Consider the following 115,343-nt stretch of genomic DNA (forward strand, 5'->3'; position numbering starts at 1 on the left):
GGTGGACTGGTAGAGAATACCAAGGCGCTTGAGAGAACCACATTTAAGGAACTCGGCAAAATACCTCCGTAAGTTCGCGAGAAGGAGGCCCGGTGAGAACGCAAGTTTTTGCCGGGGGCACAAACCAGGGGGTGGCGACTGTTTACTAAAAACACAGGGCTCTGCGAAGTCGCAAGACGACGTATAGGGTCTGACGCCTGCCCGGTGCCTGAAGGTTAAAAGGAGGAGTGCAAGCTCCGAATTGAAGCCCAGGTAAACGGCGGCCGTAACTATAACGGTCCTAAGGTAGCGAAATTCCTTGTCGGGTAAGTTCCGACCTGCACGAATGGCGTAACGACTTCCCCGCTGTCTCAAATGTGGACTCAGCGAAATTGAATTGCCTGTCAAGATGCAGGCTCCCCGCGGTTAGACGGAAAGACCCCATGCACCTTTACTATAGCTTCGCATTGGCATCAGACACAGTATGTGCAGGATAGGTGGTAGGCTTTGAAACCGGGACGCTAGTCTCGGTGGAGCCTCCCTTGAGATACCACCCTTATTCTGTTTGATGTCTAACCGCGGTCCGTTATCCGGATCCGGGACCCTGCGTGGTGGGTAGTTTGACTGGGGCGGTCGCCTCCCAAATTGTAACGGAGGCGCGCGAAGGTTGGCTCAGAGCGGTCGGAAATCGCTCGTTGAGTGCAATGGCAGAAGCCAGCCTGACTGCGAGACTGACAAGTCGAGCAGAGTCGAAAGACGGCCATAGTGATCCGGTGGTCCCGAGTGGAAGGGCCATCGCTCAACGGATAAAAGGTACGCTGGGGATAACAGGCTGATGGTGCCCAAGAGTCCATATCGACGGCACCGTTTGGCACCTCGATGTCGGCTCATCTCATCCTGGGGCTGGAGCAGGTCCCAAGGGTACGGCTGTTCGCCGTTTAAAGAGGTACGTGAGCTGGGTTTAGAACGTCGTGAGACAGTTCGGTCCCTATCTTCCGTGGGTGTAGGATACTTGAGAGGAGTTGCCCCTAGTACGAGAGGACCGGGGTGAACGATCCACTGGTGGACCTGTTGTCGTGCCAACGGCAGTGCAGGGTAGCTATGATCGGACAGGATAACCGCTGAAGGCATCTAAGCGGGAAGCCCCCCTCAAAACAAGGTATCCCTGAGGACCGAGGTAGACCACCTCGTCGATAGGCCAGAGATGTAAGCGCAGCAATGCGTTCAGTTGACTGGTACTAATGGTCCGATAGGCTTGATTTGATCCAGTAATAGTCTGACTTTACTGAATTAAAATCATGATACATACACACACAACCATGCAGTCGTACGCGACTTGGAACTCTCTGACGTTGTTCATTTGATTTGGTGGTCATAGCGCGAGCAAAACACCCGATCCCATCCCGAACTCGGCAGTTAAGTGCCGCTGCGCTGATGGTACTGCGTCTTAAGGCGTGGGAGAGTAAGTCACTGCCAAATCTAATGAGCAACGTCAAAAAAGTATCTCTCAACGATAAAAATACCAATCCAACAATCAAACTCGAAAACACGACAGTGGTCATAACGTCTGAGTAGCTGTCACTTTGCAAGCAAAGTAACCTTCCTACGCCTTCAAAAAACACAGTGGTTTTTTGAAAGGGACAAAACACCCGATCACATCCCGAACTCGGCAGTTAAGTGCCGCTGCGCCCCCTTACGGCGTTTGGCAAGCAAACGCCTGTCGGTCGGCGGATAGTACTGCGTCTTAAGGCGTGGGAGAGTAAGTCACTGCCAAATCCAATAAGAAGCCACCCGCATCTCTCGACGATTAATCCAAAAATCTCACGAATAAATAATAGGTAAAACAAGCGGCGCGACTAACGGCCAGCGAGATGTATGTGGATGTCGACTGACGCAAAAAATCGACTTGGCAAACCCTCAAAGATAGATCGCTCGTTCGAGATCGTGGTTGGCGACAGTACGTTAGGAAATTTGACTCGTGAAGGCATAATCGGAGCGTCAGCTCTGATGCTGCCGCTGCGAATACGACGGACTACATATATGGATCCGTCGATTATCTCCGTTGAAGCACTACCGAGATTTCAGCGTTCGTCACGGCTTAATCCATCCGATACAAGTGAAACCGCAGAATAGAGGAGTGTCGCCAAGAGGCAAAGACACAGCAAGCTCGCGAACATTAAATCGGTCTTCGCTCGCCCATTCGCCAGCAGCATCAGGTACCCGAGCCCCTGCGATGCGCCGACCCATTCCCCGATTACGGCGCCGATGGGAGAATAAACGGCCGCAAGTTTCAGTCCAGTTCCCAGAGAAGGGATTGCATGCGGTATTCTGATGTGCCGCATGATCTGCCATTTCGTCCCGCCCATTGTCTGCGCCAAATCTGCAAAGCCGCTTGGGATGCGACTTAAGCCGTCAAAAAATGCGCTGGTGACAGGAAAGAAAATGATCAGCAGCGCCATCATAACCTTCGATGCGATCCCGTATCCCAGCCAGAGCGTCAGGATCGGGGCGAGTGCGAAAACCGGGATCGCTTGCGTAAGGATAAGCAATGGCATGACCAAACGGTGAAGCCTTTGAAAACTCGCTAATAGAATCGCAGTGAATGCGCCAAGGATTGTGCCAAGGACAAGTCCCAAGACAACTTCGGTCCCAGTGACCAAGGCATTTTCCAGGATCAAACCGCGATATTCCCATGCTGTTTGCGCGACGCGCCATGGCGATGGAAGAATGAACTGGGGAACGTCGGTTAGCCAAACTACGCCTTGCCAAAGGGACATTCCGAACAGAACAGGGGTCATAATATACGCTAATTTGATCATTTGCCGCGCCTCAGGTGATCAAGAAGCGCTGCTTGGCACGCCGTTGTTTCCGCAGCGTATTGGTCGCGGATCGGTTCTGTTGTGGGTGGTTGCCATTGAATTGCCGCCTCAGGTGTCAGAACGATAATCTGATGTCCCAACCGCACGGCCTCGGCGGGATCGTGCGTCACCAACAACACTGTTTTTCCTTTTAAAACGTCAGCTGCCAGATCCTGCATGTCAGCACGCGTGCCTGCATCTAGTGCTGAAAACGGTTCGTCCAGAAGCGCAACGGGCCGATCTTCCATCAAGGTGCGTGCCAATGCCGCGCGTTGGCGCATTCCACCTGATAATGCGGCGGGTTTTTCGTTGCGATATGCCGTTAGCCCGACTTTGGCGATAAGTTCTTCGGCGCGTGCGAAATCCGGCTCAGTGCCGCGTAGGCGGTTGCCGATGACTATATTTTCCAAGACGCTGAGCCAAGGTAGTAACAGATCCGATTGCGCCATCAGGCTGATCCGACCGTCATGTGTTGCGCCGTCAGTGGTCGTGATGGTCCCGGAAAATGCACCAACGCAATCCAGCCCTGCAATCAGCCTCAGCAACGTGGATTTACCCACTCCGGATTGCCCCAAAAGACAGGTCCATTGTCCCGCGTGCAGCGTCAGATCAATGGGGCCAAAAATGCGTTGGCCAGCGATGTCGTACTGGCCAGTGACGTGAATGGCAGGGGCTGCCATCACGCGCCTTTTAGCCCCATGTCCCAAAAAGCGGCTTCTAGTCGCGTGGCCGTTGTGAACCGGTCTTGAAGGTGTGGCCAACGCGCGGCAGTAAACGGCCGATCCCCCAACCTACGCACAACAGCTTGGTCGATCATGCGCCCGACGTCGGACATCACGGTCTGGTAATCATTGTCCGCATAGGTCGTGATCCAGTCGCGGTAGGGCGTGTCTTTGGCCGCTGACGTTTCCAATCGTAACCCGATTTCGCCATAGCCAAAGCAACAAGGCGCGAGTGCTGCCATCAAGTCGAGAAAATCACCCTGCAGCCCAGCGTCCATGACGTACCGCGTGTAAGCGAGGTTTTCGAATTCTTCGGTTGCGGTGAACAAGGTTTGCTCGTCGATGCCTTCGGCAGCACATGTTGCGACGTGCAGGGCCATCTCGTGATTGACCAATGCATCGACGGTTGTGGCGCATGTCTTCATTTCCGTAAGCGTTTCAGCTTTCACCACCGCCAAGGACCACGCCCGCGCGAAATGGACCAAGAAAACATAGTCCTGGATGAGGTAATGGATGAAGGCCGCACGCGGCAAAGTTCCATCACTAAGTCCTTCAACGAAGGCATGGTGGGTGTAGGCCTGCCATGCAGTGGGGCAACCGGCGCGCCATTGCGCGAAGGTTTGACCGTAAGACTGATCGTTCATTGCGACGTCACATCAATGGCGATTTTCGATACGGGATGGACCTCTGGTATCAGGCCCGCGTCGTGTAAAAACGCTTCGAACGTTTCATAACGGCCTGCATCCATCGCCGTCGGGCGCAATGCAAATCGGGGCAGGGTGTCTACCCACGCACGTGCGTTAAGCTCATCCTGCAGTTCTGGCGCTGTGTTTGCAAAAATCTGCCACGCCTCTTCTGGGTGATTGACGATGTACTGTGTTGCCTTTTCCGTCGCCGCGAGAAAACGCATGATCATATCGGTGTCCATGGTTTCGGAATTGGCGACGTAGATCAGTTCATCGTAGGCTGGCAGCCCTTCTTCCTCGACGTAGAAACAATGCCCCGGCACGCCTGCGATATCCATTTGGTTCAGTTCGAAATTTCGGAATGCACCGATAACGGCGTCGACCTGACCGGACATCAACGAAGGCGACAACGACCAATTTACGTTGATCAATTCAACATCATCCAACGTCAGCCCGTGCGTGTTCAACACGTGCCCCAAAACGGCTTCCTCAACGCCGCCCACTGAAAACCCGACTTTACGGCCCTTCAGGTCGGCGGGAGACGCGATGGGGCCATCAGCGCGGGTTAACAAGCAGTTCAGCGGCGTCGCGATCAATGTGCCGACCCGTTGCAAAGGCAGGCCTTCGTGGATTTGAAGATGTAGTTGGGGTTGATAGGAAATCGCCAAATCAGCGCGCCCCGCTGCGACCATTTTGGGCGGGTCCGAAGGGTCCGCAGGGGCGATCACGTCAACGTCGAGATCAACGTCTGCGAAATAGCCCTTCTCTTGCGCGATGATGACTGGCCCGTGGTCGGGATTAACGAACCAATCCAGTAAAAGCGTCATTTGATCTTGCGCCCAAAGTGGCGCTGCAAACACGGAAAAGGCCGAGGCCAGCAATGTGGTTTTCATGAAAGCGGTTCCTTTGATGCGCGATACAGTTCTGCGAAATGGTGGGTTGGCCCGTGCCCTGATCCAACGGAAAGCTGATCGGCGAGGGCGATTGCGTGGGACACATAAGATTTGGCTGCGGCAACAGCGGCACGAACGTCGCCGGTCTTGGCCAGTTGTGCAGCCAGCGCTGATGACAGGGTGCATCCGGTCCCATGTGTATTGCGGGTAGCGGTGCGCGCGCCCTCGAACCAAGTGATGTTGTTCGCGGTGACCAGACAATCAGGACTATCGGCATCCGGCAGATGTCCGCCTTTCATCAACACCGCGTCTGCTCCAAGCGCACAAAGCATGCGACCCTGATCTGCCATCTCATCACGTGCTTGCGCTACCGGCATGTCCAACAGTTGGGCTGCTTCCGGCAGGTTTGGGGTTAGTATGTTTGCGATGGGCAACAGCGCATCGCGCACCACGGCAATCGCATCGGGGTCCAAAAGGGACGCGCCGCCTTTTGCGATCATAACCGGATCAAGGATGATAGGGGCGTCGCGGTCAGCCAGTGTATCGGCAACCGCTTGTGCAATATCGGCATTTGCGATCATCCCGACCTTTACGGCATCGACACGGATATCATCAAAAACTGCGTTGATCTGGTCGCGCACGAACGCTGGCGGCACCAAATGAACACCGCTAACGCCCTGCGTGTTTTGCGCGGTGAGCGCGGTGATCGCCGCCATCGCAAATGCGCCATTGGCGGATATGGCTTTCAGATCGGCTTGAATGCCCGCGCCGCCAGACGGGTCAGACCCCGCAATGCTTAGAACGTTCGGGATCATTGGACGGGCTCCTGAAAGAATAACTCGGCGGCTGACTTCGGGTCGACTTGCCCGCAAATGGCGGACACGACAGCGAGGCCATCAACGCCGGATGCCAATACGTCCGCTTGATGCTTGGCTTTCAGGCCCCCGATCGCGACGGTCGGCAGCGACGTCAAAGCGGCCAATTCTGCCAAACCAGCAAAACCGATCGGCGCCTCGTGATCTTGCTTTGTTGCCGTGCCGAATACCGGCCCGATCCCAAGGTAATCTACGATATCAGGGTCGGCTGCTTGGACAGTTGCAGCTGTTTCGCATGACAATCCCAAGATTTTGTCGGGGCCCAATATCCCGCGTGCGTCTGCCGGAGCCAGATCACTTTGACCGATATGCGCACCGCAAGCATCGGCCTTGATCGCGGCGTCCAGATCATCATTGACGATGACCGGAACACCGGTGCCGACAAGTGCGGCCTTGATCGCGCGGGCCATGTCGACCCGTTCGCGGGTGCTGGCGTCCTTGGCACGCAGTTGCACCATTGTGACGCCGCCCGCGACCGCCTCTTGGACTGTTTCGACCAGCCCATGACCGCGGCACAGTGCTGTGTCTGTCACCAGATACAGTCGCAATTGTTGGCGCAGGCGGGTCATGACTGGATCACGTTGGGCAGATCGTCCGGCTGCACGGCGCTTAGCGCATCAAGGAAATGCATCTGAAAACTGCCGGGGCCCTTTGCCTGCTGCGCGGCCATTGTTCCTGCGACTTTGTAGTGCGCCAGCGTCGCAAGGGCAGCGTCAAAAGCGGGGCCAGTGGCGGCATAGGCGCCCATCAACGCTGTTTGCGCGCACCCCAACGCGGTTACCATCGGCATGATGTCAGACCCGCCAGTGACCTTTGCTGATTGGGTTCCATCTGTCACAAAATCGACCGGTCCGGTGACCGCAATCACACTGCCGTGTGCCTTGGCGATTGCGCGTGCAGCATCTTCTGCAGCATCCACGCTGTCGCCGCTATCGGCACCTTTACCGGCACCCGCCGCACCTGCCATCGCTAAAATCTCGGACGCATTGCCGCGTAGGATCGTGGGACGCAACGCCAATAAATCCTGAGCGACGCCCTTGCGATAAGTCGATATGAAATGTGCAACAGGGTCCAACACCCACGGGATGTTTTTGTCATTCGCCGCGTTTGCGGCTGCCAACATGCTCGCGGCCCATGGGGCGGACAACGTGCCGATATTGATCGTCAGCGCGCCACAAATCGGGGTGAATTCTGCAATTTCTTCAGATGCATGAACCATTGCGGGCGAAGCACCGGCCGCGAGAACAACGTTCGCGGCCACGTTCATCGCGACGTAGTTCGTGATGCATTGCACCAACGGGTTCTGTTCACGAAGCGTTGCCAAAAGGTGTTGCGGGGCCATGATGTCTCCTTTTTCAGCGGAAAAAAGAGACGACGCTCGCGCAAAGCCCGGAACGCACTACCTCCCTCCGCCAGCATTATCTGGTTCAGGTTCAAAGGGTACGTCTCAGCCTTTCGGCGCCCCTGGTACGGTTTGCGTAAATGCACGGGACAGGCGGGTCAAACGAAAAAATTGCCCCATGGGTTGTCTGATGCAGAGGCCCACAGAATTCTTATTGCCCAATAAGTAGGCGTTTTCGAAGAAATGCGAAGCGAGTGCGATGCTTGCATGTCGAACCTGACCTGAATATCCGCCGACTGCGTGCAACGGCTTGATCTTAGCGATAACTCTGTTTTTCTGACCCTATGGACACTTCAAAGAAAAAGACGCTTCGCACGCAATTATTGCCACTTATCGCGCAGGTCTATCCGGACATCGACGCGGATATCCTTCTTAGTCAAATCGTAGACGCTTTTTGGCCAGATGGGACCAAACCACGCAAACATGGCCGAACGCCGAGCAATGATCTGTGGACCGAACATGATGCGGTGTTGATTACCTACGGGAATTCAATACTGGACGGGGCACACAAGCCGCTGGATTTGCTTCATGATTTCTTGCTGCGTCGTCTGAAAGGCGCGGTGAACGGTGTCCATATCCTACCGTTTTTTCCCTACACGTCTGATGATGGTTTTGCGGTATCCGACTTCCGGTCCGTTGATACGCAGCTCGGTGACTGGGCCGATATCAACCGGATCGGGGACGACTTTCATCTGATGTCGGATCTGGTGCTGAACCATGTTTCTAGCCAAGGCACGTGGTTCAACAGTTACTTGCAAGGACAAGAACCCTACGATCAGTTCTTTTTTGAAGCCTCGCCAGACGATGATTTGAACGAAGTCGTGCGTCCGCGGACCACGCCGCTTTTGCAAAAGGTCGAAACCGCGAACGGTCCGCGCCACGTCTGGTGCACGTTCAGCCATGATCAGATCGACCTCGACTTTCGCAATCCAGAGGTGCTGCTGGAATTCCTGCGCATCATTCGCCTGCATGTGGATAACGGGGTGCGCATTGTGCGGCTCGATGCGGTTGCCTTTCTTTGGAAAGAAATCGGGACGCCATCCATCCACCTGCCGCAAACCCACGCTATTGTGCAATTGATGCGGGTGTTATGCGATTTTGCTGCTGAAACAATCATATTGCTGACGGAAACCAACGTCCCAAAAGCCGAAAACCTAAGCTATTTCGGCAACCGGAACGAAGCCCACGCGATCTACAACTTTCCCCTGCCGCCATTGATCCTGCATGCGATGATGTCGGGGTCTGCGCATTATTTGCGTCGCTGGCAAAGCGGGATGCCGCCTGCGCAATTTGGCTGCGCCTATCTCAATTTTACGGCCAGCCACGACGGCATCGGCATGCGCCCCGTAGAGGGTATTTTGCCCGCTGTCGAGCAGGCCAAAATGATCGACACAATCAAAGACATTGGCGGTCTTGTGTCGATGCGTGCCCTGCCTGACGGGGGGCAGGCGCCCTACGAAATCAACACGACGTTCTACGATGCCACGTCGCAAACCTTCACGGGGCAAGACGATCATCACTTCGACCGGTATGTCTGTTCGCAGACCATCGTCATGTCACTTGAAGGGATCCCTGCATTCTATATCCATTCAATGCTTGCGACACCAAACGATCACGCACAGGTGGAAAGGCGCGGCATGAACCGTGCGATCAACCGCCATCGGTGGGATTATCCGACATTAAATGACCTGTTAGATGATCCTGAAACGCCGCAGGCGCGTGTTTTAGGCGCATTGACCGAACGCTTACGGATCAGGGCCGCGCAACCGGCATTTCATCCAAATGCGACGCAATTCACGATGCCGCTGGATAACCGCGTGTTCGGGGTTTGGCGGCAAAGTTTGGACCGGCACCAATCCATTTTTGCACTCCATAACGTCAGCGCTGAAACCGTGCGCGTGGATCATATGTCCATGAACCTGATCGACGATGAGCCTTGGATAGATCTGCTTAGCGGCGATCCGGTCGACATGGATGCAGGGGGCCTGACGCTTGCCCCCTACCAATGTCGTTGGATCAGCAACCGCGGTTAAGTCACTGAAACTCTGCAACATCCGCAAGTGCTGCGGCGTTCATGTCTGCCAAGAACAACGGATCGGCCGCGTGAACCCGGTTCCATGTCGGGATAAATGGTGTCTCGTGCGGGTTTTCCAAGAAGACGTGCCCTGCGCGCATAATGTTTTCAGCAAACAATTCGATTGATCTTTCTTCCGCATGGCGATCAATCGACAGCCCGTTCATCTTGGCATCGTTGTAATAAGATTCCAGCAAATCAAGCGCGCAGCGATAATAGGTCGCTTTCAGCGTCCGGAACACATTGGCGGTAAACACAGTACCATCAGCGGCGAGCTTGCGAAAGACAGCTTTGCAAATGTCCGTGGACATCCGGTTCAGACCGGCGCTGGCTTCATCAATGCTAAGCTCTTGATGTTTATGATCATAAGCATCCGAGATTTCGACCTGACACACCGCTTTTGGCGCAAGGTTACGCCATGCCTCTGACAGAACCCCAATCTCGAGGCCCCAGTCAGACGGGATACGCAGGTCAGGCAAAATCGAGGTCCGCATCGCAAATTCGCCGGACAATGGGTACCGGAAACTGCGCAGGTAATCGATGTAATCGCGGTCCCCAATGACCCGCTTCAGCGCGATCAACAACGGGCTAACCAGCAGGCGCGTCACACGTCCGTTTAGCTGATCGCCACCGATACGGGGGTAATATCCTTTGGCGACCTGATACGGGAAGTTCGGGTTCACGACCGGGTAAACCAAGCGGGCGAGCATATCTTTTTCGTAGGTCAGAATATCGCAATCATGGATCGCCATGACGTCGCTATCGGCACAGCCCAGCAGATAACCCAAACTGGCCCAAACGTTTTTGCCCTTACCTTTCTCGGACGGAGCAAGACCCATCGCCTCCAGTCGCGCACCAAGCGCCAACATCCGTGGGCTGTCGTTCCAAATGACGATGTGATCTTGGTTTAGGCCCTCAAAGAACGACTTGGCGTGACGGAATTGCGCTTCGTCCGCCGCGTCCAGACCGACGATGATCCGATGCAGGTATTTGACTTGTGACAGCTCGGACAGAATGTTCGGCATCGCTTCACGTTCAAGTTCCGAATACAGGCACGGCAGGATCAGCGAAATCTTACGGGTCTGCGAAAAGACATCCAGTTCGTGCTCCATCTCGTCGGTCGATCGTGTGCGCAGGTTGTGTAGCGTCGTGATGTTTCCGTTTTGATGAAAGTCAGCCATGATGGATGGTCCTTTTACAGTTTTAGTCGGTCGAGCAATTCAATAATGGCCGCGTTCCAGCCGATGGGCCCCGCAGCGCTTGTTCGTATGATCCGGCCTTCGGTCTCCCCCGCCAAGGCGGGCAGTGGCGCACGGTGCGGGTTTGCGACCACGACACCGTAGTCTGCGGTCGTCAGCATTTGTACGTCATTCGGGGCATCACCCAACGCGATGGTGTGTTGGGGCGCGTATGTTTGCATGATGTCGCGCATCTTAATGGCTTTGTTGCCACCAAAAGACAGGGTCAAGAAACGACCGCCTTGTTGGGCAATGATCCCGTGGTCTTTCAGATGGTCAATGAAACGGGTCTTCTGCGCGTCGTTGCCACGCCATTGGCCCGGTTCAGAAAACGCCCGCTGCTGCGCCAGTTTTGCGTCGTCATCCGGCAGACCTGTGATGTCTGAAACCTGTATTGCGGACATATCGCCAAAACCAACAAACTGCGCGCGCAACTCTGCGGGGACGTCGTCAATCGCGCTCCTCAGCTGGGGGTAAGTCCCGGTTTTGCCGACCTCGGTCGCCTCGGCGGGCAGCAGTCCCGCGCCGTTTTCGACAATCGCGGGCCATTGATCTAACCCAAGATCAGTGCGGAGCACGCTAACCTCGGCAGCTGTTTTGCTGCTGGCTAAAATGACCGCTGCGCCGATGTTTGCAAGGACTGACAAGGCAGGTTGCGCTGGCGTCCAGGCATATGTGTCGTGATCAATCAACGTCCCGTCCAGGTCGGTAAAAACCATCAAGGGCAAGCGGTTAGCCATATCAGAATCCCCCAAATTCAGGGGCAGATGTTCGCGATGTAGAGGCGAATTTGATCAGCTCGCCTCCCGTTCTGCCCAGCCTGCAAAATAACGTTCAAGGACGATGACGGCATAGTACAAAACGATCCCGAGAAAGGCCAAAGCGATCAGAACCGCAAACATCAAGGGGTAGTCGCCGTTGGTTTCGCCGGACTTGAACAAAGCGCCCAAACCTTTGCCATGCGGGCTGACTATTTCGACCAGATTAGTGCCGATAAAGGCCAATGTAGCCGAGACTTTCAGCGCACCAAAGAATTCAGGCAGCGTTTTGGGCAATGCGATCTTCTGGAAGATCGTGAAGCGGGACGCACCGAGGGCACGCAAAATATCGCGGTATTCCGGTTCAAGCGTCGATAGGCCGATCCCCACAGACACCGCGATCGGGAAGAACGAAATCATGAAGGCCATCAGCACCGTATTGAAATCGTGCTGTCCGATGAAAATCAAGGAAATCACGGGCACCAATGTGGCTTTCGGGATTGCGTTGAAGCCGACCAAAAGCGGGTACAGCGCATCGCGCGCGATCTTCGAAAAGCCAATGATCATGCCTAGGGCCGTGCCGAAAATGACCGCCAGCAACAGCCCCGCGACCGTCCGCCAAAGCGTTTGCCAGCCCATCGTGAAGAATAGCTCTTTGTATTTCCAGAATGCTGGCGGCAAATCGGACGGAGACGCCATTTTGTAGTTCGGCCAGTCATTGACCCAAACCAAGGCTTCCCAAAGTCCGAGGAAAACCAACACGGCCAGGACTGGAACGGCAATCTTACGCAGCATCAATGCACCTCTGCGTCGCGGCCTTGCGCGATTTTGATTTGATCGCGCAGCACATGCAGCATGTCCGCGACCTTTGGTGTGTACAGCATATCGAGTCCGCGATCTTCGGGCAGGTCGATGTCCATCACAAACTGGGTTTTCGCGGGGCGACCCGATAGAACGATGACCTGATCGCCTAGGTAGACGCTTTCACGCAGATCATGGGTAATCAGAACGGCCGTAAACGGCTCAGCGCGGCGCAGATCACGCATTGTTTGCCACAGATCTTCGCGGGTAAACGCGTCCAGCGCCCCGAATGGTTCGTCCATAATCAGCACATCCGGCTTGTGTACGATGGATCGACACAGCGACGCACGTTGGCGCATCCCGCCGGATAATTCAGACGGACGTTTGTCGCCAAATCCCGTCAGTCCAACCATATCGAGCAGGTCCATCGCGCGCGCGACGCGGTCTTTACGGGACATGCGGGGGGCGACGATTTCAAGCGGCAGAATGATGTTATCAAGGATCGTCCGCCATTCCAGCAGCACTGGATTTTGAAACGCCATGCCAACGGTATTGCGCGGGCCTTTGACGCGTTCGCCGTGCAGCCACACTTCGCCTTCGTCAGGCTTCAACAGCCCTGCAACCAATCGGGTCAGCGTAGATTTGCCACAACCAGATGGGCCGACAACAGCGGCAAAAGTGCCCGTCGGGACAGCGACATCTAAACCGTTTAGCACGGGAAGAGGGCCGCTGTCCGTGGCGTATGCGTGGGTTACGCCTTTGATTTCGATAAGGTTTTCGATTGTAACAGCCTTTGGTAGATGGGCCGCCGACAGTCGCGACGGCCCAATTCCTTATTTCAGCATCAAGCTGCCATCTGTCGGCAAATAGCTTCCATCGAAGTAAAGCGCCGCATCAGGTTCAGTCGTGAACTCGTACACAGACTTCGTCTGTTCAATCGCGCTGGCCATACGGTCCGCGTCAATCGTGCCCATGCCGTTTTCAGCTACGAAATCCGTCAGGACGTTGGCATCAATCGCCATTTGCAGACGCTCTGTTTCCAGTGCAGCATCCGCAGCCGGATTACGTTCCATCAGCGCTGCAATTGCGGCGTCAGGCGTCGCAATCGCGTCTTTCCAGCCCATGCCGACAGCGGACAAAAAGCCAGTGATGATTTCAGGGTTCGCGGCTGCAAAATCCGTGTTCACGATGATCGCGTTGCCGTACAAATCGACGCCGTAGTCAGCCATCAACAAAACCGAGATATCGTCATCAGGCACGCCCAAACGTTTCAGGTTCAAAGTAGACGAGAACGAAAAGCCAGTGATGGCGGCGACATTACCTTCAGCCAGCATCGGTTCGCGCGTCGGGAAGCCAACGGGTTCGACTGTAATCGCATCTGCGTCGATGCCTGTCTCCGCTGCAAAAATCGGGAATTGCGCCCAAGCGCCATCAGGTGGCGGTGCGCCCAATACCTTGCCCTCCAAATCCGCTGGGGCTTCGACGCCCAACGACTGGCGGCCTACTACGGCGAACGGCGGCTTGTCGTAAACCATCATCACGGCAGTGACGGGCGCGCCCGGGTTTTGGTCGAGAAAGCGCATCAGGGAATTGATATCGGCGAATCCAACAGGGAAGGCGCCTGTTGCGACCTTGGGAATGGCATCTAGCGAACCAGATCCTTCGCTAATCGTGACGTTCAGATCGGCGGCTGCGAAATAGCCTGCATCGAGTGCATGAAAATAAGGCGCTGATGGCCCTTCGAATTTCCAGTCTAGCGCGAAGGGCAGGTCTGTCTCGGCCCAAGCCGAAGACGCCAACGTCATCGCGACAACTGCCGAGATTGATTTGTAAAACATGAAAGATTCCCCGTGTGGTGTGACAGAGTGACCGTTCCGTAAATGTGGAATGAGGCCCAGAGAACATCACGTGAATGCACGAGTGACCAATCGGAAAAGTCTATAAATTAGGCGTAAATTGACTTAACGCCTACATTTTGTGCAAGTGGGTGGCCCATCGCAGTGCGAAGGACGACCGTCACTTCAACGACCATTCAGAAAACACGTCAATCCAAGCGATGCCAACCGTGGCATGTAACTGCTTAATTTTGGTGGGTGTTCAGATCCAATGGCAGTCCCTAGGGGAATCGAACCCCTCTTTCCAGGTTGAAAACCTGGCGTCCTAACCGATAGACGAAGGGACCGCGCTTGGTCTGCGATTATGGGCATAACCGCAAATGTTGTACCAATGGCAGTCCCTAGGGGAATCGAACCCCTCTTTCCAGGTTGAAAACCTGGCGTCCTAACCGATAGACGAAGGGACCACGCTTGGTACGCGGCTTCTAGTAAATGGCAACTCCAAGAGCAAGTCCCTTTTTCGGACTTTTCGCACTTTTCTAAGCAGGGGCCGCATCTTCCAAACGTAGCTGCGGCGACCGGCGGCCTTGCCACGTATTCACTTCCAAACGTCCGGCTAAATGAAACCGTGCGCCGTTGTGCTTCATCAGCATTGGACCCATCGGTCCGTCCATCGCGCCAAAGCTAATTGCGTCGATCCGCGCACCCAGACCATCGCCGAACGTGACCTTGAGGTGATTTGCACCGACTTGTTTTGCAAACAGAATTTGGCAGTCCGGAAAGCCAAAACGTGGGGCAGGGGCGCCCGCACCAAAGGGACCCGCTTTTTCGATTTGTTCGATCAGCTCAACAGTCGCGGCACCGGGCATCAATATGCCGTCCAGACGCAGATCGGCAGGGCCGATGTCGCCTGCGCCTTGTTTGGCCAGCAGTTCTGAAATCCGCGCCATCGCCGAATCAAGCTTGTCACGCGCAACGGTCAGGCCTGCCGCCATTTTGTGACCGCCGCCCTTGATCAATAATCCTTCCGCCGCGACCCGTTGGATCACCGCGCCAAGGTCGATGCCGGACACGGACCGCCCTGATCCTTTGCCTTCATCGCCATCAAGGCCAATAACAATCGCGGGGCGGTTGGTCGCTTCTTTCAGACGCGATGCTACGATGCCCACGACACCCGGATGCCATCCTTCGCCCGCAGCCCAAACCAAAGGCGCGTCAAAGCCGCGATCTTCGGCTTGTACCATCGCCAAATCACGGACCTGCGTTTCCACCTCACGACGTTCCGTGTTCAGTTCATCCAGACGAGCGGCCATGTCGCTGGCTTCTTGCGGGTTATCGGTCGCCAATAGACGCGCACCCAAATCCGCTTTACCAATACGCCCCCCCGCATTCACGCGCGGCCCCAGCAAGAACCCAAGATGATACGAAGTCGGGGCCTGATCCATGCCCGCAACATCGGCAAGGGCCGTCAGGCCAATCCGTTGGCGGCGCGCCATCACGGTCAAGCCTTGGCGCACCAGCGCACGGTTCACACCGACCAACGGCGCGACATCCGCCACAGTCGCGAGTGCCACGAGATCAAGCAAAGCCATCAGATCTGGGCCTTTTTGACCGGCGACCTTCATCTGACGGTTCACTTCGACAAGCATCAAGAAAACAACGGCGGCGGCACATAAATGAGCCAGATCACCGGTTTCATCTTGCCGGTTCGGGTTCACGACAGCCAAGGCATCGGGCAAAGTTTCACCGCCCAAGTGGTGGTCCAACACGACAACATCGGCCCCAACCGCAGCCGCAATTGGCCCGTGGGATAGGGTGCCGCAATCCACGCAAACGATCAGATCGTGATCAGCAGCCAGTGCAGCCATAGCTTCGTCATTCGGTCCGTACCCTTCATCAATGCGGTCCGGCACGTAAAGTGTGGCGCGATGCCCCATGTCACGCAGCCAAGACAACAGTAAAGCCGCAGAAGTGCCGCCATCCACATCATAGTCGGCAAAAACGGCAATCCGTTCCCGTTTGTTCAGGGCAGCAAGGAAACGGGCCGCTGCAGTTTCCATATCCTTCAAGGATCGAGGGTCCGGCAGTAAGTCGCGCAAGGTCGGCGCCAAGAACGTCTCAGCCTCCTCAGGGGCCAAGCCGCGGCGCACCAAGGTGCGGCACAATGGGGCAGGCAGCCCAGTGGATTGTGCCATCGCCTCTGACGCGCGATCTTCGACCAATCCCGGGCCGATCCAACGGCGTCCCGTGACCGAAGAATCAACGCCCAAAAACGCTTTATCTTGTGGTGTATTCATAAGACGGCACAATACAGATAGGGCGCAGCCTTGGCCACGCCCCTTATCTTCATTTCATCAAAACAACGCGTATCGCTAGCAGCGCGTCGTTCTTATCAAGCGATAGGATTACGATACTGCATGCGCCGCACTGAACCAGTTTTTGACCGCATCAGGATCGTTTCGGCTGTGACAAAACCGACTTCCCGCTTAATTCCCGGAACAAGGTTGCCATCTGTCACACCGGTTGCAGCAAAAATCACGTCTTGGGTCACCATGTCATCACGCGTGTAAACGCGGTCAAGGTTCGTGATACCAGCCTTTGCCGCACGGCCGCGTTCGTCGTCATTGCGGAACGTCAGGCGGCCATAGATCTGTCCACCCATACATTTCAGCGCAGCGGCGGCCAGCACACCTTCGGGCGCACCACCAGATCCCATGTACATGTCGATGCCCGTCTTTGCGGCTTCTGCGCAATGCATTACACCAGCGACGTCGCCGTCGGTGATCAAGCGGATTGCAGCACCTGTGCCGCGAATTTCTTCGATGATCTGCTCATGCCGGGGGCGTTCCAAGACACAGACTGTGATGTCATTCGTGGAACAGCCTTTTGCAGCAGCCAATGCGGACACACGTTCCGCAGGCGACATGTCTAGCGTCACAACGCCATCGCGGTAGCCCGGCCCAATCGCCAGTTTGTCCATGTAAACGTCAGGTGCGTGCAGCATCGACCCGCGCGGGCCCATCGCAATCACGGCCAGCGCGTTTGGCATGTCCTTGGCAGTCAGCGTTGTGCCTTCCAGCGGGTCGAGCGCGATATCAACGCCGGGGCCTTTGCCGGTGCCGACTTCTTCACCAATGAACAACATCGGCGCTTCGTCGCGTTCACCTTCGCCGATCACAACGACACCAGAGATATCCAATTTGTTTAACTGGGTCCGCATCGCGTCTACGGCAGCTTGGTCCGCTGCTTTTTCATCGCCACGCCCGATCAACGGGGTGCAAGCGATGGCTGCGGCCTCAGAAACGCGAGCAAGGCCAAGCGAAAGGGAACGGTCGTTAAAGTCAGTTTGATCAGGCATCTGGCAGTCCTTCGGGAGAATTCAGTCCCGACCTAGCGTGAAGACACAGCGCAAGACAACGCTGTGAACGCTAACATTCAACGAAAAACTTAACCCGGCAAGGGGTATGGATCAGACTGCTTCGATCCGAATAGCAACAGGTGTACCGCTGACGACGTCGGTGGATTCGAACGCTTCAAGCGCTTCGTTCAGCGCGGTCCGTGTCGTTTTATGTGTCACGATCAGGACGGGGGCCGCTGTATCATCGTGGCCATATTGGCGCATCCGGTCGATGGAAATGCCAGCCTCGCCCAACAGCTTAGCGACTTTTCCAAGCGCACCCGGTTTGTCCAGCAACTGCATCCGCAGGTAGTACGGCGCAGGAATTGCGGAATGGGCAGAGCGGGCTTCGCGCAGACCGATGGCCGGTTGCCCGAATGTTGAAATGCGCAAACCACGTGCGATATCCATGACGTCGCCCATCACGGCGCTTGCTGTTGGACCTTCGCCTGCACCAGCGCCGCGCAGCACAATTTGGCCGACGCTATCGCCTTCGAGCACAACCATGTTGGTCCCGCCTTGCAGCTGACCAAGCGGCGATGTGTCGGGCACGAGGCAAGGTGACATGCGCTGTTCCAGCCCGCGGCCTGTCATTTGCGCCACGCCCAAAAGCTTGATTTTGTAACCCATATCAGCAGCTTGATGGATGTCTTCGATAGTGACTGACCCGATACCTTCAAGATCAACGCCTGCAAAGTTCACCTTTGTGCCGTATGCAATCGACGCCAACAGCGCCAGCTTATGGCCCGCGTCGATCCCGCCCACGTCCAGTTCAGGATCAGCTTCGAGGTATCCAAGTTGGTTCGCCTCATCGAAGACGGCCTCGTAAGACAGGCCCGCGTCCTCCATCCGTGTCAGGATATAGTTACAGCTACCGTTCATGACGCCCATGATCCGGTTGATTTCGTTGCCAGCCAACCCTTCGGTCAGGGATTTGACGACTGGAATACCGCCAGCGACCGCAGCTTCAAACCGGATCACCTGATCTTTGGCTTCGGCGGCTTCGGCGAGCGCCTGACCGTGGATCGCAAGCAGCGCTTTGTTAGCCGTCACGATGTCTTTGCCAGCGGCGATGCCTGCTTCAGTCGATGCCTTTGCAGGGCCTTCGGACCCGCCCATCAATTCGATGTAGACATCCACGTCATCACGGGCGGCCAGTTTAACTGGATCGTCTTCCCATGCGTAGTCGGACAAATCGACGTCGCGGTTTTTGCTGCGGGAACGGGCCGATACGGCGCTGATGACGATCTTGCGCCCGCAACGTGCCTCAAGCAATTCTGCGTGTTTTTGAACGATGCGGACGACGCCCACACCGACCGTACCAAGACCGGCAATTCCAAGGCGAAGGGGCTGTGTCATGGGGGCATCCGTCGTTTTCGTGAAAATCTAGGGCCTGTTACCCAATCTGGGCGGTCACCGCAACGCGGCTCGTGCAATTGCCGCACGCATGCGGGCACGTGTTGCTTGATCAACGACTGGGCGACGCAGGGCACCGGCACGGTTACGCAATTGAGCGATTCTGTCGTTAGTTGTCGCGATAGAGGCTGGCGTGATTTGCGGCGCGATTGTCTCAGATCGTTCAATCAAAGAATCAATGGCTACCAATTCGGGAAAATCCGCGGCCCGCGCAGCGTCCGCAGATGTGCCGCCAACATCGGGGATTGTCCCGCAATGCGCCAACCCTGCAAACGCAGTTAGCATAATGAATTGGCGAAGCGGCATTAACACGTCCTGTGGTTTGCGCGCATTTACCCATGCGGGCGCAACAGGTGCAAGGCAGGTCGGCAAAGGAATGCCATTTGGGGGTTCCCATATGAACAAGCGTTCATTTACAGTAGCGTATGGCACGTAAACAAGGCTCTCATTCCGAAACCACCGGACCCAAGGTTCGGGAATCCGCTTTGCGGTTGATCGCACGGTATGGATGTGCCGCTGTTTCAATGCGCAAAATTGCAGAAGATGTCGGCGTTCAGGTTGGCGCTTTATACAACTATACTCCTGATAAACAGACGCTTTTGTTCGATCTGATGCGCCATCATATGGAAAATCTGCTGGCCGCTTACGCCGAAACGCCGATTGAAGGCACACCTGTCGAACAGCTTGAAGCCTTCACACGTTTCCACATCCGCTTTCACCTGCCACGGCGTGACGAAGTCTTTGTGTCCTATATGGAACTGCGGAATCTGTCCGAGGAAAACTTCGCGGCAATTCAGGACCTGCGGAACAATTACGAAAAAGCGCTGGAAGATATTTTGATCGCTGGTGAGGCGGACGGGTCATTTTCCTTCGTAGACCGCAAGATCGCCGTTTTGTCTGTCATTGCCCAGCTGACAGGTATGACAAATTGGTACCGTGCTGACGGGCGGTTGTCACAGGCAGAGCTGGAAGAAGCGTTCTGCGATCTGGTCCTGCGCGCGGTGTCCGCAAACAGATGAATCCGTACTGATGGAAACGCAGGCCGCCGATACGGCGACCTGCACGGCTTGGTTAATGTGCCGGTTTGATGAATGTCCCGTTGTTCAAATCCCGCATAGCTTGCCGAATTTCATCCTTGGTGTTCATCACGATCGGACCGTGCCACGCGACGGGTTCTTCGATGGGGGCACCTGAGATCAGCAGGAACCGAATACCTTCTTCGCCCGCTTGAACGGTCACTTCATCACCTGTGCCGAAGCGGATCAGAGTACGGTTTCCGGACAGATCGCGGATGTTGTATTCCTCGCCCATGACCTCTTTTTCCAGCAGAACACCGGACGGGGCTGACGCGTCGCTAAAACGTCCCGCACCTGCAAAAACATAAGCAAACGCGCGACGGTACGTATCAACTTTAAACGTCTTTCGCACACCCGCAGGCACCGAAATATCAAGATACTGCGGGTCTGCGGCAATCCCGTCAACGGGGCCCTTCTTGCCCCAAAAGTCGCCAACGATGATCCGCACAGACGTGCCGTCGTCATCAACAACGGTTGGAATATCGTTTGCCGTGACATCCTGATAGCGCGGCGCGGTCATCTTCATCGATCCGGGCAAATTCGCCCAAAGCTGGAACCCGTGCATCTGGCCCTTGGCATTCCCAGTCGGCATTTCTTGGTGCAAAATGCCGGACCCTGCGGTCATCCATTGTACGTCGCCAGCATTCAAATCACCGGAATTACCAAGACTGTCTGAATGGGTCACGGTGCCGTCTAGAATATATGTGATCGTTTCGATCCCACGATGCGGATGCCATGGGAAACCTTTCTCAAAATCCGACGGCGTGTCGCCTCGGAAATCATCAAATAGCAGGAACGGATCCAGCTCGGACGGATCATGAAATCCGAATGCGCGATGCAACTTGACGCCTGCGCCTTCCAGCGTGGGAACGGCGGCGCGTGTCTCTAACGTTGGTCGAATGGACATGGTGTATCTCCTTTGACGCAAAGATAGGGCGCGCAGGGCTGCCCAACAATAATCACTACTGTGCAGCAGCGCACAGCATGTGTCGGAATTGGACTAGACGGGGCAGGCGTTTCGCCACAGCGTATGGGAAACTTCAGGGGGAATATCATGCAGGTCGGATTTATTGGTTTGGGGAACGTTGGCGGCAAGTTGGCCGGAAGTTTGTTGCGCAACGGTAAGGACTTACACGTCTATGATCTGAATGCGGATTTCGTCGCTAGCTTTGTCGAAAAAGGTGCGAAAGCAGGCGAAAGTGCCGCGCAACTAATGCGCGATTGCGACGTCGTTGTGACGTGCCTTCCATCGCCTGCCGCCTGCGACGCCGTCGTGTCCGAAATGCTGCCCGAGGTGCGTGAAGGAAAAATTTGGATGGAAATGTCCACGACCGACGCGGTAGAAGTCGCGCGGCTTGCGAAGGCCGTGATCGCAAAAGGTGGCATGGCAGTGGAATGTCCTGTCTCGGGAGGGTGCCACCGCGCCGACACGGGGAACATCAGCATTTTCGCGGGCTGTGACAGGGCGACGTTCGAACGGGTCTTGCCGATTCTGACGGTCTTGGGGCGCCGCGTCTTGCACACTGGCGAGATTGGCACGGCAAGCACGCTCAAGGTCATGACGAATTATCTCGCGACCGCGAATTTGCTCACCGTCTGCGAAGCGATGGTCACGATGAAAGCGGCAGGTTTAGATTTGGCAACAACATATGAGGCGATGAAAATCAGCTCTGGCACGTCTTTTGTCCACGAAACAGAAAGTCAGTTGATCTTGAACGGCTGCCGCGATGTAAATTTTACAATGGACTTGGTTAAGAAGGATATCGGTCTGTTTCAGACCATCGCAGAACGTCACAACGTGCCGCTTGAAATCAGCCCGCTCATGGTGTCGATCTTTGAAGATGGCATCGCAAAATATGGCGAACGGGCGCAATCTGACGACATTATCCGCAGGCTCGAAGACATCACTGGACTTGATATCACAGCACCCGGATTTCCTGACGAATTGATCGATGATGAACCCGAGGAACCGGGATACGAGGTCGTTCCGAACCGGTAATCCCTTTCGCAAGCAGCACAGAGCAGGTAAGGGGCCTTCAAACAAAGAGGGGGCTCTTCATGTTTCAACCGGACGAAGACGGTATTTTGGCGGTCGTTGGCGCATCAGCTGGGCGGCGGATCATGGCGTGTGGCGTGATCTACGTTTTGGGAATGTTGCTGATCTACGTGGCACTGGGTGATCCGCCCGCATTGCCATTGCTGATCATCGTGCTGGCGCTGGGCATCGGATCGCTGGTCTTGGCGGAAGCATTGCGTAGGTCCACGCGGGCAGAGATCTTCATGTCGGCCGATGCATTGACCAGCAGCGATGGGACGCTCATCGCGAAGCTGGACGACATCATCAACGTTGATCGCGGTGCGTTTGCATTTAAGCCATCAAACGGTTTCACGCTGAAGCTTAAAACAAAACAACCCCGTGGCTGGGCCCCGGGGTTGTGGTGGCGCTTTGGGCGCTATGTTGGTGTGGGCGGTGCCGTGTCAGCTGGTCAATCCAAATTCATGGCCGAACAGATTGCATTGCGGATCGCCGCACGTGGTGCTGAATAATCAGCACCACGCATTCTCTTTAGCACTGCGCTGTGGTCGTATCAGCGCTTGCGCTTTCCATGTAGCACAGCTGTGGCACAAAGCGTGGGGCAGCGACGTTGAAGTTTTCAAACGTCCGTGTTCCCAAACCGATGTCCAGCATTGGTGTGTATTCTACGCTTGTCTCTACCAAAAGCGCACGCTGGCCGTCTTTCAGTGTTGGCAAACGGTGCGACACTTCGTTGATGGCCGCATGGTCCATCTCGCCGTACATGCCTGAATCTTTCGACCAAGCCACCATGTAGGTTTCGTCTTCTTCATCGTATGTGAAGGCTGTCAGACGGAACTCTGGGGTGTCGTCTGTGTGCACCAGCGTCTTCATCAGACCCTCAACACCTGCGATGTACTCAGGTGTCACAGCGGCAACTTCACGGCTGACCATGTCGGTCATAACGGTCGCTGCACGTGTGGCGTGGGTCTGTGCGCGGAACGCTGCAAAGTAGGTCACCATCGAGAAGGTGATCAAAGACAGCAGCGGTACCATGAACAGAAGTTCGATTGAGGCAGATCCGTTCTCGCTTTTGCGGAACCCGGCGACTGCGGCGCGGATACGAGGCATATGTATCATTGGTATGGCTCCACAACAAAGGATGAGGTTGCAACAAGGGCATAAACGCCACCTGCGTCTTGGGCTGCGGCCCCAACAGCACTGGTCGGTAGCATCGGATCAAAGATCGCACAGGCACGCAGAACCATCAGGTCGTTGTTCCCGCCAGTGGTCCAGTTGATCACTGGTTCGCCGGTTGCTGCACGGTCCACACAATCACGGTCTGTGTTCATGTCTGTCCAGTTGCGCGGGTCTTTGCGTTCCATCTCCAGCTTTACGCTGTTCAGGCAGTCCGGGATGATTGCAGCCGATTCACAGATCATCTCTTTGAGCTGACTGTGGGTCGGGTTCTCAACCGCACCGATCCGAACTTGGCGAACGGTCACGTCGACCGCACGTTCAAGCATCACGTTACGCAGACCGATTGTTCCGCTTTCGTATGTTGCAGCGAAGAAGAACATAGCAGCAGGCAGGACCATCATAAATTCGATCGTGCTGGTACCGTCTTCTTTGCGGCAGAAGGATTTGGCGGCGCTCGCCAGTTTGGAAAGAGGCGCCATTTTCTGAAGAGTGGTCATCATTGTGTCAACCTCAGGTCTGTTACCTGTTCGGCAATGGCACGGAACACAGCGTTCAGGTCATCACCGTTGGTGTTGAAGTAGTGGTTCACAGTAGTCGCACAGTTGGCCATAACCTGTTCGCCGTTGCTGCCTGCTTCAAAAGCGATCGCAAAGACTTGCACGTTGGCTTCACGGGCTGCGTCACAAGAAGCTGCCAAAAGCGCGTTGCCTTCAGAGTTCGTGTAATGCTGCTCTGTGTACTCGGACCAGCTGTGTTTGCTTGTGAAGAGGTTGTTGTCTCTCCAGTTGCGAACCGGACGCTGACCCCAATGCGCAAAATGGCTTGGTTCAGTGTACATTTCTGGTTTGACCCGTGTGGATTCAGTGTTCTGACCATCAGTCATGATCACAAGAACCTTACGTGTGTCGTTGGTTTCGGTATCCGTCGTAAAGGCCACCGGGCGACCAGCGAAAGCACCGTCAACATCAGGTGATACCAGCGCTTTTGTTGACGGATCAAGCAGTGCCAGGCCCCACTTCATGCCGAGGAAGATCGACGTCTGAGTGGTTGGTTGGAACTGAGCGATCTGCGCAACCAATGCCGCACGATCCTGAGAAACAGCAGTCACCTGCTCGTAGGATTCGCTAGGGCAGTTCGGGCTATGCATCGTGCTGCCTGTTGACCAGTGATCAATGTGCTGACCTTGGCTGTAGGTACGGCCGGCATCGATCCCGGACACTCCGAAGTCAGCATCGTCAAAGTCGATACAATGCGAGAAGTTATGCTTCTGGTCTGTGTTCAGGCGGTCGAACAATGTCCGTCCGATATTCACATGCTCAGAGTAAGGCACAAGCGACAGCGAAACGCGGTCCTGGTTACTGTCCTGAAGGGCAGTGTTTACGAACGTTGTTGCGGCAGCTTTCATCGCTTCCATCTTGGTCAAGCCGGTAGCGTTACCGTCTGCGTCTTTCGTCGCATTACGCATTGAGCCAGAGATATCGAGCACCAGGGAGATTTCGACATTACCAACACCTTGGGTGGCGACAGAGTGCGCGGATGCGTCAATCTGATCAATACCAACCATGTTCAGGAAGAATGTGTTCATTGGCTGGGCCACGTTCACTTCTACCGTCCGGTTGTTAATGCTCTCGGTGACGATGGCAGGGCCGTCCAAGTACTCGTCGAGACCAGCTTTGGCGAAGTAGTCTTCGACAACTGCAGCACCTTCGCCCACGTTCGTGAACTCTAAGTTTGCCGCGAGCAGAGCAGCGCGGTCGGCAGTGTCTTGGATGACAGCACGTTTACCTTCGTAACGCATGAAGTCGACGGCCATACCGCCCAAGATCAGCATCATTGGAATGAGGAACAATGCGAATACGACTAAAGAGCCGTCCTCACGGTATATAAAGTTCCGGATGATATCTTGCCTTCTGGCGGCAAGCTTTCTGCGGTCATCGCAGTTGGGTAGTTGGCGCATGAACGTATTCCCTGGTTAAGCTGCACAAAACGATCGGTCCCCACGCCTTTTGCCTGTGCGACAGCAATATGGATGATGTTTTAGGCCAGCATCTTTGGCTGAAATGTGGCGAACGGACCTGAAATGTGGCGAAACCGTGTCACGATTTGTGTGAATTTATCCAATGGCCTGTAAATAAGGGGGATGCACGTCTACGGCACCGCGAAGTTTTTTCACGGATCATTTGGGGCAAATTTTCGATTGGTTACAGTTTTGGAAACGGTTTTTTAAGATAGGTTTGATTGTCCATAAACGCGCAATGCGTCGGCTCCTTGCAGCTAACTCGTTAGAGAATCATTTACGATAAAATTGATACGCTTGTCCTCGACTCTTCCGAGGGATTTGGTGATAAAAAGGATATGAGCTTACCCCCCGGATTCATCGACGAATTACGTACCAGACTGTCCATTAGTGACGTAGTCGGGCGTAAAGTCATGTGGGACAGCCGTAAGTCGAACCAAGGTAAAGGTGACTTTTGGGCCCCGTGTCCGTTCCATCAGGAAAAATCAGCGAGCTTCCATGTCGATGATCGCAAAGGGTTTTATTATTGCTTCGGGTGCCACGCCAAAGGTGATGCGATTTCGTTTGTCCGTGAAACAGAAAACGTGTCGTTCATGGAGGCTGTTCAAATTCTGGCAGGCGAAGCTGGCATGACAATGCCCGCACGCGATCCACGCGCCCAAGAAAAGGCCGACAAGCGAACACAGTTGGTCGATGTGATGGAGCAGGCCGTGCAGTGGCACAAACTCCAGCTGAAGACCGCCGCGGCCGCTGCGGCGCGCGAATACCTCGAACGGCGCGGGCTGTCTGTTGATGCGCAGGCGCGATGGGAAATTGGTTTCGCGCCGGAACGCGGCGGTGTGATGGGGCACCTGACGGGAAAATATGTCCCGTTGGAATTGGTCATGTCAGCGGGTCTTGCGGCTGAAAGTGATCGGGGCGGGTCGCCTTATGACCGGTTCCGCAACCGGATCATGTTCCCTATTCGCGACGCACGCGGGCGCGCCATTGGTTTCGGTGGGCGGGCAATGGATCCGAACCATCCGGCCAAATACTATAATTCTCCTGAAACGCCTCTGTTCGATAAGGGGCGGTCACTGTTCAATCACGGTCCCGCGCGTGAAGCGGCTGGCAAAGGCAATCCGCTGATTGTGGCTGAAGGCTACATGGATGTGATTGCATTGTCAGAGGCGGGGTTCCCGTCTTGCGTCGCCCCACTTGGCACCGCCATTACAGAAGACCAACTGCGCCTCATGTGGCGCATGGCACCGGAACCCATCATCGCTTTGGACGGCGACACGGCGGGTCTGCGGGCCGCGATGCGCGTGATTGATATTGCACTGCCTTTGCTGGAAGCGGGGCAGTCGCTGCGCTTTGCCTTGATGCCCGAAGGCATGGACCCCGACGATCTGATTAAACAGAAAGGGGCCAGCGCGATGCAGGCCCTGTTGGATCAGGCGATCCCGATGGTGCAATTGCTGTGGCGGCGCGAAACAGAAGGCAAGGTTTTCGACAGTCCGGAACGCAAAGCAGGGCTCGATAAGGCGCTGCGCGAAAAGATTAAGCTGATTCAGGACCCGTCCATCCGGTCCCACTATGGGGAAGCGATCAAAGAACTGCGCTGGGCGTTGTTCAAACCGAAAAAGGCGCAATATGTGCCGGGCAAGCGGCAGGCGTTCACCAAGGGTGTGCCTTGGCAGAACCAGATGAGCCCCGTTGCGTCGAACAAATCTTCGGCGCTTGGGGCAGGGGCCGCGCGCACCGAACACCTGCGCGAAGCGGTGATTTTGGCGACGCTGATTGCGACGCCATCTGTGATTATTACGTTCGAAGACCAGATCGAACGCATGGATTGCGCGGACCCTGATCACGCGATGCTGCGCGACGTCATTCTGCGGCATGCAGAGGCCGAGGATATCAAAGAAGCAATCTTTCAAGAAGTTGGGGCAGGGCCACTTGAAAAGCTATTTTCCCAGACCCACGTGAAGATCAGCCCAGCGGTCCGCCGCGCGGGTGAAGTTGAAATTGCTGCGATGTGTTTGGGTGAAGAACTCGGGAAATTGGCCGCGAAACGGGGCCATGACCGCGAATTGCGTGACGGTATGGAAGAAATGCAGGGCCAAGTGGATGAAGGCCTGACATGGCGGCTGTCGCAGGCCGCAAAGTCGATCGACACCTCCGTACGCCCCGACACCGACGACACAGCGGACTTTGTGAAAGTAGAAAACGGATCAATGCTGAACAAAGACGAACGCAGCGCTTTCGATAAATTGTTGGAAAACATGGAAAATGCGCGCCCTGGAAAAGGGACGCGATCCTGATCTCGCACTGAATTCAGCGCAACAACGATAATAAATCGCGCCCGATGTGGTTGCGAATCACCCAAATTCCTCGTTGATTCGATTTTAACCGAATCATGCGAATCACTTTTCGGGCTGACCTGCCCGCGACACGACTCTGAAGGAGCCGCCCATGGCCGCTAAGGATAACGACGACCGCAAAGATCGCGACCAGGATGATGGCTCTTTAGATATGAGCCAAGCCGCGGTCAAAAAGATGATCGCGGACGCCCGTGAACGTGGCTACATCACATACGACCAACTGAACGCGGTGCTGCCGCCGGATCAGGTGTCTTCGGACCAGATCGAAGACGTGATGTCGATGCTGTCTGAGATGGGCATTCAGGTTACCGAAGAAGAAGAAAGCGAAGAAACCGATCAGGGATCACGCGAAGTCGCCACCGTTGCTGGCGCACGCGAACTGGTGCTTGGTGGGGCTGAAGCCGAAAAACTGGACCGCACGGACGATCCCGTTCGGATGTACCTGCGCGAGATGGGCAGCGTAGAACTGCTGTCACGTGAAGGCGAAATCGCGATTGCGAAACGCATTGAAGCGGGCCGCAATACGATGATCCTCGGGCTGTGCGAAAGCCCACTGACATTCCAAGCGATCACGATCTGGCGCGACGAATTGCTGAGCGAAGACATCCTGTTGCGCGATGTGATCGACCTTGAAACGACCTTCGGTAACACGATGGGCGAAGATGGCGACGACGACGTTGCGGTTGTGACGCCGGGCACAGACACTGCGGCCAAACCGGCTGAAGGCGAAAAAGCGCAAGAGCTGGACGCTGATGGTAACCCGATCGCCAAAGAAGACGACGACGATGAAGAAGATCAGGCCAACATGTCATTGGCCGCGATGGAAGCTGCGCTAAAGCCACGTGTGCTCGAAACGCTTGAAATCATCGCTCGTGACTTCGCAATGTTGTCTGACATGCAAGACGCGCGGATGTCTGCGACATTGAACGAAGATTCATCGTTCTCTGCGAAAGAAGAAGATAAATATCAGGCACTTCGTTCTGAGATCGTTGAAATGGTGAATTCGCTTCACCTGCACAACAACCGGATCGAAGCCCTGATTGACCAGTTGTACGGCATCAACCGCCGTATCATGCAAATCGACAGCTCTATGGTTAAACTCGCTGACCAAGCGCGTATCAACCGTCGTGAATTCGTTGACGCGTATCGTGGTCGTGAACTTGACCCGAACTGGCTCGAAGAAATGGGTCAGAAGGCTGGTCGCGGTTGGCAGATGCTGATCGAACGCTCGACTGACAAAATCGAAGGTCTGCGTGGCGATATGGCTCAAGTCGGCCAATATGTTGGTGTCGACATCACTGAATTCCGCCGCATCGTGCAGCAGGTTCAAAAGGGCGAAAAAGAAGCGCGTCAGGCCAAAAAAGAAATGGTCGAAGCGAACCTGCGTCTCGTGATTTCGATTGCGAAAAAGTACACGAACCGTGGCCTGCAATTCCTTGATCTTATTCAGGAAGGTAACATTGGCCTGATGAAGGCGGTTGATAAGTTTGAATACCGCCGCGGTTATAAATTCTCGACCTATGCCACATGGTGGATCCGTCAGGCCATTACGCGGTCTATCGCGGATCAGGCCCGTACAATCCGTATTCCGGTTCACATGATCGAAACGATCAACAAACTGGTCCGGACCGGCCGCCAGATGTTGCACGAAATTGGTCGCGAACCGACACCAGAGGAATTGGCAGAAAAGCTGCAGATGCCTTTGGAAAAAGTCCGCAAGGTTATGAAGATCGCAAAAGAACCTATCTCTCTGGAAACGCCAATCGGCGACGAAGAAGATTCACAGCTTGGCGATTTCATCGAAGACAAAAACGCGATTTTGCCGTTGGACTCTGCGATTCAAGAGAACCTCAAAGAGACAACAACACGTGTGCTGGCGTCGCTTACGCCGCGTGAAGAACGCGTTCTGCGGATGCGTTTCGGCATCGGGATGAACACAGACCACACCCTCGAAGAGGTCGGTCAACAGTTCAGCGTGACACGCGAACGTATTCGCCAGATCGAAGCGAAAGCACTGCGCAAGCTGAAGCACCCAAGCCGGTCGCGCAAACTGCGGTCCTTCTTGGATCAATAAGATGTCTTTGTTTTCAAAGCTATTTGGTGGCGGTGCTCCGAAAGGGCCCGTCGCCGAAGAATACAACGGTTTCCGTATTTTTGCGGAACCGATGAAAGACGGAAAACGATACCGCATCGCCGCACGTATTGAGAAAGACGTGGATGGCGAACTGAAGTCACACCAATTGATCCGCGCTGATACGTTAGAAGGCTTCGAAGCGGCTGTCGCGGCATCGCAAGCGAAGTCCAAACAGGTTATTGACGAACAAGGCGACCGTCTATTCGATTGACGTGAGGGTGCTTTGCAGACCGACTTCACAATCACTACACGTGGCCCTGGTTTGTATGAATTTACAGATGACGTCGCACGATGGATTAGCGGCACAGGCCTGCTCACGTTGATGGTCCAACATACATCTGCCAGCCTGCTGATACAGGAGAATGCGGATCCAGAAGTACAATTGGATTTGCAGAACTTCTTTTCGCGCTTGGTGCCACCAACGACCGATCCGTCGATGTCCTACCTGACCCACACCTACGAGGGGCCGGACGATATGCCAGCGCATATCAAAGCAGCGATGCTGCCGACCTAATTATCAATTCCTGTCACAAACGGCAAAATGCGCTTGGGAATGTGGCAAGGTATTTACCTTTTCGAACATCGCGACCGTGCGCATCAAAGGACGGTCGTCGCGCATCTTTCGCGTTAAACTTCGGCGCTGCACGTTTTTGAACGCTTTAGTCCGACGATTTTAATTAGGCTCTGCATTCTTAAACCGCAATTATCTTGCGATGCTTCACCGTTTGTTAGGTCTCTCACTGCTATCCGTTTGACCGTGGTTTATGCCACTTGATTCAACGAAGTGATGGGAATGAAGCCTGAATGCCGACTCTCTATGATCTCCTTGTTCTCCCTGCCGACATGCGCGCCGCGGCCTGTGGTCCCATTTTTGATGCCCTCAAGGCAAATAGAGGGAATTCCGTTACCTTTGATGGATCAGCCGTAACCAAGATGGACACAATCGCAGCGCAACTATTTGTGATGGCTGCCAAAACTTGGTCGCATGACGGCCACGATTTCGAAATTGCATCCCCATCGGATCCCTTTGTGACCACGATGGAAAACCTGGGCCTTACTCAAATGGTCAATATGGAAGGGATTTCTCATGACAATTAAGGTACTGGCCATCGATGACTCCCGTACAATTCGACATTTGCTGACAGAGACACTTGTCGGTGCCGGGTTTGATGTGACGACTGCAGATGATGGCGTGGACGGTGTGAAGGCTTTTCAAGATGTAAATGCCGACGTTGTCATTACAGATATCAATATGCCAAACATGGACGGTTTCGGCGTCATTTCCTCAATTCGAAAAGGTGATGTAAATAACCGTGTACCCATTCTCGTTCTAACGACGGAAAGCGGTGATGACCTCAAGTCACGTGCCCGCAATTCAGGCGCGACGGGTTGGATTGTAAAACCATTTGACGATGTGTCTCTTATTTCCGCCCTGAAACGTGTCACGGGAGCATGACATGAGCGGCAACAGTATTCGTGACATATTCTTTCAAGAATGCGAGGATCTATCCGACGCATTAACGGATGGCTTAAACGACATTGCAGATGGTACGGGTGACAACGAAACCGTAAATGCTGTGTTCCGTGCGGTTCATTCTATCAAGGGGTCAGGCGGGGCATTCGGATTAGAGGACCTCGTTGGGTTTGCGCATAAATTCGAAACGGTTCTCGACGCGGTTCGATCCGGGACCTTAACAATCAATGAACAGCTGACTGACGTTCTACTGCGATCCGGCGATGTCCTGATCGAGCTGATCGACGCGGCCAGAATGGAGACAGAGATCAATCAGGCCGCTGTTGACGCTGCGACAACGGCATTGAACGAATTCTTGATTGAAGAAGACGAACCTGAAGAAGAGTTCACGTTTGAGCCCATGGTCCTTGATATCCCAGGACCTGCGGAGATTGATGGAGAGCGAACGGATGGTTTCGATATCGAATTCGCGCCTACCAGAAATTTCTATGAAGTCGGTAATGAACCTCAGCACCTATTCAGTGCGCTGAAGGGGCTTGGGGACCTTAGTCTAGTTGCTGACGCGTCCAATGTGCCGGATGATCTGGAAGAAGGTGATTGGGAATCGAGCTATCTCAAATGGCGACTGAGCCTCAAAACTGAAGAAAAAGAAGACGTAATTGCCGCAGTTTTCAGCTTCGTCGATGACCTTTGTGAAATTACGATTGCGCGTCGGCTCAGTGCACCGGATCAAACGCCGGTCGAAAGTGCTGCTGAGCCAATTGTGATATCTCCCTCCAGAATTGTAGAGGAAGACCATAAGAATGATGTAGGTACAGGGAACTCACATGAACAGATTGCAATAGCTAAAAGCGCACCTGCGAGCAACAATCGCGAAGCAAAGGCAACATTGCGCGTTGACCTGGAACGGGTTGATCGCCTCATAAATTCCGTTGGTGAACTCATCATCAATCAATCGGTTATCGCGCAGCGAATTCAAGACGCCGGCCTTGGAAAGTCGGATGATATTCAAGTGGATCTTGAAGATTACAAGCATTTGGCACGCGAAATTCAGGAAGGTGTTATGGCAATTCGCGCCCAGCCCGTTAAGCCGCTTTTCCAACGCATGGCACGTATTGTCAGAGAGGTGACTTCGTCGACTGGCAAGAAAGTGCAATTGGTTACGCAAGGCGAGGCAACTGAAGTAGATAAGACGCTGGTAGAACGGTTGAGTGATCCACTAACCCATATGATCCGAAATGCAATTGATCACGGTATCGAGGATGAAGAACGTAGGTTAGCCGCCGGTAAGCCCACTTCAGGAACCGTCACGCTGTCCGCGCAACATCGGTCCGGCAGCGTCCTTATCGAAATCACAGATGACGGTGCAGGTCTTGATCGCGAAAGAATCAAAAACATTGCGGTTGAAAAAGGTATTGTGAATAAGGAAGCTGAACTCACCGATGGTGAGATTGACCAACTGTTGTTTGCACCGGGTTTTTCCACTGCGAAAGAGGTGACAAACCTGTCGGGGCGGGGCGTCGGGATGGATGTCGTCAAGACTGCCATCTCCGCATTAGGCGGTCGAATTGGGATTTCTAGTGTTCCAGGCAATGGCTCGACTTTCTCGATTAATCTTCCACTGACGTTGGCTGTTATGGACGGCATGGTTGTGGACGTCGGCCAGCAAACTATGGTTGTTCCGGTTTCAAGTATAATTGAAACGATTCAACCGAAAGCGTCAGAGATCTTCCAAATCGGTGACGGCAATCCTATACTCCGTGTTCGGGGCGAATATGTCCCGATCGTTGACGTGGCGATTGCGCTTGGTCAGCTAGAGCGTGCTCAACCGCTAGCAAACAAAGTATTACTGCTGGTAAGAACCGAAAAATTATCTCAGTGCGCATTTGTTGTCGATTCAATCTCAGATCAGCGGCAGGTTGTTATCAAGAGCTTGCAGGGTAGCTACGGGAAGATTCCTGGGATATCGGCAGCCACCATTTTGGGAGACGGGAAGATCGCTTTGATCATAGACCCCGATGGAATTGCTGATTCTGTTCCTAGTAAAGGTGTAGATTTCAAAGGCCAAGAAGCGGTGGGTATGATGGAGGTGACGCATGCTTGACGGGCAGGTGAACGCAATGGAACGTTTCTCTTTAGAATTCATTTCACTTATTGTTGGAAAACAAAGCTTCTGCATTGAAATTGACAGAATAAGAGAAATTAGAAGGTGGGAGCCGATCACGATGTTACCGCACTCTCCGAACTATGTTTTGGGGGTTGTTAACTTAAGAGGGGCCGTAATTCCAATTTTGGATCTCGCTATTAAGTTGGGTTTCGATCCTATATCACCTACGAAGAGAAATGTAATAATAATTACCAGCTTTGAAACGAAGATGGTGGGTTTTCTTGTCGATGCGGTTTCGGAGATTCTGACAGTAACGAATGAGGACATTAAAGAAGCTCCAAAGATGAACTCTGGGACGATTAACCACTTGGTACGGGGCGTTATTACAAATGGAGATGACATGACGCGCATTGTGGATATTGACGTTCTCCTCGCACACCAAGAAGTTCTTGAAAATGCGATCTGATAGATCTGTTACAGTTTCCAACGATATAGAATTCAGCCAATCAGATTTCGAAAAGGTATCAGGTTTCGCAAAGAATGAAATCGGCTTGACCATAAGTGAAGCCAAAACCGAATTGTTATATTCTCGAATAGCTAGGCGTATGCGGTTGGTCGGTGAGACGGACTTCGAAGCATATTTTAGATCCCTCGAAGTGGGTGGTTGTGAAGAAAAGCACTTTATTTCGTTGCTCACGACAAACGTCACTTCGTTCTTTCGCGAAGGCCACCACTTTGAGTTGTTGCGTAAGATCATAGCTCGGAAGTGCGAGCTAACTGCGGAAAAAACGCACTTTAGGATCTGGTCCGCAGGTTGCTCCTCGGGGCAGGAAGCGTACTCGATCGCACTTGTCTTGGATAAACTATGTTCAGTTTTTCCCCATGTGGATTTCGACATACTTGCTTCCGATGTCGACGAATCTATGCTCCGTAAGGCAAAGTCAGGTCAATATTTGAAAGAGGAAACTCTAAATTTGGACGGATCAAGAATAGGCGAGCTCTTTTGTCAAAGCCGACTGCGCTTGGGCGAATTTGAGGTTAAGCCCAAATTGAGGAGCCGGGTTAGTTTTCGCAATATTAATCTGATGAACATCGGAGCAGAAGTCGGGGGATTTGATTTCATATTCTGCCGTAATGTCGTGATTTACTTTGACCGTGCGACACAAGACCTGCTTTGGAAGCAGTTCCATTGCAGGATCAAAGATGGCGGCGTGCTATTTCTTGGGCAGGCAGAACGACTATCCGGTGTTGCGGAGAAACATTTTAAAAAAATTGGCATAACAGCGTTTGAAAAAACAAAAGGCAATCTTTGAAGGGGTCCGAAATGTCGCTACGCGATGCATTAAAAGTTATGGTTGTTGATGATATGCCAACTAGTCGAGGCTTGATCGTGCAATCCCTAGAGGAGATGAAGATATGGAACAATACGACCGAGAACAACGGTCAATCGGCTCTTGAGCGGATCGGAAAGCAGCCGGTGCACTTAGTTCTGTCCGATATGAATATGCCTGTCATGGATGGACTGGAACTGTTAGCGAAGCTACGTTCTAACCGTCTCACAAAGGGCGTAGGCTTTATCCTTATCACCGGAAAGCCGACTGCGGAGATAGTCGCAAAAGGGAAAGCGTTGGGTATGAATAACATGATAAAAAAGCCATTTACTACCCAGCAACTCAAGGCATGTATCGAGCAAGTTGTTGGGCGGCTTTGAATTTAAGCGCGTAATGTCTTGGGCCTCATTCAGATTCCGAAGTCGCGTATGTTATTTCAATGGTTTTTACCTGAAAGATAAGTCGGTTATCCATCGGGAAATCTAAGGGATGTTTGGTTGCGGAAGTTTATCAAACCAACTTTGGCGGCGACTATTCGAGATTGTGAAAAAAGTGCTGGAATAGCTTGGCAAAGATGGTTGGCGAAGCGCCTTGCTGAAGGTTGAAAATAGCTTCATCTAATTTTGCGTCTTAGTGGGGAGTTTCTGGATTGGAGACAGTATGAGTATCAAAAGTGTCGTTCAAGGCGAATACTCGGTTTCATCTTTGGCTGAAGATCAACTGACTACCGTTTTGGGGTCCTGTATCGCGGCCTGTATTTATGACGTTAAGGCTGAAATTGGTGGCATGAACCATTTCCTTTTGCCCGGGGGAAACGGCGATTCCGCAAGTAACGTAAAGTATGGTGCGTTTTTGATGGAGTTGTTGGTGAACGAACTATTGAAAGCTGGAGCGAGTAAAGAATCAATGAAGGCTCGCTTATACGGAGGCGGCAAGATGAATGCCGCATTAGGCGATGTCGGCGCGCGCAATATTGCGTTTGCCCGCGAGTATTTGGGAAATGAGGGTATCCCACTAGAGTTTGAAGATGTTGGCGGAACCCTTGCGCGGCGGATCACAATGCTACCCACTATCGGTAAGGTCGACGTGAGGCTCATCCAAAGTGAGGCTGAAACCGTAACTGAAGAAATCACGTCGCATCGTAAATCGCCATCTGAAGTCATGTTTTTTTAGCGTTGGTAGGTTGCTCGGGCCCGATCGAATTGTCGTTGCTAGGTCCCGTAGAAATCTTCGCTTGTTTACAAGTTCAAGTGTTATTCTGATGAAAGATCGCTGCTAACAACCAGGAAGGCCCGCCATCGTGAAGCCCATTTAGATCAACATGAAGCGTTTGAAAAAGGAGACTACCCAAAGTTTAGCGGGTGACCTATAGTACCTGTGGATAAGTGGGCGATACACTCACGATGTGCAGAGAACGAGGATCAAGATGCGGTGTCCATTTTGCGGAAACGTCGATACCCAGGTGAAGGATTCACGTCCGGCCGAAGACCATGTTGCAATTCGCCGTCGCCGTTTTTGCCCTGCTTGCGGCGGGCGCTTTACGACGTATGAACGTGTGCAATTGCGCGATCTTGTGGTGATTAAGTCCAACGGACGTCGGGAAGACTTTGACCGTGATAAGCTCGAACGCTCGATCCGCATTTCGCTTCAAAAACGCCCTGTTGAACCGGAACGTATGGACCAAATGATAAGCGGTATAGTGCGTCGATTGGAAAGCATGGGTGAAACTGATATTCCATCAACGACCATTGGTGAAATCGTCATGGAAAGTCTTGCGCGTATTGATACCGTCGCTTACGTGCGTTTTGCGAGTGTTTATAAGAATTTCCAGGCTGCGGACGATTTCGACAAGTTTGTGAGCGAACTGCGGCCCGATAACCTGCCCGACACGTGACCTACTCTAAAGTCGACGAAAGATATATGTCGCTCGCCCTTCAATTGGGGCGGCGTGGCCAAGGTCAGGTTTGGCCTAATCCTGCAGTTGGCTGCGTCATTGTACGTGACGGTCGCATCGTCGGCAGGGGCCGGACAATGGTCGGCGGGCGCCCACATGCTGAAGTTGCGGCCTTAGCCGAAGCCGGTAACGCGGCCAAGGGTGCGGTCGTCTATGTCACGTTGGAACCTTGCGCGCACCACGGCAAAACGCCGCCATGTGCCGACGCATTGATTGACGCCAAGGTGGCTAAAGTCGTTATCGCGACCGGAGACCCTGACCCGCGCGTCAGCGGACGCGGCATTGCAATGCTCAAAGCCGCAGGAATTCAAATCGAAACCGGCATCCTAAAGTCCGAGGCAGATCGCGACCATCAAGGCTTTTTTCAACGTGTTTTGAAGCAACGCCCATTCTTAACCTTGAAACTTGCGGTCACGTTGGACGGACGGATCGCTACCCGAACCGGCGAAAGCCAGTGGATCACGGGCCCCGCTGCACGGACTACGGTTCATGGCATGCGCGCGCGCCACGATGCTGTCATGGTCGGTGCTGGAACAATGCGGTCTGATGATCCGCAGTTAACCGTTCGGGGCATGGGGTCGCGTCGCCAACCGGCGCGTGTGATCGTTTCATCTGACCTGAATTTCCCATTAGAGTCACGCCTGTTCCAAGACACGGAAACCAGTCCAGTCATTTTGTGTCACGGTCCGGTCGATCCGACGGATTTTACGACGATGGGGGCGGAAAGCCTGCCTTGTGGGCTCCACAACGATAGGCTCGACCTGAACGACGCGATGAAAGCACTGTCGGCCCGTGGCATCACCCGCGTGTTTTGTGAAGGCGGCGGTGGACTGGCGGCTTCTTTGTTGCGCACGGATTTAGTGGATCGCCTTGAAGTATTTCAGGCCGGCAAGGTCATCGGTGGCGATGGCACTCCGGCGGTCGCGCCCATGGATGTCTCGCACCTTATTGATGCGTCTCAGTTTTCTTTGATCGAAACGCGGCGCATCGGTGATGACGTGTTGTCATCTTGGAACCGAAGCTAACGCCAAAGGTAGGCATAACTTGCGACCGCCCCCTGTAGCTTTGCGATGGTTCTGTTCCAACGCGACGGTGGTGGAATGTCGTTGTTGGCCAGACGTTCGACGACAACTTCGACCGGACATGCCCCCCCGGTTACGGGATCGAAGTAGCGGGGGTAATTGATCAGGACGGCATGGACCAACGCCGTTAGATCGGGGCAGGCCGTCCGCCGCGGGCAAGGGACGCCGCGATCAGCGGTCAGGCCCCAGCCGGCGTAAAATGGCATGCCCGTACAAATGACATTCTTTGATCGCAGCAGTGCTTCGAACCCAAGCAGGCTTGTCATTGTCCAAACGTCATCGACCATCGACAAAGCGGCAATTGGGTTCGTGTCCGTCAAGATCGCGTCGGCATAGTCGCCCGCATCATGAATGGAACCGGTGCGTAGACCCGCCTCTACATCCGGATGCGGTTTGTACAGAATAACAGCCGCTGGGTTCGCGTTGCGCGCCGCAATTAGCAGATCGCGGTTCGTCTTGATGTTTCCGGCGCCCAATTTGATCGACGCGTCGTCTTCGACCTGTCCGGGCACCAGAATGCGACGGCCAGCTGGCAGGCCGGTGGGCAACGCCATCGTGCCCGTATTGTATTTCGAAAGCGCAGCAAAGTTGAGCGATTTGATCAGCCGAACCGCACGATCCCGTTCCGCATCGGACAAAGCAATCTGCGTGTTAATGATGCGTTCCAGACGGCTTTCGCGCGTCGGATCGTAATAGATGCCCAAATCGTCGCAAACTAACGACAGCGGCGCGATCAGATCAGCGCCCAACCCGCGCGACCGCAAAAAACCATCTTCGACACGCACGACGTCGCCCATATCTTCTGACACCTTACTGGCCCACGACATGCAGCGTTTACTGTCAGTTTCTGCTTTCGAAACAGCATCTTGCCCCTCTGTGAACACCACTGGCTTCACGTGTCCGAACACTGCCTGTAGGGGCTTACGCTTCCACATCCGCATCCCTGCCGCCACCCACCCAGCGTGGTCTTCACGCCAAGCGCGGGCTTTCGCCTCTAATGTATCAATCGCATTTTCAAGCGTGCAAAGCCGGTCACGGAACGGATCGTACCATTTGGGATATAGGATCATGGCCGCCGCGAAAAGCTGCGCCTTGGTCAGCGATCGTTGCCGGCGATCCAGCGGCTGCCGGTCGTCGGTCAACCCCCAACCCATGTAAAATGGCTGGCCAAACACAACGGGTTTGTGGCCCATCAGAATGGCTTCGAAACCCATCTGGGACGATACTGTATAAACGGCGATCGCGCCTTCAAACAACGCGTAGGGCGACATTGGCGTGTCGTCCAACGCGATCCGGTCCGTACAGTCGGTGTCTTTGAAATACCCTTCACGGTGGCCTGCTGCTGTTTCCGGATGGGTTTTGATGATGATACGGGCTTTGGGATGTTCTTCTTGCGCGTAGTACAACATCTCGCGGAAGGTATTCAGATCGGCGTTGCTCGCTTTGACCGACGCGTCGCCCTTCGTCTGGTCGATAACCACGACATATCCCGCATCCGGGGCAGGGGTGGCCGGATCGAATGCATTGTACTTCGAAAGATGCAGTTTTTGCAGACGCTCAATCGCAGATTTGGCACGGTTGAGCAGAGCAGTATCATCAAGCGGGTGTTCCGCGAGCAGCAGTTCAAGATCGGACTTGGTGGCCGGATCAAAGTGAACGCCGTTTGTATCAATATGCAACCCGATGGGATCGTCGCCGTCGCGACCCGTGCGCACTGACCGCAAGAACGCATCTTCGACACGCACCATCTGGGCATCAGTCCAAGCCGCGACTGTTTCACCGCGACGGGACGTCGGGCTATTGCCCCAAACGCCTACCAGATCGCCATCGTTTGGTTTGCCCAAGGTGATGTCATAGCCGGACAGCGTCATGATCCGCCGGATGCGCTTTTGCGTTAAAAACCCGCCGTTATAAACGTAAAGCCGCCGCAAAGGGGTGTCCTCTGCGGCGGCATGTCCAGCATTGGACGTCATGTTTAGTTGCCGGTCAGCGTGGTGCTGGCAGAATCGAGCGCAGTGACCGCTGAAAGTGAACCAGTCAGTGCCGCAATCGTTTTGTTAAACTGGCTGAACGGCGCTTCTGTAACGTAGACGGTGTCTTCGTCGCGGATCGCAAAGTCACGGGCCATGAACACGCCGTTTGGCTGTGTCAAATCAAGGACATAGACGACGCGTTGTGTGCCGATCAGGTCGTTGCGGCCGGTCAACTGGTTGGCGATTTCCTGTGGTTCGTTACGGAAAATAAACACACCGGTTGGATCAGCAAGCGTCGTAGACAGGCCGCCGACTTGGGCAATCGCTTCAATCGCGGAAATCGCTTGGGATTCGAACTGCACTTCGGTCTGCGTACCTGTGGCACCCAGCGCGGTGAATGTACGGCTGTCTTCTTCAACATAAATCCGGTCACCGGACCGCAACGCAATGTCGTGACCAGGGTGATCGTACAGATCTTCGAACCAGATCGAACCGGAATGGCTGCCGCGCACAACAGTCACCTGTGCAATCTCAGGACGGATGCTGACACCGCCCGCTGACGCCAACATAGCAGCCAATGTGCGGGTTGGACGTTCAATTGAATAGACGCCTTGCGCGTTTACGGACCCGGCAATCGCAACGGTCGCGCCATCACCTGCGAGGCGACGCACCTGAACTTGTGGGTCCGGTGTTTGGTCAGACAGTTTTTCGCTGATAATCCGGCGCACCGCTTCTGGTGTGTTGCCAGCTGCGCGAATGCGGCCTGCATATGGGACGAAAATAAAGCCTGAACCATCGACTTGGACTTCTTCAAGCACTGTCGCGTTTTGACCGGTTGGTACCAGCAAACCGTCATCAACGTTTTCCCAGATCGTCAAACCAAGGACATCACCGGGGCTGATTGTATCGGACCCAAGGGTCGACGCGTTGCGGAAACTTGCGGCAAACCCAAGGGCAGGGGTCACGGATGCAATCGCATTCACACGGTCATCAACGGTCAAGATAAAGGCGTCGCCTTGTTCAAGAACGGAGCCGGAAAAGATTTCAGCTTTGTTTGGACCAGAGCTTGGCAGGCCACAAGACGCCACAAAGCCAAGAGTCACGACGATGGCAACGCCCTTCGCAAGGCGCAATGTCAGGGTTTTCACTGCTTGGTCTCCTCGACCTATTATTATTCTGCCTCGTGGCCCACCTTTTGGCGGCAGGCCTTTGTAATTGCTGTCAGGCTAGGCGAAAGCAGCTTCGAAAACCAGATACAGGTCCGAAAAGGTCCATGTTGTATGGCAAAACTGTGGCTTTTCAGCCGCGACGGACCTTTCGACCACAAGGTCTTGTGGGGCTTAGTTGACGATCCGCAAGGGCTGGCGGGGTGGGTTTTTGCCAGCTTTCAGCGCGTCATAGGGGTCTTCGGCTGCCAGCATCATATCGACCACTTGCCGCATCAATTGGCGACGCCCGCGTGCAGAATAAAAACCGCCCGGTATTTGGGACGTTTCCAAAAGGTAACGACGATAGTCTTTGTAGGCTTTGCTATCGGGGCGGCTAGGGCTCGCGAAGAATTCCGAAAGGGGTTGTTCAGACACAAACTGCGGCTTCGAATAAACGGCCTGCCCGAATACTTTTAACGGGATCCCGCGCCAAAGAACCTGCTGGCCCGCCGTCGAATTCACGGTAACAGCAGTGCGGGCTTGATCCAAAAGGCGTGCGAGTTTTCCGCCGCGCACGTAATGCACACGATCTTGGACACCATGTTTCTTGGCGGCCTGACGGATCAGTTTACGCACCGGCGAACGATCGTTTTCCAAAGGGTGTGCTTTGAACACAAGGTGATGATGACGCGGCGCACCTGTCGCAAAACCATCCATAACGACATCAATAAACTCACCCATGCGATTGAACGGGGAATGTTTTTGAAAACTGGCGTCATGTTCCAGCTGCATTAAAACAAGGTGGTAAGGAAAGCCGCCATGCCTGATCCGCGCTGATGCGATCCGACGATCCAGTGCAATAATCGGCATCAGCAACAGGCGCTTAGTGTAAAGATATGCCTCCATCGCGACGGGCAATTCGCGGTGGCGAGCAAAATTGCGGTATTCTCCGTTCCGGAACATCACAAACCAATGGTACAGCGCACCGTAGAAAACATGCTGACGCATGTCGCCCCAATGGGCAGGCGGTGTCGGGACTTCAAGATCGGACCGCGCAAGCGCCTTTTGCATATCCGGTACGTCCATATCCATCAGACGCGAATGACCATTTGTGCCACCACGTTCGTAGGTCACCCAATACGGGCGCATGTAGCCTTCTTCAAAGACGTGGACGGTGATATTCTTGGACCGCGCAAGCGCCACCGCTTGCGCGTGAATAGGGCGTGTATCCCCGTATAAAACGATATCCGTGATCTGCCGATCCTGCAGAATACCCGTTAGCGTTTGGTCCCAATCCTCGGGCTTTCCACGAAATGGAATATAGCCTGGTTTGCCGAACCAAAAGGCACGGTCACCTGCATTAAACCCAACACGCGACACATCACAGCCAGCGGCGCGCAGCATCACTCCCAACCGATGAAAGAAGGGGCCGTGCGGTCCTTGTAAGAACAGGAAATGGCGGTTTGTAGGGTCGGTCACGGGAAACATGCTAACTAAAAATGGTTACGTTTACGTATCCAGCATCTGTCTGGCGAAAATATGGCGGCACTGTCAATGCGGCTTGCGCTTGTTTGTCGGCCTGTGTGGCGCTAACTCTCGTATAACACGTAAAAAGAAGGACGCCCCATGTTTACTGGCATCATCACGGATATTGGTCAGGTCTTAGAGGTTGAACAACGCGGCGACCTGCGGGCGCGGATTGGCACCGCTTACGATATCGACGGGATCGACATCGGTGCGTCGATTGCCTGCGACGGGGTATGCCTGACAGTCATCGCGCTGGGCCGCGATCCGCAAAACTGGTTCGACGTCGAAATTTCAGCCGAAAGCGTGGCCGCCACGAATATCGGCCGCAAAACATGGTCCAAAGGGCATCGCCTGAATCTGGAACGGGCGTTAAAGGTCGGGGACGAACTGGGCGGACATATTGTGTCGGGGCACGTGGATGGCGTGGCCGAAGTTGTCGCAATGCATGACGAAGGCGACAGCACACGGGTCCAGTTCCGCGCACCTGAAGACCTCGCGCGGTTCATTGCGCCAAAAGGTTCGGTCACACTGAATGGCGCGTCTTTGACTGTGAACGAAGTCGACGGGGCGGTGTTCGGCGTCAATTTCATTCCGCACACAAAGGTCGCGACGACATGGGGCGACGTGGCATTGGGCGATGCGATTAACCTCGAAGTCGACACAATGGCCCGCTACGTCGCACGGCTGCAAGATTACGCATGATCGCGGGTCTGGGGCATAACAACGGACCATCGATGGAAACCGGTTTTACGTGGCGCAAACACGCGTGGGGCAAGGCACGGCGGCAGCTTTTGCCGACACTCCCGATTGAAGTGGTACGTCTGCGCGTAAAACGTGCGAAAGAGCTGGGCTTGCCCTATAAAACCTACGCAGGCATCCGCGCCAGCACAGGGCACGATCTGGTCGGATTTCTGTTTTCGAGCAATGGTTTGGGAAAGCCGACCGCGCGGGCAATTGTCCCCGACGCGGTGACGCAAAAGCTGGCGTTGCTCGAACATACGACGCGTGTTGCCTTAGCGCACAAAGGTATCGATGTGACACAGATTGACGGTTTGGACCGCGTCGATGACGCACCTGCGCCGCATCTGACGTGGTCTGCGATGCGTGACCGGATGAAAGCGATTGCCGTGTCTGCAGGCCACCCTGCGGACCGCTGGGTTCTCGTGGGTGAAACAATGTTCGAACAAGATTGGGCCGCTGCCGCACAGGCTGCTGGTTATCTGCGCGGAACGGATTACTTTGCGCCTGCGGCCAGCGGGTGAGGGGGCGCTGCCCCCGCCTGCGGCCCCCCGAGATATTTAAGACCAAAAGAAGTTAAGCGGTTTCGATCCCGACTAGCGCATTTGCAAAGTCGTCAGGGTCGAATGGGGCCAGATCGTCGATCTGTTCTCCAACGCCGATGGCATGAATTGGCAGACCAAATTGGTCGGCAAGTGCGACTAGAACACCGCCTTTGGCTGTCCCGTCGAGTTTCGTCATGACAAGTCCGGACACATCGGCGAGGTCTTGGAAAACCTTGACCTGTTGGACAGCGTTCTGACCTGTCGTCGCATCAAGGACGAGCAGCGTGTTGTGCGGCGCATCGGGGTCTTTTTTGCGAATGACGCGGACGATTTTTGACAGTTCTTCCATCAGGTCGCTGCGGTTTTGCAGACGTCCTGCCGTGTCGATCATCAGCAGGTCAGCGCCATCGGCTTCCGCCTTTGTCATTGCATCAAACGCGAGGCTTGCCGGATCGGATCCTTCAGGTGCAGTCAGCACAGGTACGCCCGCGCGGTCGCCCCAGACCTGCAATTGTTCGACTGCGGCCGCACGGAACGTGTCGCCCGCTGCGATCACCACCGATTTGCCCGCTGCCTTGAATTGGCTGGCCAGTTTGCCGATTGTCGTCGTCTTGCCTGACCCGTTCACGCCAACGACCAGAACCACCTGTGGTTTGTGGGTGTAAAGCGGCATCGGGCGGGCGACAGGTTCCATGATCCGGCTGACTTCCGACGCCATAAGCGCCTTGATTTCATCGACGGAAAGCTTCTTACCGATCCGCCCTTCGGCCATATTTGCGGTTACTCGCAGGGCCGTATCAACCCCCATGTCCGCACTGATCAGCAGTTCCTCGAGCTGTTCGAGCATGTCATCGTCGAGCGTGCGCCGGACAACGGTTTTCTTTTCAGCCCCACCAAAAAGCCGCCCCCAAAGGCCGGATTTCTTTTCAGGGACATCCGCGACAGTTTCTTCCAGCAAGGGTGCTACCGGCGAGATTTCCGTCGACAGTGTAATTGATGGCGCAGGGGCTTGTGGAGCCGGAGAAGGCGTGATGCTCTCAGGCTCAGGCTCAGGCTCAGGCTCAGGCTCAGGCTCAGGCTCAGGCTCAGGCTCAGGCTCAGGCTCAGGCTCAGGCTCAGGCTCAGGCTCAGGCTCAGGCTCAGGCTCAGGCTCAGGCTCAGGCTCAGGCTCAGGCTCAGGCTCAGGCTCAGGCTCAGGCTTTACAACTGCTTCGACCGTAGGTTCTGGCGTTTCAACTGTCGCCTGTACTAAATCTTCGGGTGTGACTACTTCTTCTTCGCCACCATCACTGACAATGGCATCCAGACCTTGGTCAATCTTTGCGGATGACTTGAACATCCGGTCTTTGAGCTTTTTGAAGAACGCCATGCGACAGCCTTTGGAAACGTTGATGTTCCTCACCTAATACGCCCATGCCCGAAGGGAAAGGGGCAGGGCGATTTCCGTATCCGTGCGAAGCTGCGCTTACACCTCGTCTGGGAAGTGTTTCATCACCATTTTGATCGGATTTGGCGCGGCTTGACCGAGGCCACAAATACTTGCGTCCGTCATCGCGGTACACAGATCGTCCAGCAATGGCTGATCCCACGTGTCCGCCTGCATCAGCTTTACGGCCTTTTCACAACCGACGCGGCACGGCGTGCATTGGCCACAGCTTTCGTCTTCAAAGAACCGCAACATGTTCAGCGCCGCATCGCGCGCTTTGTCCTTGTCCGACAAAACAACTACCGCGGCTGACCCGATGAAGGTGCCATGAGGTTGCAGCGTGTCGAAATCCAACGGCACGTCATGCATGGATGCAGGCAACAGGCCGGAAGACGGGCCGCCCGGCTGATAGGCTTTGAAGGTATGACCGTCCATCATGCCACCTGCCGCCGCGATAATGTCGGTGATTGTCGATCCTGCGGGCAACACATGCACGCCTGGATTTTTCACGCGACCCGAAACGGAATAGGACCGCAACCCTTTCCGTCCGTTCAATTCTGTCGCGTTCAGACATTCCGGCCCCTCACGGACTACTCGCGCGACCCAAAGCAGGGTTTCGACGTTATGAACCAACGTCGGTTTATTGAAGATACCGACCTGTGCCACGAAAGGTGGGCGATGGCGCGGAATACCGCGTTTGCCTTCGATACTTTCAATCATCGCGGATTCTTCGCCGCAGATGTATGCACCGGCACCGCGACGCAGATCAATGTAGCCTTTTGCGACAACGCCAGCATCTTCCAACGCTTTGATCTCGCGGCGCAGGATTTCCAGCACAGCCGGATATTCGTCGCGCATGTAGATAAAGCAGGTTTCCGCCTCGACCGCCCAAGCAGCAATCAACATACCTTCAAGGAAAAGATGCGGGGTGCGCTCAAGGTAGTAGCGATCTTTGAACGTGCCCGGCTCGCCTTCGTCGCCATTCACGGCAAGGTAGCGGGTGTCTTCATTCGCACGCACAAAGCCCCATTTTTTACCTGACGGAAAGCCTGCGCCGCCAAGCCCGCGCAGACCGCTTTCAAGGATCTGATCTTGGACGACTTCCCAATTACCGGCGTCGCGCAGCTTCTTCAGTTCAGCGTAACCGCCTGATGCAGCGTATGACGCGTAGGTTTCATAATCCGGAATATGCGCGTGCGTATCGTCATTTGTGATCGCGGCTTCGACCTTTTCCAAAGTCGCATGGTCGATGTGATTATGACCAATTTCAAGCACAGGCGCGGTGTCGCAACGTCCCATGCAGGGCGCGCGCAGAACGCGGACGTCATTTGCGTCCAAACCATCTTCAAGCGCTTTCTGCAAAGCAGCGGCACCGGCCAGTTCACAAGACAAGGAATCGCAGACGCGGATCGTCAGTGCGGGGGGGACGGCTTCGCCTTCCTTCACGACATCGAAATGAGCATAGAAAGTTGCAACTTCGTAAACTTCCGCCTGCGACATCCGCAGTTCTTCAGCCAATGCGCGCAGGTGCGCAGCCGAAAGGCACCGGTAGGCATCTTGGATCAAGTGTAAAAATTCAATCAACAAATCGGATCGACGCGGACGATCACCGAGCAATGCGCGAACCTCTTCCCACGCTTTATCTTCGAGCTGCCGGCCTTTGGGCGTGTGCCGCCCTTTGCCTTTGCCTGATTTCCAAACGCCCTTTTTGTCGTCCAGCGCCATGGTCCGTCCCCTTGCAAGTGTTGATCATGCATAGCTGGTCCGCGGCGGGCGTCGCTACGCGAAAACGACATGTAAATCGCCTAAGGCGCAGTGTTTGGTGCCGATGCGTGGAAAAATGTTCGGATAGAGTGCGGCGGGGCGGTGCGTTCACCCAGATTTAGGACCTTTGTGTTTTGAACGTCCGCATGGCCTTTTTTGTACTGACGACATGCGTTCCCGCGTTCTTGATCGCCATCTCGGCGGTGTTTGCTGGCCCTTGGCCGGTCATGGCGGTGCTGTCTTTGACCTTGATGGTGGCGGGACTGGATCATCTTGTCGGGCGGGTGGCAGCACCATTGCCCGAGGATGAAAATCAGACAGCAGACCGGTTGTCGGCCTACCTTGCCGTTATCCACCTAGGGCTCGTGCCGCTTGTCGTCTGGGCGCTTGCTGGGGATTTGCTGACGACTATCGACAAATTCTGCCTGTTTGTCGCTAGCGGCATTTTCTTTGGTCAGGTCAGCAATGCCAATGCGCATGAACTGATCCATCGACGCGAACAACACCTGTTCAGGCTTGGGGTGTGGACCTACATATCGCTGCTCTACGGGCATCACGTTTCCGCACATCTCTTGATCCACCACCAATATGTCGGGACACGGGATGACCCCAGTACATCGCATCTAGGGGAAGGCTACTATCGGTATTTGGGTCGTGCCTACACTGGCGCAATCACTGCGGGCTATATGGCCGAGGCGCGCAGGCTGAAGCGTGTCCAAAGGCATTTCATCGAAACGCCGTTTGTAAGCTATACCCTTGGGGGGCTTATATTTTTGGTGGGGGCATATGCGGTCGGTGGCATCACAGGGCTTGTCTGGTACGTGGGGTTAACGGTGTTCGCACAACAACAATTGTTACTGTGCGATTACGTCCAGCATTACGGTTTGCTGCGGCACCGCGACAGCGCGGGTCGGCTGGAACCGATTGGGGATCGGCACAGTTGGAATGCGCCACATTGGTTTTCGTCAGGGATGATGCAGTACGCGCCGCGCTATGCGGACCATCACGCGCATCCCTATCGGCCCTATCCCATGCTGGCGATGACTGCGGATGGCCCAATTCTGCCTAGATCGTTGCCCGTGATGGCCGTACTGGCGCTGTTCCCGCCATTTTGGCGTCAGGTGATGGATCCCCGCGTACAGCACTGGAAAGATACGCCGACCCCGTGATAGACATAACGAAACGCATCATCGGACAGTGACTATGCGATCTATCGCTTTTTTGTTTGCCACTCTGGCGACCCCCTTAATCGCTGAAAGCCCAATGACAGCCGCAGAATTTGATGCCCATGTCACGGGCCGGATCGTGAGTTTCGGCACCGAAGGCAATCCGGGTTTTGGTGTGGAACAATACCTTGATGACCGTCGGGTGCTCTGGTCGCCGGGGGATGGCACATGCACGCGCGGGGTCTGGTACGAAAGCAAGGGCGACATCTGCTTCCGTTATGATGGCGATCCGGAACCAAAATGTTGGGCGATCTATCGCGAAGGTGACGGAATGCGGGCTGTTTTCACCACACGACCGGACACAACGATCATTTTCGAAGCCGAAGACTACACCGTGCCACTGATTTGCGACGGATTATCGTCTTGATCAAAATGAACGCGGTAGCAGCATAACATGAGCGAATGGCTTGTTTCTATCGCCGGCACACCCGAAGGTGCGCGGCTTGCGACGTTCCTCGCATTGTTTTCCGCGCTCGCGCATGCCGTTTTTGGGGCGTTGCAAAAGGGGCGGCATGATCCTTGGCTGACGCGCGGCGCGGTTGATTTTTGGCTGGCAGTCTTATCAGCGCCTATCGCATTGTTTCTGGTGCCGTGGCCCAATCAGACCACTGCCATCCTGTTGGTGGGCGTCATCATCGTTCATTTTGCCTATAAAGTGACGATGGCGCTGGCCTATGAACGGGCAGCCTATACGGTGGTCTATCCGGTCGTACGGGGCACCGGACCATTGGTCACCGTGATTGCGGCGACATTGTTCTTTAACGAACATTTTTCGACTGTGCAGTGGCTTGGCGTCGCTTGTTTGTCCGGCGGTATTCTACTGCTGGCGCTCAGAAATCTGTCGGAAGAAACGCTCGACCCGCACACCTTGAAGGTCGGTCTGGGATGGGCAATCGCAGGGGGTATCCTTGTGGCAGTCTATACCACATATGACGCCTATGGCATTCGCCAAACCCCTGATCCTTTTACCTTTTTGGCGTGGTTCTTTTTCGTAACTGCGTTCGACATGCCGCTTATCGCCGTGTGGCGCTACCGCCGGATGTCGCAGCAGCCTGACCTTGGGCCACTGCTGCAGCGCGGTCTGATCGGTGCGGTGATTGCCTGGCTGAGTTTTGGCGGCGTCATGCTTGCAACACGTCTCGATAAAGTTGGTGAGGCGGCTGTCCTGCGCGAAACGTCTACAGTTTTTGCAGCCCTCATCGGCTGGTTCATCTTGGGCGAAAAGGTGGGGCCACGCCGACTGTTTTTGATGTGCCTGATCGGTTTGGGTGCTGTGATCGTTGAACTTGGCGGGTAACATGTGCGTTTTCGGGCTGGCGTCGCACGATGCTTGCGCTAAAACCCACTTATGGAAACCAAACCAATCAACCCGATCCTGAAGCAAGTCCTCGAACTGGGGCCGACGCTTGTCTTTTTCCTGATTTATCTGCGGATCAAGGACGATACCTTCACAATCGCGGGCACCGATTATTCCGGCTTTATTGTCGCGACGTTGATTTTCGTGCCTGTTCTGTTGATCGCGATGGGGCTGCTTTGGGCGCTGACAAAATCGCTCAGCCGGATGCAATTGTTTACCGCATTCATGGTGATCTTCTTTGGCGGGCTGACCGCCTATTTCAACGATGAACGGTTTTTCAAAATGAAAACCTCTATCGTTTACGGGTGTTTTGCCGCCATTCTCGGCATCGGCCTGTTGCGCGGGCGAAGCTATCTTGAATGGGTCATGGGAGATTTTCTGCCCATGAAAGAAGAAGGCTGGATGATCCTGACAAAACGGATCACCGTGATGTTCATCGCATTGGCAATCGCGAACGAACTGATCTGGCGGACACAAACGACTGAACTGTGGGTTAAGCTCGAAACCTTTGCATTCCCCGCTGTCCTATTCGTTTTCCTGTGGCTCCAAATCATCGGTCTCCAGCGTTTCTTGATCGATCCGGACGCGAAATCCTGATTAGTTAGGATGGCTGTCAGTTGTGGCAGCCGCCAACATAGTCGGGTCGCGATACCGCATCATATTCAGGTATTTAGGTGGAATAGGCCGATCAAAGGCAACGCCTGCACGGTTGTTTGCAGCCCAACGCACCGTGGCGACATTGGCATCGTCGCTGCCCCGCAAAACAACGGCTTCACCAACAGCGACACCGGTTAAACCCGCAACACATGCGCCAGCTTCGTTAATATCAACGATATAAGCAACTTGCGGCCCGCCGGGGCGGATCACATGAACCGGAATGTGTGTCTGGTAGCGATAGGGTCGGTTTGGATATTGCATGAATGGCCTCTTTGTCGTCTGTCGACAGTTTTAGGCGCATTCACTTAAACCAGCGTTAATCGCGTTTGCCAAAAAGCGCATTTTGCGTGCCAGAATCCTTTTTCGGCTCCTTGCGCAAATCTGCTGCCAATGCTCGACCTGCGACGACACCTTCGCGGGCACCAACCGTATCCAACCAGCGCTTAAGATTTGGCTTGTCGTCAAGCGTTTGCTGTTGCCCTTCCCAAAGCGATGCCCAGCCCCAAGCCGACATATCTGCAATGGAATAGAAATCACCCGCAAGGTATTCGGACTTAGCCAACTGCCGATCCATCACACCATAAAGACGGCCAGTTTCATTGCGATAGCGGTCCTTTGCATATGGCAGGTCCTGCGGTGGATCCATGACAGGCGCGTATTTCAGGAAATGATGCGCTTGACCCGCCATCGGTCCCAACCCGCCCATTTGCCACATCAACCATTGATCCACGGCGATCCGGTCACGTTCGGTCTCACCGTAAAATGACCCTGTTTTGCGGGCGAGATACTGCAAGATCGCGCCACTTTCAAAGATACTGATAGGCGCGCCGTCGGGGCCGTCAGGATCAACGATTGCTGGCATTCGGTTGTTGGGGGCGATTGCAAGAAATTCAGGTTTAAACTGATCGCCAGCGCCGATGTTGATCAGGTGGGTATTATAGGCCAGCTTCATCTCTTCAAGAGCAATGGAAACCTTCCAACCATTTGGTGTCGGCCAGAAATATAGATCAATGGGGGCGGTCATGCGTTTCTCCTGTTGGCGTTCGCGCAGCCTACGCAATTCCGAACAAGACGCAACGCGTTGGACAGGTTTGCAGGCGAACATGGATACGCCGTCTAAAATCTTAAGTTGAGGGTGGACGGTTTCGTTAACTTTTGGCACCTTCGAGAACAATTGAAACCAACAAATAGTGAGTTACCTATGATACGGACATTTTTTATTTCAACTTCCATTCTTGCTCTGGCTGCATGCGGCGGCAGCAGTGGCGGAGGCAGCGCTGGCGGAGGCTCAACTTTCGATGACGTGTTGAACGATTTCGAAACCAATCCGGTTCTGACGGCGGGTTTGAATGATTCTGTCGAATATGCGCAGTTTTCAACGCTGTCTGCCGCCGGTGGCGCCAGCTATGAAGGTGACGCAATTGTGTATTCCGAAATCGGTACGCTCAATATTGACGAGGTTGACGACATCAGTGACCTGCCGACCCCAACATTGGCCGGCAGCGTCGCTCTGCAAACATCATTTTCAGGTGACGAAGGCACTCTGACCGGTAGCTTCGGTGACTTTGTCGATTCGAACGGGAACAGCAAAACGGGGACAATCACGCTTTCCGAAGGTGAAGTGACTGAAGACTTCGAAGGGGATGCTTTCATGGCAGCCAGCATCGACGGCACCCTGAGCGGCAGCGGCGCGGGTAACGGGCGCTATCAAGGGCTCGTCTTCGGCAGCTTCACGACTGAAGGCGTCGTTGGCGTGGGGGTTGGGCTGCCAATCACATCGACAACCGATATTGATGACCTGACAGAAGACGACATCGAAGAACTCGAAGATTTCGCGGAAAGCGACGCATTCGCGATTATCTTCGCAGCGGATTAATTGATCCCAAATAAAGACATAGAAGGGCTGCCAACTGGCGGCCCTTTTTACGTGATTGTGAACGCACCACGGTGAACGCCTGTTGACGTCTCGCGTCCTGCTGACTATCCGAACAGGCGTGGTGATTTGTGACCGGATTGCGGGCCACGTTAAATAATTCGCTAAAAAGGCTGCGGGTATTTACGCCCCGATGCCTTGCCCGGTGTCGGGGTTTTGCTTTGAAAAGCGCCCCCTGAACCGAAAGAACGAATAGATGTCCAACTCATCAAACTGGTCCCGTCGCACGCAGGCTGTCCATGCCGGTACGCGGCGCAGCCAATACGGCGAAGTGTCGGAAGCAATTTTTCTGACCCAAGGCTTTGTCTACGACACGGCAGAAGACGCCGAACAGCGCTTCATCCAGATCGAAGGCGACGAATTTATCTACGCCCGCTACGGCAACCCGACCTTGGCGATGTTCGAAGACCGGATGGCCGCCCTTGAAGGCGCAGAAGCCGGTTTTGCCTGCGCGTCAGGCATGGCGGCAGTCAATGGCGCACTGATGTCTTTGGTCAAAGCGGGCGATCACATCGTGTCGTCGCGGGCTTTGTTCGGGTCCTGTTTGTATATCCTCGAAGACATCCTTGCGCGCTTCGGCGTCGAAATCACGCTGGTCGACGGGCGCGATCTGGACGCGTGGAAAGCGGCCATTCGCCCCGACACGCGCATGGTTTTCCTCGAAAGCGTGTCCAACCCTGTGCTTGAGGTCATCGACCTGAAAGCGGTCGCTGACATGGCGCATGCAGTTGGTGCGATGGTTGTGGTCGATAACGTCTTTGCGACGCCAACCTATTCCTATGCCATCGAAGCTGGTGCTGACCTTGTCGTTTATTCCACCACGAAACACGTGGACGGGCAGGGGCGTTGTCTGGGCGGGATCATCCTTGGCAAACGTGACATCGTGCGTGGCCCGGTAGAGGCCTACCTGAAACACACAGGCGGGGCGATGTCGCCGTTTAACGCGTGGGTCATGCTGAAGTCATTGGACACGATGGACCTGCGGATCGATGCCCAATGCGATACAGCAGAAGTGTTGGCCAACGGTCTTGCCGATCACCCCAAGCTAAACAAGGTGGTGTATCCAGGGCATCCATCGCATCCGCAATATGCGCTGGCAAAACGGCAATGCAAACGCGGTGGGACGGTTTTGGCGATTGAGGTCAAAGGCGGAAAAGAAGAGGCGTTCAAATTCCTTAACGCTCTCGAGATTTTCACCATCTCCAACAACTTTGCCGATAGTAAATCGATCGTCACCCATCCGGCGACCACGACGCACCAGCGGCTGAAACCCGAACATCGTGCTGAGCTGGGGATCAGCGATGGCATCGTGCGGATTTCCTGCGGGCTTGAAGATGCAGGCGATCTTCTCGCTGATCTACAATCGGCACTTGATACCATCGCCTAAGTCGACGCCGAACAATCCGGAACGCGCCAATGCGGCGTGTTCCGGTTAAAACCTGTCGAAAAAGACAGTCGCGTTCAGGTCAGACATAGCTATGCTATCCAGACCTAAACACGCGAAAGAATACCCTCATGTCTGATCCAAACGACGCTATCACGCGTATTTTAGATGGTATCAGTGGAAAGCTGTCACAATCGCCCCATATGGATGGTGCGGGCAGCCAGCAGGGAGACCTTGCCATGAATATTCATTCGCCAGACCTAGACCGTGAACCATCGCGCGAAGAAGCCGAGGCCGCATTGGCGTTGCTACGGCGCTGGGCAGGAGACGTCACAGCAGAAGAAGTCGCAACGTTGGACCCGCTGGTGTCACGCCTGATCCCGGGTCAGGAAGTCTCAAACTATCCCGCCCTAGCGCGCGCTTACCCCGACGCGTTTGAAGTCGATGATGCCTACAAGGCGAGCATGCCTGACCTGCAAAACGGCCCGTCGTCGCTGATCCGTGGCACGAAACAGCAAATCCAACACGTCGGCATTTCCAATTTTCGCCTCCCGATCCGGTTCCGCACCCGTGACAATGGCGATCTGACGCTGGAAACATCTGTGACGGGCACAGTGTCGCTTGATGCCGAAAAGAAGGGTATCAACATGTCCCGCATCATGCGGACGTTTTACAAACACGCTGAAGAAACCTTTAGCTTCGACGTGATCGAACGGGCGCTGGATGCCTATAAGACCGATCTTGAAAGTTTTGATGCACGCATTCAAATGCGGCTGTCTTTCCCGATGAAAGTTGAAAGCCTGCGGTCCGGTCTGTCTGGGTACCAGTACTACGACATCGCGTTGGAACTTGTGGAACAAGACGGCGTACGGCGCAAAATCGTACATTTCGACTATGTCTATTCGTCTACCTGCCCATGTTCACTTGAACTTTCCGAACATGCCCGCCAATTCCGCGGGCAATTGGCGACACCGCATTCGCAGCGGTCCGTCGCGCGGATTTCAGTGAAGCTGGAAGAAGGGCAAAGCATCCTTTGGTTCGAAGACCTGATCGACATGGCCCGCGCAGCTGTACCTACGGAAACGCAAGTGATGGTCAAACGCGAAGACGAACAGGCCTTTGCAGAACTGAACGCAGCGAACCCGATCTTCGTTGAAGATGCGGCGCGGCTTTTCTGTGAACAACTGCTGAAAGACCCGCGTATTGGCGATTTCCGCGTCGTGGCAAGCCATCAGGAAAGCCTGCACAGCCATGATGCGGTGTCGGTATTGACGGAAGGCGAAACCTTCGCGGCGGATAGCATCGACCCCAAAATGTTCGCGACGTTGTTCCACGTCGGCTAAAATAGCCCCGCCGAACCTGTGAACGAATGGCCACGGCAGTGGCCGTTCTCACGCCGCAGTCTCTTGACACTATACCCCCCGCAGGCCAACCCTGCAGGATGATCGACTTACGCCCAGTTGGATATGTTATTGGCCTGCTCGTGGCTTCGCTTGGCGTGACCATGCTCGGGCCTTTGGCCATTGATATCGTGGATCAAAACGGCGAATGGCCCGTGTTCTTCGAGGCCGCTATTGTGACCATCCTTGCGGGTGTTTTAACATCAATGGCATGTTCGAACGGGACGGCAGCACGGTTGTCCCTGCGCCAGACCTTCCTATTGACGTCACTCGTCTGGATTACGCTGCCTATTTTCGGCGCAATTCCATTTGTACTGGGCGCGACAGAGGCGAATTTCACCGACGCATTTTTCGAAGCAATGTCTGGCCTGACGACAACTGGTGCGACGGTGTTTACCGGCCTCGACGGGTTGCCGCGCGGATTGCAGCTTTGGCGCGGCATCCTGCAATGGCTTGGCGGCGTCGGAATTATTGTTGTGGCGATGGTGTTTCTGCCCGAACTGCGGGTTGGTGGTATGCAAATCTTCCGGTCCGAAGGCTTTGATACCATGGGAAAAATCCTGCCACGGGCGGGGGAAATCGCGAGCTCCATCTCGACAATCTACATTGGCCTGACGATTGCTTGTGCCTTCGCTTATGCCGCTTCCGGCATGGGACGTTTTGACAGTGTCGTGCATGCGATGACGACGGTTTCGACTGGCGGCATGGCCAATACCGACGCATCCTTCTCGCGGTTCGGCGCGTCGACCCATTACATCGCGATTGTTTTTATGTTGCTCGCAGCGGTGCCCTTCGTCCGCTTTGTGCAACTGATGGCTGGGTCGGCAAAACCATTGTGGTCCGACCCCCAAATCCGCGGCTTTCTTGGCGTTATCACGATCTGCGTGCTCCTGATCACATCATGGGTCTGGGGGCGGCAAGGCGTCCTATCGGAACTCGCGTTTCGCGAGGCGCTCTTTAACGTGACATCCATCATTTCGGGCACAGGATACGCTAGCGCCGACTATATGACATGGGGCACATTCCCCGTCGTGATGTTCTTTTTTATCGGGCTTGTCGGGGGCTGTGCGGGATCAACATCATGTTCCGTCAAAGTCTTCCGCTACCAACTGCTTTTCGCCTCGATCAAAAGCCAAATCCGGCAAATCCACTCGCCCCACGGCGTCTTCACACCCCGTTATGACGGCAAAACCGTGTCAGAGGACGTCCTCAACTCCGTCATGGCGTTTTTCGTGGCGTTCTTGCTGTTGCTTGGCTTCATCGCCGTCCTTTTGGGCATGACGGGGCTGGATTTTATCACCTCTGTTTCCGGCGCGGCTGCGGCTGTGGCCAACATTGGACCGGGGCTGGGGACAGAAATCGGACCGGCAGGCAATTACGCAGGTATCAACGACGCGGCTAAGTGGATTTTGGCCATCGCGATGTTCGTTGGCCGCCTCGAAATCATGGTGGTTCTGGCCATCCTTACCCCCAAGTTCTGGAGATCTTAACATGACCCAACGCCCGCTCGGTGCGCAAATCTCGCACATGCTGAAATCACGCGGCGTCGAGGTTATTTTTGGGATTCCCGGCGTGCATAACCAAGAAATGTACCGTGGTATCGAAGAAGCGGGGCTGACACACGTGCTGGCCCGTCATGAACAGGGTGCGGGTTTTATGGCAGACGGCTACGCACGTGCGACCGGAAAACCGGGGGTCGCCTACGTGATCACGGGGCCGGGGCTCTGCAATATCATGACGCCGATGGGGCAGGCCTATTCGGATTCAGTGCCGATGTTGGTGATCTCTAGCTGCCTTAATCGCGCTGACCTCGGCATGGGGCGCGGACGGTTGCACGAAATGAAGGATCAGGAAATCGCGGCGGGCACCGTATGTGACTGGTCGCTGACCGCGATGGACGCAGATTCCGCTTACCAGCTGATCGACCGCGCGTTGACCGAATTCGCGACAGGCCGCAAACGCCCGAAACATATCCAAGTACCGATCGAAGTGCTTGAGGCATTGGCACCTGCAGCACCCGTGCCAACGACGCAAGTCACCGCAGGCTATATCCCTGACGACGTGACAAAAATCGTGTTCGATGCAATTGCGACGGCTAAACGCCCGCTGTTCATTTTCGGCGGCGGGGCGCGCGATGGTGCCGACGTTTGGCGCGACGTGGTAACTTCTGCAGGGGCGGCCAGTTTTGTGACCTACGCTGCAATGGGCATGTTCGCCGAGGGCGGTCTGCACTTCGGTAGCAGCCTTGCGCGGCCTGGGTCTGCGGATGTGATCGCAAGCGCGGATGTCGTGATCGCAGTCGGGACGGAACTGTCCGAAACTGACCTGTGGCGCGACGATCTCGGGCAATCTGGCACATTTATTCGCATCGACATTGACGCTGATGAATTGAACGACCGACCGGCAACTGCGCGGATTCATGCGGATGCGGGGCAAATAGCAAAAGAACTTTGGCGCATGCGCGGCGATTGGTCCGGACAGACAGAATGGACTGAAATCGCCGTCGCGGAGCAACGTCAAAAGTGGCGCGCAGAGGTGAACAGCGAACGGCCCGGTATTCTGCCCGTCGCCGATGCGTTGCGCGCGGCCCTGCCTGCGGACACCGTCGTTTACTCTGACATGACCCAATTTGCCTATGCCGCGTTGGAAATCTGGCCGATGTCCGCGCCGAACCTATGGCACCACCCCACCGGTTTTGGCACGCTCGGCTACGCACTACCTGCGGGGATCGGCGGGGCGATTGCGCGCAAAGGACAACCCACAGTCGCCATCGCGGGTGACTATGGCTTCCAATATACCCTGCAAGAACTGATGGTTGCGGTGGAATTACAGCTCAACCTGCCCATCGTTCTTTGGGACAATGGAAAGCTGGGCGAAATCGAAGATTCGATGGTGGCCGCCCAAATCGCACCAAACGCAGTGATCCAGCAGAACCCTGATTTTGTGAAATTCGCAGAAGCGTTCGGGGCCGCGTCAGCTGCGCCAGAGTCTTTGGACGAACTGCAAGAAGCTGTGCGAAAGGCCTTGGAAACCCAAGGCCCAACACTGATCTATGTGAACGCGAAAATCGCGATCTAACCTACCAGCAAGAAACCAGAACGGTCACATCAACGGCCTTCTGGTTCAACGCTTCTGGCGGCAGGAAGGCGACAGTGTCCGTTGTCTCAAGCCGTACATCAGCCAGCAACAGCGACGCCACGATGCGTGTCGCGTCGACTGAAAAACTGACTTCGGGCGGCAATTGCTGCCCGTTCCGGCTGGCGCGAGGCAACAACATACCCAAAACCGCACCACCATTGTCGAACACAGGCCCGCCCGCATCACCGGGCTGGGCCGTCAATGACAAACGCTTCAATTCGTCTTCGCCGTTCAGACCGCGAATATCAGCCAGTCGGCCAAACGTCAGCGACGGCGTGGTCAATACTCCGCCGTATGGATAGCCCGCGACCGCAATTTCGGACTGCAAACGCGGTACACCGGTTTGGAACTGCGCCACGTCTGCGGGGGCCAACGGTGTGTTGGGCCGGATCACGGCCAAACCCAATAACTCGTCCGTGTGAACGACCTGTGCGTCATGGACTTCGTCGATTGTGATACGGCTGCATTCGCCAACCGCTTCCGCCGTTGTTAGAACGTCACCTTGACCATCTACGAAGAAACCCGACCGCGACAGTTTTGGTTTGCGCACGGCCAAACCGGACACAAGATCAATCGCTTGGCTGTCGTCTGGGGCTGCAATTGCGGGATCAAGGACACCGTCAACCGTCGCAAAACTCGCCTTCATCGCATCCAAAACCCGAACGCGGCGTGCTTCGTCACCAGTCGGCCAAATCAATGAAAAGCCTTTGATCTGACCGTTACGCAATGTGGCTGTGGTGTAGGAATGAATGCCTTCGCCAATGCCTTCGATTTCAAACGATTGGTCACGGCGGCGGCGGGGGCCTTCTGTCGGGACAATCGCCAATGTCTGCAGGATTTCATAAAGGCCGAACAAGCGATCCTGATCGCCTTCCTGCGAAATCAACAATACGCGTGCGGCCAGATCGCCTTTTGGTTCGAACTGCGCAAAGGGTGGCTCATATTTGTCGAAGGCCACAACGCCAGTCGGAATCACCATTTCAATGCCCGTGGCGTCATCACGGATCAACTGCAGGTCCATGCCATCCAGAATGGCATTGTATGCGCCAATCAACTCGGCGCGCTGTTTTGTCGTCAAAATGCCGGTCGGTTCGTAGTTATTGGCAACCTGCCATTCGCCCATCGACCGCCGTGTTCCGCGCCCAAAAGCACCATCAATCGCAGCATCGTAAAAGCCGGCCCATTTCAAAGCCGTTTGCAACTGCTCTTTCGCGGCGCGGCTCAACGCGGCTTCAGACGCACGGGCTTCGTTAGGCGTTTCATCTGGGGCAATCACTGGCACGACCACCAGGTCTTCAGCTTCAGGCGGCAAATCAGGTGTGTTCGCAATCGCGCGCGCCAATTCCTCCAGCGACGGCTCTGTCGTCGGCAAAGGCTGTGCCGTCGTGGGTGCACCCACGCCAACTGGCCAGAACTGTTGACGAAAATTGCGACCATCCGCAATAAAGCTATCGCTCGGGATTTGCCCGCTGCGCCGTAGATTGGCCAACAACACGTCTGCGTCTGCGCGTGTGTATGGGCCCAAGACGATGCCGTACCAGCCTGATCCGATGTAGTAGCCCGCCACGTTGTCGAGCCGTGCGTCAAAAGCACGGGCGCGATTCTGCGCGCCGGTCAGGGTCGGCTGTGCCTCAACCTGCACCCAAACCGGGCTTTGTTGTGCGGCCGCGCCGATTGGCGTGAAAGCGAATGCGATTACTGCGAGAAAAACTCTGATCATGTGTGATCCATAGACTTCAAAAACTTACGTTAACCTTAATGCGACGCGGAACTTAGCAGAGAACCAGACAGGTGCAGCAAGATTCTAGACCTCATAAGCGAGTTTCTTCTGGGGAAATACCCCATAGCTGCTAATTGACCCTGTCCGCCGTGCAGCCTATTGAACGTCCAAACCGAAAAGAGGGCGAAATGGCCGACAAACCACGTAGTTTCCAAGAAATCATCCTGCGTCTCCAGTCATACTGGGCGACCAAAGGCTGTGCCATGATGCAACCATACGACATGGAAGTTGGCGCAGGCACATTCCACCCTGCCACGACATTGCGCTCGCTCGGGTCAAAACCGTGGGCTGCGGCCTATGTGCAGCCGTCGCGGCGGCCAACAGACGGGCGTTACGGCGAAAACCCGAATCGCCTGCAGCATTACTATCAGTACCAAGTTCTGATCAAACCAAGCCCACCTGATCTTCAGGACCTCTACCTTGGGTCTTTGAAAGCGATCGGCATCGACGCTGACATGCACGACATCCGCTTCGTCGAAGACGATTGGGAAAGCCCGACATTGGGCGCGTGGGGCCTTGGCTGGGAAGTTTGGTGCGACGGCATGGAAGTGTCCCAATTCACGTATTTCCAACAGGTTGCAGGTTACGACTGTAAACCCGTGTCCGGCGAATTGACCTACGGGCTGGAACGGCTCGCGATGTATATCCTCGACGTCGATCACGTGATGGACATGCCGTACAACGACCCAGACGCACCAATCGCGCTGACCTACGGCGACGTGTTCAAACAGACCGAAGAAGAATACGCGCGCTGGAACTTTGACGTGGCCGACACCGACACGCTATTGCAGCATTTCAAAGACGCGGAAGCCGAATGTGCCCGCATTTTGGCCGAGGAACACGTTGACCCGAAAACCGGCAAACGCATCATCATGGCGCATCCGGCTTATGACCAAGCGATCAAGGCCAGCCATGTGTTCAACCTGCTCGACGCGCGTGGGGTAATTTCTGTCACGGAACGCCAAGCCTATATCGGACGGGTGCGTGCGCTGACGAAATCATGCGCGGATGCGTTTGTACTCACCGCTGCCGCCGGTCACGCGGCATGAATATTGCCCGTCTCGTTATAGGAGGGATCATCATGTCAGCTATCGCTGCGGGCATCGCGCTCTACTATCTTCAGGTTTACGCCTACTACGAAGAAGTCACGCTTCAAGTTGAAGATGTGCAAATGACTTCGTTGTTCACGGGCGAGCCGGAACCGATTTTGTTCGAAAACTTCAACGCAATTGATAGCGACAGCAGCCCACTGCGGTTCCGCGCGTGCTTTGATACTTCGCTCAGCTTCGGGTTCCTGACCGAGACGTACGAAATCTATGACGCGGCAGAACCGCTGAACGCGCCGGGCTGGTTCGACTGCTTCCAAGCAGGTGAACTAGGCGACGACCTGTCGTCTGGCGTTGCCGTGGCGTTCATGGGCATCGAAAACATCCAATACGGGATCGACCGCGTGATCGCAGTTTATCCTGACGGTCGCGCATTCGCGTGGCACCAAATTAACGAATGTGGCGAAGTTGTCTTCGATGGCAACCGCGCACCCGAACATTGCCCACCAGCACCGGAAAGACTGCAATAATGGCCGATCTTCTGATTGAACTCTTCTCCGAAGAAATCCCTGCGCGTATGCAGGCCAATGCCGCGAAAGACCTGCAAAAACTGGTCACTGACGGTCTTGTCGAGGCTGGTTTGACCTATGCGGGTGCGGCTGCGTTCGCAACGCCACGCCGTTTGGCGCTGTCCTTGGAAGGGCTGACATCGGAAAGCAAAGCGGTCCGCGAAGAACGCAAAGGCCCTGCAACAACGGCGCCTGACAAAGCGTTGGAAGGCTTCTTGCGGTCCACCGGATTAACCAAAGATCAGCTTGAAATCCGCGACGTCAAAAAAGGCCAAGTTTACTTTGCGGTTGTTGAAAAACCGGGCCGGATGGCTGCGGATATCATCGCCGAAGTGCTGGAAAAAACGATCCGGAATTTCCCGTGGCCGAAATCAATGCGCTGGGGTGAAGGTGCGTTGAAATGGGTCCGCCCATTGCATTCCATCATCTGTATCCTCAGCGATGAAGCAGGGGCCGAAATCGTACCGCTGGACATCGACGGCATCAAAGCGGGCAATCAAACACGCGGACATCGCTTTATGGCGCCAGACGCGTTTTCTGTCGTATCTTTCGAGGATTACGAGGCAAAGCTCAAGCGCGCGAAGGTTGTTCTGCGCGCAGAAGAACGGGCCGAATTGATCTGGCACGACGCCACAAACCAAGCCTTCGCACAGGGCCTCGAGATCGTCGAAGATCGCGGTCTGCTGGCAGAGGTTGCGAACCTCGTCGAATGGCCTGTCACGTTGATGGGCACCATCGCTGACGACTTCCTCGAAATGCCGCCAGAGGTGCTGCAAACCTCGATGAAGGACCACCAGAAGTTTTTCTCGGTCCGGAACCGGAAAACGAACCGCATCGAACGCTTTGTCACGGTCGCGAATATCGAAACCAAAGATGATGGCGCGACCATTCTCGCAGGCAACCAAAAGGTATTGTTTGCAAGGCTTTCTGACGCAAAATTTTTCTGGGAAAACGATTTGCGCGTGGCCAAAGCGGGCATGGCGGAATGGACCGAAGGCCTGAAAGCCGTGACGTTCCACAACAAACTGGGATCGCAGTTTGATCGTGTCGAGCGGATCGTGGCACTGGCGCGTGAAATTGCGCCTGTTGTCGGCGCGGACGCGGATGAAGCAGCAGAGGCTGCGCGTATCGCCAAGGCTGATCTGCGGTCGGAAATGATCTATGAATTCCCTGAACTTCAAGGACTTATGGGGCGTTATTACGCAAAATCAGCCGGTGCATCTGACGCTGTGGCCGCGGCTGCACAAGAACATTACTCGCCGCTCGGCCCGTCCGACGACGTGCCGACAGCGCCTGTTTCCGTGGCCGTTGCTCTGGCCGACAAGCTCGACACACTCACTGGTTTCTGGGCGATCGACGAAAAGCCCACAGGATCAAAAGATCCATTTGCGCTCCGGCGCTCTGCTTTAGGCGTCATTCGGTTGATCCTCACCAACAATGTGCGGATGTCTTTGGATAAGGCGTTTGACGCTGAATTCTTGCGACATGAAATCCGGTCTGTGAATAGCGACGTCAGTGAACCTGATTTGCACACGATGGAAGAAACGCTGCGGGAAATCGCGGAGCATGGTATCTTCAAGTCAGCATTCCTGACTGTCCAGAAGCGTTTCGACGACGCAGAGGTCAAGCCCGACTTTAGCGAAGGATCGTGGATTGACGGCGTGTCAAAGCGGGTGCCAGACACAAGCGTGAACCTTCTTTCGTTCTTCCACGACCGTCTCAAGGTCTTCCTCAAGGACCAAGGCATCCGTCATGACATCATCGACGCCTGCATCGCGATGCCGGGCAATGACGATCTGACGCTGTTGGTAAAACGAGCGCAGGCGCTTGCTGAAACGCTGAAAACCGACGACGGTGAAAACCTGATCCAAGGCTTCAAACGCGCGAACAACATCCTGACCCAGGCCGAAGAAAAAGACGGTGTCGAATACTCTTACGGGGCGGACCTAAAGTACGCTGAACACGATAGCGAAAAGGCGTTGTTTGCCGCACTCGACGCTGCTGACGCCAAAATCGCACCCGCGATGCAGGCCGAAGACTTCAGCACCGCGATGACTGCCATGGCAGAATTGCGCGGCCCGATTGACGCATTCTTTACGGATGTTCAGGTAAACGCGGATGCAACCATCGTCCGCCGCAACCGTCTGAACCTGCTCAGCCGGATCAGAACGATCTGTCTTAGCGTGGCCGATCTGACCCTTATCGAGGGTTAAACGCTACGTTTCTGGGAACAAACCTTTACGCACAAGCGTTCAGGGTCTTATGCTGCGGTTGAACATAAGGATCGCCGCAGTGCAGCAAGTGTCACGTTTCCAGTCCATCACGCTTATCACGCCGACGGCGGCGATGGCCGCTGACGTGCATGGCGGGCGGGCGAAATGCCTGCAACGTCTTGTGCGGCTCGATATGCCTGTGCCCAAGACGATTGCGCTCAGCTTCGATGCGGTGAAACAAATCGCGAAGGGGCACATGCCGGATATGGCCAGCATCCTTGCCCCTTTTGGCGACGCGCCGTTGTTGTCGATCCGTCCATCCAGCCAAGACCCCGATTGGGGCGGGCCGGGTGCGATTCTGAACATCGGTATGAATGCCGCACAGCACGCTCGCCTTTGCGAAACCATTGGTGAAGCTGCGGCAACGCGCATCTTTTTACGGTTTGTTCAGTCCTATGCGGTACACGTTCACCGTCTTGATCCAGAGGCGTTTGAATATCCGGATTGCACAGATGCTGAGGCGTTGAAACGTGCCGTTGAAGCTTATGAATACGAAACCGACGAAACTTTCCCGGACGATCCGGCTGTTCAACTCGGTGACGCATTGCGGTCCATGGCGCGCGCTTGGGATGGCACATCGGCCCGTTTGCTGCGTGAAGCCAAAGGAGCGCCGATTGATGCAGGGCTTGGTCTTGTTGTTCAGGCAATGGCGATGGGACTGGGTGAAGGCGAATGTGGGGCGGGCCTGATCCAATACGTCAACAGCAGCACCGGTTTGCCACAAGTGACCGGCCGCTACGTTGCGCAGAGCCAACGGCGTCAGGCATTGATCGAAGCAGATAACGCGATCTACCTGACCCGCGATGATCGCGGCCCGTCATTGGAAGACCGCGCACCTAGCGTATTTGCGGAACTGATCGCCATTGGTGATGTCTGCCGCCGTAAGCTCCGCGAAGAAATGATCGTCGAATTTACGATTGAATCTGGCACCTTATGGATTCTGGATGCCGTGCGGGTTGCGCGAGCGTCTCAGGCAGCAGTGCGGATCGCTGTCGCACTGGCGACCGACAAAATCATCCCGCGCGAAGAAGCGGTTATGCGTATCCAACCGGCCGCGTTGTCAGAATTGCTGCATCGGCAGGTCGACCCCAGTGCAGCGCGTGATTTCATCGTCAAAGGGATCGCGGCCAGCCCGGGTGCGGCGACTGGCCGGATCGTCTTTACGTCGAACGATGCGCAGGCCAGTGCGGCCCGCGGTGAAGCCTGTATCTTGGTACGCCGCGAAACCACACCAGAAGATATTCGCGGGATGCATGCGGCACACGCCGTCCTGACAATGCGCGGCGGGATCACCAGCCATGCGGCCGTGATCGGACGCGGCTTGGGGCTGCCATGTGTTGTGGGCGCATCCGCACTGACGATTGATCGGAAACGTGCGCAGATTATCGCGCCGGATGGCCGCAAATTTGGCGAAGGTGACATCGTAACGGTCGATGGCACGACAGGTGATGTTCTGGCAGGTGCGCCAGCCATGGTCGAAGCCGCGCTAGACGATGCGTTTCAAACACTACTGCAATGGGCCGACGACGTACGTGACATCGGTGTGCGTGCAAACGCCGATACGCCTGACGATGCGCAGACAGCGCGCAATTTCGCGGCCGAAGGCATCGGACTATGCCGGACCGAACACATGTTCTTTTCCGGGGACCGTTTGGGCGTGATGCGCGAGATGATCTTTGCGGATAATGCGGATGATCGTCGGGCTGTACTTGACCGCTTAATGCCCATGCAACGCGCTGATTTTGCGGCGTTGTTCGAAATCATGGCGGGCTTGCCCGTGTGTATCCGGTTGTTTGATCCGCCATTGCATGAATTCCTACCGTCCGACAAAGCGGGTTTGCGCGATTTATCCGAACAACTGGCGCTTCCGCTTGCGAAAGTGACAGAACGCGTCGCGGCCTTGGCTGAATATAACCCGATGCTCGGGATGCGCGGCGTCCGTCTTGGGATCGCGATCCCCGAAATCTACGAAATGCAGGCGCGTGCTATTTTTGAAGCAACAGTCGACGCGAATGAAAACGGGGCAGGGGTCGCGCCCGAAATCATGATCCCCGTGGTCAGCGCCATGCGCGAAGTCGAACTGGTCAAATCACGGATCGACGCAGTTGCGGCCTCTGTGCGGACCAATCGTCAAAACGATTTCGCTTACAAACTTGGCGTGATGGTCGAAACACCACGTGCGGCGTTGCGGGCAGAAGATATCGCGCAGCACGCTGAATTCCTGTCATTCGGCACCAACGACCTGACACAGATGACGTACGGTCTGTCCCGTGATGACGCGGGTCGGTTTATGTCCGCCTATGTGCAGCAGGGCGTCTACGAAGAAGATCCGTTCCACAGTCTGGACATCGACGGTGTTGGCGAACTGCTTTCCATTGGCGCAGAACGCGGCCGCAAGGGGCGTGGCAATATCACCCTGTCGTTGTGCGGCGAACATGGTGGAACACGTGCCGCGATTGATTTCTGCCGAAAGCAGGGTTTTGACTATGTATCCTGTTCGCCATTCCGCGTCCCAGTTGCGCGACTTTCCGCCGCGCAGCTGACGCTCAGCGATAAGTTGAATTCGTAGATTTAGATGCATTGCATGCTGTAACCGCATGATCTGCCATTTAATTGTTGCCTATGTGGAAACATGCAACAGTCGAATTTCCGCTTCGGACCGCAGGGGTAAACTCATCGAACCCGATCCCTTAGAGGGGCAGCGCTTGCGTGGGGCTTGACCACGTGCAACGCGATGGGGTCGCGATGAAATTGGGTTTTGGACGCATCGCGCCAGCATTGGGCTTGGCATGTGCGGTATTCACGGGCGGGGCTGCATCGGCACAAGATGTATTGGCCAGCCGCTTAAGCGCACTTCTGGGGCAGGAACGTCAGGCTTTGGCTGTGATCCCTGATGCGCGATTGACCGCTTTGACCACGCTGCCGCCAGCATCCGAACGGAATATCCCAACCGCGCCGCAATCCGTTGATTACAACAATGCGTATCTCGCCAGCCTGCCAACAGCGACCGGTGGCCCACAGTGGCAATGCCTGTCCGAGGCTTTGTATTTCGAAGCCCGCGGCGAAACGGCCAAAGGGCTTTTCGCGGTGGCAGAGGTCATCATGAACCGCGTCGACAGCAACGCCTATCCAAATTCACTGTGCGGCGTGATCAATCAGGGCACGGGCCGTAAATACGCCTGCCAATTCACTTACACATGTGACGGACGGCCAGAGGTGATCTCTGAACCTGCCGCTTGGCGTCGTGTTGGTAAAGTTGCCCGTCTTTTGATTGACGGGGCAGACCGGAACCTGACCGATGGTGCCACGCATTATCACACGACAGCCGTGAACCCGTCTTGGGCGCGCGTCTTCCCGCGCACGGCGAAATACGGCGTTCACCTGTTCTATCGTCAGCCAACACGCACAGCGTCGAACTAAACGTCGCAACGCCTGACCAGACTGTCGCCTTTGACAACCTTGCGAGGGCGGCAATCTGCGCGTATTCCGCCAAGCAACACGCGCGGAAAGGCACGCCTATGACCAACGACATCCATCTTGCGTTCGCGCATCCATCAGAACGGGCCGCGGCCAGTGCCGATGTGCCCTATGACCGTATTTCATTGCGGGACTACACGGTTGAGGTGGAAATCGGGGCGTTCCAATTGGAACGCGGCACGCTACAGCGCGTCCGCTTTAACGTCGTTGTTGAAGTCCTGCCGCTGACTGGCCCAATCGACGACGATGTGGACCGCATTCTATCTTATGACCGCGTTACCGAAGCCATCGGTGTCGAACTGCAGGCCGAACGGATCAATCTGCTGGAAACATTGGCAGCCCGTGTGGCCGAACGTATCCTGCTGGAACCCCAAGCTGAACGCGTTTTCGTGCGGATCGAAAAACTGGATCGTGGTCCGTTTTCGCTCGGTGTCGAAATCGTCCGCGCGCGCGATGGCGCGACACCTGACGCGCAAGTCCACCAAGAAGCGCCGCACCCCTGCGTCGTGTACCTGTCAAATGAAGCCATCGGGTCAGGAAACCTGAAAGGCTGGATTGATCACTTTGCCGGCCAAGATGCCCCGCTTATCCTTTGCGTGGGGGCGGGTGCATTACCTGTCCCAACAACTGATCACGCCATGACACAGCGTCGGATTGATCTGCTTGCCATTGAGCAAAACGCGTGGACCTTGGCGGCCAAAGATCACCGTTGCAAGGTTGTCGAAACACGGACAGAACTCGATTGGGCGATGAAGAACGGCCAAATCTGCATCTGGGCACCGTCAAAAATCGTTCTCGACGCAGTGGACGGTCCATCGGCATCCGCGCGGGATGCTCTGGCGCTTGTCAGTTGGTTCGCCACTGAAATCGACGCGGCAGAACTGGTTGTTATCGGCGACACCGCACCGGATGCGACGGTGCCCGTGCGCAGCCTAACGATCGAGACTTCACTTTGACACAATACATCCAGCCAGTCCCGCAACTGACAGCCTACGACGACGCGCGGCGTTTGGGCGGCAGCGCTTGGGTCTTTACCGAAACAGCGATCCTGCGGGACCGTGGCGGCGTGGGTGAAGAGGTCATGATCGATGATCTCACACCCGACGCGCAGACGCGGATCAGCACACATCGTCCTGCGATCTGTGGCCTGACGTTAGATGTGCCGCGTATCATGGGCATCTTGAACGTGACGCCTGATAGCTTTTCGGACGGTGGAACACTCGCAAGCGTGGAGGCCGCAGTCGCACGCGCGAAGGTCATGGCGCAGGATGCCGATATCCTCGACATTGGCGGCGAAAGCACGCGACCGGGGGCCGCAGAGGTTTCGATCCAAGACGAAATCAACCGAACCGCGCCCGTCATCCGTGCAATGCGTGAGGCAGGGATCACCACGCCAATTTCCATCGACACGCGCAAAGCGGCAGTGGCGCAAGCCGCACTCGAAGCAGGCGCAAACATCATCAACGATGTCTCCGCGATGCGTTTTGACCCTGACATGGCAGGGGTGGCGGCAGCGGCAGACTGTCCAATCTGCCTGATGCATTCGCAAGGCCTGCCCGAAGACATGCAGGACAATCCTGATTACGATGCGGTCACTTTCGACGTCTTCGACCATCTCGCAGATCGGATCGCCGTGGCCGAAGCGGCGGGCATTCGCCGTGCGAATATAATTACCGATCCTGGCATTGGTTTCGGTAAGACTTTGCAACATAACTTGAGCTTGTTGCGGGATCTTGCCATTTACCACGACCTTGGTTTGCCGATACTGTTAGGTGCGTCGCGGAAACGGTTGATTGGTGAGGTTTCCGGCGAAAGTGACGCGATGCAGCGGCTCGGTGGGTCGATTGCGTTGGCACTGCATGGATCAGCACAGGGTGTGCAGATTTTAAGGGTCCATGACGTCAAAGAAACAAAGCAGGCGCTGAACCTGCAAATGGCATTAAGTGGGGCAAGTGATTATGGCTGAGAAACTTTTCGGAACTGACGGCGTTCGTGGAACGGCAAACATTCACCCGATGACGGCGGAAATGGCGTTGAAAATCGGGGCAGCGGCAGGACGCTATTTCCGGAATGATGGATCAAACGGCCACCGTGTTGTGATCGGTAAAGACACGCGCCTGTCCGGGTATATGTTCGAAAACGCGCTGACGGCGGGTCTGACGTCAACCGGTATGAACGTGCTTTTGCTGGGCCCGGTGCCAACGCCTGCAGTCGGCATGCTGACCACATCCATGCGCGCCGACGTTGGCATTATGATTTCTGCCAGCCACAACCCGCACCACGACAACGGCATCAAATTCTTTGGACCGGACGGGTTCAAGCTGTCCGACGAAGCGCAAACCGAAATTGAACGGCTCATCGCGAGCGACATTGAACCGGCGCAAGCGGTGAACATCGGGCGGGCCAAACGGATCGACGACGGGCGGTTCCGCTATGCGGAGCGTGTCAAAAGCACGTTCCCATCCGGCATGCGGCTTGATGGTCTAAAAGTCGTGATCGACTGCGCAAATGGCGCAGCACACCGCGTGGCACCCGAAGTTCTGTGGGAAATGGGGGCAACTGTGATCCCAGTGGGCGTCAGCCCGAACGGATACAACATCAACGACGGCTGCGGATCAACGCACCCGACGTTAGCGGCGGAAACCATCGTGTCGCACGGCGCGGATGTGGGGATTTGTCTCGATGGTGACGCGGATCGCGTGATGATCTTGGACGAAACCGGCAAGGTCGCAGATGGCGATCAGTTAATGGCGCTGATGGCGTCGCGCTGGGCCGCGGAGGGGCGTTTGCAAGGCGATACGCTTGTCGCGACCGTGATGTCCAACCTTGGCCTCGAACGGTATCTGACGGGCAAGGGTCTGCATCTGGAACGGACTGCTGTTGGCGACCGCTACGTGGTCGAAGCGATGCGCGAAAAGGGGTTTAACCTTGGCGGCGAACAATCCGGTCACATTGTGATGACAGATTACGCGACCACGGGCGATGGCTTACTGGCTGGTATCCAGTTCCTAGCCGCGATGATCGACAGCGGCAAAAAGGCCAGCGAACTGACCGAAACCTTTGAAACTGTGCCGCAATTGCTGAAAAACGTGCGCTACGCGGCAGGGCAAAACCCGCTCGAAGCGGCTAACGTGACAGGCGCAATCGCGGACGCGGAAACCAGATTGGTGGGCAAAGGGCGATTGCTAATCCGCAAATCCGGCACGGAACCTTTGGTGCGGGTCATGGCAGAATGCGAAGACCCTGATCTATTGACCGAAGTTGTCGACGGGATCGTGGCAGAGGTCGAAGCGGCGGCGTCCTAAATCGCGTACAGCTTGGGGGCCAGCCCCCATACCCCCGAGATATTTGAAGCCAAAAGAATTAGCGCCAAAGCCGCTTGAGGCTGGCGTATTGGCTGATGGCAAGCCCTGTCAGGATCAACGCAAGGGCCGCGAAAAAGCGCAGTGGCAGCGTCTCACCTAGGATGACGGCACCAAAAACCATCGACCAGACGGGGACTTGGTAGTTCACAAGTGTCATGAAAACGGCGCCGGCGGTGCGGATTGTAAAGACGCGCAGCAATGCCGCGAGCGCGGTTGGGACGAACCCAAGAAAAATAATCGCAAGCGTACTGCGCGTATCGGCGATCTGCGGTACGCCTTCGACGATCAACATCGCGGGGATTAGTGTCACGGCCCCAATGATCATCAGAATGGTTGCCATTGTGATTGAATCAATCGGAGGGCAGCGCCGCGTCATCACGCTTGAAATCGCATAAGACAGGGCGGCGGCCACGCAGGCCAACTGGCCCAATGGTTCCCAGCCCGTACCAATCCGCAAAACAGACGGCCCGATCAAAACGACTGCACCAATGAACCCAAGCGTCACGCCTGCGGCGTTGCGTCGGGTCATGACTTCATCGGAAAACAGATGCGCCAACGGCAGGACAAAAAGCGGGATCGCCGTCATCGAAATACCCGCAAACGCAGATGGGACGTACTGCTGTCCCCAACTGAGCATCGCAAAGGGCAGGGCGGTGTTCATCACACCAATAACGAGCAAATATTTGATCAGCTGGCCCGAAAACTGCGGCAGCGGGCTGCGCATGACCCCCATGATTCCGATCAATGCCAGCGACCCAAGTGTCGTCCGCGCCGCCGCAACCGTCAACGGCCCGTAGCCTTCCAGCGCGATGGCCACGACCATAAACGTACCCCCCCAGATCAAGCCAAGGGCGGCGACGGAAAACCAATTGGCGGGGGTCGGTTGGGTGGTCACAATGGGTGCCTTTGATGGGATCGCCGTTTGATTTCATAACAGGCCCAACTTGACCAGTGGCAAATCCAGCGCGCGAAGAAGTTCGTGTGGAACTAAATCGAAGGTTGTTTCATGCGCGTAAAATTGCCAACGTGCCGCCAGTATCAGTAATTGAAAGTACCCAAATGGCCCTGAGCTCTATGAAAAAGAACATTAAGCCGACCGAAGATGGCGAAATTAATTGCTATGTGAACGAAGAGGCTTCTGGGATGGCATGGTTCGATCATCGCCGCGAAGTCGTCTTCGTCAACGGTATGGCGAACTCAGGGGAAAACCATATGGATAGCGCGCTGGCGCTGTCGTTGTTGCAGGGCTGTCCGGTCATCGGGGTGTATAACAAGAAGGACGGTTTCTGGTCCGACCTTGGCCAATGTCTGATGGACAAAGGCGTTCTTGTTGGCGCGCAGGCGGGTAGTTTCAGCGCGTGGAGCGCGGCGTTTGATGTAGCCTACGCAGCGGCCACACAGCTAAAGTCAGGACTGACTAAAATCGACTTTATGGAAAGCCTTGTGGCCAGCAACAAAGCGACCGCATCGCTTTATCGCTACGTCGCTGAAATGTCGGTGCAGGAACGCAGCAAGCTGAAAATCTTCTGCCATTCCCAAGGTAACTTGATCACGTCCAACGCGCTGACCGCCGTGGCATTGGCGCTTGGCGAGGATGCGATCAAGAACATGGAAGTGAACAGTTTCGGGTCGCCGTGCCGCTATTGGCCACCGGGGCTGGACCGCACGAACAACGCATTCACCTTCGATCCGGTGTCTTGGCTGGACTACAATATCGGATTTTCCAGCGTCAAAGTCGGGTTCACACCGGGCCTAATTTCGCATGGTTTCGATATCTACATGAACCAAGACGCTGAATTCGTTGTGAACCGGTTCCGCTGGGGTTCCTTCCGTATGACGGCCAGCATGGATGAAAAGGGCCTTGCGACCTATTTGACCAAAATGGGGAACAACCCGCGCCGTTTGAAGAAAATCTTTGAATGGCTGGACAAGCACCATAATTCCGACGCGGATGATGTGGCTGTGATCTATTCCAAACTCATGCGGACGAAACATGCGGCGACAATGAAGGCGCTGGCGAGCGCCGATAAATCCTTCATTACCTTGCTGATCAAATGCATGGACGAAGGCTGGACCGCCAGCGACGAGAAGAAAGAGATCGAGTATCTCAAAAGCCTCTAAACGTATCTGCGCCAACGCTGGTTGATCCGGCGCAAGCTGTCAGTCAATCGGCAAAGCGCCGGATGTTTTGATTTGACGTAGAACAAAATTGGTCGTCGTTGTGCGCACAACGCCAAGCCTTAGGATGTGTTTCATGATGAATTCCTCCAAGGCTTCCGGATCAGCGGCGACCACTTTCAAAAGAAAGTCGAAATCACCTGTAATCGACGCGCATTCGAGCACCTGTTCGTTGGTTCGGATGAAATCGTTAAACAGTTTGATCGACCCTTCGGTGTGATCCACTAACGAAATCTGCACATATCCAAACGCGCTGAGGCCCAGCTTTTTGCTGTCCAGAATGGCGGCGTAGCGTTTGATGTAGCCGTCTTCTTCCAATCGTTTGACGCGGCGCCAGCAGGGGGACGCTGACAGGCCGACCGCGTCCGATAATTCCTGTGTGCTGGCACGGCCATCCACTTGCAGGAATTTCAGGATCAGTTTCTCAAATTTATCCAGCATAAAATACCCTCAGAATCGGCTTTTTCAGAAATATATTACCCAAAATTGGCAATTATGCGAGCGAAGAGGCAGGAAATATCGCCGATAATGGACAATCATTGACCTCAGGAGGAGCTCAATGCCCAAAGATACCAAATACATCGCCAAGCACCCTGACGACGCAGGTCTTATCCATTACACGCCCGACGAAGATGCGGTTTGGCGCGATCTGGTGGCGCAGCAGCAGCCCAATATTGAAAACTATGCGGCAAAACCGTTCCTTGATGGTCAGGCAGCGCTTCAGCTCCCAATTGACCGTGTGCCGCAATGCGTTGAAATCTCTGAAAAACTGATGGGCATGACGGGATGGTCCGTTGAACCGGTTCCCGCCCTCATCGGGTTTTCGCGGTTTTTCCAGATGCTGGCGAATAGAACCTTTCCGGCAGCGTCTTTCATCCGAAGCAGGGAAGATTTCGATTACATCGAAGAACCTGACATCTTCCACGAAATTTACGGCCATATGCCGTTGCTCGTCGACAAACGGCTCGCAGATTTCTCGCAAAAGATAGGGGAAACAGGGTTGGCGTGTGACAAATCAGACTACGCATGGCTGATCAGGCTGTATTGGTTCACAATCGAATTTGGGCTCATCCGCGAAGGCGACACGGTCAAGGCGCTTGGCTCCGGTCTGGCGTCATCACCGGGTGAACTGCGTCATTCGGTCGAAGAACAAAGTGTTGTGCGCAAAGACTTTGACGTCCTTGAAATCCTGCGAACGCCTTACCGTATCGACATCAATCAACCGATCTATTTCGTGCTCGATAGTGTCGATCAACTGATTGAAGCGGGAAAGCGCGATCTTGTCCGCGATATCCACGACGCAAAATCACTGGGCCTTTTCGCGCCAACTTACGAGGTAAAAGGCGATGGATGATCTGCAACAAAAGACCTGTGCGGCATGCGACGGTTGGGTGCCGGTGTTGACCGAAGCAGAGATCACGCAATTCAAATCGCAACTCGATCCGGCATGGAAAATCGACTTGGCTGGCCAGAGCCTGTCGCGTCGGTTCACATTCAAAGGGTTCGCCAAGGCAACCTACACCGCCAATCTGGCCGCCTACGTCAGCGATAAAGAAGGCCATCACGCCGACATATCCTTCGGCTGGGGATATTGTCAGGTCACCTACACGTCGCACGAACTGGGGCGGTTGTCCGAGAACGATTTCATCTGTGCGGCAAAACTCGACGCGGTGGTGTCCTAGCGGCCGATAGAACAACCGCAACAAAAAAGGGCCGCTCCAAAGGAACGGCCCTTTCTTCAATTCTAGCAGAACTTAGTTTTTCGCTTTGTCGACCATTTTGCCAGCAGAAATCCAAGGCATCATAGCGCGCAGTTTGGAACCAACCTGTTCGATCTGGTGCTCGTCGTTTGCACGACGGGATGCTTTGATTGTTGGCTGACCAACAGCGTTTTCCAGCATGAAGTCACGCACGAATTTACCAGACTGAATGTCAGCAAGCGCTTCTTTCATGGCTTTCTTCGTTGCGTCGTATGGCAGGATGCGCGGGCCAGTCACATACTGACCGTACTCAGCTGTGTTGGAGATAGAATAATCCATGTTCGCGATGCCGCCTTCATAGATCAGGTCCACGATCAGCTTTGTTTCGTGCAGACACTCGAAGTAAGCCATTTCAGGCTCGTAGCCAGCTTCGACCAGTGTCTCGAAACCCATGCGGATCAGTTCAACGATACCGCCACACAGAACAGCTTGCTCACCAAACAGGTCAGTTTCGCATTCCTGACGGAAGTTTGTCTCGATGATGCCGGAGCGACCACCGCCGATTGCGGAACAGTAGGACAGGCCGATTTCTTGGGCTTTGCCGGACGCGTCTGTGTCGATCGCGATCAGGCAAGGCACGCCGCCGCCTTTTGTGTATTCGCCGCGTACTGTGTGACCTGGGCCTTTTGGCGCCATCATGATCACGTCAACGCCTTCTTTTGGCTCGATCAAGCCGAAGTGCACGTTCAGGCCGTGTGCGAATGCAATTGCTGCACCTGGCTTGATGTTGTCGTGGACGTATTTCTTGTATGTTTCTGCCTGAAGCTCATCGGGCATTGTGAACATGATCACATCACACCAAGCAGCGGCTTCCGCGATGCCCATAACTTTCAGGCCTTCGCCTTCAGCTTTGGCTTGGGAAGGGGACCCTTCACGCAGAGCAACAACAAGGTTTTTCGCACCGGAATCGCGCAGGTTCAACGCGTGGGCGTGGCCTTGTGAGCCGTAACCAAGGATGGCTACTTTTTTGTCTTTGATCAGGTTCACATCGCAATCGCGATCGTAATAAACGCGCATATCAAGCACTCCATGTTTGTATCTGAGCTGACGTATAACGGGCGTTTGCGTGGATTGTGAGGTTTGATTTTTGATCTGTTGCAATGAAATGAAAGTTGTTATGCGTCATTCATGCAATTTGTGTGATTTTTATGCTTGATGACGAAAGCCGCGCGATCCTGCGCCAATACCAAGCCAATCCTGCCCTCACGGTGCCGGAACTGGCAGACCTTGTCCGCATGACGCCCGCCCGTGTGACGCGGCGGCTGGATAAATTGCACGAAGACGGGATCATTCGGGGCCAAGAGGTCGTGATCGACTGGACGGCCTTGGGTTACACCGTGCACGTGGCGCTGCGGATTACCTTGGATAAAACTGTTTCTCGCGCCTTTGACGACTTCATGGCCGCCGCCCGTTTGGTCCCCGAAGTGCTGGAAATCCAGACGTTCCTGGGGCGCGTCGACGTGCGTCTGTTACTGATCGCCCGCGATTTGCCGGATTACCAAAGGATCTACCGTGATCAGGTCCTGACGTTACCCCACATCGCCGACATCGAAGCACTGATGACAGTCGCCAACGTCAAACGCGAAGAGGCGTTGCCGCTATGATCCTAGATGACACAGACCGCGCCCTGCTACGCCTGATGCAAAAAGACGCGACCCAACCAACAGGGCGTCTGGGCGAAAAGCTGGGCCTGTCGCAACCAGCGACATGGCGCAGGATCAAACGCCTACAAGACGCCGGCGTCATTGGAGGGCGTCGTTTGCGGCTGGACGCAGAAAAATTGGGCTTCGGGGTCACCGTATTTCTGGGGGTCAAACTCGCCACCAAAGGCCGCGTCAGTCTTGAAGATTTCGAACGCGCCGTCTCCGCCATTGCCGAAGTGCAAAGCGTGGAACACGTGCTGGGCCTTTATGATTACCGCCTAAGGGTGGTGGCCCGTGATCTGGCGGATTTCGAACGGGTGCTGCGGCGGCGTATCATGACCATGCCGGGGGTGGGGGACGTCGAAGCGAATGTACTGCTCAGCGAAGAACGCCTTGCGGGACCATTGTGACGTGGATCGGAAACTTTGCAGGGACTGCGCAGGCTGATCAGCGCGAAAACCGACATTTCTGACTTTGCTTTTCCCCCCATCGCCGCTTACCTCAGATGCAACTTAACGCACGAGGACCATCATGACCGATACATTCACATCCCAAGTTGACCCGAACGGCTTGATGGAGTTCTCCGTCGTCTTCACCGACCGGTCGCTCAATTCCATGTCCAAAGCATTCCAAGGCGTGATGACCGACATCTCTGGCATGTTGAAAGACGTCTATAACGCAGATGCCGTGGCGATTGTCCCCGGCGGCGGCACCTTCGGGATGGAAGCAGTGGCCCGCCAATTCGGCGCAAATGCCCACGCCTTTATCGTGCGCAACGGCTGGTTTTCCTACCGCTGGACCCAGATTTTCGACGCAGGCGACTTCACGGCCAAAACAACCGTCCTAAAGGCCCGCCAAAACGGCAACGACACGCGCGCACCGTTTGCACCTGTGCCCATCGAAGACGTCACAGCAGCCATTCGCGACGCCAAACCAGACGTGGTCTTCGCGCCGCATGTCGAAACCTCTGCGGGGATCATCCTGCCGGACGACTACATCACGGCCATGGCCGCCGCCGCGCATGAAGTGGGCGCATTGATGGTGCTGGACTGCATCGCGTCAGGCTGCGCGTGGGTCGATATGAAAGCAACAGGCGTTGACGTGCTGATCTCTGCACCACAAAAAGGCTGGTCCGCCACGCCTTGTGCTGGTCTCGTAATGATGTCCGATCGCGCCGTAGCCCGCATGGCCGACACAACATCCAATTCCTTCGCCGCTGACCTCAAGAAATGGCACAGCATCATGCAGGCCTACGAAAACGGCGGTCACGCGTACCACGCCACCATGCCGACCGACGGGCTGCGTGCATTCCGCGACACGATGATTGAAACCCGCGACTACGGCTTCGACAAATTGAAAACCGCGCAATGGGCGCTGGGCGATGCCGTGCGGGCCTATCTTGCTGGCAAGGGGATCAAATCAGTTGCGGCCGACGGGTTCGGCGCACCGGGTGTCGTGGTCAGCTACACGGACGATCCGGCGATCCAGAACGGGTCGAAATTCGGCGCGGAAGGCATGCAAATCGCGGCAGGCGTACCGTTGCAATGCGACGAACCTGACGATTTCCGGACTTTCCGTCTGGGCCTGTTTGGTCTCGACAAACTTTACGATGTGGACGCCACAATGGCACGTCTCACGCCGGTTCTGGACACCGTGCTTTAACGCGCGGAACTAGCTAGCACCAAGCCCAAGCTTCATAAGGCCGCGCCGCACAGGCGCGGCGTCATGCAACGCTTTGATCCCCGCGACCCGCAGGTCCTGCAAGAATGGCGCATTCGACATCGACGCACGGTTCAGCGCATCAATCCCGTTAACCCGCAGCTTGATATCGCCGTGCCGCGCCTTTTGATAAGCATCGAGCATCTTGCGACTTCCCAAGTCATGTTCGCGCGCCAAGTCCAATAGGGTCGCGATGTCGTTCAGCGACATGTTCAATCCCTGCGCCCCAATCGGGGGAACCACATGCGCGGCCTCAGCGACCAGCGCTGTGCGTGGCGCGGATAATGCGCTCGCGACCTGTGAAATGATGGGCCAGACCATGCGGCGCGTCGCCAAGGTCAGCGATCCGTAAAGGGCGGCGGATCGGGTCAATGCCTCTGATTCAAATTCTTCGTCGGTCAACGCCATCAAGCGGTTCACTTCCGCACCTTTTTCCATCCAAACGACAGCCGAACAGGGCACTCCTTCGTGATCGGGCAGGGGAACGAACGTGAACGGGCCGCCAGAGCGGTGGATTTCTGTCGATACGTTGTCGTGCGGTGACGGATGGCTCACGGCAAAACTGATCGCTTTTTGCCCGTAGCGATGGGTTTTGACGTCGATATCCGCCGCTTCACGCACCGCTGAATGACGGCCATCCGCGCCAATCACCAGTTTCGCGCGGACCTGCAACCCGCCCGTCAGCATCACCAAAGCTTCCGTTTCGCGGGGCAAAAGTGATACAAATCCGGTGCCCGCGTGGAATTCGACATTCGGCAGCTCTGTCAACCGCGCCAGCATTTCGCGGCGCAGCAACCAATTGGGCAGGTTCCACCCGAACGGCTTGTCCGAAATGTCGGCAGCGTCAAAATCCGCGGTTACGCGTGCGCCGCTGCCCTCACCACTGACATCCGCGATCCGCATGACTTGCAACGGCGTCGCGTATTCGGCCAAACGCCCCCACAATCCGATGTCGTCCAAAAAGGATTGGGCGGGCTGCAAGAAGGCCGTGGTGCGCAAATCAGCGCCTTCAAACGCAGCATTTGTGACTGGTAACGCCGGATCAACGATCACGACGCTAAACCCAGCCGCACCAAAGGCCGCAGCGGCGGTCAACCCTGCGACGCCGCCACCCGAGATGACAATATCTGATGTTATCCGTTTCATACCCTAGACATAGGCGGTGCGCGCGTGCGGGCAAAGGCCCATATGGCCGCAGGGCCGGAAATTGCGTGGTTTTGGGCACGTTGCGCTAAAGGGTAATCGCCGCTAGGGTCTTGAACAACAAAAGGAAAGCCTCGCGATGTACGACACGAAAGCCGGACAAAAGGACGCCTATGCGCTGATCCTAGAGGCGATTGATAGCCATTCCTACGTGCCCGGCGACCGTTTGGTGGAAAGCGAACTGGCCGAACGGTTTGGTGTGTCGCGCACGCCCATTCGCGAAGCGTTACAGCGGCTCGAAACCCAAGGTCTGTTAACCCGCGACGGGCGGTCCTTGATGGTTGCGTCTTTGGATCATACGCAGATGGCAGAACTTTACGTGGTGCGCGGCGAACTCGAAGGATTGGCCGCACGGCTCGCGGCCCGTCACGCGACCCCGGAAGAGGTCGGCGTGCTGCGTGGCATGTTGTCCGATGATCAGGCGTTCCTGAATGATCCCGATGCGCTCAGCCGCGCGAACCGCCGGTTTCACAAGCAAATTCACCTCGCATCGCACAACCGCTTTCTGGTGCAGCAGCTTGATCTGGTCCACCGCTCCATGGCGCTTCTGGCCACGACATCCATCGCCGTCGAAGGACGGCCCGAAGATACGCTGGCCGAACACAACGCCATCGTCACGGCGATCGAAAATGGCGATGGTGACGCAGCAGACGCGGCCCTGCGCGACCATATCTCAAAGGCCTACATCACCCGTCTGAAGCTTGACGCGCAGGCGACCCAGTAGCCTTTCCCGCACCTTTGTTGGGCAACAGCACACCGTGCGTGGTCTTATCCCAATAGAACGGTTTGAACGTCAGTTCGTAGAAGCCTTTGTAGGCCGCAAGTGCCGCCATCGGGAAATAGAAATGCATCGTCGGTATCCATTTGATCAACCACATCTTTTCGGCCTTCGTGACCCCAAGGGCCAGCACGAACATATTGGTCAGTTCTGAAAAGACGAACATGGCGACAACGCTGATCAAAACCCACCCCTGCAGGTAATGCCCCATCGGATGATTGAACCCGAACGGCATCACCCAGAACGACCACAGCACAGGCGCGAGCACGAATTGCGAAAGCGTTCCCGCGAACAAAATCTGAAAACCCCAAAACCGGCGCGCGCCCAAATCTCGGTATAATTTCGCCGGATCGCGCATATGGACGCCGTAGGTGATCGCATAGCCCTTCAACCACCGCGAACGTTGCTTCACCCACGGCCAGAAGCGGCCATTGGCTTCTTCTTGCGTGGTCGTTGCGATCAATTCGGTGCGGTATCCCCGTCGCGCCAAACGGACGCCCAAATCAGCGTCCTCAGTCACGTTATGCGCGTCCCACGCGCCCAGTTTTTCCAGCACGTGTCGCCTGAAAAACAGGGTCGTACCGCCCAATGGAACAACAAGTCCCAAGCGTTCCAATCCCGGTAAAACCACCCGAAACCAGCCCGCATATTCAAGCGTAAAGCAGCGCGTTAACCAATTGGCTGGCGCATTGTAATAATCCAGAACCCCCTGCAAACACGCGACTTTCTCTCCTCGGTTCGCGAAATGCCGCGCCACTTTGCGCAACTGATCAGGGGCAGGGGCATCTTCGGCATCGTATACGCCAACCAAGGTCCCGCGCGCGAAATCAAGCGCGTAATTCAACGCCCGTGGCTTGGTTTTCAACGTCCCTTTTGGCACGGCGATAGGCCGGATCCATGACGGCAAGTTCGTCAATCCCAGCGACGCCCGGGTCGTGGCGTCGTCCGCCTCCATCACCAAACAAACATCCAATCGGTCGCGAGGATAATCGATCAACTTGACCCGCTCCAACAGGTGGGCCGCAATTTCCTTTTCTTTATAAAGCGGGATCAGGATGGTGAAGACCGGCAGGTTTTCCGCAGCAAGCGGCAGATGATCGGCGTCGGTCGGGCGGCTGAACACGCCGACAATGGCGGCCGCCGCCTTTAATACCGTGTTCGTGGCCAGCGTGATCACCGCCCAGAAACTGAGCACCACAAATCCGGTCAAAGGCGACATCGCAAACAAAACCAGCGTGCCAAGCACCACCAGAATGGACATGACCAACATCAAACGCGCATTCCACGTCCGGCTACTTATCGCATCAGGCACACGATTTTCGGCGCGTTCGGTCAGGGCTGCGACATGGCTTTCGCTGATGGCGCGAAACAAATGCTGTTCCGTTGTAATCGCCATGCGAACAGGGCCGTAGCGCAGGGTCAGAGCGAGGGCCTGTTGCTGGAAAATCTCGGGTTTATGGGTCAGGATAACAACCGCGCCACCGATGCGTCGCCACGGCAGGATATGGTCGCGTAAACAGCGATGCGCGCCCCAGATATCGACCAAGGCCGGATCAGCGGGGCGATCACACGGGTTGATAATGGCACAGCGGTACAGAACGGCTTGGGACTGCGCGATCGTCAGGGCCGTCGCGTCGTGCAAGCCGACATGCGATCCATCGTCAAATTGCGCCTGCTGGGTGAACATCTGTGCCTCTGTCTAGGTGACAGAAGCATAGCGTCTGAACGATTAACGCCCGGTTAAGGTTAACCGGGCGTTAGAGAATTTTTAAGCTGTTGCGCGGTCATCCATCGCCGCCGCAAACCGTTCGAACAGATAATAGCTGTCTTGCGGGCCGGGGCTGGCTTCTGGGTGGTACTGCACGGAAAACACAGGCTTATCCTTCACGCGCAGACCACAGTTGGATCCATCGAACAGCGACACATGCGTTTCAGAAACACTTTCCGGCAGGCTTTGCGCATCAACCGCAAACCCGTGGTTCATGGACGTGATTTCGACCTTGCCGGTTTCATTGTCTTTAACCGGATGGTTCGCACCGTGGTGACCGTGGTTCATTTTGATCGTTTTCGCACCCAACGCCAGCGCCAGCATCTGGTGACCCAAGCAAATCCCGAACACAGGCAGGTCTTTTTCCAACACGCCTTGGATCATTGGCACAGCATATGATCCGGTCGCCGCAGGATCGCCTGGACCGTTGGATAGGAACACGCCATCAGGGTTCAACGCCAAAACGTCCTCGGCGGTCGCGGAGGCAGGCAATACAGTCACATCGCAACCCGCAGATGCAAGGCACCGCAGAATGTTGCGTTTCGCGCCGAAATCAATCGCGACGACCTTATGCTTGGCGTCCTTCTGTTGCGTATAGCCCTCAGGCCACGCCCACCGCATTTCATTCCAGTGGTACGATTGCGCACAGGTCACGTCTTTGGCCAGATCAAGACCTTCGAGACCGGAAAAACCACGGGCCGCGGCAACAAGCGCTTCGATATCAAAGTTGCCATCAGGATCATGCGCCAATGCAACATGCGGCGCACCTTGCTGGCGGATCGCGCGGGTCAGGCGGCGGGTATCAACACCGCCCATGCCAATTCGACCACGGCGTTCCAGCCATGTGGTCAGTTCTTCGGTTGACCGCCAGTTGGACGCATCCGTCGGGTCCCACTTCACGATCATGCCTGCTGCGACAGGATCGGCTGTTTCGTCATCTTCGGGTGTCACGCCCGTGTTGCCGATGTGAGGGAAGGTGAATGTCACGACTTGGCCCGCATAGGACGGGTCGGTCATAATTTCCTGATAGCCGGTCATCGCGGTGTTAAAGCAAAGCTCTGCGGTGGTTTGGCCAGTTGCCCCAAATCCGTGGCCGTAAAACAATGTCCCATCGGCAAGGGCGAGGCAGGCTGTTGGCTTTTGCGTAAGGTGGTCGGACATGATCAGATCCTTTTTCGGGGGGCAGCACCCCTGATTGGCGGCAAATTGTGCTGGTCCTACGGTCTGACGCCCATGGGGTCAAGACCAGAACTGCGCCTTGCAAACAAGGGGATCACGTCGCGGCACGGCGCTTGTCTTGATGGTGAATAAAGCGTAACCTGCGCGCTTGTCAGTTGGGACATGAACGGGAGTTATCATGGACATGCGAACAAAGGTCGGGGCGGCCTTGAAAGAAGCGATGAAGGCCAAAGACGCAGAGCGTCTGTCCACATTGCGTTTGATCAACGCTGCCATCAAAGACCGAGACATTGCATTGCGCGGGACCGAAGAAGAAGCAAAGGGGTGTGGGGACACCGAAGTGCTTTCGATTCTGGGCCGCATGGTCAAACAACGCCACGAAAGCGCACGTGCCTACGAAGAAGGCGGGCGGCTTGAATTGGCTGAAAAAGAGCTTTCGGAAATCAAGGTTATCGAAGATTTCCTTCCCAAACAGCTGACCGAAGACGAATCTGCGGCAGCCGTGGACGCCGCCATCGCCGAAGTGGGCGCGGAAAGCATTCGCGACATGGGCAAGGTCATGGGCATCCTCAAAGGCAAATACACCGGTCGGATGGATTTCGGCAAAGTAGGGCCATTGGTCAAAGACCGGCTTGGCTAACACTGCCACGACATAATCAGACTGAATGCTCAGCGATCACTTGATCCGCTGGGCATTTTGCCTTTTGGGGGATCACGCCATTTGGCGGTTATCCACCCGTCAAATCTTGGGCGAGCATCATCGCGTTGCCGTCTGGATCATAAAACGTGGCCGTTTTAACCATACCTTCGACGACATCTGTCTCTCCGTCAAACTTCACCTGCGCCTGCTCTAGTTTCTGCCGTGCGGCGTCCAGATCCGCGATCCCGAAAACCGGAACGCAATTGCCGGGGGCGGGCTTAGTATGTTCGCCAATCCCGATCGTCACACCTGCCGTGTTGGTTTGCAATTCTGACCAGCCTGCTTCGTCCGCGTGGTAAAGCGTTTCAAACCCCAACATGTCCGAAAACCACTGGGCAGTTGCGTGCCGATCAGAAACCGAAAATGAAATCGTGATGGTTTCGTCCAATGAAATAAGCGACATCGTCTTTCCTTTATCATTAAAGTATACTAACTATACTTTATGGACATAAAGCATTTTGTCAACATGACTTCGCGGGCCTGGGCTGTCCCGATCTTGTCGAACCTGCATGCGGGCATTGCGGGGCGGCAGGCGCCGCTTTTGGCGGCAACTGGGGCGAGCCGGACTGCATTCGCGCAAAGTATGGATCACCTGATCGAAATCGGCTTGCTGGAACGCAATCCCGGCTATGGTCATCCGCTCAGGCCTGAATTCCGGCTGACACAGCGGGGCATATCTGCGGCTGCCCTTGCGCATAAAATCCAAAACCTGTCCGCTGCCGAAGATCAGGCCTTGTTGCGTAAATCGTGGACATTGCCTGTGCTGACGTCATTGCACAGGCCGCGTCACTTCAACGACATCAAACGTAATCTGCACACGATAACCGACAGGGCCTTGTCGCAATCGCTCAAATCAATGGAACAACGCGACTGGGTGGAACGCCGCGTCGACGATGCCGCACGCCCGCCACGATCATTGTATCGTGCTGTGAATACGGGTGGATTGATCAGTCAGGTAGCGGCGTCTGACATTCACTTCACTGGCTAAATCAGCCGTGCCGCGATCAGCCACAACATCCCGTATCGCAACGCTTTGCGCATGATCGGAAACCAATTCGCCAAAACACCGCCCGCAGCTGTCGCAAAACGCCAATAGCGTAGCGCCCACGATATTGACGGGACGGGAACGCTTTCGCACAAATCGACAGCACCACCGCTTGGGATCAAGCGGACATCTCTCTGACAGGAACCCTCCCATGAGTAACTACGCCCTTACCGTGACTTGCCAATCGACCCGTGGCATCGTGGCCGCCATCGCCAATTATCTGGCCGATCAGGGCTGCAACATCACGGACAGCTCTCAGTTTGACGACCAAGAGACTGGCAACTTCTTTATGCGCATCAGCTTCGAGACAGGCGATGGGGTTGAACTGGCAGAAATGACCAAAGGATTTGCCGATACAGCGGCCCCCTTTGGCATGAACTACGAATTTCACGACGAATCCGAAAAGATGAAAGTCGTGATCATGGTGTCCCGCTTCGGGCATTGCCTGAACGATCTGCTTTATCGCTGGCGCATTGGGGCCTTGCCGATTGATATCGTGGCCGTGATCTCAAATCACATGGATTATCAAAAGGTTGTCGTGAACAACGACATTCCGTTCCACTGCATCAAAGTGACCAAAGAAAACAAACCCGAAGCCGAGGCCAAGATCATGTCTGTGGTCGAAGACGCAGGCGCCGATTTGATCGTTCTGGCGCGCTACATGCAGATTCTGTCTGATCAGATGTGCCAGAAGATGTCTGGTAAGATCATCAACATCCACCACTCGTTCCTGCCAAGCTTTAAGGGCGCTAACCCTTACAAACAGGCGTTTCAACGCGGTGTGAAACTAATCGGTGCAACGTCGCATTACGTGACTGCTGATCTGGATGAAGGTCCAATCATCGAACAGGACATCGTGCGGGTGACGCACGCGCAATCTCCAAACGACTACGTGTCTCTGGGGCGCGACGTCGAAAGCCAAGTGCTCGCACGCGCGATCCACGCCCACATCCATCGCCGCGTCTTCCTTAATGGGAACAAAACGGTCGTGTTCCCTGCGTCACCGGGGTCTTTCGCGTCTGAACGGATGGGCTAAGCGCCAGCTTTCAACGCTCGCTTCAGATCATCATAAAGCGCAAGCCGTTCGCCTGCGTCCAGAAAACTGCCAATTTCCACCTCGCGCGGGCCACCGCGCAAGGTGATATAATTCGGCACAGGTCCGCCTTTTGGATGCAGGTGAACGCTGACCCAATACCGGTTCGCTTCCCACGTTTGCTGGGTTCTATCGGGGTTCTGGCGCATCAGGCGGGCGGTTTCGCCCGTGACGCTCAGTTCTTCAACAACTTCGCCGCGCTTGTAGCTGACGTTCAGCGCAAACCAGATGCCCCACAGGGCGATGGCAAAAAACGGCAGCAATCCCCATAGAACGGGCGACCCGAGCACAGCCAGCAACGGCAAGGCCAACATGGCCATCGTCGCACCAACAAAAATCACAAAGTCACGACGCAGCAGCGACCTATACGGCCAAAGCGACAGGCTCCAGTCCGATTTTGTCTGCGGTGGGGGCGGGGTCCATTCGTAGGGCATAGCGCGAAATTAGCTTGTTCGCGGCAAGCGTCAAACCGACGGGTTGCCGCAGTTTACACATGGGGTGCAATTATTGACGTGTCGGCATCAGCCAAGCGTCCAGATACGCGCGCAACCGGTCTGGCATCGGGTCCACATTGTTGACCGCGCAGAAATACAAAGCCATTGTTTGCACCATGAACGCCTGCAAACCTTCCGCCAGCAAAACAGGTGGGACATCGTTGCGGTAATGGCCAGAGCCCAGCCATTGATCCAAGACCCTGATCTGACGTTCGAATGTCAGGGCGATATGACCGATTTCCTCTTTTGCGGCTGCACCGGAATGACGCAGAATGACGTCGAAGACATACCGTTCAACCGTCATGTAACGCATCAATGGCAGCAGGTCATTCACCAACTCGGGAACCGACTGCGGGACTGCGTTTTCCGATAGCGCGTCAAGAAGTCGATTGATTTCCTGTCCGATGATCAGATCCATCAAAGCGTCCTTGTCGCGGAAATGCGCAAAGAACGTCCCCTTTGCAACGCCAGCCGCCTGAACAACGTCTTCGACACGCATCGCCGCGTAGCCCTTCGTCGCAATAATTGCCTGTGCCGCGTCAATCAATTTGCCACGTGTCTGCTGGGTTCGTTTTTGGGGGGGCTTGGTCATAACGCGTTATCGCAGGAATTTTGACTATGGTCAAAAATATTAATTGACCGTGGTCAATTATGTAAATATGACCGCGGTCAATTATTTAAAGGAACTGACGATGACCACCAAACGCATTTTGATTTTAAATGGCCACCCCGCCGACACGTCGTTGAGCAAAGCCTTGGCGGAAGCGTACTCCGCAGCCGCCATGGCCGAAGGGCACGATGTACGAACGACGCATTTGCATGACATGGAATTTGACGCAGACTTTGGCGGTGCGGGGTATGTTCAGATCAAACCGCTCGAACCCGTGTTGAAGACGTTTCAAGAAGACGTCACTTGGGCCGAACACATTGTTCTGGTGACCCCGATGTGGTGGGGCGGGCTACCTGCAAAGCTGAAAGGCCTCTTTGATCGCGCATTCCTACCCGGTTGGGCCTTTGATCCGCGCAACCGTGCCAAATCAGGGTTGCCGGCACCGATGCTGGGCGGGCGCACGGGACGGACAATAATGACGTCGGACACGCCTGGCTTTTTCTTTTGGCTGCTTTATCGCAACGCGCTCATCCGTCAGATCAAATCGCAAATCTTCCATTTTGTCGGTATCAAACCGATGAAAGTCACCCACTTCTCAGGGGCAAGCAAAGCAGACACCGCCACTGCGACCAAATGGATCGAAACCGCCGCGTCATTGGGCCGTCAAGGCGCATAACCACGCATGTGATCAGGTGGCCGCTGCGTATGTCTGTTCATTGCCGAAATTCTGTGGAACTACATCGATTAGCACGCAAACTTGGGGATATAGTATGGCACAATCATCTACTGAAAACCGTCGCATCGTTCTGGCAAAACGTCCGCAGGGACTACCGGATCAGGATACGTTGCGGCTTGAAACATCGGACATTCCAACGCCCGTGGCGGGCGAAATGTTGTTGCGCACCAAATACTTGTCGCTCGATCCTTATATGCGCGGGCGGATGAATGATGCGAAATCCTACGCCGAACCTGTGGCGATTGGCGGCGTGATGACCGCGCAGGTCGTCGCCGAAGTCATCACGTCCAATCTTGATGGCTTCGCAGCGGGTGATCTGGTGCTCGCGGGTTCAGGCTGGCAGGACTACGCGATTTCAAATGGCGAACAGGTTATCAATCTTGGGAAAGACCCCGCAAACCCGTCTTGGGCCTTGGGTATTCTCGGGATGCCGGGCTACACGGCCTACGCGGGCCTGCTGCTGATCGGTGATCCAAAACCGGGTGAAACGGTTGTGGTGGCCGCAGCCTCCGGTCCAGTTGGGGCGACCGTGGGGCAAATCGCCAAGATCAAAGGGTGCCGTGTTGTCGGCGTCGCTGGTGGTGCCGAAAAATGTGCGCATGTGGTTGATAATCTGGGTTTCGACGCCTGTATCGACCACAAAGCGGACGATTTCGCCGAACAGCTGAAAGCGGCCTGCCCAGACGGCATCGACGTCTATTTTGAAAACGTCGGCGGCAAAGTGTTGTATGGCGTGCTACCACTGCTGAACCCGTTTGCGCGGATGCCGGTGTGCGGCGCGGTATCATGGTACAACCTGCCGTCCTTGCCAGAAGGGCCTGACATGGGGCCTGTCATCCTTGGGACGATCCTGCGCATGAAGGTCAAAGTCGAAGGGTTCATCATTTTCGACAGCTTCCCGATGAGCACCTACAATGATTTCCGCCGCGACATGACCGAATGGCTGAACCAAGGGAAAGTGCAGTACAAAGAACAAGTCGTCGACGGGCTCGAAAACGCGCCAGAGGCATTGAACGACGTGCTACTGGGCAAAAGCTTTGGCAAGGTCGTGGTCAAAGTCGACTAAAGGCCAGACCGGCAGACACGATTGAAACGAAAACTTTGCGCCACTTTGATGTGGCGCAAAGTCTGGGCGCAGCCATAAGGTATGTAGAGTTAGAACATACTGGAAAACCTGCGATGACATCTGACGCCACCAATCCCCCAATACTGCGCCGCGCAATCACATTGCCGCTTCTGACGCTCTATGGTCTTGGCGTGACCGTCGGGGCGGGCATCTACGTCTTAATCGGGGCCACCGTCGCGGATGCGGGGGCCTACGCTTGGGTGGCCTTCCTACTAGCCGCATTTGTGGTCGGCTTTACGGCATTTTCCTACGCGGAACTCACAACCCGCTATCCTGTCAGCGCAGGCGAGGCGGCTTATGTCGAAGCAGGCTTCGGCACGCCGCGCTTTGCAATGATTGTGGGCCTCTTCGTGGCATTGTCCGGCATGGTATCCGCGTCCGCAATCGCGGTGGGAGCGGCTGGCTATTTGGGCGCACTGACCGGAACAGCAGCGTTTCCCACAACAATCGGCATCGTGATCGCGATGGGGCTGTTGGCATGGTGGGGGATCTCGGAATCCGTGACGGCGGCGGCCATCGTCACGGTCATTGAAATCCTCGGTTTGCTCTTCGTCATCTTGTGGGGCTTAGCCGTCGCGGATCAGGGCGGTGTCACTGTCGATGCTTTGATCCCGCCATTGCAAGGGGATCATTGGGCCGGAATCATTGCGGCATCGCTGCTCGCGTTTTTTGCGTTCATCGGATTTGAGGACATGGTCAACGTCGCAGAAGAGGTCGAAAACCCGCGCCGCAACATGCCGCTCGCCATCGTCATCACGCTTGTGATTGCGACGATCCTATACGTCGCGACATGCATCGCGGTTCTGATGGCGGTGCCCATCGACAGTCTCGCGGGGGCGGAGGCGCCATTATCGCTCGTATTTGCGGGTGGACCTGACGTTGTGAAAGCTTCCTTCGCAGCCGTTGCTGTTGTGGCGACCATGAACGGTGTTCTGATCCAGATGATCATGTCTTCGCGGGTGCTCTACGGGATGGCGGATCGGGGACGCTTGCCTGCCGTGTTCAAACAAGTCTCGCGACGGACCCAAACCCCCGGCATCGCAACGGCCTGCGTGACGCTGATCATTCTGGGGCTAAGCCTGTTTCTACCGATCGACGAACTCGCAGCATGGACATCACAGATCGTCTTGGGCGTCTTTGTCTGCGTCAACCTCGCACTCATCGCGCTCAAATGGCGGGGGCAGGCGGGGGAGGATGCCTTCGTGGTGCCCATGATCGTGCCGATCCTTGGGGTTCTGACAAGCGTAGGGTTGTTCGTGGCAACGGCGGTCTAAGTCGTCGCGTCTGGGACATTTGGAAATTTCCAATAACGGGCGATAAAATGCCCGACCAAGGCGACAGCCACCCCGTCTTCCGCCTCGGCAAGTGCGAGCAGTTTTTCTTTGACGCTCGCAACCCACTGCAATTCCTCGGGCCAATCCGTATTTTGGCCATGGCGCTTGATCAGAGCTTCAACCGTCTCACCCAAGGCCTTGTGTTTCCCATCACAGATCAACCCAAATAGCTTTTCGGCGAACGCGTCGGCGTCAATTAAATGTAGGATTGCGGTGTCGAAAAAATTTTCACCCGGACTAATGTAGTCAAAATGTAGCCGAAATATCTCATGGTTCTCTATGAATACCTTTTGCAAAAGCGCGGCATGTTCAGGCAAGCTGGCCTCGAAAGCACGATCTTGCACTGCCTTCATTGCATCAATCAAATTCGCAAAGCCCTCGGAGATAACCGTCGTGCCGTATCCGCCGTAGCTAAAACCTCTTTCATTTGACCATCCGTAGTCTTTGCTGCTCTTAGGTGGTTCAAACCCGCCGGCGTCCGCTATTTCCGAAATCCGGCCTGTAATCGTTTCCAGCGCCGTATCGGCCGTAATTTCGGTCGCGCCTGCGTTCGAAAGTTGTAAGAAATTATCAGCGATGTGCAAATAATGGGCCGGAACCACCGCTTCCGTCTCCAGAAGATAAACACTCATGTCTTGAATAAGGTCCGTTAATTCCTGATGTCCACAATCGCGCCAATGCACAGCACGTTGCCAAAGTGGATTGTCATCCTCGTCCTTGAACTGGCCTGTCCGTCGAAGTTGATTATTGAGTTCTTCTGTGGTTGCGTAGCCATTTAGGAGTAGCATTTCCCCTAATCGGACCGGCAAAATATTTGAGGAGTTGCCAGCATAAATCTCAACATGAGAATGTTTCTCGTCCAACTGCTTCAATCGAGAAGGCGCTTCATCTTTTGATTGCCAAAAAAGACGTGTTTTACTCCTTTTCCTTACATCCTCCGCTGAAATCTCATATTCGACCAAGGCAATCGCCAAGGCCAAGTAGGTCATCACAAATCGTTCCACTGCAATTTTGGCGCCCCTCAGATCCTCGTCGATCTGATCCAGTACTGTCGCACAGTCATGCACGACCTGCCGCAATATGCGAAGATTATCTGATTTCGAGTTTTTAAATACGAGCAACACCAGGCTCGAATTGCTCTTCATCCAGTCTTTGCCAGCCCCGTCGAGCAGGGAGGCTATAAAGAGGCCAAGAACCGCACCCGCCTCAGGCTTTAACCGCACAGTCCGCCCGACGACCTTTTCCTGTCGAGACAAAAAAACATCTTTGTGTGCGTATTCATCGGTGTTGGCGATCAGGATGACATTCTTATCCTGATGTTCGACGAACCCGTTCAGCAGCCCCAGCAGTACAGGCACTTCCATCGTGCACCGCTCTAAGTCGTCGAAAATGATTGCATCGGGTAGATTAGCAATCGCGCGGTCCTCGATGGCGTTTTGGGCAAAGCCGCCCAGATCACCAACGCCCGCAAGGCCTGAAACAGCTTTTCCAAAAGCGCCTGCCGCACTGGCCAATGACGCTTCCGGCATCGACGCCAACAACGCACGACGAAATGCGGTAGGGGTATCGACACCATTCAGTGTGACGTAGTGAATCTTGTCGTTCGTGTCGCACTTGGTCACGGACTTGATGAAATGGGTTTTACCAGCGCCCCATGGTGCGTCCAGCAACAGCGCAAAACCGGGGGCTTTTCGGGCAAGATAGGCGTTAATCGCTTCGGAAACTGGGGTATTGATCGACATAAAATAGGTCTCCGGAGACTCGAAAGGGAACAGTGTTGCCAGCAAATTGGCATGTTCTGGCTGCAAACCCAATTTGAAATCGCGGTGCACGGGTTGTGCACGCGTTGTGCACGCAAGTCACACCCGCGATTTGGGCTGGGCACCTGCGCCAATTTATCCCAGTCTTTTGGGGGCTTCCTTTATTGCCCCTTAACGCTCAACACTCTAGAACAACCTCAAATCCGGGCCCGTGGTGCGACTCGCGGGATCGGTCAGTGATAGAAAATCGAGGAGAGCCACATGGCAGACGCCGCCATCCACGGCCATGAACACGAAGACAACCGGAGTTTCTTTACCCGGTGGTTCATGTCTACAAACCATAAAGATATCGGTATCTTGTACCTGTTTGTTGCAGGTGCTTTGGGCTTTGTGTCCGTTGCCTTCACCGTTTACATGCGCCTCGAGCTCATGAACCCGGGCGTGCAATATATGTGCCTCGAAGGGGCGCGTTTCATTGCAGATTCTGCGGCGACTTGTACGCCAAACGGCCACCTTTGGAACGTGATGATCACCTACCATGGTGTTTTGATGATGTTCTTCGTGGTTATTCCAGCCCTGTTTGGTGGCTTTGGTAACTACTTCATGCCGCTCCAGATCGGTGCGCCGGATATGGCGTTCCCACGGATGAACAACCTGTCTTTCTGGATGTTTGTTGCTGGCGCGTCCCTTGGTGTGGCGTCGCTTTTGGCACCAGGTGGTAACGGTCAACTTGGGTCCGGCGTTGGCTGGGTTCTGTACCCGCCGCTGTCCACATCCGAGGCTGGCATGTCGATGGATCTCGCGATCTTTGGTGTTCACCTGTCCGGTGCATCTTCGATCTTGGGCGCGATCAACATGATCACAACTTTCCTGAACATGCGGGCACCAGGCATGACGCTGCACAAAGTGCCGTTGTTTGCTTGGTCCATCTTCGTCACAGCATGGTTGATCCTTCTCGCACTTCCAGTACTGGCTGGCGCGATCACAATGCTACTGACAGACCGGAACTTCGACACAACCTTCTTCCAACCTGAAGGCGGCGGCGACCCGATCTTGTATCAGCACATCCTGTGGTTCTTCGGACACCCAGAAGTGTACATCATCATCGTTCCAGGCTTCGGCATCGTGTCACACGTGATCGCGACGTTCTCTAAGAAGCCAATCTTCGGTTACCTGCCGATGGTTTATGCGATGGTCGCAATTGGCGCGCTGGGCTTTGTTGTGTGGGCGCACCACATGTACACAGTCGGCATGTCGCTGACACAGCAGTCTTACTTCATGTTGGCCACCATGGTCATCGCGGTTCCGACAGGGGTGAAAATCTTCTCATGGATCGCAACAATGTGGGGCGGCTCGGTTGAGTTCAAAACACCGATGCTGTGGGCGCTGGGCTTCTTGTTCCTGTTCACTGTTGGTGGTGTGACTGGCATCGTGTTGTCACAGGCTGGTGTAGACCGCGCATACCACGACACATACTACGTTGTGGCGCACTTCCACTACGTGATGTCGCTGGGTGCTGTGTTCTCGATCTTTGCGGGTATCTATTTCTACCTGCCAAAAATGTCGGGCCGCATGTATCCTGAATGGGCTGGTAAGCTGCACTTCTGGATGATGTTTATCGGTGCCAACATCACGTTCTTCCCACAGCACTTCTTGGGTCGTAACGGGATGCCACGTCGCTACATCGACTACCCAGATGCCTTCGCACTGTGGAACTACGTATCCAGCTGGGGCGCATTCCTGTCCTTCGCATCCTTCGTATTCTTCATCGGCGTGTTGTTCTACACATTGTTCGCTGGTCGCCGCGTGACCGAGAACAACCCATGGAACGAATATGCAGATACACTGGAATGGACACTGCCGTGCCCTCCACCAGAGCACACATTCGAGCAGCTGCCAAAGCAGTCTGACTGGGACAAGCAGCACGCACACTAAACGCCGCTGATGAGAAATAGAAAAGGCCCCGCCAGTTTGGTGGGGCCTTTTGCGTTTCTCAATTGCGGTTCTGTTGGACCATGAGCAACCAATCGCAATCCGCTTGGCGGTTTATCGGTCACAGGTACTGAAGTGATGATGATCGTGTCTCAGATGTCCAAGGCCCCCATGAGACCAGAGAAATCTTATGACGCAAAGGCCTCGTCAAAGGTCTTGCGCAGTGCCACGTCCACGTCATCCATCGTCACAGGCAGCCCTAGATCGACTAACGACGTAACCCCGTGGTCCGAAATGCCGCACGGGACGATGCCGCCGAAATGGTCCAGATCAGGTTCGACGTTGATCGATAACCCGTGAAAACTGACCCACTTGCGCAATCTAATCCCGAGCGCTGCGATTTTGTCTTCTGCCACTGAACCATCCGGCATCAGCGGCTTATCAGGACGAGGCACCCAAACGCCAACGCGACCGTCACGGATTTCGCCTTCGACGTTGAATTCTTTCAGCGCGGCGATCACCCAACCTTCAAGCTGCTTCACGAAACGGCGCACGTCATGGCCACGTTTGCCGACGTCGAGCATGACATAGGCGACCCGTTGGCCGGGGCCGTGATAGGTGTATTCGCCACCCCGTCGCGCCTCGAATACAGGAAAGCGGTCAGGATCAATCAGGTCGGCAGATTTGGCCGATGTGCCTGCGGTGTATAGTGGGGGATGTTCGACCAGCCAGATCGCTTCATTCGCTTCCCCCGCAGCAATCGCGTTCGCGCGATCTTCCATGATCCGCAAGGCGTCAGGGTAGGGGGTCAGGCCCTTTGACGTGATCCATTCAACCATCTGCGCGTCCTTTGGGAAACAACCCTGCAGTCTTGGCGACAGCGATGTAGCTTCGGCTAATCGGGCGGGTTTCGTCGTTCGACAATGTCACAGTCCCCCGATCGCTGGCGCGGGTGGCGTTTTGGATTTGGTTCAGTGCGACCCAATGTGATCGGTGAATTTGCAGACCTGCGGTGCTACCGACCTCTTTGATTGCATCTGATAGGCGCATGAGGATCATGTCCGTCCCGTTGACTGTTGTGACTTTTACATAGTGATCTTCCGCGCTCAATGCGATCAGATCGCCACGTTTTGCCAAAGAAATGCGGTCAAGAATGGGCGGCAACGGGTCTGGCGATTTGGGCGCCGCTAAATTCACGCCGATATCTACAACAGCCGAAATCAGAACGATCAGGCCCCATTGGGGCATCACGTCAGTGACGTCAGCGGAATTGACGTTGAAAATGAGCACGTTCAGGGCAGTTAAGAACGCGGTCACGCAGGTCCCGATGAGCAGGGCGCTGCATATCATACGAAGCCAAAACGGTTTCCTGGCAAACACGCGCGCACAAACTGCCGAGATCAAACTGCCCAACGCAAAAGTCGTTGACGCAACAACAATCCAATAGAGCAGGCGGGGCACGAGTTTCATCAAAGCGATGGTTTCAAACGGGCCGGATAGCCCAAGCACGATCCCAACACCCAATAGCGAGATCACAGTGTTTCGTTTCGAAAGATCAGCCCGCACTTCACGTAGCGCGGATGAGAATAGCTGGCGATCCACGATCCATCGCTTCCATTTGCGTATCCGGTCTTGGGTGGCTTCACCCTCGTGCGACAATGCACCTACAGGCTTGCGTGACGCAAGTCCGTCTTGTCCGCATTCCGCATTGGTAAGGTCACCTTATGTCTATCGATCCTCTTCTTTCCGCAACCATCGCGATACAGCTGCATGTTGTTTGCGCAGTGACCGCTGTTTGTCTGGGGCCTATCGTCTTGCTGCGTAAATCGCGCGACATATGGCACCGGTACCTTGGTTATCTGTGGGTTTGCGCGATGGCATCGACTGCGGTGACATCTTTCTGGATCTCGGAATCGCCCGTGATTGGTCCATTTGGTCCAATCCACGCGTTATCCTTTTTGACGCTGTTCGGCCTATGGCAGGCGGTGTCTGCTATCCGTTCAGGAAAAATTGATGCCCATCAGGCCGGTATGAAAACCCTTTATTTCTGGGCCATGGGCGTCGCTGGATTGTTCACTTTCCTGCCAGGACGACGGATGAATTTAGCTTTGTTTGGCGAAAATGCGACGTTAGGATTTATCGTGATGGCATTGCTTATTGGCGGCGGTTTGGGGGTATATGTGGTGCAGACGAGAACACGTGAAATTTAGTCGCGTTTTGCCTCTTGGCATCGCGCAAACCCTCGTCTATATCCGCGCCACTACCTGACATGATTTGCGGTCGTGGCGGAATTGGTAGACGCGCAGCGTTGAGGTCGCTGTTCTGTAACAGGAGTGAGGGTTCGAGTCCCTCCGACCGCACCATATCCCCGAACAACTGAACATAGATTATTGCTGGGCAATCGCCGTCAGCATTGCGCGATTTGGGTAGCAGGTCGCTGCCATGTCATTGCGTGTTTGCCATGCGCCGATTGCGCCGCGTGTTTTGTTGCCGATCAGGCCGTCTGCGCCGCCGACGTCGTATCCTTGGGCTTCCAGTTTTTGCTGCATCGCGCGGACATCTGATCGTGCAAAGCTATCCAGTGCGCTCCAACCGCCGCGGAAATCGCCGACACCGTAACGCATCCGATCACCCACGTGTCCGACAAACAGCGCGTAGACGTCGCTTTCATTATACGCCTTCAGCACCGTGAAATTTGATGTGACGACAAAGGCGGGGCCGTACCGACCCGCTGGCATCAGCAGAAAACCGTTTTCGCGTGCCTCGGCAGTCGGAAAGGGGCGACCGTTCGCGCGCGTGATGCCCATTGCTGCCCATTCGGAAATGCGGCGTGCCTGATGTGGCCCTTCCATCGCGCAAGAGACGGTATTTGGGACGTTCACCTCGAATCCCCAGTCGCGGCCTGCCGTCCATCCATGATCGCGTAAGTAGGCGCCGATGGAGGCGAGCGTATCGTCGGCGGACCCCCATATGTCGGCACGCCCGTCGCCGTTCCCGTCCGCTGCGTATTTGAGGTAATTTGTCGGCATGAACTGCGGCTGTCCAAGTGCGCCTGCCCAACTGCTTTTCATGGCTGCGGGGCTGGCATAGCCGCGTTCGACCATTTGCAGCGCGGCGATCAGTTCGTCAGTAAAGTAAGACGCCCGCGTGCTGAGAAACCCCTTTGTGCTGAGAATTTGAAAAGCATTATGCGGAATGCGCGCGTTACCAAAGCTGCTTTCGCGGCCCCAAATCGCGACGATAATCTGCGCGGGAACGCCTGTTTGGCGTTCGATCCGTGCAAGCGTTTGCGCGTGGCGTTGCATCAACTGGCGGCCTGTATTGGCATTCGTGTTCAGGCTGCCAGCCGCAAAATAACCCGCAGGCGGACGGAATTCGGCCTGCCGTTGTGTGGTGTCGGCACGTTCGCCCGGAATGACCAAATCGGGCAGGCCCCATTTGGGTGTAACGCCGGAAAGCGCTGTTTCAAAGGTTGACCGACTGACGCCGGCACGCTGGGCTTTGGGCCAAACGGTTGCCCCCAACCAAGCCTGAAAATCTGCTGCAACGGCATTTCGATTTTGCGCCATCGCAGAAATCGGAAACAGTATGACACATAGAAGAACAAGCAAACGGTTAACTGCGGTCACGCGGGAATTCCTTGGTAGGGCGAAGTTTTCACTACACTAGCACCGAACTGTTGGGGCGAGACAAATGGTCTGTCCGAGGTGGCGATCTATCGCTCAAAGTGCCCTGAACAATGCCTATTTTCATAAAATGGAAATTTTTAAGGGGCTTAGTGATCGAAGCGAACCGATTTAGAACGTGCCGGGGTCGGGCAAACTGATTCCGTTTTGCGTATTTTGAGGTGTGTCATGCGTATTTGTATCATTGATGACGAAAGCATCTGTCTGAACGTTATTCGCGCCGTGTTGTCGCGTATGGCCGCGCACGATGTCGAATGCTTCACGAATCCAGAGGTCGCGCTTGAACGTTGTGCGCAGATGATTTTTGATCTCGTTTTGGTCGATTACCGGATGGGCGAAATGAACGGGATCGCGTGTGTGAAAGCACTGCGCGCGATGCCCGACTATCAATTTGTCCCGATTATCATGCTGACGGCGGATGGCGATCGCGAATTGCGGTTGTCGGCGGTACGGTCTGGGGCCACGGATTTCCTGAACAAGCCATTTGATCCAGAAGAATTGCGCGTTCGGGTTCGCAATTTGTTGTCTTTGCGCGAGGCGCAATTGGCCTTGTTGGATCGTGCAATGCACCTTGATTTCGAAGTTCAAAAAGCCACGAAAAAACTTGTAGAACGTGAAGAAGAATTGATCTGGCGACTGTCGCGCGCGATTGAAACGCGCGATGGGTCGACAGGTGAACATGTGTCGCGTGTCGCGTCAGTGGCAAAGGTCATTGCCAAGCATATGGGCCTCAGCAAACAATACTGCTGCACTTTGTATCTTGCGACACCACTTCACGACACTGGCAAGATCGGTATCAGTGATGCTGTTCTGAACAAGCCGGGTGCGTTGACCTGTGAAGAACGTCAAGTGATCGAAACGCATACGTCAATCGGGTCCGAAATCCTTCAGGGTGGGGAAAGTGAATTGATCCGGATGGCGCATGAAATCGCGCTGTATCATCACGAGAAATGGGACGGGACGGGCTACGGTGCAGGCCTGGCAGGCGATGCAATCCCGTTGTCCGGTCGGATTACTGCGGTTGCTGATGTATTTGATGCACTCTGCTCAGAACGGACGTATAAACCCGCTTGGCCGTTTGAAAAGGCCTGTGTGGAAATCATCAACCAATCCGGAAAACACTTTGACCCTGCATGCGTGGACGCATTTTCGGCCGGAATTGATGAAACCCGGCAGATTTATCAAGTTGATGTCGACAAGTCTTTGTCAGCTTTGTCGGCATAATGACACGTCGCGTTCAGGTAGTGAAAATCGTGACCAAATTTCCTGATGATGATCTGGATCTTATCGACTTGGACCAATTGCTGTCTGTCTTGGCCGAATTGGGGGAATACTTGTATGTGCAATTGCTTGAGCAATTGACAGACGACGGACGGGCGCTGTTGCAAAATGCGGGTGGCCAGCAGGGCGGGCCGACACTGCGTAACCTCGATGCAGAGCTTCACGCGTTAAAAGGGGCTGCTGCGACATTGGGTTTGCGAGGCGTCGGGGTAATCGCACAAAACTTACGAGATAAGGCCGATGCGACGCGGACTGATGTGGCGGGAGTGATAGACATTTTGCGTCAGAGCGTGGCTGTCGCAAAACGCGTGGCGTCCAGCTAACACCATGACAGATCAATTAGATTAAATGATTGAAAATTTTACAGAAAAGAAGTGTTCAGTTTATGAAAACCTTTGTTAATCAGGTCTGAATTCTTCACATCCTGTTAGTCAGCCTAATCCTATACCGATCCCAACTTTGGAATGTACGGTGGGTTCGGTTATGGCAACGGTGTACGGAACAAGCGGCAACGATACGGTGTCCGGCACGACCGGATCTGACACGATTTCGGGCGAAGCAGGCAACGATCAAATCTGGACCGACGCAGGTAGCGATACGCTTTATGGTGGCGCCGGAAATGACACGCTGGCGGCTGGCGATGATCGTGACACACTTTATGGCGGTGACGGAAATGACACCCTGTACGGCGGTGACGATCTAACCAGCGATATTCTTTATGGCGGCGCCGGCGACGACCAGATCCACACCTCTGAAGCTAGTGGAAACGGGGTGGCCGCTGGTGACGGTCACGACACTGTTTACGCAGGCAATGGCGACGACGTTGTTTATGGGGAAAGCGGGAACGACACGCTTCACGGAAAAGATGGCGATGATTTTTTGTCGGGGGGGCTTGGCGACGACCTGATCTATGCGGGTGCTGGAAATGATCAGGTACGGGGCGAAGACGGCGACGACACGCTATATGGTCAAGACGGAGACGACACTTTCGAACTGCTTGACGTGGCGGGGAACGACACTGTTTTTGGCGGCACTGGCCAAGACACGATAAGCTTTTTTAGCGATAGCGACGTCAGCATTAGCTACGACATGGACACGCAACAGGCGGCGTACACCCAGAACGCTGGCGGTAGCTCCGGTATTATCGATGGGATCGAGGAAATCGAGACCAGCGGTGGGAACGACACCATCGATGCGTCAGATATGGTTAGCAATATTACGGTGACGTCGGGCGCCGGTAATGATGATATCTTCGGCGGTTATGGCGATGACGCACTATATGGTGGCACTGGCGCGGATTCGATTGACGGTAATAACGGCGACGACATTCTTTTCGGCGGCGACGGGGACGACAGCGTTTTGGGGGGGCTCGGCCATGACGTAGTCTATGGGGGCGCAGGAGACGACTTCGTCGACGGTGGGTCGGGCAATGACACGTTGTTTGGCGGTGACGGTAACGATTGGTTCGATAGCGGCACGGGCAACGATACGATCACGACGGGCACTGGCGAAGACACCCTGCGGTTTGAACAGGGCGGGAACGACGACGTTGTCACTGACTTTGACGTGTCGGACACAGATGGCAACGGGTTCTACAACGACCAGTTTGACGTCAGCGGGCTGCAAAATCCGGATGGCAGCCCAATTCGGGTCGGCGATGTGTCGGTGTCTGACGATGGGGCAGGGAACGCGAAGCTCACGTTCCCGGAAGGCGAAACAGTTGTTCTGCAGGGCGTGACGCCTGCACAAATGTCGACAAACGCGCAGCTGCATGCCGCTGGTATTCCTTGTTTTACACCCGGCGCGATGATTGCGACTCCGCATGGGGAACGTCCGATCGAAACGCTACAGGTCGGGGATCGCGTCATGACTCGCGACCACGGTTTGCAGCCGATCCGCTGGATCGGACAGCGTGCGGTGCGTGCCCAAGGCAAACTGGCCCCGATCCTGATCCGGCCTGGCGTCGTGACTGGGCTTGAACAGCCGCTTTTGGTGTCGCCACAGCACAGGATGTTGTTCACGGGCTACCGCGCAGAGCTTTTGTTCGGGGAATCCGAGGTTCTCTTGGCCGCCAAACATTTGGTCGATGGCCATGATGTCACTCGTCAGGAAGGCGGGGTCGTGACCTATATCCATATGTTGTTCGACACGCATGAAGTGGTCTACGCGAATGGCGCTGCCACCGAAAGCTTCCATCCCGGTGAAGAAGGTGTCGCGTCCGTTGATGATGCCGCGCGGGCGGAACTATTCGACATTTTCCCCGAACTGCGGGCCGATTTATCGCAGTACGGACAAACCGCCAGACGGTGTTTACGCAAGCACGAAGCGCAGATGGTCAGGATGTAGCAAAAGTCGTTTAGACTGCAGATGCTGCAACAACGCTGTAGAATGCCGTAAAATCAGTCAGTTCATGATCGTTTCGTCTTTACGCGTTCGTTGTTCAGATCAAAGGTTGCAGAATACTAGTACTGATCTAAGGTGATCCCCGGACGGACAAAGATTCCGCCACACTCTGGGGAGAGACTTTTGACTGCTACGACTGGTGATGGCGCGTTTGTCGCTTTTGAGCGGGTCCAGAAAAGCTACGACGGGGAAAACCTTGTTGTAAAAGATCTGAATCTTTCAATGCCCAAGGGCGAGTTTTTGACGATGCTTGGGCCGTCAGGGTCCGGCAAAACGACTTGCCTCATGATGTTAGCAGGGTTTGAAACAGCCACCCACGGCGATATTTTGCTGGATGGCGTGTCGATCAATAATATCCCGCCACACAAGCGTGGCATCGGGATGGTGTTCCAAAACTACGCGCTGTTCCCGCACATGACGGTTGCCGAAAACCTGTCCTTCCCGCTGGAAGTCCGCAAAATGGGCAGGTCAGATCGCGAAGCAAAAGTGAAACGTGCGTTGGATATGGTTCAGATGGGCGATTTCGCAGGACGGCGTCCGGCGCAATTGTCGGGTGGTCAACAGCAACGGATCGCGCTGGCACGGGCGCTGGTGTTTGAACCGGAACTCGTGTTGATGGATGAACCGCTTGGGGCGCTTGATAAACAACTGCGCGAAACGTTGCAGTTCGAGATCACTAACCTTGCCCATTCGCTTGGTATTACAACCGTTTACGTGACCCACGACCAGACAGAGGCGCTGACCATGTCAGACCGTGTTGCCGTGTTTGATGATGGACGTATTCAACAGTTGGCCCCGCCGGATGAGCTGTATGAAAAGCCCGAGAACAGCTTTGTCGCGCAGTTCATTGGTGAAAATAACACGCTTGAAGGTGTGGTGAAGGAAATCAAAGGCAACACATGCATTGTGCAGCTTGATAGCGGCGACATCATCGATGCAGTGCCCGTGAACGTCAGCAACGTGGGCGACCGCACGAAGGTTTCAATCCGTCCAGAACGGGTCGAATTCAACCGCGAACGTCTGCACGACGATGCACACACGTTGAAGGCCGAAGTGCTCGAATTCATTTATATGGGCGACATTTTCCGCACGCGTCTGCGTGTTGCTGGAAGCGACGAATTTGTGGTGAAAACCCGCAACGCGCCTGATCAGGTACGCTTGAAGCCGGGTGAGACAATCGAAATCGGCTGGATGGCCGAAGATTGTCGCGCGCTGGACGCATAAAGACAAGGATCAGTGGCGGCCTGGACTGCTGATCTTCAATACCAATCCGGGCACTTCTAACGGGAGAATACAATGAAACTGACTACCAAACTTATGGCCTCATCTGCGCTGGTGATTGCACCATTGGCAGCTGGCGCTGACGGTCACATGGCCGATGAAATGACAATCGTTAGCTGGGGCGGCGCGTACTCTGCGTCACAACAGGCAGCGTATCACGACCCATATGCTGAGAACACAGGCGTGACGATCATCAACGATGAATCATCTGCCGAAGCGGTTGCGAAACTGCGTGCGATGAACGAAGCGGGCAACGTGACATGGGACGTCGTTGACGTTGTGGCATCCGACGCGATCCGCCTGTGCGACGAAGGTCTTGCACTTGAAATCGACGCGGACACACAGCTTGCTGATGGCGACGACGGGTCCAAAGCATCTGACGATTTCGGCGATCTGCTGGTATCCGACTGCTTCATCCCACAGATCGTTTATTCGACAACTGTTGGCTACCGCACAGACCTTGTTGGTGACACTGCGCCAACAGAAATCTGCGCATTGTTCGACACAGACACATACCCAGGTATGCGTTCGCTCGAAAAGCGTCCGATCAACAACCTCGAATGGGCTTTGATCTGTGACGGAGTTGCAAACGAAGACGTGTATGACGTTCTGGAAACAGAAGAAGGTCAGGCGCAGGCGTTTGCCAAGCTCGACACCATCAAGGACAGCGTTGTTTGGTGGTCCGCTGGTGCTGACACTCCACAGCTTTTGGCTGACGGCGAAGTCATCATGGGTTCCACATACAACGGTCGTCTGTTCAGCCTGATCGAAGAGCAGGACCAGCCGGTTGCGATGCTTTGGGACGCGCAGGTGTTCGACCTTGACGGTTGGATCATCCCAACGGGCCTGACACCAGAGCGTGAAGCACGCGCATTGGACTACGTGAAGTTCGCGACAGACACACAGCGTCTGGCCGACCAAGCAAAGTACATCTCTTACGGTCCAGCACGTGCATCTTCCGCGCCTCTCGTAGGTCAGCACGCGACTTTGGGTATCGACATGGCGCCACACATGCCAACCGATCCTGCGAACGCGACAAACACGTTCCTGTACAACTACGAATGGTGGGCTGACTACCGTGACGATCTGGATGCGAAATTCCAGGCGTGGTTGTCACAGTAAGTGACCTTTGGGGGTGCGGCCTGCTGGTCGCACCCCCTTTCTAAATCGGGTGTGGGGACGATATGCCAAAAGGCTACATTATTGGTCATGTGACCGTGAAGGATGCGGAAGCGTATAAAGAATACGTAACACGCAATTCGCCGGTTCTTGCGTCGTTTGGTGGCAAACCACTTGTACGCGGTGGTCAGTCCGAGACCCCAGAAGGCCCCGCGTTCACACGTCACGTGTGCTTTGAATACCCCGATTATGAGACAGCGAAAGCTGCATATTATTCCGAAGAATACCAAGAGATCATGAAGATACGCACAGCAAACGCGGACAGCATGATCGTACTCGTCGAAGGGGCCGAATAACATGGCTGAACAAGTTCTCGCAGCAGACGGTCGCCCGCTGAAAGCATCGCTGAACCGCGCTTTGCGCCGCCAAAAGATGCGGGCCTTGATGCTGATCGCGCCGCTTTTGCTGTTCATCCTCGTGTCCTTTGTGATGCCGATTGCGGATATGCTGTTTCGGTCGGTCGAGAACCAAATCGTTGGCGAAACGCTCCCACGGACTGTGGTTGAGCTGGCTGATTGGGATGCCGCAGGTGAAGCTGAACCGGACGCTGCAGTGTTCGAGGCTTTGGCCCGCGATCTGGCGATTGCTGTCGAAGAGAAAAGCCACACGCGACTAGGCAGCCGCCTGAACTATGAATTGACCGGTGTGTCATCGCTGTTCCGCAAAACCGGCCGCAGTGTTGATGAAATTGGCGAAACCGTACAAGACGCACTGGAAGACGCCGCACCGATTTGGAAAGAACGGTCTGTGTTTGGCGGATTGCTGGGCACCGATGATTGGACCAACGCAGTGGATGCGTGGGACGAGACAGGCGCAGGACCAGCATTCGAGGCACGTCCGGAAATGCAGGCTGCATTGCCGGATACCACCAGCCTGTACCGGTCCTTCAGCGAAATCGCGATGGATGCGGGCGATAACCCGTTGACAGAAAAGCAATTACCGATCTTCTTTCACGTTCTTGCGCAAGAAGTGACGACTGCCCCGACTGACGGATTGTCAGACGCACAGGCAGCTTTGTTTGCCGATGTGCAAACCACCGTAGCGGGTTTGACGTTGGATGATCCTAAAGCGCTGTTCGTCGATATAGACGAAGACTGGGGCAGCACCGATGTTTGGCGTACCATTCAGACTTACAGTCCTGCTTACACGGACGGGTATTTCCTGAACTCTGTCGACCGCCTGAAGGGGGCCGAAGGGGCAGAATTGCGCCCAGAGAACGAACGGATCTACATCACGCTGTTTATTCGCACGATGATCATGTCCTTTACGATCACGGTCAGCTGTATCCTGTTGGGCTATCCAATCGCTTGGCTGCTTGCGAACCTGCCTGCACGCAAGGCGAACCTTCTGATGATCCTCGTGCTACTGCCGTTCTGGACATCGTTGCTGGTGCGGACATCGGCGTGGAAAGTGCTGCTGCAACAGCAGGGGGTGATCAACGATGTTTTGGTCTGGATCGGCTTTGTGGCCGACGACAGCCGCTTGCAATTGATCAATAACCAAACGGGTACGATCATTGCGATGACGCATATCCTGCTGCCGTTTATGATCCTGCCGCTTTATTCGGTCATGCAAACAATCCCGCCGAGCTATTTGCGTGCGGCGAAATCGCTGGGGGCAACGAACTGGACCGCCTTCTGGCGCGTCTATTTCCCGCAGTCCATTCCGGGCATCGGGGCGGGGTCGATCCTCGTGTTCATCCTGTCGATTGGCTACTACATCACGCCTGAAATCGTGGGTGGGACCAAGGGTGTCTTTATCTCGAACCGGATCGCGTATCACATTTCCAGCTCCCTTAACTGGGGCTTGGCGGCCGCATTGGGTGCGATTTTGCTGGCCATCGTGCTGATCTTCTACTGGGCCTACGACCGGATCGTCGGCATCGACAACGTAAAGCTAGGGTAAGAAAACATGTCAGGTTTGCCAACATATGCGACCCCCGGCCAAACGGTGTGGTATTACAGTTTCCGGATTATCTGCGGGTTGATCTTTTTCTTCCTGATCGCGCCGATTGTCGTGATCATTCCGCTGTCGTTTAACGCGCAGGATTTCTTTACGTTCACGCCGGAAATGCTGGCTTTCGATCCGGAAGGCTATTCGACGAAACACTATGAAGACTTCTTCACCAGTTCCGATTGGCAGTTGGCGTTGAAGAACTCACTCAGGATCGCACCTGTTGCGACGATCTTGTCGGTGTCCTTGGGGACGTTGGCCGCGATTGGTCTGTCGCAAAGCCACGTGCCGTTCCGGCGCGCCATCATGGCGATCCTGATTTCGCCGATGATTGTGCCGCTGATCATTTCAGCGACGGGCATGTATTTCTTCTATTCCAACCCGTACATCCCGATCCCGTTCTACGGCAAGCTCGAACTGCCTTTCACACTGACCGGCACTTATATTGGTGTTGTGCTGGCACACGCAGCTTTAGGTATTCCGTTTGTGATTATCACTGTAACTGCGACGCTGGTGGGGTTTGATAAATCCCTGACGCGTGCGGCGGCGAACATGGGGGCAGGGCCGGTGACGACTTTCTTTCGCGTGCAGATGCCGCTGATCTTGCCGGGCGTTGTGTCAGGCGGGTTGTTCGCGTTCATCACATCGTTCGATGAAGTTGTCGTGGTGCTATTCGTTGGCTCTGCCGGTCAGAAAACGCTGCCTTGGCAGATGTTTACAGGCCTGCGCGAACAGATCAGCCCGACGATTTTGGCGGTCGCGACGATCCTGATCGCGATTTCGATTGTTCTGTTGTTCGTGGTTGAGTTGCTGCGCCGTCGGTCAGAGCGGTTGCGGGGCATGTCACCGAGCTAGGTCGTTCTCTTGCAGGTATTGCGTCGCCTTTGGCGTCGCGACACTGGGGGGCCAGCCCCGAGATATTTAGGACCAAAAGAAAAGGTTCTAGGGCAAGATAGCGAGCCACAGCCAAACCGACAGGATAGACAACGCTGTGCCGAACAGTACTGCGGATGCCGCAACGCGTTTGGCTTTGCCGTACATGTTGGCAAAGACGTAGGTGTTGATCCCCGGTGCCATCGCAGAGGTCAGAATCGCCGAACGGAACGCGTCCGTGCTCAGCCCGTTCCATTTCCCCAAGAGCCAGACTGTTGTCGGGTGCACGACAAGCGACACGCAGACGATAAACAGGATCGTTTTGATGTCGCCTTCGGGTCTGTAACGATACAACACGCCGCCCAAACCAAAGAGCGCTGCTGGCAGGGCTGCGCGGACCATCAAATCAATCGCGTCGGTGATGACACCGGGCACAGGAATGCCGCCAAGATTCACGATGAACCCGAGGCTGATCCCCAAGATCAGTGCGTTGCGGAACATCGCCTTAAGCACTTTGCCTGGCAGGGACGTAAACGATCCACCGCGATTGCGGGCGATCTCCATCGCTGTGATGCCGACGAAATAGCAAATTGGCGAATGGACCGCGATGATCGTGTAGTTGGCTTCCAGCGCACCTGCGCCGTAGGCCCGTTCAGTGATCGGCAAGCCAAGCAGCAAGGAATTGGAAAACAGGCCCACAAAACCAATGGCAACCGCATCTTCCCAATCCCGTTTGAAGATGACTTTCGCCCCGATCATGCCAATCGCGAACCCTGCAATGGCGCCTGTATAGAAGCTACCCAAGAGCGCAAAGTCGAAGTTCTGGCTTAGGTCCAGAGTCGAAATCGCACGGTATAGCAGGCACGGGATCGCAAAGTTCTGGGTAAACTTCATCAATCCATCGACGCCTTCGTCGCTGAAATACTTGCGCCAAACCGCGACATAGCCAAAGCCGATCACGAGGAAGACGGGAAGGATGACATTTAATAGAACGCCCATGGCAGGGACTTTCGATATGTTGGCGCCTCCGGCGGAGGTATTTACGACCAAAAGAAGTCGGGGGCGATCCGGTTATGTGATTGGTAGCGTCAGGGTCAGCCCGTCATAGGCGGGTTGAATATGGTCTGCGGTTTCTGCTGCGAGCGTCGCGTAGTCGAGATCGTTGTGCATATTGGTCAACACAGCTTGCTTGGGTTTGATCTGGTCAATCCAGCCAAGCGTCTTTTCCAAGTGGGCATGGGTCGGGTGCGGATCGCGGCGTAAAGCGTCGATGATCCATAGATCGAGGTTCTCCAAGAGCGGCCAGCTTGTGTCCGGGAAGTCAGCCACGTCAGGCACATAGGCACAGTCATTGATCCGGAAGCCATAGGTGACCATCGCGCCGTGTTCGACAGGGATCGGAGTGAACGAAATGGGGCCGCCATCCCCTGTAATTTCAAAGGGCTGGTCGATGAGGTTCCATTCACAGATCGGTGGGTAAGATGACCCTTTGGGCTGGACGAACGCATAGCCGAAACGATCCATCAGCGCATCTGTTGTATCTTGATCCGCATAGACCTGTAGGCGTTGGCGCATGTTGAAGACAACCATCCGTAGGTCGTCGATCCCGTGCAAATGGTCGGCGTGCGCATGTGTATAGACCACGGCGTCCAGCGATCCGATGCCGGCGTCCAGCAATTGCTGCCGCATGTCTGGCGTGGTGTCGACAAGCACGCGCGTGATGCCGTTTGGCCCTTTGCATGTCACAAGCAGGGCGCAGCGGCTGCGCCGGTTCTTGGGATTCGTTGGATCACAGGCGCCCCAGTTGCCGCCGGGCGTATCCGACAGGCGCGGCACGCCACCGGATGACCCGCAGCCGAGAATACGAAAGGTGATCGTGTCGCTCATCCTGCGGCTTTCGTGAACAAGCGGTCAAAATTGGCGGTTGTGGCTTTCGCGAAATCGTCGAGCGAGATGCCAAAAACCTCGGCCCCTTTGGCCGCCGTATGTGCGGTGTACGCTGGTTCATTACGTTTGCCGCGATTCGGCGGCGGAGCAAGGTATGGACTGTCGGTTTCCACAAGAATGCGGTCCAACGGGGCCGCCGCAAAGATGTCGCGCACCTCTTGGCTTTTCGGGAATGTCGCGATGCCGGACATCGACAGATAAAAACCCAGATCGAGTGCCGCACGACCCAATTCAGGCGAGCTTGAGAAGCAATGCATCACGCAGGAATACGCCCCGTTTGCGTGTTCTTCCGCCAGAATGCGGGCCATGTCATCATCGGCGCCGCGTGCATGAATGATCAGTGGCAGGCCCGTTTCACGCGCTGCTGTGATGTGAATACGCAGGCTTTCTTTTTGGATATCAGCGCTTTCGGATGTGTAATGGTAATCTAGGCCCGTCTCACCGATCCCGACCATTTTCGGGTGCTGTGCAATCTTGATCAGTTCATCGACGCTGGCCAATGGTTCCTCTGCCGCTGACATCGGATGGGTGCCGCAGGCGTAAAACACGGGATCATGCGCTTCCGCGATCGCCCGCACGCTTGGTTCATTGCGCAGGCGTGTGCAGATCGTCACCATGCGAGTCACGCCCGCGTCCAACGCCCGCTGAATCACGTCAGGGCGTTCGGCATCAAAGTCCGGAAAATCAAGGTGGCAGTGGCTGTCGACAAGAATAGGAAGGGTCATAATCTGCCTTTAGCGGGCAGCAACGGCCCGTGCGGTTTCTTCGATCTTAAATACGATATCTAGGACCAAAGCAGCAGGGTCAAGGTTCACTGCCCGCCCGTGTCTGATCCTTGCAGTCAGGTCTTGCTGTAACTGCGCCCAAGCGCGGGCAGCCCGATCATCAGGCGACAGACGTGCCAGCAATCGGGCCTCGCCGGGTGCGCCTTGTGTGGCGGGTGGGCCAAGCAGTCCGGCACGTGCGCACCGTGCGAGAAAATGGTCGATCAGATCAAGCGTCAGGCCGTAGCGGACCACGTTCGCAACACCTGCGCAGGAGTTCGCGAGCGAAAGCGCGGCGGGGCGGTCTGCATTGGGCAAGTTGTCCATCACTTTGATGATTTCGGCATAACGCGGTAATCCGTCGTGGTTCAGCATCGCGATGGCATCGCCTGCCGACCCGCCCGCCAAAACGGTCAGTGCTTCGGTGGCATCTGCGGTATGGCCCGCTTGGGTCAGCGCTTGGCTTAGGTCGTCTGCGCCCAACGGCCCACAGCGCAATTCGCGGCAGCGGGACCGGATCGTCGGTAAAAGGCGTGACGGTTGGTGCGCGATCAGCAGGATCGTTGTGTCAGCGGGTGGTTCTTCGAGTTCCTTGAGGATGGCGTTGGCCGCGTTGCGGTTCAATTCGTCCGCTGCATCGACAATGACAACGCGCCGCCCGCCGTCAGTGGCGGACATGTGAAAGAAGCCCTTCACACCGCGCACGGCATCGACAGTAATGTCTGCTTTTAGCTTCTTTGTTTTCTCGTCATAGGGACGACGGACGATAAACAAACGCGGATGCGCGCCCGATTGAACAAGCCGCGCATCGGGATGGTCTTCGTCAACATGCAAGGTTTCCGGCGGGGGCGGCGCGCCAAACAAACCGTCACCCTGATCTGGTTCTTGTGACAACAAAAATGTGGCGATCTTCCATGCCAGCGTCGCTTTTCCCACGCCGCGCGGACCAGTGATCAACCAACCGGAATGCAGGCGGCCGGCATTGAAGGCCTCTAGAAACGACGCCTCTGCCGCCGATTGTCCAAATAGGACGGGTGTTTCGCGTGGATGCGGTGCGCCTTCGATCCGGTCGGGTTCGGGGATATCGTCGCTCATGTGCGGGCGGCATATTGGGTGGCGATATCGGCTGCGATCGCGTCTGGTTTGCGATTGCCGTCGATCAGAATGCAACGCTCTGGGAAAGACTTGGCGAGCGACAAGAAGCCGTGGCGCAAGGTTTCTTGGAACGGCAGGCCGAAATCTTCGAACCTGTCCTCGCCGGAATTGCGCGCAAGACCACGGGTCAGCGCGACCTCAGGCTCCATGTCGATAATAAAGGTAAGGTCCGGTTCCCGGCCAATCATCAGGCTGTGCAATTGATCCACCATGCCGCGCAGATCACCACGGGTGGCACCTTGATAGACGCGGGTGCTGTCTGCGAAACGATCCGAAATAACGGTTTGGCCAGTGGCCAACGCAGGTGCGATTGTCTTTTCCAGATGGTCGCGGCGGGATGCGGTAAACAGCAGGATTTCGGTTTCCGCAGACCAACGGTCCGGTTCGCCCGTCAGGACAAGGTTGCGGATTTCCTCGGCACCGGGTGATCCGCCCGGTTCGCGCGTGAGGATCACGTCTTGTCCCGCCGCTTCAAGTGACGCTTTCAACGTCCGCGATTGGGTGGATTTACCAGAGCCGTCGATGCCCTCGAACGTAATGAAACGGCCCTTGGTCATCAATTAGGACTCAGCCTCTGTCGCGGCTTCGGGGGCTTCTGCCGTTGGGCCGAACTTACCCCAAAGCACTTCGCCTGCCACGCGCAGCCGCGTGTTGAAACCACCCTGCGGCACGTCATGTTCTGCGACCAATGGGACACGGTGTTCGGGGAGACCATCTAGTGAGATTACCAATTCGCCCAGTTCCTGACCGGCTGTGATCGGGGCCTCGAACGGGCCTGTGTAGATGACTTCGGCGTCCAGACCGTCTTGGTTTACCACGGGCACCAACAGTGAAACGTCATCTGCAACGGTCAAACCAACGGAAGGCTGCTCGCCCATCCAGACTTCTGCTTCGGCGATCCGCGTGCCACCTTGGGCTACTTCCTTTTGGGCAAACTGGCGGAAAGCCCAATTCACGATTTTCTCGGCTTCTTCTGCGCGGGCCTGCGAACTGTCGAGACCTGTAATCACAAAAATAATCCGGCGATCACCTTGTTTTGCAGACCCAACCAGCCCGTAACCGGCTTCCTGCGTGTGACCTGTTTTTAGACCATCCGCGCCGATCCCAAGGCTCAGGATCGGGTTGCGGTTGCGGGTGTTGGACGGGACGCGGTTGTCGAAGGCAAATTCGCGTTCGGAAAACAGCGGATAATAGGTGGGGTAGTCGGTGATCAGACGGTTCGCGAGAATGCCCAAATCACGCATCGACATGCGATGACCGGCAGCAGGCCAGCCGTTTGAATTGGCAAAGGACGAATTCGTCATGCCCATGCGACGCCCGCGTTCGGTCATCTGACGGGCGAATCCTGCTTCTGTCCCGTCAAGCGACAGTGCCTCGGCCAACACAGCGCTTGCGTCATTACCGGACAAAACGATCACGCCGCGCAACAGGTCTTCGACAGTTACACGGTCGGTGGTGTCCAAAAACATGGATGACCCGCCATAGGATGCGGCATGTGTAGACACGGGCAACCGTTCATCAATGCGCAAGATGCCGTCGGCCACGGCCTCAAACGCCATGTAGATCGTCATCAGTTTGGACATGGACGCGGGCGGCAATGGTTCGTCTGCATTCTTGTCCAACAGAACAGTGCCTGTTGTTTGGTCGATCACATAGGCAGCCGTAGCGCGTGTGTCAAAGGTTTGAGCAAGCGCCGCGACGCTCCAGACCATGCTGACGATCAGGGCAAGGCCAGTACGGACAAAAGGAATAGGCATCGGTGACAGCTCCGATTGAAGTGGGTTTAGTTGCTTACGAAGTAGGCGTCAGCAAAGCCGAGCGCCTTGACCTTATCCAAGATCGCAGCCCGATCCGCAGCAGTCGGGGCAGGGCCCACGATCACACGCCAGAACGGTTTGCCTTGGCTGTTTTGGGCTAGCACGGTGGCAGACATGCCATCTTGGCGCAACGACGTCGCGGTGTTGTTCGCGTTTTCTTCGACACTGAAAATACCGATTTGGATAAACGGTTTCGCCAGTGATGATGCAGGCGCCGCAGCGGGTGTCGGCACTGGGGCAGGTGCGGGCGTGGCCACGGGGGCAGGTGTCACGGCTTCTGCTGCGGCAATAGCGGCGGCGGCACCGGCGATTGGGTCTGATTCCAGCGGTGTCGCTGCAATTTCAATGGGTGCGTCAAAATCGGTGGTGGCTGGCGGTGCAACTGGCGCAGCTTCACGACGCAGTGCGACAACATTCAATGTCGCGGGCGATCCGGCGAGCATACCAAGTTCCTCGGCAGCATCGGATGATACTTGCAGTGCCGGACCAGGGTTATCGCGTTCACGACGGAACAAGGCGCCGATCACGAATTTCCCGTTGGTCTCATTACGAATGATCACACGTTCAGGGTCCGTCACATCCGGATGCGCCACCCAAACACCGCCAAGTGACGGACGGCCGTCCCAAAGTCCGGTTTCCGTCTTCTGGAAAATTTCAGGCGCTTCGACGTCGCGTTCTTCCGTTGCGCCGCCAAGAAGGGGCAATGCGGCGGCTTCGGCGTCTGGTGTTGCTTCTGCTCCGGCGCTGATGTTTTCCAGCTGCTCACACGCTGCTACCGTTAACATGAGCGACGCCACAAGGCCGCCTTTTAGCCAAGGTGTTGAAATCAATGCATTTGCCATTGCTAATCGCCCCAAATTTGCCCGGTGGTTTCGGTTGACCCGACACCCATCATTGTTGTTCGGCCAGCGATGAAATGCGACGCTGAACCCTATATAATGCGCACATTAGCGGGGGAGGGCACATTTGGGAAGTCTTGAGACAAAATCATGGGCGGATTTCCACGCGATCATTTTTCATCAACATGGGTCTTTACCTTCCAAATCAATGGCCCTAAGAAGCCCCCCAGCGGAGGCTTGGCAGAGTGGTCGAATGCACCGGTCTTGAAAACCGACGAGGGTGAAAGTCCTCCCAGGGTTCGAATCCCTGAGCCTCCGCCATTTTGCATATTTGTACGATTTGATAGAGCCGCTTTGAGCGGCTTTTTTCTTTTGTTTTTATGGGTTTGTTCTCTTTCTTCGATTTTCTTGAGTTTCGTTCAATTGCGTCTATATTCGTTCCTTGAGTGGTATGGAATGTGGTATATATTGTGGCTCTATCTGGTAAGCTGACGAAGAAGCTCGTTGAGAATCTAAGCGCTGGGCGGCACGGCGACGGCAATGGGTTGTACCTTGTGGTCGACCCAAGCGGTGCGCGGCGCTGGATTGTGCGCGTTGTCGTCAAAGGCCAGAGGAATAAAAAAGGTGGTCCCCTGCGGACAGACTTTGGTTTGGGTGGTGCTGACATCGTCACGCTGAACCAAGCGAGAGAGCGCGCGCTTGAGTATCGTCGGATGGCAAAGCAGGGCCTCAACCCACGTTTCAATGCGCACAAAGAGGTGCCGACCTTCGAGGAAGTCGCCCAACAGGTTCACATTGACCGCATGCCTACTTGGAAAAACCAGAAACATGGACAGCAATGGATCAACACATTGCGTGATTATGCCTTTCCGAAGATAGGCCGCATGCCGATCGATAGCATTGACCAGCCCGAGGTGCTGATGTGCCTGTCCCCGATCTGGACCGAAAAGCACGAAACCGCACGACGCTTGTCTCAGCGTATCAAGATTGTGCTCGACGTCGCAAAATCCAAAGGATTGCGATCTGGCGAGAACCCTGTGACGGCGATCAAAGATGCGCAGGTTCTTCCCAAGGTGAAAGCAAAGCCGAAACATCACATGGCAATGCGGTGGCAGGATGTGCCTGCGTTCTACGCCGATCTGACATCCCGCAATGCGATGTCAGCAAGCGCGCTGCGCTTTACCTGCCTGACCGGGTCGCGCACCAATGAGGTTCTGGGCATGCGCTGGCCGGAAATCGACTTTGACGAACGGCTGTGGACCTGCCCTGAAGAGCGGATGAAAACCGGTGAGGTGCACCGCGTGCCGCTGACCGACGAGATGTTGGCAATCATTGAGCCGCTACGTGAGTTAAAGTCGGATTTTGTTTTTGAGGGGCAAAAGCGCCATAAGCCGATGTCGAACATGTCGATGCTGATGTTGTTGCGGCGGATGAATGTTGAGGGCGTTACCGTTCACGGTTTCCGATCCACCTTCCGGGACTGGGCGTCAGAAGTGGCGAGTGCGCCGCGTGAGGTTGCCGAGATGAGCCTGTCACATCGCGTGGGGTCAGATGTCGAGCGTGCGTACGCTCGCTCCGACCTGCTGGAGAAGCGAAGAGCCCTGATGGACCGGTGGTCAGAATTTGTTGCATCGGGGCGGTCTGCGGAGGCTCAAGATGCTTGAGGTCACATTGAACGAGCTTGACCTCATGTTTATCGAGCTTGTCAGGGTCGGCTTGAGCGAAGAGACGATGGATCTGCGCGAAAGGGCCATCAAGAATGTAAAGCATGATGTCGTGGCTGATAGGATCGATAAGTTGATGCGGAAGCTGGGCCCAAAGTGGCGATCTGACCCAGCGAATTCAGAGTTTCTACAATGGGTCGCGCTGACGGCGGCGCAAAGAACGGAAGCAGCTTTTGAGTTCTCAGAGACCGGTAAACGATACGAGGCTAAAAATGAGCGCAAGCTCAACATCGCTGAGCATATAGGTCGCGTGATTTATCTCTCGATCAAAGACGAAAAGTTTGAAGGCGTTCAGTCGCGTGGCGGAATTCTCGAGCAGGTCCGGGATGTCGCGAAGGTCGAAAAGATTAGCGGTGCGCGCGACAAGGATGTCATTCGGAAAGTTTGGAACACTTACCGTGGCGTAGTGCATTTGGGCATGGCGCTGGAGTATTGCGAAGGCAATCCGGAGCAAGGTTTGAATGTCCTGCATTTGGCTGAGGAGTTCCGGCGCTGCTTGAGTGAGAATTGCCCGAGGGGCACCAAAGTGCCCTACGTCGACCCAGAAGAGCAAATTTCTTTTCTATATATATCAAAGCTTTGGGGTCCCCGATTTGGAAATCGGGGACTGACGTTTGATGTAGATTAATGGGCATCCATTCGTTGCAAACCAAAGCAACCGAATGGATGTTGGCAGTGACGAACATATTTGAAAACAAACGTAGCTATGTCTTGGGTGACCCTGAGCTTGAGCTGCTTGGTGACCGTGACAAGCTTGCGCAATGGCGCCACAAAGGGATGGGCCCTGCCTATTACCGTCTGGGTCGTAAGATCGTTTACCGTGGGTGTGATCTCAATCAATGGGTTGAAGCGCACCGCGTCGACCCGAATGTGGGGGGCAAATAATGGTCCCTTCATCACTTCTTTTGAGCCAATCATGGGGTCTGTGCACCCTGACGGTTTCCACACGCAGTGAATTTGCGTTCGGCAGCCTG

The 115,343-nt window shown here is 55.3% G+C and carries 110 protein-coding genes, 4 tRNA genes, 2 rRNA genes, 1 pseudogene and 2 riboswitches (1 of these 119 cut by a window edge); of the genes and pseudogenes, 66 read left to right on the plus strand and 51 right to left on the minus strand.

All coding sequences use genetic code 11. The features are described 5' to 3' along the window. Positions 1–1,242, plus strand: a 23S ribosomal RNA gene (locus AC0L7R_RS06135); it begins 1,598 nt to the left of the window's first position. Positions 1,243–1,343: 101 nt separating this feature from the next. Continuing rightward, positions 1,344–1,458, plus strand: a 5S ribosomal RNA gene (gene rrf, locus AC0L7R_RS06140). 602 nt (positions 1,459–2,060) lie between these two features. Here the strand turns inward: rrf and AC0L7R_RS06145 are convergent. From AC0L7R_RS06145 to thiM, 7 genes are read right to left on the minus strand one after another with little or no spacing between them, the layout of a single operon-like run. Continuing rightward, entirely contained in the window at positions 2,061–2,798 is a 738-nt protein-coding gene (locus tag AC0L7R_RS06145; RefSeq protein ID WP_473659606.1) for an ABC transporter permease subunit, read from the minus strand. Next, positions 2,795–3,520: an ATP-binding cassette domain-containing protein gene (locus tag AC0L7R_RS06150; RefSeq protein ID WP_473659607.1), complete on the minus strand. Its 726-nt coding sequence runs from the start codon at positions 3,518–3,520 to the stop codon at positions 2,795–2,797. Before AC0L7R_RS06150 ends, AC0L7R_RS06145 begins: the two co-directional genes overlap by 4 nt. Further along, positions 3,517–4,203 carry a thiaminase II gene (gene tenA / locus AC0L7R_RS06155; RefSeq protein ID WP_473659609.1) on the minus strand — a complete coding sequence of 229 codons (687 nt, stop codon included), beginning with the start codon at positions 4,201–4,203 and terminating at the stop codon, positions 3,517–3,519. Before tenA ends, AC0L7R_RS06150 begins: the two co-directional genes overlap by 4 nt. Beyond that, positions 4,200–5,138 (minus strand): ABC transporter substrate-binding protein, encoded by a 939-nt coding sequence (locus AC0L7R_RS06160; protein ID WP_473659611.1) that lies wholly within the window; start codon positions 5,136–5,138, stop codon positions 4,200–4,202. The genes tenA and AC0L7R_RS06160 overlap by 4 nt, the downstream gene beginning before the upstream one ends. After that, positions 5,135–5,953 carry a bifunctional hydroxymethylpyrimidine kinase/phosphomethylpyrimidine kinase gene (gene thiD / locus AC0L7R_RS06165; RefSeq protein ID WP_473659612.1) on the minus strand — a complete coding sequence of 273 codons (819 nt, stop codon included), beginning with the start codon at positions 5,951–5,953 and terminating at the stop codon, positions 5,135–5,137. Before thiD ends, AC0L7R_RS06160 begins: the two co-directional genes overlap by 4 nt. Next, positions 5,950–6,582 (minus strand): thiamine phosphate synthase, encoded by a 633-nt coding sequence (gene thiE / locus AC0L7R_RS06170; protein WP_473659614.1) that lies wholly within the window; start codon positions 6,580–6,582, stop codon positions 5,950–5,952. Before thiE ends, thiD begins: the two co-directional genes overlap by 4 nt. Continuing rightward, entirely contained in the window at positions 6,579–7,355 is a 777-nt protein-coding gene (thiM, locus tag AC0L7R_RS06175) for a hydroxyethylthiazole kinase (RefSeq protein WP_473659615.1), read from the minus strand. Before thiM ends, thiE begins: the two co-directional genes overlap by 4 nt. A 45-nt stretch (positions 7,356–7,400) precedes the next feature. After that, a riboswitch (TPP riboswitch) is annotated at positions 7,401–7,489 on the minus strand. Between the two features lie 210 nt (positions 7,490–7,699). Here thiM and AC0L7R_RS06180 point away from each other — a divergent pair. Next, entirely contained in the window at positions 7,700–9,448 is a 1,749-nt protein-coding gene (locus tag AC0L7R_RS06180) for an alpha-amylase family glycosyl hydrolase (RefSeq protein WP_473659617.1), read from the plus strand. Between the two features lies 1 nt (position 9,449). On the opposite strand, the gene AC0L7R_RS06185 is transcribed toward AC0L7R_RS06180, so the two are convergent. The 11 genes from AC0L7R_RS06185 to AC0L7R_RS06235 all read right to left on the minus strand — a co-directional run bounded on the left by AC0L7R_RS06185 (position 9,450) and on the right by AC0L7R_RS06235 (position 19,240). Further along, positions 9,450–10,670 carry a glycosyltransferase family protein gene (locus AC0L7R_RS06185; protein WP_473659619.1) on the minus strand — a complete coding sequence of 407 codons (1,221 nt, stop codon included), beginning with the start codon at positions 10,668–10,670 and terminating at the stop codon, positions 9,450–9,452. A gap of 14 nt (positions 10,671–10,684) precedes the next feature. After that, positions 10,685–11,467: an HAD-IIB family hydrolase gene (locus AC0L7R_RS06190; RefSeq protein ID WP_473659620.1), complete on the minus strand. Its 783-nt coding sequence runs from the start codon at positions 11,465–11,467 to the stop codon at positions 10,685–10,687. Between the two features lie 54 nt (positions 11,468–11,521). Next, complete coding sequence (locus AC0L7R_RS06195; protein ID WP_348108807.1) at positions 11,522–12,280, minus strand: ABC transporter permease; 759 nt, start codon at positions 12,278–12,280, stop codon at positions 11,522–11,524. Further along, entirely contained in the window at positions 12,280–13,068 is a 789-nt protein-coding gene (locus AC0L7R_RS06200; RefSeq protein WP_473660367.1) for an ATP-binding cassette domain-containing protein, read from the minus strand. Before AC0L7R_RS06200 ends, AC0L7R_RS06195 begins: the two co-directional genes overlap by 1 nt. A gap of 51 nt (positions 13,069–13,119) precedes the next feature. Next, on the minus strand, positions 13,120–14,124 hold the full coding sequence (locus AC0L7R_RS06205; RefSeq protein WP_473659622.1) for an ABC transporter substrate-binding protein: 1,005 nt from the start codon (positions 14,122–14,124) through the stop codon (positions 13,120–13,122). Between the two features lie 269 nt (positions 14,125–14,393). Next, positions 14,394–14,468: transfer RNA gene (locus AC0L7R_RS06210), tRNA-Glu, on the minus strand. Between the two features lie 45 nt (positions 14,469–14,513). Next, positions 14,514–14,588: transfer RNA gene (locus tag AC0L7R_RS06215), tRNA-Glu, on the minus strand. A gap of 72 nt (positions 14,589–14,660) precedes the next feature. Next, positions 14,661–16,418, minus strand: a complete 1,758-nt coding sequence (recJ, locus tag AC0L7R_RS06220) for a single-stranded-DNA-specific exonuclease RecJ (RefSeq protein WP_473659624.1) — start codon at positions 16,416–16,418, stop codon at positions 14,661–14,663. Positions 16,419–16,513: 95 nt separating this feature from the next. Further along, positions 16,514–17,479, minus strand: a complete 966-nt coding sequence (gene glpX / locus AC0L7R_RS06225; RefSeq protein WP_473659627.1) for a class II fructose-bisphosphatase — start codon at positions 17,477–17,479, stop codon at positions 16,514–16,516. A 111-nt stretch (positions 17,480–17,590) separates the two neighbouring features. Next, entirely contained in the window at positions 17,591–18,877 is a 1,287-nt protein-coding gene (locus AC0L7R_RS06230) for a homoserine dehydrogenase (RefSeq protein ID WP_473659629.1), read from the minus strand. A gap of 54 nt (positions 18,878–18,931) precedes the next feature. Next, positions 18,932–19,240: a hypothetical protein gene (locus AC0L7R_RS06235; protein WP_473659631.1), complete on the minus strand. Its 309-nt coding sequence runs from the start codon at positions 19,238–19,240 to the stop codon at positions 18,932–18,934. A 119-nt stretch (positions 19,241–19,359) separates the two neighbouring features. Here AC0L7R_RS06235 and AC0L7R_RS06240 point away from each other — a divergent pair, with 119 nt between their 5' ends. Beyond that, positions 19,360–19,953, plus strand: a complete 594-nt coding sequence (locus AC0L7R_RS06240) for a TetR-type transcription factor C-terminal domain-containing protein (protein ID WP_473659633.1) — start codon at positions 19,360–19,362, stop codon at positions 19,951–19,953. Positions 19,954–20,005: 52 nt separating this feature from the next. Here AC0L7R_RS06240 and AC0L7R_RS06245 read toward each other — a convergent pair whose 3' ends face one another. Then, positions 20,006–20,917: a pirin family protein gene (locus AC0L7R_RS06245; protein ID WP_473659635.1), complete on the minus strand. Its 912-nt coding sequence runs from the start codon at positions 20,915–20,917 to the stop codon at positions 20,006–20,008. A gap of 147 nt (positions 20,918–21,064) precedes the next feature. On the opposite strand from AC0L7R_RS06245, the gene AC0L7R_RS06250 reads away from it, so the two are divergent. After that, a complete protein-coding gene (locus AC0L7R_RS06250; protein ID WP_473659636.1) occupies positions 21,065–22,009 on the plus strand; it encodes an NAD(P)-binding domain-containing protein in 945 nt (314 codons plus the stop codon). 59 nt (positions 22,010–22,068) lie between these two features. Further along, positions 22,069–22,557, plus strand: coding sequence for a hypothetical protein (locus tag AC0L7R_RS06255; RefSeq protein ID WP_473659638.1), 489 nt, complete (start codon positions 22,069–22,071; stop codon positions 22,555–22,557). Between the two features lie 19 nt (positions 22,558–22,576). On the opposite strand, the gene AC0L7R_RS06260 is transcribed toward AC0L7R_RS06255, so the two are convergent. Genes AC0L7R_RS06260 through AC0L7R_RS06270 form a run of 3 tightly spaced genes read right to left on the minus strand, consistent with a single transcriptional unit; the run spans position 22,577 to position 25,181 of the window. Further along, a complete protein-coding gene (locus AC0L7R_RS06260) occupies positions 22,577–23,164 on the minus strand; it encodes a TadE/TadG family type IV pilus assembly protein (RefSeq protein WP_348108815.1) in 588 nt (195 codons plus the stop codon). Further along, entirely contained in the window at positions 23,161–23,724 is a 564-nt protein-coding gene (locus AC0L7R_RS06265) for a TadE/TadG family type IV pilus assembly protein (RefSeq protein WP_247128382.1), read from the minus strand. Before AC0L7R_RS06265 ends, AC0L7R_RS06260 begins: the two co-directional genes overlap by 4 nt. Next, positions 23,721–25,181, minus strand: coding sequence for a pilus assembly protein TadG-related protein (locus tag AC0L7R_RS06270; protein WP_473659640.1), 1,461 nt, complete (start codon positions 25,179–25,181; stop codon positions 23,721–23,723). Before AC0L7R_RS06270 ends, AC0L7R_RS06265 begins: the two co-directional genes overlap by 4 nt. 398 nt (positions 25,182–25,579) lie before the next feature. Here AC0L7R_RS06270 and dnaG point away from each other — a divergent pair, with 398 nt between their 5' ends. The 13 genes and pseudogenes from dnaG (at position 25,580) to ribD (ending at position 37,626) form a co-directional block, all read left to right on the plus strand. Then, on the plus strand, positions 25,580–27,541 hold the full coding sequence (gene dnaG / locus AC0L7R_RS06275; RefSeq protein ID WP_473659642.1) for a DNA primase: 1,962 nt from the start codon (positions 25,580–25,582) through the stop codon (positions 27,539–27,541). Between the two features lie 151 nt (positions 27,542–27,692). After that, a complete protein-coding gene (gene rpoD, locus AC0L7R_RS06280; protein ID WP_247128379.1) occupies positions 27,693–29,675 on the plus strand; it encodes an RNA polymerase sigma factor RpoD in 1,983 nt (660 codons plus the stop codon). Position 29,676: 1 nt separating this feature from the next. Then, a complete protein-coding gene (locus AC0L7R_RS06285) occupies positions 29,677–29,946 on the plus strand; it encodes an HlyU family transcriptional regulator (RefSeq protein ID WP_473659645.1) in 270 nt (89 codons plus the stop codon). Positions 29,947–29,958: 12 nt separating this feature from the next. Further along, positions 29,959–30,366 (plus strand): annotated as a pseudogene (locus AC0L7R_RS06290) (secondary thiamine-phosphate synthase enzyme YjbQ). A gap of 173 nt (positions 30,367–30,539) precedes the next feature. Further along, on the plus strand, positions 30,540–30,833 hold the full coding sequence (locus AC0L7R_RS06295) for an STAS domain-containing protein (protein ID WP_473659647.1): 294 nt from the start codon (positions 30,540–30,542) through the stop codon (positions 30,831–30,833). Then, entirely contained in the window at positions 30,823–31,191 is a 369-nt protein-coding gene (locus tag AC0L7R_RS06300) for a response regulator (protein WP_473659649.1), read from the plus strand. Before AC0L7R_RS06295 ends, AC0L7R_RS06300 begins: the two co-directional genes overlap by 11 nt. Position 31,192: 1 nt before the next feature. Next, positions 31,193–33,313: a chemotaxis protein CheW gene (locus AC0L7R_RS06305; protein ID WP_473659651.1), complete on the plus strand. Its 2,121-nt coding sequence runs from the start codon at positions 31,193–31,195 to the stop codon at positions 33,311–33,313. Beyond that, on the plus strand, positions 33,306–33,782 hold the full coding sequence (locus AC0L7R_RS06310) for a chemotaxis protein CheW (RefSeq protein WP_247128373.1): 477 nt from the start codon (positions 33,306–33,308) through the stop codon (positions 33,780–33,782). The genes AC0L7R_RS06305 and AC0L7R_RS06310 overlap by 8 nt, the downstream gene beginning before the upstream one ends. Beyond that, positions 33,772–34,629 carry a CheR family methyltransferase gene (locus tag AC0L7R_RS06315; RefSeq protein WP_473659653.1) on the plus strand — a complete coding sequence of 286 codons (858 nt, stop codon included), beginning with the start codon at positions 33,772–33,774 and terminating at the stop codon, positions 34,627–34,629. The genes AC0L7R_RS06310 and AC0L7R_RS06315 overlap by 11 nt, the downstream gene beginning before the upstream one ends. Before the next feature lie 11 nt (positions 34,630–34,640). After that, positions 34,641–35,027 carry a response regulator gene (locus AC0L7R_RS06320; RefSeq protein ID WP_348108824.1) on the plus strand — a complete coding sequence of 129 codons (387 nt, stop codon included), beginning with the start codon at positions 34,641–34,643 and terminating at the stop codon, positions 35,025–35,027. A gap of 280 nt (positions 35,028–35,307) precedes the next feature. Then, on the plus strand, positions 35,308–35,820 hold the full coding sequence (locus AC0L7R_RS06325; RefSeq protein ID WP_473659655.1) for a chemotaxis protein CheD: 513 nt from the start codon (positions 35,308–35,310) through the stop codon (positions 35,818–35,820). A gap of 253 nt (positions 35,821–36,073) precedes the next feature. Beyond that, positions 36,074–36,541, plus strand: coding sequence for a transcriptional regulator NrdR (gene nrdR / locus AC0L7R_RS06330; RefSeq protein ID WP_247128369.1), 468 nt, complete (start codon positions 36,074–36,076; stop codon positions 36,539–36,541). Further along, positions 36,538–37,626 (plus strand): bifunctional diaminohydroxyphosphoribosylaminopyrimidine deaminase/5-amino-6-(5-phosphoribosylamino)uracil reductase RibD, encoded by a 1,089-nt coding sequence (gene ribD, locus AC0L7R_RS06335; protein WP_473659656.1) that lies wholly within the window; start codon positions 36,538–36,540, stop codon positions 37,624–37,626. The genes nrdR and ribD overlap by 4 nt, the downstream gene beginning before the upstream one ends. Here the strand turns inward: ribD and AC0L7R_RS06340 are convergent. The 3 genes from AC0L7R_RS06340 to AC0L7R_RS06350 form a co-directional block, all read right to left on the minus strand. Further along, a complete protein-coding gene (locus tag AC0L7R_RS06340) occupies positions 37,623–39,656 on the minus strand; it encodes a capsular polysaccharide export protein, LipB/KpsS family (protein ID WP_473659658.1) in 2,034 nt (677 codons plus the stop codon). The genes ribD and AC0L7R_RS06340 overlap by 4 nt on opposite strands. A 2-nt stretch (positions 39,657–39,658) precedes the next feature. Beyond that, positions 39,659–40,804: a polysaccharide biosynthesis/export family protein gene (locus tag AC0L7R_RS06345; protein ID WP_247128366.1), complete on the minus strand. Its 1,146-nt coding sequence runs from the start codon at positions 40,802–40,804 to the stop codon at positions 39,659–39,661. A 192-nt stretch (positions 40,805–40,996) separates the two neighbouring features. Continuing rightward, the gene (locus tag AC0L7R_RS06350; protein WP_473659659.1) at positions 40,997–42,292 is read right to left on the minus strand and encodes a capsular polysaccharide export protein, LipB/KpsS family; all 1,296 of its coding nucleotides are present in this window, start codon (positions 42,290–42,292) and stop codon (positions 40,997–40,999) included. 138 nt (positions 42,293–42,430) lie between these two features. On the opposite strand from AC0L7R_RS06350, the gene AC0L7R_RS06355 reads away from it, so the two are divergent. Together AC0L7R_RS06355 and AC0L7R_RS06360 are read left to right on the plus strand one after the other, a co-directional pair. Beyond that, positions 42,431–43,033, plus strand: coding sequence for a riboflavin synthase (locus tag AC0L7R_RS06355; RefSeq protein WP_473659661.1), 603 nt, complete (start codon positions 42,431–42,433; stop codon positions 43,031–43,033). Continuing rightward, positions 43,030–43,593, plus strand: coding sequence for a hypothetical protein (locus tag AC0L7R_RS06360; protein ID WP_473659662.1), 564 nt, complete (start codon positions 43,030–43,032; stop codon positions 43,591–43,593). Before AC0L7R_RS06355 ends, AC0L7R_RS06360 begins: the two co-directional genes overlap by 4 nt. 52 nt (positions 43,594–43,645) lie before the next feature. On the opposite strand, the gene ftsY is transcribed toward AC0L7R_RS06360, so the two are convergent. Next, the gene (gene ftsY / locus AC0L7R_RS06365) at positions 43,646–44,983 is read right to left on the minus strand and encodes a signal recognition particle-docking protein FtsY (protein ID WP_473659664.1); all 1,338 of its coding nucleotides are present in this window, start codon (positions 44,981–44,983) and stop codon (positions 43,646–43,648) included. 96 nt (positions 44,984–45,079) lie between these two features. Further along, positions 45,080–46,765, minus strand: coding sequence for an NAD(P)H-dependent oxidoreductase subunit E (locus AC0L7R_RS06370; protein ID WP_473659666.1), 1,686 nt, complete (start codon positions 46,763–46,765; stop codon positions 45,080–45,082). A gap of 185 nt (positions 46,766–46,950) precedes the next feature. Between AC0L7R_RS06370 and AC0L7R_RS06375 the strand changes: the two genes are divergently transcribed. From AC0L7R_RS06375 to AC0L7R_RS06390, 4 genes are read left to right on the plus strand one after another with little or no spacing between them, the layout of a single operon-like run. Then, positions 46,951–47,973 (plus strand): fatty acid desaturase, encoded by a 1,023-nt coding sequence (locus AC0L7R_RS06375; RefSeq protein WP_473659667.1) that lies wholly within the window; start codon positions 46,951–46,953, stop codon positions 47,971–47,973. A gap of 34 nt (positions 47,974–48,007) precedes the next feature. After that, on the plus strand, positions 48,008–48,397 hold the full coding sequence (locus AC0L7R_RS06380) for a hypothetical protein (protein ID WP_473659669.1): 390 nt from the start codon (positions 48,008–48,010) through the stop codon (positions 48,395–48,397). Between the two features lie 27 nt (positions 48,398–48,424). After that, positions 48,425–49,327: an EamA family transporter gene (locus AC0L7R_RS06385; protein WP_473659670.1), complete on the plus strand. Its 903-nt coding sequence runs from the start codon at positions 48,425–48,427 to the stop codon at positions 49,325–49,327. Between the two features lie 51 nt (positions 49,328–49,378). Further along, on the plus strand, positions 49,379–49,984 hold the full coding sequence (locus AC0L7R_RS06390; RefSeq protein ID WP_247128357.1) for an inner membrane-spanning protein YciB: 606 nt from the start codon (positions 49,379–49,381) through the stop codon (positions 49,982–49,984). On the opposite strand, the gene AC0L7R_RS06395 is transcribed toward AC0L7R_RS06390, so the two are convergent. Next, positions 49,985–50,305 (minus strand): hypothetical protein, encoded by a 321-nt coding sequence (locus tag AC0L7R_RS06395; RefSeq protein ID WP_348394454.1) that lies wholly within the window; start codon positions 50,303–50,305, stop codon positions 49,985–49,987. Positions 50,306–50,360: 55 nt separating this feature from the next. Beyond that, complete coding sequence (locus tag AC0L7R_RS06400) at positions 50,361–51,068, minus strand: glutathione S-transferase N-terminal domain-containing protein (RefSeq protein ID WP_473659673.1); 708 nt, start codon at positions 51,066–51,068, stop codon at positions 50,361–50,363. Positions 51,069–51,245: 177 nt separating this feature from the next. Here AC0L7R_RS06400 and AC0L7R_RS06405 point away from each other — a divergent pair, with 177 nt between their 5' ends. The 5 genes from AC0L7R_RS06405 (at position 51,246) to AC0L7R_RS06425 (ending at position 57,839) form a co-directional block, all read left to right on the plus strand. Continuing rightward, positions 51,246–51,920: a hypothetical protein gene (locus AC0L7R_RS06405; RefSeq protein WP_473659674.1), complete on the plus strand. Its 675-nt coding sequence runs from the start codon at positions 51,246–51,248 to the stop codon at positions 51,918–51,920. Positions 51,921–52,028: 108 nt separating this feature from the next. Next, positions 52,029–52,106, plus strand: a riboswitch (SAM riboswitch). Between the two features lie 67 nt (positions 52,107–52,173). Continuing rightward, entirely contained in the window at positions 52,174–53,364 is a 1,191-nt protein-coding gene (gene metZ / locus AC0L7R_RS06410) for an O-succinylhomoserine sulfhydrylase (protein WP_473659676.1), read from the plus strand. 236 nt (positions 53,365–53,600) lie between these two features. Beyond that, complete coding sequence (folE2, locus tag AC0L7R_RS06415) at positions 53,601–54,704, plus strand: GTP cyclohydrolase FolE2 (protein WP_247128424.1); 1,104 nt, start codon at positions 53,601–53,603, stop codon at positions 54,702–54,704. 98 nt (positions 54,705–54,802) lie between these two features. After that, the gene (locus tag AC0L7R_RS06420; RefSeq protein WP_473659678.1) at positions 54,803–56,251 is read left to right on the plus strand and encodes a potassium transporter TrkG; all 1,449 of its coding nucleotides are present in this window, start codon (positions 54,803–54,805) and stop codon (positions 56,249–56,251) included. 1 nt (position 56,252) lies between these two features. Then, entirely contained in the window at positions 56,253–57,839 is a 1,587-nt protein-coding gene (locus AC0L7R_RS06425; RefSeq protein WP_473659680.1) for a 5-guanidino-2-oxopentanoate decarboxylase, read from the plus strand. A 1-nt stretch (position 57,840) separates the two neighbouring features. Here AC0L7R_RS06425 and AC0L7R_RS06430 read toward each other — a convergent pair whose 3' ends face one another. Continuing rightward, complete coding sequence (locus AC0L7R_RS06430; RefSeq protein ID WP_473659682.1) at positions 57,841–59,619, minus strand: trypsin-like peptidase domain-containing protein; 1,779 nt, start codon at positions 59,617–59,619, stop codon at positions 57,841–57,843. Positions 59,620–59,807: 188 nt separating this feature from the next. Between AC0L7R_RS06430 and AC0L7R_RS06435 the strand changes: the two genes are divergently transcribed. The 8 genes from AC0L7R_RS06435 (at position 59,808) to glmM (ending at position 70,349) form a co-directional block, all read left to right on the plus strand. Next, the gene (locus AC0L7R_RS06435) at positions 59,808–60,728 is read left to right on the plus strand and encodes a glycine--tRNA ligase subunit alpha (RefSeq protein ID WP_247128349.1); all 921 of its coding nucleotides are present in this window, start codon (positions 59,808–59,810) and stop codon (positions 60,726–60,728) included. A gap of 32 nt (positions 60,729–60,760) precedes the next feature. Beyond that, positions 60,761–61,255, plus strand: coding sequence for a DUF6446 family protein (locus AC0L7R_RS06440; RefSeq protein ID WP_348109129.1), 495 nt, complete (start codon positions 60,761–60,763; stop codon positions 61,253–61,255). Next, a complete protein-coding gene (glyS, locus tag AC0L7R_RS06445; protein ID WP_473659683.1) occupies positions 61,255–63,507 on the plus strand; it encodes a glycine--tRNA ligase subunit beta in 2,253 nt (750 codons plus the stop codon). Before AC0L7R_RS06440 ends, glyS begins: the two co-directional genes overlap by 1 nt. Before the next feature lie 49 nt (positions 63,508–63,556). After that, entirely contained in the window at positions 63,557–66,136 is a 2,580-nt protein-coding gene (locus tag AC0L7R_RS06450) for a putative PEP-binding protein (protein ID WP_473659685.1), read from the plus strand. A gap of 176 nt (positions 66,137–66,312) precedes the next feature. After that, entirely contained in the window at positions 66,313–66,987 is a 675-nt protein-coding gene (locus AC0L7R_RS06455) for a cell wall hydrolase (protein WP_473660369.1), read from the plus strand. A gap of 98 nt (positions 66,988–67,085) precedes the next feature. Beyond that, positions 67,086–68,000, plus strand: coding sequence for a dihydroneopterin aldolase (locus AC0L7R_RS06460; protein WP_473659686.1), 915 nt, complete (start codon positions 67,086–67,088; stop codon positions 67,998–68,000). Further along, on the plus strand, positions 67,997–69,010 hold the full coding sequence (folP, locus tag AC0L7R_RS06465; RefSeq protein ID WP_473659688.1) for a dihydropteroate synthase: 1,014 nt from the start codon (positions 67,997–67,999) through the stop codon (positions 69,008–69,010). The genes AC0L7R_RS06460 and folP overlap by 4 nt, the downstream gene beginning before the upstream one ends. Next, entirely contained in the window at positions 69,003–70,349 is a 1,347-nt protein-coding gene (gene glmM / locus AC0L7R_RS06470) for a phosphoglucosamine mutase (protein ID WP_348109134.1), read from the plus strand. Before folP ends, glmM begins: the two co-directional genes overlap by 8 nt. 58 nt (positions 70,350–70,407) lie before the next feature. Here the strand turns inward: glmM and AC0L7R_RS06475 are convergent, their stop codons facing one another. Beyond that, positions 70,408–71,304, minus strand: a complete 897-nt coding sequence (locus AC0L7R_RS06475) for an EamA family transporter (RefSeq protein WP_473659691.1) — start codon at positions 71,302–71,304, stop codon at positions 70,408–70,410. Positions 71,305–71,483: 179 nt separating this feature from the next. On the opposite strand from AC0L7R_RS06475, the gene AC0L7R_RS06480 reads away from it, so the two are divergent. Further along, positions 71,484–72,530 (plus strand): hypothetical protein, encoded by a 1,047-nt coding sequence (locus AC0L7R_RS06480; RefSeq protein ID WP_473659693.1) that lies wholly within the window; start codon positions 71,484–71,486, stop codon positions 72,528–72,530. A gap of 39 nt (positions 72,531–72,569) precedes the next feature. Here AC0L7R_RS06480 and AC0L7R_RS06485 read toward each other — a convergent pair whose 3' ends face one another. Continuing rightward, complete coding sequence (locus AC0L7R_RS06485; protein WP_473659695.1) at positions 72,570–73,028, minus strand: Lrp/AsnC ligand binding domain-containing protein; 459 nt, start codon at positions 73,026–73,028, stop codon at positions 72,570–72,572. A 118-nt stretch (positions 73,029–73,146) separates the two neighbouring features. Here AC0L7R_RS06485 and AC0L7R_RS06490 point away from each other — a divergent pair, with 118 nt between their 5' ends. Further along, entirely contained in the window at positions 73,147–73,941 is a 795-nt protein-coding gene (locus AC0L7R_RS06490) for a phenylalanine 4-monooxygenase (RefSeq protein ID WP_473659696.1), read from the plus strand. Beyond that, positions 73,934–74,269 (plus strand): 4a-hydroxytetrahydrobiopterin dehydratase, encoded by a 336-nt coding sequence (locus AC0L7R_RS06495; RefSeq protein WP_473659699.1) that lies wholly within the window; start codon positions 73,934–73,936, stop codon positions 74,267–74,269. The genes AC0L7R_RS06490 and AC0L7R_RS06495 overlap by 8 nt, the downstream gene beginning before the upstream one ends. 72 nt (positions 74,270–74,341) lie before the next feature. Here AC0L7R_RS06495 and ilvC read toward each other — a convergent pair whose 3' ends face one another. Continuing rightward, positions 74,342–75,364, minus strand: coding sequence for a ketol-acid reductoisomerase (gene ilvC / locus AC0L7R_RS06500; RefSeq protein ID WP_473659701.1), 1,023 nt, complete (start codon positions 75,362–75,364; stop codon positions 74,342–74,344). A gap of 131 nt (positions 75,365–75,495) precedes the next feature. On the opposite strand from ilvC, the gene AC0L7R_RS06505 reads away from it, so the two are divergent. The 3 genes from AC0L7R_RS06505 to AC0L7R_RS06515 all read left to right on the plus strand — a co-directional run bounded on the left by AC0L7R_RS06505 (position 75,496) and on the right by AC0L7R_RS06515 (position 77,652). Beyond that, positions 75,496–75,951 (plus strand): Lrp/AsnC family transcriptional regulator, encoded by a 456-nt coding sequence (locus tag AC0L7R_RS06505; RefSeq protein WP_247128336.1) that lies wholly within the window; start codon positions 75,496–75,498, stop codon positions 75,949–75,951. Beyond that, positions 75,948–76,400, plus strand: a complete 453-nt coding sequence (locus AC0L7R_RS06510) for an Lrp/AsnC ligand binding domain-containing protein (protein WP_473659702.1) — start codon at positions 75,948–75,950, stop codon at positions 76,398–76,400. Before AC0L7R_RS06505 ends, AC0L7R_RS06510 begins: the two co-directional genes overlap by 4 nt. A gap of 121 nt (positions 76,401–76,521) precedes the next feature. Next, the gene (locus tag AC0L7R_RS06515) at positions 76,522–77,652 is read left to right on the plus strand and encodes an aminotransferase class V-fold PLP-dependent enzyme (RefSeq protein WP_473659704.1); all 1,131 of its coding nucleotides are present in this window, start codon (positions 76,522–76,524) and stop codon (positions 77,650–77,652) included. A 9-nt stretch (positions 77,653–77,661) separates the two neighbouring features. Here the strand turns inward: AC0L7R_RS06515 and AC0L7R_RS06520 are convergent, their stop codons facing one another. Next, a complete protein-coding gene (locus AC0L7R_RS06520; protein ID WP_473659705.1) occupies positions 77,662–78,855 on the minus strand; it encodes a UbiH/UbiF family hydroxylase in 1,194 nt (397 codons plus the stop codon). Positions 78,856–78,991: 136 nt separating this feature from the next. Between AC0L7R_RS06520 and AC0L7R_RS06525 the strand changes: the two genes are divergently transcribed. Continuing rightward, positions 78,992–79,636 carry a GntR family transcriptional regulator gene (locus AC0L7R_RS06525; RefSeq protein ID WP_247128332.1) on the plus strand — a complete coding sequence of 215 codons (645 nt, stop codon included), beginning with the start codon at positions 78,992–78,994 and terminating at the stop codon, positions 79,634–79,636. Here the strand turns inward: AC0L7R_RS06525 and AC0L7R_RS06530 are convergent. Together AC0L7R_RS06530 and carA are read right to left on the minus strand one after the other, a co-directional pair. Then, complete coding sequence (locus tag AC0L7R_RS06530) at positions 79,599–81,377, minus strand: glycosyltransferase (protein ID WP_473659708.1); 1,779 nt, start codon at positions 81,375–81,377, stop codon at positions 79,599–79,601. The genes AC0L7R_RS06525 and AC0L7R_RS06530 overlap by 38 nt on opposite strands. Before the next feature lie 81 nt (positions 81,378–81,458). Beyond that, positions 81,459–82,619, minus strand: coding sequence for a glutamine-hydrolyzing carbamoyl-phosphate synthase small subunit (gene carA, locus AC0L7R_RS06535; protein ID WP_473659710.1), 1,161 nt, complete (start codon positions 82,617–82,619; stop codon positions 81,459–81,461). A 196-nt stretch (positions 82,620–82,815) separates the two neighbouring features. Between carA and AC0L7R_RS06540 the strand changes: the two genes are divergently transcribed. Next, positions 82,816–83,277, plus strand: coding sequence for a GatB/YqeY domain-containing protein (locus tag AC0L7R_RS06540; protein WP_247128329.1), 462 nt, complete (start codon positions 82,816–82,818; stop codon positions 83,275–83,277). An 88-nt stretch (positions 83,278–83,365) separates the two neighbouring features. On the opposite strand, the gene AC0L7R_RS06545 is transcribed toward AC0L7R_RS06540, so the two are convergent. Then, the gene (locus tag AC0L7R_RS06545) at positions 83,366–83,740 is read right to left on the minus strand and encodes a VOC family protein (RefSeq protein ID WP_247128328.1); all 375 of its coding nucleotides are present in this window, start codon (positions 83,738–83,740) and stop codon (positions 83,366–83,368) included. A 39-nt stretch (positions 83,741–83,779) separates the two neighbouring features. Between AC0L7R_RS06545 and AC0L7R_RS06550 the strand changes: the two genes are divergently transcribed. Then, the gene (locus AC0L7R_RS06550) at positions 83,780–84,325 is read left to right on the plus strand and encodes a winged helix-turn-helix transcriptional regulator (protein WP_473659712.1); all 546 of its coding nucleotides are present in this window, start codon (positions 83,780–83,782) and stop codon (positions 84,323–84,325) included. On the opposite strand, the gene AC0L7R_RS06555 is transcribed toward AC0L7R_RS06550, so the two are convergent. Further along, positions 84,322–84,504, minus strand: coding sequence for a hypothetical protein (locus tag AC0L7R_RS06555; protein WP_473659714.1), 183 nt, complete (start codon positions 84,502–84,504; stop codon positions 84,322–84,324). The genes AC0L7R_RS06550 and AC0L7R_RS06555 overlap by 4 nt on opposite strands. 29 nt (positions 84,505–84,533) lie before the next feature. Between AC0L7R_RS06555 and purU the strand changes: the two genes are divergently transcribed. After that, positions 84,534–85,418, plus strand: coding sequence for a formyltetrahydrofolate deformylase (gene purU, locus AC0L7R_RS06560; protein WP_473659716.1), 885 nt, complete (start codon positions 84,534–84,536; stop codon positions 85,416–85,418). Here the strand turns inward: purU and AC0L7R_RS06565 are convergent. Then, complete coding sequence (locus tag AC0L7R_RS06565) at positions 85,415–85,909, minus strand: DUF2244 domain-containing protein (RefSeq protein WP_348107222.1); 495 nt, start codon at positions 85,907–85,909, stop codon at positions 85,415–85,417. The genes purU and AC0L7R_RS06565 overlap by 4 nt on opposite strands. A 70-nt stretch (positions 85,910–85,979) precedes the next feature. Beyond that, entirely contained in the window at positions 85,980–86,561 is a 582-nt protein-coding gene (locus AC0L7R_RS06570; RefSeq protein ID WP_473659718.1) for a TetR family transcriptional regulator, read from the minus strand. A gap of 100 nt (positions 86,562–86,661) precedes the next feature. Between AC0L7R_RS06570 and AC0L7R_RS06575 the strand changes: the two genes are divergently transcribed. The 3 genes from AC0L7R_RS06575 to AC0L7R_RS06585 all read left to right on the plus strand — a co-directional run bounded on the left by AC0L7R_RS06575 (position 86,662) and on the right by AC0L7R_RS06585 (position 89,715). Beyond that, a complete protein-coding gene (locus AC0L7R_RS06575; RefSeq protein ID WP_473659720.1) occupies positions 86,662–87,255 on the plus strand; it encodes an NAD(P)H-dependent oxidoreductase in 594 nt (197 codons plus the stop codon). 94 nt (positions 87,256–87,349) lie between these two features. Then, a complete protein-coding gene (locus tag AC0L7R_RS06580; RefSeq protein WP_473659722.1) occupies positions 87,350–88,381 on the plus strand; it encodes a zinc-binding dehydrogenase in 1,032 nt (343 codons plus the stop codon). A gap of 113 nt (positions 88,382–88,494) precedes the next feature. Beyond that, complete coding sequence (locus AC0L7R_RS06585) at positions 88,495–89,715, plus strand: amino acid permease (RefSeq protein ID WP_473659724.1); 1,221 nt, start codon at positions 88,495–88,497, stop codon at positions 89,713–89,715. Here the strand turns inward: AC0L7R_RS06585 and AC0L7R_RS06590 are convergent. Beyond that, positions 89,712–91,607 (minus strand): P-loop NTPase fold protein, encoded by a 1,896-nt coding sequence (locus AC0L7R_RS06590; protein WP_473659726.1) that lies wholly within the window; start codon positions 91,605–91,607, stop codon positions 89,712–89,714. The genes AC0L7R_RS06585 and AC0L7R_RS06590 overlap by 4 nt on opposite strands. Positions 91,608–91,796: 189 nt before the next feature. Here AC0L7R_RS06590 and ctaD point away from each other — a divergent pair, with 189 nt between their 5' ends. After that, a complete protein-coding gene (gene ctaD, locus AC0L7R_RS06595) occupies positions 91,797–93,470 on the plus strand; it encodes a cytochrome c oxidase subunit I (protein WP_247128318.1) in 1,674 nt (557 codons plus the stop codon). 185 nt (positions 93,471–93,655) lie between these two features. Here the strand turns inward: ctaD and lipB are convergent, their stop codons facing one another. Both lipB and AC0L7R_RS06605 read right to left on the minus strand, forming a co-directional pair. Further along, positions 93,656–94,306 carry a lipoyl(octanoyl) transferase LipB gene (lipB, locus tag AC0L7R_RS06600; RefSeq protein WP_473659728.1) on the minus strand — a complete coding sequence of 217 codons (651 nt, stop codon included), beginning with the start codon at positions 94,304–94,306 and terminating at the stop codon, positions 93,656–93,658. After that, positions 94,299–95,069, minus strand: coding sequence for a LytTR family transcriptional regulator DNA-binding domain-containing protein (locus AC0L7R_RS06605; RefSeq protein ID WP_473659730.1), 771 nt, complete (start codon positions 95,067–95,069; stop codon positions 94,299–94,301). Before AC0L7R_RS06605 ends, lipB begins: the two co-directional genes overlap by 8 nt. Before the next feature lie 122 nt (positions 95,070–95,191). Between AC0L7R_RS06605 and AC0L7R_RS06610 the strand changes: the two genes are divergently transcribed. Beyond that, complete coding sequence (locus tag AC0L7R_RS06610) at positions 95,192–95,677, plus strand: DUF2306 domain-containing protein (protein WP_348107230.1); 486 nt, start codon at positions 95,192–95,194, stop codon at positions 95,675–95,677. A 66-nt stretch (positions 95,678–95,743) separates the two neighbouring features. After that, positions 95,744–95,830 (plus strand) — tRNA-Leu (locus tag AC0L7R_RS06615). A gap of 24 nt (positions 95,831–95,854) precedes the next feature. Here the strand turns inward: AC0L7R_RS06615 and AC0L7R_RS06620 are convergent. After that, entirely contained in the window at positions 95,855–97,096 is a 1,242-nt protein-coding gene (locus AC0L7R_RS06620) for a lytic murein transglycosylase (RefSeq protein WP_473659732.1), read from the minus strand. Between the two features lie 225 nt (positions 97,097–97,321). Here AC0L7R_RS06620 and AC0L7R_RS06625 point away from each other — a divergent pair, with 225 nt between their 5' ends. The 8 genes from AC0L7R_RS06625 (at position 97,322) to AC0L7R_RS06660 (ending at position 106,105) form a co-directional block, all read left to right on the plus strand. Beyond that, positions 97,322–98,377, plus strand: coding sequence for an HD domain-containing phosphohydrolase (locus tag AC0L7R_RS06625; RefSeq protein WP_473659734.1), 1,056 nt, complete (start codon positions 97,322–97,324; stop codon positions 98,375–98,377). Between the two features lie 29 nt (positions 98,378–98,406). Further along, positions 98,407–98,757, plus strand: a complete 351-nt coding sequence (locus tag AC0L7R_RS06630; RefSeq protein WP_473659736.1) for an Hpt domain-containing protein — start codon at positions 98,407–98,409, stop codon at positions 98,755–98,757. Positions 98,758–98,917: 160 nt separating this feature from the next. Further along, a complete protein-coding gene (locus AC0L7R_RS06635; RefSeq protein ID WP_473659738.1) occupies positions 98,918–100,780 on the plus strand; it encodes a Hint domain-containing protein in 1,863 nt (620 codons plus the stop codon). A 180-nt stretch (positions 100,781–100,960) separates the two neighbouring features. Further along, positions 100,961–102,061 carry a polyamine ABC transporter ATP-binding protein gene (locus AC0L7R_RS06640; protein WP_473659740.1) on the plus strand — a complete coding sequence of 367 codons (1,101 nt, stop codon included), beginning with the start codon at positions 100,961–100,963 and terminating at the stop codon, positions 102,059–102,061. Between the two features lie 72 nt (positions 102,062–102,133). Then, entirely contained in the window at positions 102,134–103,240 is a 1,107-nt protein-coding gene (locus AC0L7R_RS06645; protein WP_247128309.1) for an extracellular solute-binding protein, read from the plus strand. 62 nt (positions 103,241–103,302) lie between these two features. Further along, positions 103,303–103,593 (plus strand): DUF1330 domain-containing protein, encoded by a 291-nt coding sequence (locus tag AC0L7R_RS06650; RefSeq protein ID WP_348107235.1) that lies wholly within the window; start codon positions 103,303–103,305, stop codon positions 103,591–103,593. Between the two features lies 1 nt (position 103,594). After that, positions 103,595–105,202: an ABC transporter permease subunit gene (locus tag AC0L7R_RS06655; RefSeq protein ID WP_473659742.1), complete on the plus strand. Its 1,608-nt coding sequence runs from the start codon at positions 103,595–103,597 to the stop codon at positions 105,200–105,202. A 6-nt stretch (positions 105,203–105,208) separates the two neighbouring features. After that, on the plus strand, positions 105,209–106,105 hold the full coding sequence (locus AC0L7R_RS06660; protein ID WP_247128306.1) for an ABC transporter permease: 897 nt from the start codon (positions 105,209–105,211) through the stop codon (positions 106,103–106,105). Between the two features lie 87 nt (positions 106,106–106,192). Here the strand turns inward: AC0L7R_RS06660 and AC0L7R_RS06665 are convergent, their stop codons facing one another. From AC0L7R_RS06665 to AC0L7R_RS06695, 7 genes are all read right to left on the minus strand, one after another. Next, complete coding sequence (locus AC0L7R_RS06665; protein ID WP_473659744.1) at positions 106,193–107,122, minus strand: AEC family transporter; 930 nt, start codon at positions 107,120–107,122, stop codon at positions 106,193–106,195. Between the two features lie 72 nt (positions 107,123–107,194). Then, positions 107,195–108,010, minus strand: a complete 816-nt coding sequence (locus AC0L7R_RS06670; protein ID WP_473659746.1) for an MBL fold metallo-hydrolase — start codon at positions 108,008–108,010, stop codon at positions 107,195–107,197. Then, positions 108,007–108,795: a TatD family hydrolase gene (locus AC0L7R_RS06675; RefSeq protein WP_473659748.1), complete on the minus strand. Its 789-nt coding sequence runs from the start codon at positions 108,793–108,795 to the stop codon at positions 108,007–108,009. The genes AC0L7R_RS06670 and AC0L7R_RS06675 overlap by 4 nt, the downstream gene beginning before the upstream one ends. A 9-nt stretch (positions 108,796–108,804) precedes the next feature. After that, the gene (locus AC0L7R_RS06680; protein WP_473659750.1) at positions 108,805–109,929 is read right to left on the minus strand and encodes a DNA polymerase III subunit delta'; all 1,125 of its coding nucleotides are present in this window, start codon (positions 109,927–109,929) and stop codon (positions 108,805–108,807) included. Further along, entirely contained in the window at positions 109,926–110,546 is a 621-nt protein-coding gene (gene tmk, locus AC0L7R_RS06685; RefSeq protein WP_473659752.1) for a dTMP kinase, read from the minus strand. Before tmk ends, AC0L7R_RS06680 begins: the two co-directional genes overlap by 4 nt. 3 nt (positions 110,547–110,549) lie before the next feature. Then, positions 110,550–111,746 carry a serine hydrolase gene (locus AC0L7R_RS06690; protein ID WP_473659754.1) on the minus strand — a complete coding sequence of 399 codons (1,197 nt, stop codon included), beginning with the start codon at positions 111,744–111,746 and terminating at the stop codon, positions 110,550–110,552. A 26-nt stretch (positions 111,747–111,772) separates the two neighbouring features. Then, positions 111,773–112,648 carry an SPOR domain-containing protein gene (locus AC0L7R_RS06695; RefSeq protein WP_473659756.1) on the minus strand — a complete coding sequence of 292 codons (876 nt, stop codon included), beginning with the start codon at positions 112,646–112,648 and terminating at the stop codon, positions 111,773–111,775. A gap of 228 nt (positions 112,649–112,876) precedes the next feature. On the opposite strand from AC0L7R_RS06695, the gene AC0L7R_RS06700 reads away from it, so the two are divergent. The 4 genes from AC0L7R_RS06700 (at position 112,877) to AC0L7R_RS06715 (ending at position 115,254) form a co-directional block, all read left to right on the plus strand. Then, a tRNA-Ser gene (locus AC0L7R_RS06700) sits at positions 112,877–112,966 on the plus strand. 149 nt (positions 112,967–113,115) lie between these two features. After that, on the plus strand, positions 113,116–114,309 hold the full coding sequence (locus tag AC0L7R_RS06705) for a phage integrase central domain-containing protein (protein WP_473660371.1): 1,194 nt from the start codon (positions 113,116–113,118) through the stop codon (positions 114,307–114,309). Continuing rightward, complete coding sequence (locus AC0L7R_RS06710; protein WP_473659758.1) at positions 114,302–114,997, plus strand: hypothetical protein; 696 nt, start codon at positions 114,302–114,304, stop codon at positions 114,995–114,997. The genes AC0L7R_RS06705 and AC0L7R_RS06710 overlap by 8 nt, the downstream gene beginning before the upstream one ends. A gap of 47 nt (positions 114,998–115,044) precedes the next feature. Further along, positions 115,045–115,254, plus strand: a complete 210-nt coding sequence (locus tag AC0L7R_RS06715) for a MerR family transcriptional regulator (RefSeq protein WP_473659760.1) — start codon at positions 115,045–115,047, stop codon at positions 115,252–115,254. Positions 115,255–115,343: the final 89 nt, after the last annotated feature.

The organism is Yoonia sp. D2-7 (assembly GCF_055809435.1).

Coding starts and splice junctions, on each gene's coding strand:
- AC0L7R_RS06270 (WP_473659640.1), bottom strand. CDS start 25,181: ATGCGCCAACTACCCAACTGCGATGACCGCAGAAAGCTTGCCGCCAGA.
- dnaG (WP_473659642.1), top strand. CDS start 25,580: ATGAGCTTACCCCCCGGATTCATCGACGAATTACGTACCAGACTGTCC.
- glpX (WP_473659627.1), bottom strand. CDS start 17,479: ATGCCTGATCAAACTGACTTTAACGACCGTTCCCTTTCGCTTGGCCTT.
- AC0L7R_RS06395 (WP_348394454.1), bottom strand. CDS start 50,305: ATGCAATATCCAAACCGACCCTATCGCTACCAGACACACATTCCGGTT.
- AC0L7R_RS06205 (WP_473659622.1), bottom strand. CDS start 14,124: ATGTTTTACAAATCAATCTCGGCAGTTGTCGCGATGACGTTGGCGTCT.
- AC0L7R_RS06255 (WP_473659638.1), top strand. CDS start 22,069: ATGTTTCAACCGGACGAAGACGGTATTTTGGCGGTCGTTGGCGCATCA.
- AC0L7R_RS06355 (WP_473659661.1), top strand. CDS start 42,431: ATGTTTACTGGCATCATCACGGATATTGGTCAGGTCTTAGAGGTTGAA.
- AC0L7R_RS06350 (WP_473659659.1), bottom strand. CDS start 42,292: ATGTTTCCCGTGACCGACCCTACAAACCGCCATTTCCTGTTCTTACAA.
- AC0L7R_RS06300 (WP_473659649.1), top strand. CDS start 30,823: ATGACAATTAAGGTACTGGCCATCGATGACTCCCGTACAATTCGACAT.
- purU (WP_473659716.1), top strand. CDS start 84,534: ATGAGTAACTACGCCCTTACCGTGACTTGCCAATCGACCCGTGGCATC.
- AC0L7R_RS06655 (WP_473659742.1), top strand. CDS start 103,595: ATGGCTGAACAAGTTCTCGCAGCAGACGGTCGCCCGCTGAAAGCATCG.
- AC0L7R_RS06310 (WP_247128373.1), top strand. CDS start 33,306: ATGCTTGACGGGCAGGTGAACGCAATGGAACGTTTCTCTTTAGAATTC.
- AC0L7R_RS06530 (WP_473659708.1), bottom strand. CDS start 81,377: ATGTTCACCCAGCAGGCGCAATTTGACGATGGATCGCATGTCGGCTTG.
- AC0L7R_RS06580 (WP_473659722.1), top strand. CDS start 87,350: ATGGCACAATCATCTACTGAAAACCGTCGCATCGTTCTGGCAAAACGT.
- AC0L7R_RS06635 (WP_473659738.1), top strand. CDS start 98,918: ATGGCAACGGTGTACGGAACAAGCGGCAACGATACGGTGTCCGGCACG.
- glyS (WP_473659683.1), top strand. CDS start 61,255: ATGGCCGATCTTCTGATTGAACTCTTCTCCGAAGAAATCCCTGCGCGT.
- tmk (WP_473659752.1), bottom strand. CDS start 110,546: ATGACCAAGGGCCGTTTCATTACGTTCGAGGGCATCGACGGCTCTGGT.
- AC0L7R_RS06260 (WP_348108815.1), bottom strand. CDS start 23,164: ATGATACATATGCCTCGTATCCGCGCCGCAGTCGCCGGGTTCCGCAAA.
- thiM (WP_473659615.1), bottom strand. CDS start 7,355: ATGGCCCCGCAACACCTTTTGGCAACGCTTCGTGAACAGAACCCGTTG.
- AC0L7R_RS06425 (WP_473659680.1), top strand. CDS start 56,253: ATGACCCAACGCCCGCTCGGTGCGCAAATCTCGCACATGCTGAAATCA.
- AC0L7R_RS06390 (WP_247128357.1), top strand. CDS start 49,379: ATGGAAACCAAACCAATCAACCCGATCCTGAAGCAAGTCCTCGAACTG.
- thiE (WP_473659614.1), bottom strand. CDS start 6,582: ATGACCCGCCTGCGCCAACAATTGCGACTGTATCTGGTGACAGACACA.
- AC0L7R_RS06245 (WP_473659635.1), bottom strand. CDS start 20,917: ATGTCCATTCGACCAACGTTAGAGACACGCGCCGCCGTTCCCACGCTG.
- AC0L7R_RS06670 (WP_473659746.1), bottom strand. CDS start 108,010: ATGAGCGACACGATCACCTTTCGTATTCTCGGCTGCGGGTCATCCGGT.
- AC0L7R_RS06550 (WP_473659712.1), top strand. CDS start 83,780: ATGGACATAAAGCATTTTGTCAACATGACTTCGCGGGCCTGGGCTGTC.
- AC0L7R_RS06320 (WP_348108824.1), top strand. CDS start 34,641: ATGTCGCTACGCGATGCATTAAAAGTTATGGTTGTTGATGATATGCCA.
- AC0L7R_RS06610 (WP_348107230.1), top strand. CDS start 95,192: ATGTCTATCGATCCTCTTCTTTCCGCAACCATCGCGATACAGCTGCAT.
- AC0L7R_RS06250 (WP_473659636.1), top strand. CDS start 21,065: ATGCAGGTCGGATTTATTGGTTTGGGGAACGTTGGCGGCAAGTTGGCC.
- AC0L7R_RS06505 (WP_247128336.1), top strand. CDS start 75,496: ATGCTTGATGACGAAAGCCGCGCGATCCTGCGCCAATACCAAGCCAAT.
- AC0L7R_RS06690 (WP_473659754.1), bottom strand. CDS start 111,746: ATGCCTATTCCTTTTGTCCGTACTGGCCTTGCCCTGATCGTCAGCATG.
- AC0L7R_RS06370 (WP_473659666.1), bottom strand. CDS start 46,765: ATGGCGCTGGACGACAAAAAGGGCGTTTGGAAATCAGGCAAAGGCAAA.
- AC0L7R_RS06195 (WP_348108807.1), bottom strand. CDS start 12,280: ATGCTGCGTAAGATTGCCGTTCCAGTCCTGGCCGTGTTGGTTTTCCTC.
- AC0L7R_RS06235 (WP_473659631.1), bottom strand. CDS start 19,240: ATGCCGCTTCGCCAATTCATTATGCTAACTGCGTTTGCAGGGTTGGCG.
- AC0L7R_RS06400 (WP_473659673.1), bottom strand. CDS start 51,068: ATGACCGCCCCCATTGATCTATATTTCTGGCCGACACCAAATGGTTGG.
- AC0L7R_RS06180 (WP_473659617.1), top strand. CDS start 7,700: ATGGACACTTCAAAGAAAAAGACGCTTCGCACGCAATTATTGCCACTT.
- AC0L7R_RS06420 (WP_473659678.1), top strand. CDS start 54,803: ATGATCGACTTACGCCCAGTTGGATATGTTATTGGCCTGCTCGTGGCT.
- AC0L7R_RS06190 (WP_473659620.1), bottom strand. CDS start 11,467: ATGGCTAACCGCTTGCCCTTGATGGTTTTTACCGACCTGGACGGGACG.
- ilvC (WP_473659701.1), bottom strand. CDS start 75,364: ATGCGCGTTTATTACGATCGCGATTGCGATGTGAACCTGATCAAAGAC.
- AC0L7R_RS06380 (WP_473659669.1), top strand. CDS start 48,008: ATGCGATCTATCGCTTTTTTGTTTGCCACTCTGGCGACCCCCTTAATC.
- AC0L7R_RS06490 (WP_473659696.1), top strand. CDS start 73,147: ATGCCCAAAGATACCAAATACATCGCCAAGCACCCTGACGACGCAGGT.
- AC0L7R_RS06460 (WP_473659686.1), top strand. CDS start 67,086: ATGACCAACGACATCCATCTTGCGTTCGCGCATCCATCAGAACGGGCC.
- AC0L7R_RS06520 (WP_473659705.1), bottom strand. CDS start 78,855: ATGAAACGGATAACATCAGATATTGTCATCTCGGGTGGCGGCGTCGCA.
- AC0L7R_RS06385 (WP_473659670.1), top strand. CDS start 48,425: ATGAGCGAATGGCTTGTTTCTATCGCCGGCACACCCGAAGGTGCGCGG.
- AC0L7R_RS06525 (WP_247128332.1), top strand. CDS start 78,992: ATGTACGACACGAAAGCCGGACAAAAGGACGCCTATGCGCTGATCCTA.
- AC0L7R_RS06665 (WP_473659744.1), bottom strand. CDS start 107,122: ATGGGCGTTCTATTAAATGTCATCCTTCCCGTCTTCCTCGTGATCGGC.
- AC0L7R_RS06160 (WP_473659611.1), bottom strand. CDS start 5,138: ATGAAAACCACATTGCTGGCCTCGGCCTTTTCCGTGTTTGCAGCGCCA.
- AC0L7R_RS06650 (WP_348107235.1), top strand. CDS start 103,303: ATGCCAAAAGGCTACATTATTGGTCATGTGACCGTGAAGGATGCGGAA.
- AC0L7R_RS06625 (WP_473659734.1), top strand. CDS start 97,322: ATGCGTATTTGTATCATTGATGACGAAAGCATCTGTCTGAACGTTATT.
- AC0L7R_RS06675 (WP_473659748.1), bottom strand. CDS start 108,795: ATGACCCTTCCTATTCTTGTCGACAGCCACTGCCACCTTGATTTTCCG.
- AC0L7R_RS06185 (WP_473659619.1), bottom strand. CDS start 10,670: ATGGCTGACTTTCATCAAAACGGAAACATCACGACGCTACACAACCTG.
- AC0L7R_RS06710 (WP_473659758.1), top strand. CDS start 114,302: ATGCTTGAGGTCACATTGAACGAGCTTGACCTCATGTTTATCGAGCTT.
- folE2 (WP_247128424.1), top strand. CDS start 53,601: ATGAATATTCATTCGCCAGACCTAGACCGTGAACCATCGCGCGAAGAA.
- AC0L7R_RS06660 (WP_247128306.1), top strand. CDS start 105,209: ATGTCAGGTTTGCCAACATATGCGACCCCCGGCCAAACGGTGTGGTAT.
- AC0L7R_RS06375 (WP_473659667.1), top strand. CDS start 46,951: ATGGCCTTTTTTGTACTGACGACATGCGTTCCCGCGTTCTTGATCGCC.
- recJ (WP_473659624.1), bottom strand. CDS start 16,418: ATGAATACACCACAAGATAAAGCGTTTTTGGGCGTTGATTCTTCGGTC.
- AC0L7R_RS06440 (WP_348109129.1), top strand. CDS start 60,761: ATGTCAGCTATCGCTGCGGGCATCGCGCTCTACTATCTTCAGGTTTAC.
- AC0L7R_RS06450 (WP_473659685.1), top strand. CDS start 63,557: ATGCTGCGGTTGAACATAAGGATCGCCGCAGTGCAGCAAGTGTCACGT.
- AC0L7R_RS06285 (WP_473659645.1), top strand. CDS start 29,677: ATGTCTTTGTTTTCAAAGCTATTTGGTGGCGGTGCTCCGAAAGGGCCC.
- tenA (WP_473659609.1), bottom strand. CDS start 4,203: ATGAACGATCAGTCTTACGGTCAAACCTTCGCGCAATGGCGCGCCGGT.
- AC0L7R_RS06510 (WP_473659702.1), top strand. CDS start 75,948: ATGATCCTAGATGACACAGACCGCGCCCTGCTACGCCTGATGCAAAAA.
- AC0L7R_RS06545 (WP_247128328.1), bottom strand. CDS start 83,740: ATGTCGCTTATTTCATTGGACGAAACCATCACGATTTCATTTTCGGTT.
- AC0L7R_RS06645 (WP_247128309.1), top strand. CDS start 102,134: ATGAAACTGACTACCAAACTTATGGCCTCATCTGCGCTGGTGATTGCA.
- AC0L7R_RS06680 (WP_473659750.1), bottom strand. CDS start 109,929: ATGAGCGACGATATCCCCGAACCCGACCGGATCGAAGGCGCACCGCAT.
- glmM (WP_348109134.1), top strand. CDS start 69,003: ATGGCTGAGAAACTTTTCGGAACTGACGGCGTTCGTGGAACGGCAAAC.
- AC0L7R_RS06325 (WP_473659655.1), top strand. CDS start 35,308: ATGAGTATCAAAAGTGTCGTTCAAGGCGAATACTCGGTTTCATCTTTG.
- AC0L7R_RS06585 (WP_473659724.1), top strand. CDS start 88,495: ATGACATCTGACGCCACCAATCCCCCAATACTGCGCCGCGCAATCACA.
- AC0L7R_RS06295 (WP_473659647.1), top strand. CDS start 30,540: ATGCCGACTCTCTATGATCTCCTTGTTCTCCCTGCCGACATGCGCGCC.
- AC0L7R_RS06230 (WP_473659629.1), bottom strand. CDS start 18,877: ATGACACAGCCCCTTCGCCTTGGAATTGCCGGTCTTGGTACGGTCGGT.
- AC0L7R_RS06485 (WP_473659695.1), bottom strand. CDS start 73,028: ATGCTGGATAAATTTGAGAAACTGATCCTGAAATTCCTGCAAGTGGAT.
- rpoD (WP_247128379.1), top strand. CDS start 27,693: ATGGCCGCTAAGGATAACGACGACCGCAAAGATCGCGACCAGGATGAT.
- AC0L7R_RS06305 (WP_473659651.1), top strand. CDS start 31,193: ATGAGCGGCAACAGTATTCGTGACATATTCTTTCAAGAATGCGAGGAT.
- thiD (WP_473659612.1), bottom strand. CDS start 5,953: ATGATCCCGAACGTTCTAAGCATTGCGGGGTCTGACCCGTCTGGCGGC.
- AC0L7R_RS06695 (WP_473659756.1), bottom strand. CDS start 112,648: ATGGCAAATGCATTGATTTCAACACCTTGGCTAAAAGGCGGCCTTGTG.
- AC0L7R_RS06265 (WP_247128382.1), bottom strand. CDS start 23,724: ATGATGACCACTCTTCAGAAAATGGCGCCTCTTTCCAAACTGGCGAGC.
- AC0L7R_RS06405 (WP_473659674.1), top strand. CDS start 51,246: ATGATACGGACATTTTTTATTTCAACTTCCATTCTTGCTCTGGCTGCA.
- AC0L7R_RS06540 (WP_247128329.1), top strand. CDS start 82,816: ATGGACATGCGAACAAAGGTCGGGGCGGCCTTGAAAGAAGCGATGAAG.
- nrdR (WP_247128369.1), top strand. CDS start 36,074: ATGCGGTGTCCATTTTGCGGAAACGTCGATACCCAGGTGAAGGATTCA.
- AC0L7R_RS06340 (WP_473659658.1), bottom strand. CDS start 39,656: ATGACGTCCAATGCTGGACATGCCGCCGCAGAGGACACCCCTTTGCGG.
- carA (WP_473659710.1), bottom strand. CDS start 82,619: ATGTCCGACCACCTTACGCAAAAGCCAACAGCCTGCCTCGCCCTTGCC.
- AC0L7R_RS06495 (WP_473659699.1), top strand. CDS start 73,934: ATGGATGATCTGCAACAAAAGACCTGTGCGGCATGCGACGGTTGGGTG.
- AC0L7R_RS06145 (WP_473659606.1), bottom strand. CDS start 2,798: ATGATCAAATTAGCGTATATTATGACCCCTGTTCTGTTCGGAATGTCC.
- AC0L7R_RS06240 (WP_473659633.1), top strand. CDS start 19,360: ATGGCACGTAAACAAGGCTCTCATTCCGAAACCACCGGACCCAAGGTT.
- AC0L7R_RS06435 (WP_247128349.1), top strand. CDS start 59,808: ATGGCCGACAAACCACGTAGTTTCCAAGAAATCATCCTGCGTCTCCAG.
- metZ (WP_473659676.1), top strand. CDS start 52,174: ATGTCCAACTCATCAAACTGGTCCCGTCGCACGCAGGCTGTCCATGCC.
- ctaD (WP_247128318.1), top strand. CDS start 91,797: ATGGCAGACGCCGCCATCCACGGCCATGAACACGAAGACAACCGGAGT.
- AC0L7R_RS06315 (WP_473659653.1), top strand. CDS start 33,772: ATGCGATCTGATAGATCTGTTACAGTTTCCAACGATATAGAATTCAGC.
- lipB (WP_473659728.1), bottom strand. CDS start 94,306: ATGGTTGAATGGATCACGTCAAAGGGCCTGACCCCCTACCCTGACGCC.
- AC0L7R_RS06515 (WP_473659704.1), top strand. CDS start 76,522: ATGACCGATACATTCACATCCCAAGTTGACCCGAACGGCTTGATGGAG.
- AC0L7R_RS06360 (WP_473659662.1), top strand. CDS start 43,030: ATGATCGCGGGTCTGGGGCATAACAACGGACCATCGATGGAAACCGGT.
- AC0L7R_RS06455 (WP_473660369.1), top strand. CDS start 66,313: ATGAAATTGGGTTTTGGACGCATCGCGCCAGCATTGGGCTTGGCATGT.
- AC0L7R_RS06570 (WP_473659718.1), bottom strand. CDS start 86,561: ATGACCAAGCCCCCCCAAAAACGAACCCAGCAGACACGTGGCAAATTG.
- ftsY (WP_473659664.1), bottom strand. CDS start 44,983: ATGGCGTTCTTCAAAAAGCTCAAAGACCGGATGTTCAAGTCATCCGCA.
- AC0L7R_RS06565 (WP_348107222.1), bottom strand. CDS start 85,909: ATGCCCTACGAATGGACCCCGCCCCCACCGCAGACAAAATCGGACTGG.
- AC0L7R_RS06430 (WP_473659682.1), bottom strand. CDS start 59,619: ATGATCAGAGTTTTTCTCGCAGTAATCGCATTCGCTTTCACGCCAATC.
- AC0L7R_RS06575 (WP_473659720.1), top strand. CDS start 86,662: ATGACCACCAAACGCATTTTGATTTTAAATGGCCACCCCGCCGACACG.
- AC0L7R_RS06480 (WP_473659693.1), top strand. CDS start 71,484: ATGAAAAAGAACATTAAGCCGACCGAAGATGGCGAAATTAATTGCTAT.